Genomic DNA, 115,343 nt, shown 5'->3' with positions numbered 1-115,343 from the left:
CGGAGCAGGGGCGCTCAGCTTGACCTTGATCTCATGACATGGGGTTCATGGATCGACGGGGACGGTGATACAGGGTGGTTCGCGTCTCCCTGGTTCTCACTGCACGGCCTTACCAGCGTGGATCCCCAAGATGTCCTGATATCAACTGCTGGCGCTCCGACGCTTGGTGGAAACATGCTCTTCGTCCAAGGTGCATCCAGACGCGGAACGGAGATATCTTATGGTCCGCTTGTTCCACTTGACCTGCCGCAATACGAGCCGAGTTGGCTAGTCTCGGAGGTCGAAGGATCGTGGCTCGGCGAACACGTGTCGTTCATCAGGCTGATCGCTATCGACGGGTCGGTAGACCCGGGTGGTTGGTTGGCGTTCTCGGCGCCCTACGTTCTCACGTACGAGTCGCTCGACGTCTTCGCACGCGAGCGCGGGGGTTCAACGTTGATCGCGCAACAGTTGAGGATGTATTTCCCATGTCTACGTCAGCCAGCCATCGCTGGCGGTGTCGCGGAAGTTCCGGACCTCATCCTTGTCCATCATCAGTGGCCCTTCTTCCTCTACGGGAGTCCTCACTATCCTCTCGTAGACTTTGCGGAGGTGCGCGAGATTGCCCACCGCTGGCCCGCGAGGGGGACCGTAACGCCAATCAACGTTCTAACCGTCACGATCCACGGCTCCGAGTGACTTGAACCTCCCCGGGTTTCGTGGGGGAGCTCCGACCTTCGAGAGGTTGGAGCCATGACACGACCACGGGGGAAGTATCCAGACGAGGTGCGCCGTCGGACGTGGAGGATGGGTTTTGCTGGCTTGAGTTCACTGGATATCACTGGATGAAGGATCGTCATCGTAACGGCTTAGTCGGAGATGATGTTTCCCACCCGGAACATTTGTCCATCCTCCCCACATGCCCGGCTGCATGCGTAGATGGCCTTCGCCGCGAGGCGGATTGGCGGCGGGACGCGGGGGTGATCCGGACGAGCCTTCCGCCGCTGAGTCGCGACGAGTCCCGTTACGCCCTCAGGATCTCGGACCGCTCTCCGAGCATCATCGTCACGAACTCGGGAGGGGCGTGACCGTCGAGGCTCGCCTCCCGACCGATGATCGACGATCGAATCTTCCAGCCGTTGACGACGGCCCCTTCGATGACGATCGAGTGCTCAACCGCGGCGTTGGATATCCGGGAGCGGTCCCCGATGGAGACCTCGGGGCCGATGATGCTGTCCTCGATCACCACATCGTCTCCGATGACTGCTGGTCCGACCACGGTGCAGCGCCGGAGCGTGGACCCTCGTCCGAGGTGCAGGGCCCCGTCGACGGTGGTGTCGACCAGCTCGCCGTGGTTCTCGTGCGCCATCTCGGAGATGACGAGGTGCTGGGCGGCCAGCAAGTCATCCCTGGTGCCGGTGTCCTTCCACCAGCCGCTCACGATCGAGGCGCGCACCTCCCTGCCGGTCTCGACGAGGTATTGGATGGCGTCGGTGATCTCCAACTCTCCCCGGTCCGACGGCTTGATGGCGTGGACCGCCTCGGCGATCGAGTCGTCGAACAGGTACACGCCGACGAGAGCCAGGTTCGATGGCGGAAACTCCGGCTTCTCGATCAGGCGACGGATGCTGCCGTCCTCGGCGAGGTCAGCCACGCCGAAGGAGGACGGGTTGTCGACCGGCGACAGCATGATCTGGCACGAGGGCTGGAACTCCTTGAAGTCCCGGACCACGTCGGCGACCCCGCTCTTGACCAGGTTGTCGCCCAGGTACATCAGACACTCGTCTCCGTCGATGAAGGGCAGTGCGACCTTGAGGGCGTGGGCCAGGCCGAGCGGTTCGTCCTGGAGGATAAAGGTGGCGTCGAGCCCGATCCGCTCTGCCGCCCGTTCCACCGCCCGGCTGATGGCTGCTCCGGTCTCGGGTGAGATCACGATGCCGACCGTGGTGACGCCGGCCTCGGCGAGATCCTCCAGGCCGTACTCGATGATCGGCTTGTTGGCGATCGGGACGAGCTGCTTCGCCATCGAGAAGGTGATGGGCCGCAGCCGCGATCCGGTGCCGCCGGCGAGCACGAGGCCCCTCACGATGCTCGATCCTTGAGAGGCTGCCACCAGTCCCTTCGGTCCCGGTACCAGTCGACGGTGGCCGCCAGGCCGTCTTCGAATCCGTGCACCGGCTTCCAGCCCAGTGCTCGGAGTTTGGCCGTGTCCACGGCGTACCGGCGGTCGTGGCCAGGCCGGTCGGTGACGTACTCGATGCGCGACTCGTCGGCGCCCAGGGCATCGATGATGCGCATCGTGAGGTCGAGGTTCGTCAACTGGTTGTCGGCCCCGATGTTGTATGTCTCGCCGGGTTCGCCCTCGTCGACGAGAAGGTGGATCGCGGCGCAGTGGTCGGTGACGTACAGCCAGTCTCGCTCGTTGAGGCCGTCGCCGTACAGCGGGACCTGCTTGCCGTCGAGAAGGTTGGTCACGAACAGCGGGATCACCTTCTCCGGGAACTGGTAGGGCCCGAAGTTGTTGGTGCATCGGGTGGTGATCGACGGGTAGTCGAAGGTGGTCGTATACGAGGCGACGAGGAGATCGGCGCCAGCCTTCGACGCCGAGTACGGCGACGATGGGGCGAGTCGTGCGTCCTCGGGGGCGAACCCGTCGGCAATCGATCCGTACACCTCGTCGGTGGAGACGTGGACGAACCGGGGTACGCCGTGGCGCCGGGCCGCATCGATCACAACTCCAGTGCCCACGACGTTCGTGCTGAGGAACTCGGTTGGACCGCTGATCGATCGGTCGACATGGCTCTCTGCGGCAAAATGCACCACCACGTCGGCTCCGGCGACGACTGCGTCGACGACTTCGGGGGCACGAATGTCGCCGCGGACGAAGGTGTGGCGATCATTCGCGTCGAGTTCGTCGACGGTCGACTGCACCCCGGCGTAGGTGAGCAGGTCGAGGTTGAGGACTTCGGCTTTCGGCTCGGCGGCGAGGACGTGTCGAATGAAATTGGAACCGATGAAACCGGCCCCACCTGTGACCACGTAGCGTCGCTTCACTTCAGTGTGCCTCCGGATACGTGAACATCTGGGGTAGCTCTGACAGTCGTGGGTGGCCACGGTCTCGGTCCGAAAGGATCACCTCGGCGGGCTCGACTTCCCAGTCGATGCCGATGTCGGGGTCGTCCCAGGCTATGCCGACCTCGTCCTGCGCGGAGTAGACCTCCGTCACCTTGTACAGGACCTCCGTGTTCGGCTCCCGGGTGATGAACCCGTGGGCGACTCCGACGGGCACGAGGATCTGCTCCCAGTTCTGCGCGCTCAGCTCGACGGCGACATGATGCCCGAAGGTCGGCGAGCCAGCCCGGATGTCGACGACGACGTCGAGGATGGCCCCCCGGGTGACCCGCACCAGCTTGGCCTGGGCCCGCGGCGGCTTCTGCAGATGCAGGCCCCGCAGGGTGCCGACTTCGGCGGACATGGAGTGGTTGTCCTGTACAAACGTGAGGACGGGGAACCACTCGGAGCGAAACGTCTCCGAGAAGAAGCCACGGTGATCGCCGTGCCGGGTCGGCTGGATGCGCACGACGTCAGGTATGTCGGTGGGTGTGTGGGTGGTCAACTGGTCATTCCCTGGAGGTCGGGCAGGCTACCGCGAACTCGCAGGTAGTGCATGGTGCCCTCTATCGCGCTCAAGCGACCAAGGTTCCCGGGAAATGCCTTGCACTTGCGACAACCGCTGAGTGGCAAGGGGTCGGGACGGGCGTCTGGACCCGAGTACCCGCCGGTTGACGCGACCGGACGATCAACGCCCCATGAGGCGACCACGCCGATCTTCGAATTTCCATGGAAAGCTGGCTAGAGACAGGTCGCTCTCGGTTCTGCTCAAGTGCGGGCTGTAGTAGGGATCGGTATCCGAGAGAACCTCTCCCCAAAGGAAATCAAAGCGGCTCGCGGTGTACCCGTTGCTGGCCCCGAGCGTCCCCCGAGACGCCGACTCAGCGTGTACGAGCGGAAATGTTGGGTCGTACATGAGCACACCGCCGGTGACCTCTCTGAGCTTCAGGCAGAAGTCCACATCCTGAAAGTCGATGGCCAAGTCCTCGTCCAGGCCACCGAGCGCATGAAAGTCAGCCGTTCGAACGAGCAAGCAAGCAGCTGTCAGACAACCCACCTCTCGGGCCTGATCGTGGAGGGCCCCGGTCTTGGGTTCGTAGGGCTGCGAATGGGCGTAGTGCCCGGCGATCCCCCCCAACCCGACCACAACACCGGCGTGTTGAATGCTTCCGTCGGGAAACAGGAGAAGCGGCCCGACGCCCACTACCTCCGGGTCTCGCAGCCAACCGGTGAGCTGAAGGAGCCAACCACGATGTCGGATCTCCACGTCGTTGTTGAGCAGCAGCACATGATCTGTATCCGGCCCCGCCAGGACCCCTTCGTTGCACAACCTCGAGTAGTTGAATGCATCGTCGATGGTCACGACGGACACGTCGTCACGGGTTGCCACATCAGACAGAAAGGCGTGGGTTTTCGCCTTTCTCGACCCGTTGTCCACGATCACCAGGTGAGTACTCACGCCATCGGTACGGTTCAGAACGCCGTCCACCGCGACCTTCAGTAGTTCAACCCGATCGCGCGTCGGAATCACCACCTTCACCAGCGGAGGGACCGGATCGGGCGAGAAGACAACTCGGTAGTTGAACGGCTTCATATTGCCGAGCGTCGCGTGCGCCCGCCAGCCCCTGCGGTCGATGGTTTCTTGGACCATCTTCAGGCCCGCCTCCTCGACGCGGCGGCGCTTGTCCGGGCTACCCGAGTACGACCCGCCCCAGAGACGCCAGTGGTAGAGAAGATTCGGCAGGTGCCGCACCACCAGGCCCGGGGTCTCAGAGACCCTCAGGAGCAAGTCGTGGTCCTGGACGCCCTCGAGACCCTCGCGCAGTCCCCCGACCTCGTGGAAGAGCGATGAGCGAATACAGGTGGCATGGTTCACATAGTTCACACCGAGAAGTAGCCGCGGCGACCACGCTGGCTTGAAGAAGTGCGAGTGGTAGGTTCCGTCGTCCGAGACCTTGTCCTCATCCGTGTAGATCAAGTCGGCCTCAGGCGTGCAGGTGCTGAGCCACTCGAGTGCCCGGGGTGCAAGCTCGTCGTCGTGGTCGAGGAACACCAGGTAGTCGCCCTTGGCCTCCGCGGCTCCCAGATTCGTAGCCTGAGCGATACCTCCATTGCGATCGGCGCGAACCAGGCGAATCCGCCGATCTCGCCTCGCTAAACGCGTCAACTCGCGGAGGGAAGCCGGATTGCTCGAGCCATCGTCGACGATGACCATCTCCCACTTCGAGTAGGACTGACCGATCACTGAACGCACACACGCACGAAGGAACTTCGGATCCGGCTCGAACGCCGGGCAGACGATCGTGAACGAGGCGGACCCCGGGACTGCCGGCCCAATGTCTCGATATGCATCGAGCCACAAGCTCGTGCCAGTTGGTGTCTTTCTACCTCTCAACCGCCACCGAACGTATCCCAGAACGGAGACCAGAGCGCCGCCAAGGCCGTGGGTCCGCACCAGCTCCCTGAGTACTCCAAGTCGACGCCTCATCCAGCTCGACCTTGGACGCTCGAGGCCGAGGTATTGGTCCGATGGTCGACGCTGCCGCCACTCACCTCACTCACTCCACTCCCGATAGGCGGCGATGACCTTGTCCGGGTCCCCAACCATCATCGGCGATCCGTGGTCTAACCATAGGACCCGGTCTGCGATCTCCTCGACCAGGTCGAGTGCGTGTGAGACTAGGAGCACCGCGGCACCGCCGTCCATGAGTGAAGCCATGCGGGCCTTGGACCTCGTCTGGAACCTCTCATCGCCGACAGAGAGGACCTCATCGATGACGAGCACATCGGGTTGAACGTCGGTGGCAACCGCGAAACCAAGGCGGGCGAGCATCCCCGTCGAGTAGTTCCTCACCGGAACGTCCCCGAACTCGATCAACTCGGCCCACTCGAGGATCTCGGGAACTCGCTCTCTCATCACTTCGGGACGACGGCCCAGAAGGGTGCCGTAGAGGACGATGTTCTCGTTGGCGGTCAACTCGGGGTTGAAGCCGGCCCCCAACTCGATCATCGGGGCCACGCTGCCGCGCACCACCACCCTGCCCTCGGTGGGGGGCAGCACCCGGGCCACCGTCTTCATCAGCGAGCTCTTGCCGGCACCGTTGGGCCCCACCAGGGCGAACACCTCACCGGGATACACTTCAAAGCTGACGCCCCGCACCGCCCACAGCCTCTCGTGAGACACCTGGCGCTTGACCGCCCTGATGGCGAACTCCTTGAGTGTGGAGGCCTGGTTGCGCGTTAGGCGGTAGGCCAGGCCCAGGTCGGTGACGCCGATCGTCGGCTCGGTCACAGCAGCACCACGAGGTTCTTCCAGCTGCGCGAGAACACCCAGACGCCGAGAAGGAGCACGACGACGGCGCTCACGCCCATGACGGCGAAGTTCCAGCCGGGGGCGAACCCGCCCTCGTACACGAAGCCGCGAAACACTCGCAGGTAGGAGTACAGCGGGTTCAGGTGGATGATCCAGCGGAACCCCTCGGGAACGATGGTGATCGGATAGAAAGTGGGCACCAGGTACGACACCAGCTGGATGAACACACCGGTCAGGTCGAGCACGTCGTAGAAGTACACGGCGGCCGCCGCCACCAGCAGGCCGACGCCGACGGTGAAGGCCAGCAGGCACAGCACCGGCAGGGGGATGAGGAGTGCGGTCCATGGGACACCGACGCCGGTCGCCAATTGGATGATCAGCAAGGGGATGAGGCTGATCATGAAGTTGCTGGCGGCCGCGATCGCCGACGAGAAGGCGAAGACTTCGGCGGGAACGTATACCTTCGACAACACGGCCGCGTTGTTCACCATCGCCGCCCCCGTTGCGTTCACTCCCTGGGCGAAAAAGGTGACGAGGAGCACCCCCGACAGCAGGTACACGGCGAACGGGACGTCGGGGATCTGGAAGCGAAAGAACTGGCTGAAGACGATCCACAGGATCGACATCGTCAGCAGCGGATTGAGCAGCGTCCACCACACGCCGAGCGTCGAGCGCTTGTAGCGGATGGTGAGGTCCCGGGTGACGAGCAACCGCAGCAGCCCACGGAACTCCCACAGGTTGCGAAACTCGGTCACCAAGGGCGTTCTTGGCTGGTCAGAGTCGTAGATCGCGTTCGATCGGGAGGTCACTGGAACTCGCAGTCTGGAGCAGGCAGCTCATTGAGCCCGCGTGGCTGGACCGCCGGGACGATACCAGCGCCCCGCACCTATCCTCGGTCAGCCGAGCCGACGGGCCGCCGGCGCGTGGTGGGTCACCGGACGAACCACGATGCGCGCCGGGGCATCAATGCCCCCAAGAAGCAGGAGGCCGAGCCGGTCAAGAATGAGTTCGGCACGCTGCCGCCACGAATGCGCGGCCAAGGCTGCTGAGCCGTCCGGTGGCTCGCCCGCCAGAGCTCGCGTAACCGCTAACGGCAGATCGTCATCGACGACCACGCCGTCGAGTCCCTCCAGGGCGCGCAGCGGCGGCGCCGCCACCGGCACACCGCAGGCGAGGTACTCGTAAACCTTCAGGGGACTCACCGCGTGGGTGGTGTCGGAGACGGTGAACGGTACGAGTCCCACGGCGAATCGCTGGAGGTAGGCGGGGAGATCCGACTGTGCCTTGAGCCCGAGGAAGTGGACGTTCTCGGGCATCGGTGGATGACCCTTGGAGGCATCACCGATGAGCACGACGGCAGCATTCGGGAACGCGGTCGCCACGGCGGCGATCGAGGCCCAGTCGATCCAGTCGCCGTAGAGCGAACCGTGGTACCCGATGAGCGGCTCGGCATCCGGGAGGTCCTCCGGAGGCGGCACCTCACCTCCGCCGAATACCGCTTCGTTGACGGCGTTGGGGATGAGCACCGGTTCGGCGGCACCACCGGCCCGAGCTGTGGCCACGAGGTCGGGCGCCGACGCCAGCACCGCATCAGAATGGGTGAGGAACCATCGCTCGGTGTCGGCCCGATACCACTCGCCGCCGAGGGCACGATCCGTCCAGTGGTCGATCACGTCGTATGCCACCCGCCATCCACGATCGGTGAGTCGACTCACCGGGTCGCGCAGAGCGTCCAGCGGAATCTCTATGAGCACCCACCCTGGCACCTTCGCCCGCTCCACGAAGTGATCGGGATCGAATCCGTCGAGCCGCACCTGCTCGAGCCGGGGATGAACGTACCGCACGCCGAGATCGGTGCCCTCGTCGCTGCCGAACACCGAGACGTAGACCACCGCGACCCCCCGGCGCAGCAGCTCGAGGGCGAGTTGCGTGGTGCGCGAACCACCACCGACATCGTGCATAGGAACCCCGGCGAACATGACCACGACCGGCGCCTCGACCGGATCATTGCGCCGGGGGCGGCCGGGGGCCACCGCGGTGGGGATGACCGTCAGGTGGGCGCCCGCCTGTCGCAGCCGGTCGACGAATCCGACGAGATCCCCGTGAGGCACTCCATCCACTTCGTCATGGATCTCGGAGGAGACGACCACCGTCTCGGGCAAGATCGAGGGCTCGGTGCGCCGCCGCCCGACCAGCCGGGGGCGGGTGGTGGCGCCGACGATGGCCGCATCCGCTCCGGTGTGGGCGAGTGCCCACACGGCGGCGTCACGGTGGGTCGCATCGCCCAGAACGACGACCCCTACGGGTGATCCGCCGGGCTGGAGCCCGCGGCCGACGCCGACGCGGTAGGTGTCGGGTGTCGTCGACAACCATCGACGGGCAGGGGCACTGTCGGACAGGAGGACATCCACGTTGACGCGAGCCTGCCGAGAGTGCTGACGCAGCCGATACCGGGCCATGAGGCGATCAGGGATGAGGGGACGGATCAACCGCTTCAGCCACATCGGCACGCGGTCACCCTACCGGTCCCCCACACTTTCCTCCCCCGCAGGGGGAGGTGGCGGCGGCCGCAGGCCGGTGACGGAGGGGGAGGGGTGACGCGTCGCGAGGCCTACGTAGGGTTCGCCCTCCCCCCTCCCCGCCGCTCGCTTCGCTCCCGGCGGTACTCCCCCCTTCGGGGGGAGGGACCGCAAGAGAGGGGCAATGACCGGGAGTCCCCCTCTTGGTTCCCTCCCCCGCAGGGGGAGGTGGCAGCGGACATAGTCCGCTGACGGAGGGGGAGAAAGAGACAGGGTCTCGACCGCTCACGACCACAATGCCCCCACCGGAGGACACATGCTGCAGATCTCAGTCATCACAACGCTGTTCAACGAGGCCGACGACGTGGAGGCCGTGATCCGCTCGGTCCTCGAACAGACCCATCCACCCCACGAGGTCGTGGTGACCGACGCCGGTTCCACCGACGGCACCGTCGAGATCCTGGAGCGCCTCGCCGGCGAACATTCGTCGGTGCGGGTGATCCACCAGCCGGGGGACCGCACGGTGGGGCGCAACACGGCGATCGCCGCCACCACCACCGGCCGGGTCGCCTGCATCGATGGGGGATGCTTCGCCGAACCCGACTGGCTGGAACACATCGCCGCCGCCTTCGATGGCGGTGCCGAGTGGGTGGCCGGCTTCTATCGGCCCGAGGGCCGAACATTGCTGTCCACCTGCATCGGCCTGGTGATGGTGTACACCATTGACGAGGTCGATCCCGACGACTTCACGCCGTCGGCGCGGTCCCTGGCCTTCACCAAGGCGGCCTGGCAGCGAGTCGGAGGATTTCCCACCACCTATCTCGTCGCCGAAGACAGCGCCTATGCCGAAGAGTTGCGCGCCGCTGGCTACCGGGCACGGTTCGTCCCAGAGGCTGTGGTGCGCTGGCGGCCTCCGTCGGGGCTGGCTTCGCTGTGGGTGACCGTGTATCGCTGGGGTCGGGGCGACGGGCTGTCGGGGATGCGCAACTACGAGTTGAAGCACCTGGCCAAGGTGTACGGGTTGACCGGGTTGGCCGTCGGTCTTGCCGCGGTGTTTCAACCGTGGCTGATTCCGGTGGCTCTGGTGCCGCTGTTCACGAAGATGCTGATGAGCACCTGGCCCAAGTATCGCCACGCCCACGGCTTCATGAAGTACCTCTACCTACCGGTCGCCTACTTCGTCGCATCCGCAGCCGAGGCCGTCGGATTCGTCGTCGGAGCGGCCACGGCCAAGCGGAACCCGGACCCGCAGCGGTGGAGACAATCCGGCTGATCAGATCCTGACATCACGGCATCATGATGTTATGATGCGGGCATCATGAAGAAGACACGGACAACGCTGACCATCGACGAAGACGTTCTGCGAGCGGTCAAAGTGAAGGCAGCGCGTACCGGGAGGGGCGACAGCGAGGTCATCGAGGAGTCACTGCGGCGTGACCTCGGTATCGACCTCGTCGCTCGCCTCTGGGCACGCAACGACCTCCCCGAGGATGAGGCGATGGCGCTCGCCGTCGAGGCACAACACGCCACTCGCAACCCACGCTCCTGAAACGTGCGGGTCGTCCTCGACACGAACGTCTTGGTTTCGGCCCTCCTGACGCCACACGGTTCGCCGGGACAGATCCTCCAACGGTGGTTCGACGGTGCTTTCGAGATGATCGTCTCACCACTGCTCCTCGAGGAGCTCGAACGAACCCTCGCCTACCCGAAGATCAGTCACCGCATCTCGGCGAGCGAGGCGACCGAGTTCATCGACCTGCTCCGACGCCAGGCAGGGCTCACCGACGACCCCGGGCGGCCCCCCACGACACCGTCGCCCGATCCGGGCGATGACTACCTGATCGTGTTGGCCGAAGTCACCCAGGCGTTGATCGTTACGGGCGATGGGCACCTGTTTGGCACCACCGACACCCTCCCGGTGGTCTCACCTCAGGAGTTTCTGCAGTCCCTCGACTCCGAGAGCTGACGTGGATCACCCCTCAGGCGTCAGTGCGTCTTCTTCCGGACGGTGCCTGAGCAGCCGAGCACCTTCGGGAACGAGCGCCCTGTCGACCATCCACTCCGGGTCGGGGTAGGCACCCGGCTGCAGATCGCCACCTGGCGCGGCACCGGTACCCCGCACACCGCCTCGCGGATCGGCTCCGGGATCGACGAGACACCAGCGACGCCACACCGCGGCACCGGTCGCGCTGTGGGTCGCCCACGCTGCATCGGGTTCGGCTTCGAGACGCCGTACGAGGTCCATGGCGACACTCAACGGCCAGGTGGCACCACGCCTATCAGCGACGTACTTGCCAAACGATGCGGCGACGCCCCGATCGGGCGGGCCGGGCACCACCTCCACCTCGTCATGGGACTCGTCGACGGCGGCGTCGCTGATGAGCGTGAGCGCCGGGTACCAGCGCTGCTTGAGGGAGCGCAGCGCCTCAGCGGTGTACAGGTCGGGATGCCGCTCGACGATCTGTGCTCTCCCCCGTTCGAACTGTGACTCGGTGGCCACCGACATGGTCTCGCCGTGTTTGCGGTAACGAAACAGAGGTTCCATCACCCGTACCTGCTCCCATCCGGCGGCGGCGAGACGCACCCACAGCTCCCAGTCCTCGTTGCCGTCACGCATGGTCTCGTCGTAGCCGCCAACCGCCTTCCACGCCTCGCGTCTCATGAGCACGCAACCGACCACCGAGTTGGAGCATCGCTCCCAATACGGGTTGGGTGGCCGCGTGGCCCAGAGGGCATGCACGTCGCCGAACAGCTCCGCCCAGCAGTGGGCGAAGGCGGCTCGCGGGTTCGCCTCGAGACGACCCAGCAGATCGGCCATGAACCGCGGGGTGATCTCGTCGTCGGCATCGAGCGGGATCAGGTACTCCCCCCGAGCAGCCTCCATCCCGACATTACGCGCCGACGACAGACCCCGGTTGTCCTGTCGGATCGAACGCACCCGCGGCCACCTGGCGAGGTCGTCCAGGATGGCGATGGTGTCGGGGTCGGTCGACCCGTCGTCGACGAGGATGACCTCCCACGACCGGTGCTCCTGTTCGAAGACACTGACCACGGCATCAGTGACCCACTGGCCCTGGTCGAAACAGGGGATGACGACCGAGATGGTCGGGCCGGACTCGTCGGGAAACTCCCCCTGCTCGATCCGACGGCGCATGTCCCTAAGGCGACGCTCGGCACGCCGACGCGCCTCCTCCTCCGGCCAGGAGGCACCGGCCCGGAACCTGTCCTTGAGCCGGGCGGGTACCAGTCGGACGAGCACCCGCGCCACCGGCGCCGGGAGCGCACGCAGCACTGATCGCGCCGGCCGTGACCACCAGGTGGACGCAGGTCGCAGCAAGCCGTCCAGACGCTGTGCGGCCGCCGTGGCCAGGCCAGCCTGGCTACGCGCATGGCGAGCCTCAGGGAGGGGACCCAGGTAGGCGGCGGTTGGGTCACCGACGGCGGGGGCTGGCTCCGCAGCCAAGCGCTCGACGATGCCGCGGTCGGAGGCGATCTCGACCAGGGTGTTGGCAAGGTCAACGGCGGACCCGTCGAAGAAGGCGAACCCGGCGCCCGTTCGGTAGGCGTCGAATGCCGGGAGATCGGGGACGACCACTGGGATGCCTGCCCGACGAGCCTCATGGGCGGCCAGACAGAACGACTCGTAGCGGCTGCTGATCACCACCACCCACGCACCGGCCAATCTGGCGAGCGCCTCGTCGCGTAGGAGTGCACCGACGAATTCGACCTGATCGGCTCGGTCGCGAGGAATTCGATCCCGCAGCACCTCCGTCATCGGGCGGTGCTCGAGCGCCGACCAGCCGTCCGGACCGACGAGGACGAGGCGAGCGTCGGGGTGCCGGTCGAGTACCGCACCAAAGGCATCTACCAGCAGGTCGGTTCCCTTCGTCTCGGAGAGACGCCCGAGAGCAGCAAAGGTCGGCGACGCCGACGGAGTCCAACCCACCTGGAGAACATCGACGACGGCGGGAGGGGCCACCACGATGCGCTCGGGGTCGAGGCCATACCGGTCGATCGCCCACGCCCCTACGGCAGACGACGGCACCAGCACCGCATCGGCCATTGGAAGCGCCAGGCGCTCCATCGCGCCGATCCCATCCATGGGGGGTGGCGCCGCCCCGATAGCGTCGGTGATCGCCTCGATCGGGCCGTGGAGCCTGATGGCGATTCGAGTCCGATCGAGCCCCAGCGCGTGGCGGTGGATGAGTGTCCACAGCGCCGGGGCCTCGAAGTCGGTGAACTCGACGAGATCCACTGGCCCGGTCTCAGCGACGAGTTGGCCGAGCCGATCCGAGATCGCCTGCGACCTTCCGACGAACCACCCGAGCGATCCGTCGGGTTCCGAAACGGTGACGGGCACCGTCTCGTACCCGTCGCCGGTCGCCGCTTCAGCATCAGGTGAAGCAACCACCATGGTGACTTCACATCCGGTGCCGGTGAGCCGGCGTGCCACTTCGCCGACGAGCGTCCCGGCGCCGCCTCCATGCAAGCCCTCGTGGTCCTGGGTTACGAAGATGACTCGTCGGCTCACTCAGGCACCGTCCGTAGGGCGGCCTCATCGAGGTGGGCGACGAGCGGGGCCACCCGGCGCGACCAGTCGGCATCTGCAGCGGCTGCTCGCCGCTCCGGCGCCTCCTCGTCCGCCGTGTCGAGCGCCTCCCGGATCGCCGACGATATCGCCGTCGCGGTGTCGGCGACTCGGACGGTGGGGACCGCGGCCGCTGGCAGCGGGGTGGACACCGCAGGTGTGTCGGCGGCGAGGTATTCGAAGAGTTTGAGTGGGCTGACGGCCTCGGTCAGGTGGTTCACCACGAACCACACCACGCCGACGTCGAACGCCTGCACATACCCGATGACGTCGTCGCTGGTGCGCTCACCGAGGAAGTGGACGTTGTCGGCTTGCCCCACCCGGGCCGCCTCGGCGGCGACCTCGGCGAGTACGGGGCCCACCAGGACGAACTCCCATCCCGGGTTGGCGGCTGCGACGGATTCCAGCAGGGCAAAGTCGAACCAGCGGGCGATCGCACCGTGGTAGCCGATCACCGGTTGGCCGGAGGGGAGGTCGGACGGGCGGGGCCGCGGGGTCGAGAAGCGCTCGACGTCGACGCCGTTCTCTACGAGCAGCAGGTCGGGCCGCTCGCCGCGATGACGCTCGACGAGGGCAGCCGAGGAGGCGATGACGGCGGCGGCCTCCTCGATGAGTGGACGATGGTGGGTGCGGACCCGATGTCGCCCGGGCAGCCCTACCTCGCCTTCGTCGTAGATGCTGAGATCGTCGAGGATGTCGTAGATCACCACCGGGGCGGTGAAGCGGCCCATGAGGTCGCGCAGCGGAGCGAAGTGCACATAGAGAATCGGGTGGGCACCCGGCACATGGCGTAGCGAGGGAACCACCGTCACCCCGTCGACCACCTGGGACCGCCGCACCGACCGATCGACAAAGTACGCCGGATGCCCGGCACGCGCCAAAGCATCGACGAGATACTGGGGGCGCTGGCGCATCGACCCCCATCGCTCCCAGGTGGGCAGGTACACCACAGGCCGTAGTGAACCGGGCGCCGACGGCGGACCCTTGGGAGTCGCCGTGAGGCGCCGCACGAGGGTGGCGGCGCCGGGGACCCGACGGATCAGCCGACGGATCGGGCGCGGGACGACGCGGAGGAAGAAGCTCAGGCTCACCGGAAGGAACGCTACCCCGGTCCGTGGGATCACCCGGTTCACTCCGCATGGTTACGGCCCGACATCCCTCGTTCGCGACACCGGCAACCGTTCCTGTCAGCGACTAGGAGGCCTCACGAGCAGACGAACAACACGTTTCGCGTTCGTAGACACCACTCCAAGTATCCAGAGCCGCCGATGAGTAGTCACTGGATACTTACAGTGTTACTTCCACAACCCGGCGAGTGGCAGCCGCCTTCCTCGCCATGACGGTCACGGCCGTCACCCTCATCCAGTCGGTACCGGCACGAGCGTCCACCACCGATGCGGTGATCGACGCCCAGATGCTGGTCTACGAGATCAACCTTGCTCGCCAGAACCCGGACGCGGGCAACGCCGACGTGACCTTCTACTTCGGCAACCCGTCCGACGTCCCCCTGGTTGGCGACTTCAACGGCTCCGGCCGCGACAGCCTGGCCATCTACCGGCCCGCCGAGACACGCGTCTACATCGTCAACAAGCTGGGCGAGAACGGTAAGGGCCTTGGCGCCGCCGACTACTCGTTCCTGGTCGGTGACCCTGGTGACAAGCCGTTCGTTGGAGACTTCAACGGCAACGGCACCGACACCATCGGCATCTACCGGCCGTCGAGCGGCTGGGTGTACCTGCGCAACTCCAACTCATCCGGCCCGGCGAGCGTCTCGTTCAACATCGGCACCGGATGGGACTTCGTCTTCGCCGGCGACTGGGACGGCGACGGCGCCGACACTCTCGCCGCTTACAAGCGGTCGACGGGGACCATCGTCTTCGCCGCCGAGAACTCGGGTAACACGGTCGGGTTCAGCCTCGCCGTGGGCTGGTTCTCCTGGGCAGTAGTAGCCCCCCAGGCATGACCTGATCATCCCGACTCGAGGGAAGGGTCCGTGTGGTGGAAGACCGGGCCCTTCCCGAGGTTTGGAGTGGACAGCGCTGATCCCCGGTAAGTACCGGGGATCAGTCGCGTCGGAGCGCCGCGACGCGTCAACCCTCCCCCTCCGTCAGCGGACTACGTCCGCTGCCACCTCCCCCCTTCGAGTCTGGGGGCTCCCCCCGCACCAGCCAGACGAGCGGCACCGACAACAGGCACATCAGGTAGATGCCGAAGCCGAAGCGGAACTCCTGCGACGGGCCGGTCAGCACGACGTTGACGATCTGAGCACCGATGAGCGCCACGACGGGAATGAATGGCTTCAGCCGACGCCGCCACGCCAGCAGGCCAAAGGTGGTGGCGGCGGCCCACACGGCGAGTGCCGGACGCCAGGTGAGCCACAGACGCTCGGCGGGAGCGACCCAGTCGAACACGCGAAGGGTCGCCGAGTAGACGCGGTAGGAGATCGGGTCTCGAGCGATCCCCAGCGTGTTCGGTGGGATGTCGAACGGCGGCCGGTGGAAGTAGGCGTCGGCTGGCTGCGGGGGGACGAACAGGTACGAGGCGGTGCACCACCGGTGACCGATCACCGTGAACGGGTCGCGCAGGTAGGTGGAGACCACCAGGGAGCGGAACCGGGCGGCGTCGGCGGCGATCCGGTCGCGACGGAACCGTGGGTCAAAGACGAGTGGGGTGGAGTCGTGGCAGTCGTACTGCTCCTGCCACACCGACAAGGGGGCGATCGTCTCGAGGTAGGCGAGCTCGTCGCCGCTGAACTTCTCCGGATGATGGATGAGCGAGGCCGCCACGTCGGGCACGAATACGCCTGCCGGTTGGATCGATTCCGTATCGACCCCGACGAGGGGGTACAGCACCAGGTTCACCGCCGTGACGACACCGAGGAGCGTTCCGATCATCGTCAGCACTGCCGTGCGATGGCGGCGCGCCATGAACACTGCCGTTGCCCCGAAGACGACGACGGTGATGAACCCGTTGTGCCGGAACAGCCACACGAGGGCGAGTCCCGCGCCGATCTTTGCTGCCACCGCCGTGCGGCCCCAGCGGTCGCGGTCGACGGCGATGGCCAGCAGCTCGGCGAACACCCAAAGCAACGCCAGGGTGTAGGCGACGTCCTTCCACACCGCGATCGTGGTGATCCCGACCGCGGGCAGGGCCGCCACCGCCACGGCAGATCCTCCAGCGAGCCACGCCGGTACGCCGAGGCGGGCGAGGCGCATCGCCACCAGCGCGAGGAGGCCGGCCATGGCGAGCACCTGGGCCAGGGTCACCATCCCAGGGTGATCCCACAACCGCATCACCAACCACATGGTCAGCGTGTGGAACGCCGGGTGCTGGTTCGAGTAGTCGCCCCGCGCGATCTGACCCAGCTGGTCGATCGAGTCGCCGGACAGGAACCCGGGGAACCACCCGATCCACCAGACCAGGAGAGGGAGGAGGGTGGCGGTGCCGATGAGGAACGCTCGCCGTCCCGGCTTGTCGACCCGACTCCTCATCGCGGGGACGGAGCGCATATCCACGGACTCAGCCTACGCTGGGCATCGGTGCGCACCGTGACGGATCGCCTTGAGAAACAGCCGTACGGTGCCGATGTCATGGAGAAACCCCCTCACCCGGAGAAGTCCCATTGAGCCGCCTCCCCACCAGAATTCCGCGCCGCCTCATACCGGCATTCCTCGCCACCACCATCCTCTTCGGCACGGCCGCGCCGGGACTCGCCAACGAGATCCAGACGGAGGGTGTCGTCCGCGGCGGCGTCTACTCGGACAAGGCGGCCGGAGCGAGTCCCAACTCGACCGACGAAATCAACGCCCTGAACAACGCCGCGGGTCGCAAGGTCACCTTCGGCGGTACCTTCCACGACGTGTGCGAGACGAGCGGGGAGGGGTCGAGCAGTTGGGACGGCTGGAACTGCGACGCCACCAAGACCCACACGGCGGGGCAGTGGTCAGTGACCCGCGCGCTGCTCGACGAGATCTGGCTCGCTCAGGCGACTCCTTTCGCCAACCTGACCATCCCTGATAGTTCCGCATCGATCGCGCAGGGGCAGTGGGACACCCACATCACCCGATGGGCCGACCACGTAAAGGGATATCTCGACCTCGGTGGTGGCCGGACCGTCATCATCGCCCCCCTCCAAGAGGCGAACTGGGTCAATAGCGGGCATCCGCTCTATGGCTGCCCCCTGGACCGGGCCGACTACCGCCTTGCCTTTCAGCGCGTCGTCAACATCTTTCGGGGCGCCGGAATGGATGAGACAAAGGTGCGATTCGCGTTTGCGCCCAACGCGGGGACGCAGCTCGACTGTGGGACCCTGGCCGAGTATTACCCCGGCCACGAGTACGCCGACGTACTCGGGTTCTCGAACTACAACTTCGGAGTCCAGTCCGGCACCGTCGGCCTGGATGGCTGGAACGGCTGTGTCGGGTCCGCCTGGGACGGACCTCAAACCCTGTTCGATGGGATCATCAACCAGCTCAAGTCCCTCGCCCCCTTCAAGCCAATCCTCATAGCCCAAACGGGGGCACCGCCGAACAACTGTGGGGCACCGAGCGGCCAAACACAGAGCACCTGGCTAAGCAGCCTCTTCGACTACGCAGCGGCAGCCCCAGGTGTCGCTGGACTCATTTACTTCAACATCAATACCAACACAGAAGCTCACGGCTACCAGGGCAATTACAAGATGTTTGCCTACCCGTCCACCCTCGCAGAGGGGTGGAAGGACGGCATGACCAAGTCGCAGACGCTCTACGAGTGGCCGCTCACCGACTGGTTCCAGCCAGGGACCCTGTACACCGACACGGCGCCGACCAACCCATGCCCCGACGGCAAGGACTGCAACACGTTCGCCTTCGTTCGCAGCAGCGGAGAGTGGGTCCGCTACAACGGACTCGGCTGGGACGACGGGACCTCGTCGTTCTACTACGGCAACCCAGGTGACTACCCGATCATGGGCGACTGGAACTGTGACGGCACCGAGACGCCCGGCCAGTACCGCCAATCAGACGGGTATGTGTACCTGCGCAACACCAATACTCAAGGCATCGCCGACATCCGGTTCTTCTTCGGCAACCCCGGAGACATCCCCATCGCCGGTGACTTCAACAACGACGGCTGTGACACCGTGTCGATCTACCGGCCCTCCAACCAGACCTTCTACATCATCAACGCTCTGGGAGCCAACGATGGTGGGTTGGGTGCCGCCGACTTCTCGTACGTGTTCGGCAACCCGGGTGACAAGCCGTTCGTCGGCGACTTCAACGGCAACGGCGTCGACACCGTGGGCCTGCATCGCGAGTCCACCGGGTTCGTGTACTACCGCAACACCCACACTCAGGGCGTCGCCGACAATCAGTTCTTCTTCGGCAACCCCGGCGACAAGATCTTCGCCGGCGACTGGAACGGCGACGGCATCGACACCGTCGGCATCTACCGCCCCGGCAACGGCACCGTGTACCTGAGGTTCACCAACACCCAGGGCAACGCTGACTATGCGATGTGGGTCGGCACCTTCATCGGCGCCGCAACCGGCTGAGAACCTCCCCGGATAGCGGGCGGAGGACCGGTAGCGTCCTCACCCGCGGCTCCACGACCCGCCACGGCGGAGGCACCCCATGACACGGCGGCTTATGAGAACCACGGGCGTTACGCTCGCTGCGCTCACCCTCACCCTGCTGAGTGTCGCGGGCGACTGGGCAACAGCCGGCGACGGAGCTCAGGAACTGCCGCCGGGTCCTGTCGTCGGCCGGGACGAACTGGTGCGCCATCCGCGCCTCGATCAGCGACTCTCAGAACTCGCCAACGCCGCCACCCGCGGGCCAGTACCGGACCGGCAGGCGGCCGCGGCTACCGAAGTGGGCGTCGTCATCCAAGCAACGAGCGGCGCCGGCCCGGCGATCGAGGTCCTCCTCGACAGCCTTGGCGCCGGTCACACCAGCCGCAGCGGGGACCTGATCATCGCCACGGTGCCTGCCGCCGCACTGACCGCTCTCGCCTCCAATCCGGCCATCGCCGGAATCGCGTCGCAGCCCGCCCCAATCGCCGATGCCATCGACGGACAGGGGGTCTCGACGATCGACGCCGACCAGTGGCATGCCGCCGGTGTGACCGGTGCCGGGGTGCGGGTCGCCGTGATCGACCTCGGATTCCAGGGCTACTCCACTCTTCTCGGAAGCGAGTTGCCGTCATCGGTCCACACGGCCAGTTTCGGTTGCGGTGCATCGGTCGAGAACCTCGAGGATCACGGGACCGCCGTCGCCGAAATAGTCCACGAGGTCGCTCCCACAGCAGAGCTGTATCTGTTGTGTATCGGAGGATCCGATGCACTCTCGAGGCTGGATGAGGCCGTCTCGTACGCCGTGGCCAACGGCGTGGACGTGATCAACCACTCGGTGGGATGGTTCAACTCCGGGCGTGGCGACGGAACGGGCTTCCTCGCTCCCATCGTCACCGACGCCCGCAACGGCGGCATCCTCTGGGTGAACTCGGCGGGCAACCATGCCCAACAGCACTGGATGGGAAACTTCAGCGATCCCGATACCAACAACTGGCACAACTTCTCCGGAACAGACGAGACGATCCAGTTCGATCTGCCCACGGGAGGAAGCGTCAGCGCGCGCCTGCGATGGGACGACTGGACGATCTCTACCAACGACTTCGACCTCTACCTGTTCAGGGCCCCCGACTTCGACAACCCGGTCGCCGGCAGCGAAAACGAGCAGTCCCCCATTGGCTACTTCCCCGTAGAGGACTTCTCCTATACGAACAACACATCGCAAGGCACGTTCCACTTGGCCATACGCCGATTCGATGCTGCGACCACTCCCTCGATGGACCTGTTCCTGTCCTTCAACCACTCCCAACCCGCGATCCAGCACAACGTTCCGGCGCGGAGCATCACCGACCCCGCGACATCGCCAATCGTCATGGGGGTCGGAGCGGTGTGCTGGAGCAACGACACGATCCGGTCGTACTCGTCTCGCGGACCGACCATCGATGGGCGGATCAAGCCCGATCTCGCCGGACCCGACGGTGTGTCCAACGCCACCTACGGGATTACGCAGAACTGCAACGGTGGCTTTCAGGGCACCTCGGCATCCTCACCGCACATCGCCGGAGCGGCGGCGTTGCTGCGCCAGGCGTACCCGACCGCCACCACCGAGGACCTCCACCAGATCATCATCACCCTCACCCGAGATGCTGGTGTCGCGGGTGATGACAACGACTACGGCGCCGGCATCCTCTCCCTCGGTGACCCACCGAACCAGACGGTGGGGTTGTTCGATCCGTCGCAGGGTCAGTGGCATCTGCGCAACAGCACCGGTGCGGTCACCTCGTTCTACTTCGGAAATCCTGGTGACTATCCGATCATGGGCGACTGGAATTGCGACGGCCTCGACACCCCGGGCCTGTACCGCCAGTCCGACGGGTTCGTCTACCTGCGCAACAGCAACACCCAAGGCGTCGCCGACATCACCTTCTTCTTCGGCAACCCCGGCGACGTCCCCATCGCCGGCGACTTCAACAACAACGGCTGCGACACCGTGTCGATCTACCGCCCGTCCAACCAGACCTTCTACATCATCAACGCCCTCGGTCAGGACGGAGGCGGCCTGGGTGCGGCAACGACCTCATACGTGTTCGGCAACCCCGGCGACAAGCCCTTCACCGGCGACTTCAACGGTAACGGCCAGACCACGGTGGGCCTGCACCGAGAAACCACCGGGCTGGTGTACTACCGCAACACCCACACCCAGGGCAACGCCGATAACCAGTTCTTCTTCGGCGACCCCGGGGACCGGTTCGTCACCGGAGACTGGAACGTCAACGGCATCGACTCACCGGGCATCTTCCGACCCTCGAACACCACCTTCTACTTCCGGTTCACCAACACCCAAGGCAACGCCGACGCCCAGTTCGTGTGGGGTAGCTCGGGCTGGCTACCCGTCTCCGGCAACTTCGGACTGGGCTAGGCGCGCGCCCACCTCCGGTCGGGCCTGCCCTAACGCCTGCTGGTACGATCCCGAGCGACGAATTGAAGTCGCGAGGCGACCGGGCTCACAAAGGGGGGTCGGACACATGAAGCGGCGGAGAATCTTCACCATCGGTGCGATCACCACGATCCTCGTCGCCTCGGCGGTCACCCCCGTGAGCGCCACCAACCACGCCGACCCGAACCTCGCCTGGGCCCACAACATCGGCGGAACCGGCTTTGACCTGGGCCTCGGGATCGCGGTGGATGGTTCCGGCAACACCTACCTCACCGGATACTTCCGCGGCACCGGCGTGGACTTCAACCCCGGCGGCGACCCGCACCTCCTCAACAGCAACGGCAGCAACGATGTCTTCGTGGCCAAGTACGACACCGCCGGCATCCTCGTATGGGCCCACAACATCGGCGGAACCGACTCCGACCAGGGCAGTGGGATTGCGGTGGATGGTTCCGGCAACACCTATGTCACCGGATACTTCCGCGGTGTCGGCGTGGACTTCAACCCCGGCGGCACTGCGCACCTCCTCACCAGCAACGGCAGCGGCGATGTCTTCGTGGCCAAGTACGACACCACCGGCAACCTCGTATGGGCACACGGCATCGGCGGAACTAGTTCCGACGAGGGCTATGGGATTGCGGTGGATGGTTCCGGCAACACCTATGTCACCGGATCCTTCCAAGACCCCGGCGTGGACTTCAACCCCGGCGGCATTGCGCACCTTCTCAGCAGCAACGGCACCGACGATGTCTTCGTGGCCAAGTATGACACCACCGGCAACCTCCAATGGGCCCACAACATCGGCGGAACCGGCGTCGACGCGGGCAGTGGGATTGCGGTGGATGGTTTCGGCAACACCTACCTCACCGGATACTTCCAGGGCAGCGGCGTGGACTTCAACCCCGGCGGCACTGCGCACCTCCTCAGCAGCAACGGCAGCTTCGATGTCTTCGTGGCCAAGTACGACCCCACCGGCAACCTCCAATGGGCCCACAACATCGGCGGAACCGGCGTCGACGTGGGCTATGGGATTGCGGTGGATGGTTTCGGCAACACCTACCTCACCGGATACTTCCAAGGCGCCGGCGTGGACTTCAACCCCGGCGGCACTGCACACCTTCTCAGCAGCAACGGCAGCGACGATGTCTTCGTGGCCAAGTACGACCCCACCGGCAACCTCGTCTGGGCCCACAACATCGGCGGAACCGGTGGCGACGCGGGCAATGGGATTGCGGTGGATGGTTTCGGCAACACCTACCTCACCGGATACTTCCAAGGCAGCGGCGTGGACTTCAACCCCGGCGGCACTGCACACCTCCTCAACAGCAACGGCGGCGGCGGCGATGTCTTCGTGGCCAAGTACGACACCACCGGCAACCTCCAATGGGCCCACGGCATCGGCGGAACCGCCTTCGACCAGGGCTATGGGATTGAGGTGGATGGTTCCGGCAACACCTACCTCACCGGATCCTTCCAAGGCGCCAGCGTGGACTTCAACCCCGGCGGAACTGCGCACCTCCTCGACAGCAACGGAGAAGCCGATGTCTTCGTCGTCAAGCTCGAACACCCACCCACCGTGGGTCTGGTGGATCCGACGCAGGGTCAGTGGCACCTGCGCAACAGCACCGGTGCGGTGACGTCGTTCTACTTCGGCAACCCTGGTGACTATCCGATCATGGGCGACTGGAACTGCGACGGGATTGATACCCCGGGCATGTACCGCCAGTCCGACGGCTACGTGTACCTGCGCAACACGAACACCCAAGGCATCGCCGACATCCGGTTCTTCTTCGGCAACCCCGGAGACATACCGATCGTCGGTGACTTCAACAACAACGGCTGCGACACCGTGAGCATCTACCGCCCGTCGAACCAGACCTTCTACATCATCAACGCCCTGGGAGCCAACGACGGAGGCCTCGGTGCTGCCCAGTTCTCCTACGTGTTCGGCAACCCTGGTGACAAGCCGTTTACGGGTGACTTCAACGGCAACGGGCAAGACACCGTGGGTCTGCACCGTGAATCGACCGGGTTCGTCTACTTCCGTAATACCCACACCCAGGGCAACGCGGATGCGCAGTTCTTCTTCGGGGACCCCAACGACCGGTTCATCACCGGAGACTGGAACACCGACGGCATCGACACCCCCGGCATCTTCCGACCCTCTAACACCACCTTCTACTTCCGGTTCACCAACACCCAAGGCAACGCCGACGCCCAGTTCCAATGGGGACAGTCGGGCTGGCTCCCCGTCTCCGGCAACTTCGGATTGGGCTGAACGACACCCGCAGGAGGCCGGCGCGATAGCCTCTGGGGCGGTTCCAGCGATCGCGGGAGTGAGAATGCGTGTCGGAAGCGGGCGAGTGCCCGGTGCGGTGCTGTCCCGCCAGATGCGACGGTCGAGTCCGGTCGCCGGGTCGTGAGGCGCCGGCGGCGATGAGTCCACTGCGAGCCCTGACACACGACACCGCAGCCGTCGCCACCCTGGCGTTCATCATCGCCATCGGTATCACCGCCGTAACCCGATACCGCAGGCAGCCGCATCTCATGCATCTGACCACGGCCGTCGGAGCCGTGATCGCCGCCGCGGTCATCGGCTGGTCTGGATCACTCATCACCCTGTTCGATCCCGATCGATGGGAGCTGTACCCGTATCGGGCGATCGTCGTCGTCTGCGTTTTCGTCGTCGCCGGCCTCATCGGGATCGCCCTCGCCGAGACCGCCAACCGGTGGGCCACCCGGATCGTCGGACGGATGCAGACCCGAAGACACCCAATCATCGCCACCGTCCTGCTCCTGTCGACGCTCGCCATCGCCGTCGGCGGCTTCGTCGTCGCCGCAGAAGCGCTGCGGGCCACGACACCTACGGCCGAGCCTGCGCCCGTAGTGAGCACCCTCGGGGCCATCGAAGCCACCCATCCCATCCCCGGCGGTCCTGTAGCCCTGGCGCTGACCGGCCCCGGGGAAGGCTACGCGAGCCTGTTCACCGGTGAGGTGGTGCACTTCGTCCTGCCCGACGATCCCACCGCAACGATGGCGATGACGACGGTGATCGATGGCCTCGACGGGCCGCGAGGCATCGCCGTCACGGCCGGCTACCTGTTCGTCACCGAGAATACCAACCTGCCGTGTCCCGACCCGGCCGACGCTTACTGCATCGACGGGCTCTCGCAGGTCGAACACGAGCTGCGCACCATCACCGATGCCACCGGCCGCATCCACCGCTATCCGGTCCTCCCCGACGGGTCCGTCGGCGACCGTGAGACGATCGTCGACGACCTCCCCGTCGTGTTCTTCGATCACGGCGTCAACGGCCTCACCGTCGGCCCGGACGGCCGCATCTACGCCGCCATCGGCGGTCTCGCCAATCTCGCCGTCTACCCCAACCTGCGCGAGCAGATCGATCACCCTTCTGAGAACCTCATCGGCACGATCGTGTCGTTCGAGCCGGATGGGTCCGACCTGCGCGTCCACGCCCGGGGTCTCCGCAACGTGTACCACATGGCGTTCACCCCAGAGGGGCGGATGTATGCCGTCGACAACGACGGCGAGGCCCTCAACGCTATCCGCGAGGAGGAGCTGCTGGAGATCAGCGAGGGCGGTGACTACGGATTCCCCGATGACGGCTCGTACGGGCCGTTCACCTCCAGGACCCACTTCCCGCTGTGGCACTTGGAGCTGACCGGCTCGGGAGGCGTCGCCTGGTGGGAGCACCGTCGGGCGGTGGTGATCGGAGCGCTCAGCTGGGTGGTGATGGTCGAGCTGGGAACGCGACCAGGTGCCGCGGGTCCCCTGGTCGGATCCCCGGGTGCGGTGAAGCGGGTGATCCAGGTCTCGGGGTACGCCACCGCGATCGAGGTGCTCGAGGACGGACGCCTGCTCGTCGCCGTCCTCAACCCGTGGGCGCCAGAGGAAAACGGGCTCCTCGTGGTGGCGCTCACTTCCTGACGTCCTGGGACCGGGCCGACAATGCACCACTTATAGGCCAACCTGCTCTACTTTCACTGCTCAGAGGCCAATTAACTGATGAGTGGGGTTAGCAGACCCCCCCCACCCCACTTTCGAAGAAGGCTGGAGCGAGTGCAATCGAGCAGACGGCCAACGATCCTCCTGATGACCGCGGCAGCGGTAGCCGTGACCCTGCTCGTGCCCACACCCGGTGCGACCTCACCGGTGCCATCGTTCAACGAGTCGTACGGGTGCGACGCCCTCGACGGCTACCACGGGCCGCTGGCGGCGCAGCCGGGCGTGATCCCGCTGTCCGAACCGATCTACGGCCCATGGGGCGACTACTTCGGGCGGAGCATGCTCGACATCGCCAGCCGCGTCCAGGTGATGTCCGTCCCCGGCTTCTCGACCACGTTTCACATCCACGAGCGCGTGGTACCCGCCTTCCAGCAGGTGGTCGCCACCCTTGAGGAGCACCGCGCCAACGGTCGGGAGTACAACCAGGAGTCGTACTCGGGCGCGTGGGCTCGCCTCACGATCCCCCCGGGGCGCCGGATGTCGTTCCATTCCATCGCCGCAGCGATCGATCTCAACTCCGTACAGAATCCCTACAGCGCGGCCAACATCCTCATCACCAATATGAACAACGACACGAACTACCCGGAGAATCCGGACTGGTTCGTGGACGCATGGCGGGACAACGGATTCTGTTGGGGCGGCGATTGGGGCAGCATCAAAGATCCGATGCACTTCTCCTGGAAGGGGCCGCTCCACACGCCGGGTTACCCGACCTTCGCGCCGTATCCACCGAAGGTGCCCGCCACCAACTTCACGGTGTCCTATGACCTCCGGGTCGGCCTGACCCAGCCGCCTCCTGCCGGATCCACCCATCACGTGGCCGACCTCGACCGAAACGGTGCCGTCGATGTGGTTCGGGTCCAACCATGGGGTGAGACCGGCAACATGGTCCTGGTCGCGGCGCTCGCCCGCAACGGTCACGGCGTCGGCAACATCCGAGCGACGACCTCGGGCGGGCTCGTTGCTCCCGAGGGCACGCGGCTGCTGACCGACATCACCAACGACGGCCGGCCCGACCTCGTCTACCTCTACCCCACCGCTGACTGGACGCTCGGCCGCCACTACTTCCCGATGATCTTCCCCCTGGAAGGCGGCTACAAGCTCAATCCGGTCACCGACAGCCTGCCCATACCGTACGACGGCTCCCAGACGGTTCTGTTCGACGACCACAACCTCGACGGCACGATGGACGCCTTTGTGATCTCCCCGGGAGACCCGGTTGCATCCCTCACGGTGTGGCTCGGGCCCAACTTCACGACGCCCGTGGGACCGATCGCCCTGACCGTCCCGTTCGAAGGCCACCGTTTCGCCATCGGGGACCGCAACACGGACGGGACCATCGATGGCCGCAGTGACCTGTTCGCCCTGAGCACCGATGGGCAGCTGGTCGTACACCAGGGGACGACCGACCCCAACACCACGTACACCAGCACCGCCACCATCCAGACGCCGGCGACCATGGGGGCGAGCGACGCCTTCTTCGTCGCCGACCTCGACGGCGACGGCCACGACGACCTGTTCGTGGTCAAGCCGAGCGGAGCCACCACGATGTACCGGGGCGGGGCGTCCACCCACTACCCCGGCATCTGGTACGAGTGGACCGCAGCCCACACCGCCAATTGGTCGTGCCCCACCTCCTACATCGTGGGAGCGCTGACCGACACACCACAGGTCGCCCTGGTCAACCCGCAATCAGGCCTGTGGTGTCTGCGCGGCAAGTACGGGCAGCTCCAGTCGTTCTACTTCGGCAACCCCGGCGACTACCCGATGATGGGCGATTGGGACTGCGACGGCGTGGACACGCCCGGCCTGTACCGGCAGTCCGACGGGTACGTGTATCTGCGTAACACCAACACCCAGGGCAACGCCGACATCAAGTTCTTCTTCGGCAATCCCGGTGACATCCCCCTCGCCGGCGATTTCAGCGGCAACGGGTGCGACACCGTCTCCATCTACCGACCCTCGAACCAGACGTTCTACATCATCAACGAACTGGGGCAGAACGACGGTGGCCTGGGTGCCGCCGAGTTCTCCTACGTGTTCGGTAACCCCGGTGACAAGCCCTTCACAGGTGACTTCAACGGAAATGGACAAGACACCGTCGGACTGCACCGTGAGTCCACCGGGTTCGTCTACTTCCGCAACACTCACACCCAGGGCAACGCCGACAACCAGTTCTTCTTCGGCAATCCGGGAGACCGCTTCGTCGCTGGAGATTGGAACGGTGACGGCAAGGACACCCCGGGCGTATACCGGCCGTCGGCGCGCACGCTCTACCTTCGGTACACCAACAGCCAGGGCAACGCCAACGAGGCGATCCGGTGGGGCGACTCGTCGTGGCTGCCGGTGTCAGGACGCTTCCGACTGCCCTGAATCCCGAGCTCAGTCGGACCAGGGCACCATCGTTCAGGTTGAGTGGAGTGACCCTCAGCGATCTCAGGAACGTCAGCGCCAGTGGCCGCTGATCGGCGTCAACGACGACTCACCGGATTTGAAGACGTAGTCGGGGCCGCCGGTGTAGTCGTCACGGAGATGGAAGGTCGCCGTGGCCGGCCGGAAAAGGCCGATGGTGTCCACCCCGTCGCCGTCCCAATCGCCCACTATCACCTTGTCTCCCGGTTGGCACTCGGAGCAGAAATACTGAAAGTCGGCGGTCCCGGTCGTGTTGGAGTTCCGGAAGTAGAAGGTACGGGTCGACGGTCGATACACAGCCACCGTGTCGATGTCGTCGCCATTCCAATCGCCTGCGAGCGGGACGTCGCCAGCGTCACCGAACACGAGGGAGACGTCGGCGACTCCTTGGCTGTTCGTGTTGCGCAGGTAGAACCTCCCCTGCGAAGCGCGGTAGATGCCGATCGTCTCCACCCCGTCACCGTTCCAGTCGCCAGCGATCGGCAGATCGCCCGGGTTGCCATAGTAGATGGCGGTGTCGGCATTGCCCTGGCTGTTGGAGTTGCGGAGGAAGAGGAACCCCGCGCTCACCCGATAGAGGCCCAGGGTGGTGACCCCGTTCCCGTTCCAGTCACCGGCGAACGGTATGTCGGCAGGGTTGCCGTAATAGAACTGAAGGGTGCTGCTCCCCGGGAGGAGAAGTTTGAATATCCCTGAAACAGGGTCGTGGAGCCCCACCGAGTCGTGGAGCGTTTCGGGGATCACGCCGAAACCGACGATGCTGTAGACAAAGTGCGATACCAACCCCAGCTTCGACTGGAGTTGGTTCCCGGTGTAGTGGCGGACCACCTCCAACCCGTTCTTGAGGCCAACCACGCGAATGCCGTCAGGGCTACCCGAGTCACGGCGGCTGACGATGTCGATAGACAGGATCTCGTCGAATACGCGGGTCTCGGTGTCGGTGAGGGCATCGCGTTCGGTGAGGGCATCGCGAATGGCGCCAGCGGTGGTGTTCTTGGTCCACACCGCGTTGGTCACCTCGGGATATCCTTCGTGGGTGCCGTCGTACAGCGAACTCCACGGGTCAGGCTTCCAGCCGAGATAGGCATAGCGGTTGCGATAGCTCGGTGAGTCCGGTCCCCACATGTCCCACGCGTTCTCGGTGGCGCCGCCGCTGATCGTCGAGAAGTAGGTCTCGGCGATCCGGCGGTTGCCGCTGCTCTCGTAGACGAAGATGCGGACCTCGTCGGCGGTTTCGTCCACCGCCTGCCTCCACCTGGCCCCGTAGGTGGCGTCCCCCTCGGTGAGACCACTGTTGCCGGCCATGTACCCGCGGTACCACTGGCCGGTGGTGTCCCACACGATGTCGCAGCTGCAGTCGGCGCGGCCGAGGTTGTAAATGGTGCGGTAAACCGCGTAGCTCCGAGACGCCACGGCATTCGCCTTCAGTGACTGAAGGTGCCAGAACGGGGGAACTTCGGCCAGCCCGTAGAGGTACTTCTCAAGCGGCATCTCGATGACCAGGTGAAAGCCCGTCCACCCCTGGTACGGGGATTCCGTCCCGACCGCAGGGACGAACTCAACATGGCCCCGGGCGAATGTGCGGCCAACGTCGCTGCCGGGGAACGAGACCCGGGTGTTGGGTTGGTCGTCCCAGTAGAGGTGGGTCTCGCACTTGGACGGATCGATCTCCTGGTCGACCCCGTTCCTGCTCAGGTAGCACTCTCCACCGATGCTGTCCCTGAACCCGAACTCCCAGGTCTCACCAGGTTGAGCGATGTGCGAGCAGGCACCCTCGGACTCGCCCTGGAGACAGATCGAGACGCCGCCGTTGACCGCGCTGAAGCGCTGCCATATGAAGGGACGGTACTGCTTGGCGCCTGTCCACACGTAGTCGATCCCGACTCGGATCGGATCGGGCGCCGAACGGAGCGGGGCGTATACGTTGTCGACGTGCTCGACCTGGGTGCCTGGATACCAGTAGTCGAGGATGTCCTGGTACTTCCACCCCTGGATCGCCTGGCCCTGGGTCGCCCAATGCGGAATGCCGAGGTGGTGGCCCCACCCCCCGCCTTGAATGGTGATCGGGGTGCTATCGGGGACCGCCAGCGCGGCCTGCGCCGGAACCACTACCAGCACCACCGTGAGGAGTGAGCACAGTCGCTTCGACCAAGGAAGATGGTTCACAGCGACCATTGTCCTCCAGACTGCGAGTTATGCGCGTCCTCACATCGAGGTGTATCGGCGGGTGAGGTCGCCAGCCTGAGGACGAATGACGTACGGCCAGCACACCATCCGGTGGGGTAACTCGTCGTGGCTGCCGGTCTCGGGCCGGTTCCGACTGCCCTGAGTCCCTGAATCAGCCGAGCCGTGGCACCATCGTCAGGTTGAAGTGACGCGACCCGTCACCCCGGGCGTGAGCGAACCGCACGATGTCGAAGCCGGCCGACTCGATCACCGACCGAAGCTCGTCCTGCGTGAAGTGCCACACGTGATCGTCGATGATCGCTCCCCGGCGGTCGTCTGAGGGCATCGGGAGGTCCTCGTACCGTTCGTAGTAACGGTGGTTCGGACCCCAGTCGGCGGCGTCGGGACAGCTCAGATATAACCGGCCGCCCGGCGCCATCGCCGCCGCCAACTTCTCGAGTGTGGGTCGTGCCTGGAAGTTGAGGTGCTCGAGCACTTCGGTCATGACGATGATGTCGAAGGTCTTGTCCCACGGGATCGGGTCGAGTTCGACGTTCGAGACCGCGTACTCCAAACCTTCGGCAGTCACCAGCGACTTACTCATGTAATAGGGAACGAAGTCGACGCCGTACGCCCGGCATCCGGTGACCCATTTGCAGTAGACCATCAGGGTGCCGTAGGCGCAGCCGACGTCGAGGCAGGCGTCGGCTCCGTCGCCGAAGTCCTCAGCGATCCAGCCGGGGATGTGCTCCCAGTAGCGCCGCTCCGAGTCGCGGTATGCCGCCAGGTAGTGAGGATGCGGGTCGTGGGCGGTGACAGTGCCCTGGGCGACCTCGACCCGTCGACCGACCTCGCCGCGCAGTGGCGAATGGTGGCTCCTGACGGTTCTCACCCGCCAGCGCAGGTATCCGGAGACGGCGGACATCGCGCCTACGAGGCCTCGTTCCCGGACCAGCCCGCTGAGCCTCCGCAACGCCCTTCGCGGTCGGCTCTGCCGATGCGGATGTGCGTGTTCGTGACCGTGATCGTCTAAGTGATCGTGAGCCATCAGGCGGTGGCCACCCGAGTGATGAGACTCCGGAAGAACGCCACCGCCCCATCGGCATCGGCGGCTCGAATGCGCTCGCCCGTCCCATGGATCCGGCTCATGTCGTCGGCAGTGACGGTGAAGGGGGCGAACCGATACACGTTGTCGGCCACGCCGGCGAAGTAACGCGAGTCGGTGGCGCCCATCAGCACCCAGGGCACCGTGGCTACGCCTGGGAACACCTCGGTGATCGTCGCCGTGATGTCGCCGAACGCCGGCGACTCGGTCGACGACATCGGCGACGGCTCCGATGTGAACCCACCATCGAGAACCGACACCGACACCTCGGGGCCGGCGACGGACCGAACGTGCTCCAGCACCAGATCCGCTGTCTCGCCGGGCAGGATGCGGAAGTTGACCACGGCCGACGCATCCTGAGGCAGCAAATTGGGCTTCACCCCTCCAGACACCATGGTGACCGCCGCCGTGGTGCGGACGAGCGCCGCCGTCTGGGGCGAGGCCAGCATCCGCCTGGTGATCAGCCAGCGGAAACGATCGGCGTTGGAGAGCAGTCGCCCTTTCACCCCGCCCATGGCGGCACCCAGAGCGGCGAAAAAGGGACCCTGCGCCTCCAGCCGCGGCGGCAGCGGGTTCGCCTCCAAGCGGGCGATCGCCGCGGCAACCTTGCCGATCGCCGTCGAAGGTGGGGGCACCGACGAGTGCCCGCCGGTACCGGTGGCGCTGAGACGCACGTTGAGGTAGCCCTTCTCAGCGATCCCGAGCAGGGCGACGGGGACGTCTAGGCCGGGGAAGAACTCGCTGGCGACGGCGCCGCCCTCGTCGAGGACGAACGACAGGGCCACGCCGCGGTCTGCCAGGGTCTGGGCGATCGCCGCGGCCCCGGCGGAGCCACCGATCTCCTCGTCGTGCCCGAAGGCGAGGTAGACGGTGCAGGACGGTTGGAAGCCCCCGGTGAGCAGCGACTCGACGGCTTCGAGGATTCCGATGAGCGAACCCTTGTCGTCGATAGCGCCCCGGCCCCACAGAAACCCGTCGGCGACATCGCCTGAGAAGGCAGCGTATGGCCAGGCGTCCTCGGTCCCAGGTTCCACCGGAACCACATCTTGATGGGCGAGGAGCAGGAACGGTTGGGCGGCCGGATCCGACCCGTGCCAGGCGTAGAGCAGCGAGTGCTCGGCGACCGCCTCCCGCTCGAGGTGCGCGTGCACGAGCGGGTAGGTGCGTTCGAGGAACCGGCCGAACTCGACGAAGGCAGCCTGGTCGATGAGCGATCGGTCCTCGTAGGAGACGGTAGAGATCCGAACGGCCTCGGCGAGGTGCTCGAGGAACGCGGCGCCAGCGGACCCAACCGGAGCATCGCCCGTGTCGTCGGGACCCGGGTCACCCCTCGACCAGAACCGGCGCAGGGCAGCCGCGGCTGCGACACCCAACCCGGCACCGGCGACGATCCCAGCGGTCCTGCGCTTCGACATGCACCCGATGGTACGCGACGGTCCGGAAAGCGACCCCATCGGTACGCTGCGTGCGTGGACTCAGCCCGATCCGTGGGTTCGATCGGGGTCGTCATCGGCGCCACCCTCGTCGCGCTACTCCTAGTCGCGGGACCGAGCGACGCCGCCCCGGTACCTTCGTTCAACGAATCTTCGGGCTGCGGCGCCCTCAGTGGGGTCCGCGGTCCCCACGCGGCCGTGCCGGGTCACCTGCCGGACTCGACCCCGATCTACGGGCCTTGGGGCGACTTCTTCGGGCGGACGGTGGGCGACGTACGGGACCAGCTCGTCAGCGTGCGCCTTCCCGGCATTCCCGGCCAGTACCGAACAGTGGTCATCCACGAGCGGGTGGTCCCGGCAATCGAGCTCGTCCTCGACAACCTGGCCCGTGCCGCCGGGGAGGACCCCGAGCACGTCTACCGAACCAACGCCGCCGGGTCGTTCTCGCCGGCGACGATCCCGCCACACCGCCGCATGTCCTTCCATGCCATCGGCGCCGCCATCGACATCAACTCACACGCCAACCCGTACCGGTCGGACAACGAGCTGATCACCGACATGCCCGAGTGGTACGTAGACGCCTGGCGTTCGGCCGGATGGTGCTGGGGAGGAGACTGGCTGAGGATCAAGGACACCATGCACTTCTCATGGATGGGACCGATCCACACGCCGGGCTACGAAATGCCTCCTCCGCAGCCTGCCCTCGTCGACCCCGCCCCGTACGACGACCGCTACGACCTCGGCATCGACTTCGGGGTCCCCGCCGTGACCATGGCCAGCCACCACATGGCCGACGTGGACCGCGACGGGGCTGTCGACATCGTGCGGATCCAGCCGAGGCAGCCGATGGGGATGTCGCTCCTCGTCGCTCGGGCGCGTCATGGGCACACCGGTGGGCGTCTCCTCGCCTTCACCGACACCCCGCTGGTCGACCACCTGGCGCCCCGACTCCTCGTCGACGTCACCGCAGATGCTCGACCCGACCTGGTGCTCCTGGACCGTGCCGGAGACGAAACCCTCGTCCTTAGGGTCTTCCAACTCGTCCAGGGGTACCGGCTGGAGCCATCGACGATCGAGACGACCATCCCCTACGCGGGGAGCGAGGTGGTGCTCCTCGACGACGTGAACCTCGACGGCGCCACCGACGTGCTCGTGATCGAGTCCGGCGACCCGGGTTGGCTGGTCGTATGGCACGGCCCCGACTTCGGCGACTCCGTCGGGCCGATCCCCCTAGCGGTGAGTGGCGCCGGTCACCACTTCGCAACGGGAGACCGTGATCTCGACGGCCATCGTGACCTCTTCGCCATCGACGGCAGCGGGCGTCTCGTCGTCCACCACGGACCCGACTTCACGAGCACGACGGTCACCGACACTGAGATCCGGCTCGCTGCCGACGATGCGTTCTTCGTCACCGACCTCGACGGCGACGGTCACCCCGACATCTTCGTAACCGGGCCCGACGGTGCCACCGTGATGTACCGGGGCGGGCAATCGACCCACCATCCGGGTGTGTGGTACGAGCTGACCGCACTCGAGCGTTCGCCGTGGCGCTGTGCGGACGCCGACGGCGACCTCCACGGTCTGCCCACCGCCCCCAACCCTCGGTGCCGTCAACCCGAATAGTCGGTCGCCGCTGTCTGGCGCCGATCGCCACTGATAGCGACCAACCCCCCGGTATCGTCGTCAGGGATGCATTGGCTCGATCGCGCCACCACGCTCACCATCGCCCGCACCCCGACGGGGCGGCGTCCGTTCCACCTCGGGTGGGGTGATCGGGACGTCGTCGACTGGTACATCGACAACGCCGCCACTGCCCCACCGGTGGCCGACATCGAGCTGATCCGACGACCCGCACGCCGCAATGGCGACCTGGTGATGCGCGACATCGAGTTCGAGAGCCCGTTCGACCTACTGCCGAAGGAGTCCCGTGTCGTCCGGGCCCGGTGGCTCACTACCGATCCCGAGCCGGAGCGGCTCGTCGTGCTCCATCCCGTCTGGAACGACGAGGACTACTCCACCCGCGGCCGCATCGCCCGGGACCTCCTCGATCGCGGCATCGCCAGCATCATGATCCAGCACCCCCTGTACGGCGACCGGCGGCGAACGACCGGCGTCGACTACCCGGTCCCGAGGGTCTCGGACTTCTGTCTGATGGGCCGGGCTGCCGTCCTCGAGGGCCGGTCGCTGGTCACCGAACTGGACCGGCGCGGCTACCAAATGGGGGTGGCCGGGTACAGCATGGGTGGCAACATCGCCGGTTTCGTCGCCAGCCTCGTCGACGTCCCCGTGGCCATCGCACCCATCGCCGCGGCCTACGCCGCCGGACCCGTCTTCCTCGACGGGGTGCTGCGTCACACCATCGCCTGGGATGCCCTCGGCGGCGACAACGGGGCGACGGTGGACCGTCTGCAGCGAGTCCTCACCGCCGGGTCGATCCTCAACCATCCCCCGCCGCCGCACATGCGGGCAGCGGCGATCCTGGCGGGGAGCCGGGACGGTTTCGTACCCACCTCGGCCACCCTCGCCATCCATCGCCACTGGCCGGGGTCGCAGATGAACTGGATCAATGCCGGCCACGCCAGCCTGCTGGTCAGGCACCGGGCTGAGCAGGCGGACACCATCGAAGCGTCCTTCGACCGCCTCGACGCCCTGGTGGCGGCGGCGTAGGCGTCGCTGACGACGACACTGTCACCCATGAGACGAACCACCGCGACGAGCATCGCGGTCGCATTGGTGGCCATGACCGCCCTTCCCGCGGCTGCCGAGCGTCCACCCCACTGGGACGAGCGCGTCGCCTGCGCCGACGTGTTCGTCATCGGGGTCCGCGGGAGCGGAGAGGATCGCCGGGTCGACGACGCCGAGCGCGGATTCGGCCCAAGAGCGGTTGCCCTGTTGGACGCCGCCGCCCAGATGCTGCTGTCGAGAGGCATCCGACTCGCCGCTGCGTCGGTGGACTACCCGGCGATCGGTGTCGACGATGCGGCCCGCAGCGTGTTCTCGTTCGAGCCGAAGGGCTACGACGATTCGGTGGACGCCGGTGTCACCGACCTCGGCCACCTGGTCACCGAGGTGCGAAGCCGATGTCCCGGAGCCGTGATCGTCCTGGTCGGTTACTCGCAGGGGGCGGAAGTCATCCGCCTGGCCCTGTCGCGCCGCGTGGTTGTCGCCGACAACGACATCGCCGCCGTCGTGCTCGTGTCCGACCCCGGCTTCAATGCCGCCGACGCCCGTTCCGGTGTCAACCTGCGCGGCACCTACTCGTCGAGCCGTACCGGCGTGCGTCGCTCCACGCTGAGCCTGGTCACCCCGACCGGCATCGCCGAGCGGACCTTCTCACTCTGCAACGCAGGCGACATCGTGTGTCAGATGTATCGGGGCCCGCTCCCGTTGGCGCTGCTCGATTGGAACGGCGCCATCGACGTGCACCGCTCGTACGGGATCGGCGACGTGCTACCGATCCTCCAGCGAGACGTCCTGCCGCTGATCGCTGCTCGTCTCGACCCCGCCGCCCTGGGGCGCTTTGTCCGAATCCCCTTCTGACGGGGAAGTCACGGCGGGATCTCCAGCCGGCGCAGAAGGCTCCGGCTGCGACGGCGCGGACTTGCCGCCAGCACCACGCGACTCCAGCCACACTCCGACCGCGGTGGACAAGGACACGAGACCGCCGACCAGCCAGTGCACACCGAGGATCACGGCGACGACGACGATGGTCAGCCTCGGCCACACCAATGCCAGGATGCCGGCGACCAATGCCAGACCGCCCCGCACTGCCATGCCGATCCACGCCTTGATCTCGGACCGCAGGTGGATACCGAGAATCACGCTGACCCCACCGGTCACCACCAGGTACATGGCAATGAGAACGGCGACGGCGGTGACACTCACCGTGGTGAGTAGCGCCAACACCAGGCCCACGATCGCGGTAAAGGCGGCGCGAACCCACAGCAGCCGACGAGTGACGCGATCGGGCCCGTAGGCCGCGGCGAGAACGTCGATGACGGCGAGCACGATGAGCACCCAGCCGACGAAGGCTGCCACCCGGTGCACGGTCTCGTGAGGCCGGATCAGCAGGAGGATGCCGAGCGTCGTGATGACCACGGCGCGCAGCAAGAGATAGGCGATGAGCCACATGCGCGTCGAAGCACGCCGGAATCTCGACAGCACCACGGCGGGGACCGTAGCAAGTAACGAGTAGCGAGTAGCGAGTAGCGAGTAGCGATAGCCTCAGAGCGTGGCCAAGAGTGAAACGACGGTGGAGGCGGCTGGGCGGGCCGTGCGGGTCAGCAGTCCCGACAAGGTGCTCTTCCCCGACCACGGCTGGACGAAACTCGACGTGGCCGAGCACTACCTGATGTGCGCCGACGGCGCGGTACGAGGCGTGGACCGGCGGCCCACCTCCCTGAAGCGCTGGCCGGATGGTGTCGGCGGTGACTTCTTCTTCAACAAGCGGGCTCCGTCGACGATCACTCACTCGGCGCCGGTCGAGTTCCCGTCGGCGCAGCCCGGAGTGATGCCGTATGTCGAGGATGTCGCCGACATCGTCGAGCAGGTCCAACTCGGTGTCATCGACCTCAACCCGTGGACGGCCCGAGTCGACGACCTGGACCATCCGGACGAACTGCGCTTCGATCTCGACCCCACCGAGGGCTTCGGCTTCGACCATTGCCGGGAGGTCGCCAGGGCCACGCGGGCGCTCCTCGATGAGAAGGGCCTGGTCGGCTGGCCGAAGACGTCCGGGTCACGCGGCATCCACATCTACGCGCGCATCCGGCCCGACTGGGACTACTTCCAGGCGCGTCGGGCTGTTCTGACGGTCGGTCGGGAACTGGAACGCCGCACCGAGGACCTCGCCACCACCGAATGGTGGAAGGAGGAGCGGAGCGGCGTGTTCGTCGACTACAACCAGAACGCCCGCGACAAGACGATCGCCTCGGCGTACAGCATTCGCCAGACAGGACTGGTCTCGGTCCCCTTCACCTGGGACGAACTCGACAGCATCGACCCTCAGGCACTCGACCTGATGGGCTTCAAGGACCGGTTCGCCGAGGTCGGGGACCTCACCGATGGCATCGACGACGACCCGGGCGACCTGACCCCGCTCCTCGACATGGTGGCCGCCGACGAAGAACGCGGCTTGGGCGACGCCCCCTGGCCCCCCCACTACCGAAAGCAACCCGGAGAGCCGCGTCGGGTCCAGCCCAGCAAGAAGAGGAAGTAGCGAGTAGCGAGTAGCGAGTAGCGAGGGACCAGGAGTCATTGGGCCTCGCGACGCGTCAGCCCTCCCCCTCCGTCAGCGGCCAGAGGCCGCTGCCACCTCCCCCTTCAGGGGAGGGAACCGCAGAAAGGACTGCAGGAAGCCCTCCCCCTCCGTCAGCGGCAAGGCCGCTGCCACCTCCCCCTTCAGGGGAGGGGACCGCAGGAAGCCCTCCCCCTCCGTCAGCGGCCAGAGGCCGCTGCCACCTCCCCCTTCAGGGGAGGGGACCGCAAACAGAGGCAGGACTTCCGGTCATCACCTCTCTCCTGCGGTCCCTCCCCCCGAAGGGGGGAGTACCGCCGCGAGCGAAGCGAGCGGCGGGGAGGGGGGAGGGCAAACACTACGGAGACCCCGCGACGCGTCGGCCCGCGAGAGGGACCGATCACCAAGGGAGCGGTTCACCCTTCCGCAGTGCCGCTATCGCCACTTCGAGGGCGTGGACCGCCACGTCGATCTCGAAGATGTCCCTGTTGTCGAAACGAGCCACTGCAAAACCCAAGGACTCCAGGTACCGAGTGCGTTCCGACTCGTCCCGGCCATCGTGAGACCCGTCGTCCACTTCGATGACGAGCTTGGGGGCGAAACAGGCGAAGTCAACGATCCACTGACCCATCGGCACCTGCCGTCGGAATCGGACGCCCAACTGACCGCCCCTAAGACGGACCCAGAGACGAGCCTCGACATTGGTCTGCCTACGCCGCAGTGTTCGGGCACGCTCAGCGGCGAGCGGATCACGAGGGGGCCTTGCCATCCGTAGAGAATGTCTCGTCTGACAACGAGTTGCCAGCCCCCCGCGACGCGTCAGCCCTCCCCCTCCGTCAGCGGCCAGAGGCCGCTGCCACCTCCCCCTTCAGGGGAGGGGACCGCAAACAGAGGCGGCACTCCCGGTCATCACCTCTCTCTTGCGGTCCCTCCCCCCGAAGGGGGGAGTACCGCCGGGAGCGAAGCGAGCGGCGGGGAGGGGGGAGGGCAAACCCTACGTGGACCCCATGACGCGACCCTGGCCACTCGCCCCTCGCCACTGGCTGCTACCCGCTCCCAACCACCCCACCAAACCCAGTCCCCTCGGGGCGTTTCAACTGGTCCATGGTGCATTGCTGCGGGTCCTTGTCGGGGCGCCAGCGCTCGAAGCGGGTGGCGTGGCGGAATCGGTTGGCGGTGAGCTGGTCGTAGGAGACCTCGGCGACGATGCCTGGCTCGACGGGCTCCCAGGACAGGTCCTTGTCACCACTCCAGCGGCTCTCGGCACCGGGGCGGCGCACCTGATCGGCCGAGCCGAACGAGTCGTCTGAGCGAATCTCCTCGAGCAGTCGGAGGATGGCGACCCGGTCATGATCGGCGAACCCGGAGCAGTGGCCGATGAAATGGAGGGCGTCGCCGTCGTAGAGGCCGAGCAGGATCGAGCCGACCCCCTTGCCGTCCTTGTGGACCCGGTATCCGCCGACCACACAGTCCACGGTGCGGCGGTGCTTGACCTTGATCATCTCGCGCTTGCCTTCGGCGTACGCACCGTCGAGGGCCTTGGCGACGATGCCGTCGCAGCCGGCCGCCTCGAACTCGTGGAACCAGCGCTCACCGACCGTGCGGTCGGTGGTCGACGGGGTCAGGTGCCAGCGACCGTCGAGCTTCGGGAACAGGGCCTCCAGGCGGCGGCGACGCTCCGAGAACGGTGAAGGGCGCAGGTCGTCGCCGTCGTCGGCGAGCAGATCGAACACCACGAGCGATGCCGGGGTCTCCTCCGCCAGGCGGTCCACCCGGGAGGCGGCCGGGTGAATTCGGTTCTGGAGCAGGTCGAAGTCGAGCCGATCGTGCTCGTTGACCACCACCACCTCGCCGTCGATGACCGTGCTGGCGGGGATGGATGTCAGCGACGGCGCCAACTCGGGGAAGTACCGCAGCAGCGGCTTGTGGTTGCGACTGTCGAGCCGGATCGGCTCGCTCCACGCCACGGCCCTGAAGCCATCCCACTTGGGTTCGTAGGCCCAGTCGCCCTTCGGGAGCTCGACACGGACCTTCGCCTCCATCGGAGTGATCGGCGGCTCGAAGGGATGGCTCATCGTCACGAGGCTAGGCCGCCGCCGTGGTGCGCTACTCGCGATCGGCCTTCTTCTCGTCGTAGTAGTCCAGCCGGTCGATCGGCATCACCAGCGACGTCAGAATGTTCATCAGGTGGGCGATCACCCGGATCGCCGCCTCGAATCCGAGCGTCCCGGCACCGACCAGACCAACGATGGTCGCCGTGCTCACCGACGACGACTGCACCAGCACCGTGCCGAGGATGCCCACGGACAGGCCGGCGAGCGGATGACTGACGCCCTCGAAGAGTGCATCGGTGAACCCCGATCCGAGCCCGTTGATCCCCGACTCCAATGCCTTCACGCCGATCAGGAACAGATACAGCAGCAGGACCACGAGAACGGCTTGTGGCCACCCGGCGCCGTGGTCACTCACTGATCGGTCGGTGATCTCGCCCAAGGTGGCGCATCGTATCCGACCAGGCCTGAGCCGATCGCCAGTGCCTCCCCCCGAGAACAGCGTGCCACTCACACTCTTGGGAATTGATATAGCCCCACTCAGGTTCTACTCTCCGTACTGACTAAGAACTTGATCGCGGAGGATCCTCAGATCGCCTCCCGACGAGAAGGAGCGCATTCATGTCACGAGCCGTAGGGATCGACCTCGGAACCACCAACAGCGTGGTCGCCGTATTCGAGGGTGGCGAGCCCACCGTCATCGCTAACGCCGAGGGGCACCGCACCACGCCGTCCGTCGTCGCCTTCTCCAAGGGGGGCGAGGTACTGGTCGGCGAGGTGGCCAAGCGCCAGGCCATCACCAACCCGGATCGAACGATCCGGTCGGTGAAGCGCCACATGGGCGAAGACTGGTCCTTCGAGGCCGACGGCAAGGACTACAACCCCCAGGAGATCAGCGCCCGCATCCTCCAGAAGCTGAAGCGGGACGCCGAGGCGTATTTGGGCGGCGAGGTCACCCAGGCGGTGATCACCGTCCCCGCCTACTTCGGCGACGCCCAGCGCCAGGCAACCAAAGAGGCCGGCCAGATCGCCGGGCTCGAGGTGCTGCGCATCATCAACGAGCCCACGGCGGCCGCCCTCGCCTACGGACTCGACAAGGCGGAGCAGGATCAGACGATCCTCGTCTACGACCTCGGCGGCGGCACCTTCGACGTGTCGATCCTCGAGATCGGCGAGGGCGTGTTCGAGGTCAAGTCGACCAGCGGCAACACCTCGCTCGGTGGTGACGACTTCGACGAGCGAGTCATCGAGCTCCTGGTCAAGGAGTTCCGCAACGACAACGGCGTGGACCTGGGCAAGGATCCGATGGCTCTCCAGCGACTCAAGGAGGCCGCCGAGAAGGCGAAGATCGAACTGTCGCAGGTCACCGAGACCGAGATCAACCTGCCGTTCATCACGGCGACCAGCGAGGGGCCGTTGCACCTGCAGCACAAGGTGACGCGGTCGGACTTCCACAAGCTCACCCAGGACCTCGTGGAGTCGACCCGCAAGCCGGTCCTGTCTGCGATCAAGGACGCCGGCATCGACGTCAAGGACATCGACCACGTGATCCTCGTGGGCGGCTCCACCCGCATGCCTGCGGTACAGGAGCTGGTCAAGTCGATCACCGGCAAGGACCCGCACAAGGGCGTCAACCCCGACGAGGTCGTCGCCGCAGGCGCCGCCCTTCAGGCCGGTGTCCTCAAGGGTGACGTCAAGGACATCTTGCTCCTCGACGTCACACCGCTGACGCTCGGCATCGAGACGATGGGTGGCGTGTTCACCAAGATGATCGAACGCAACACCACGATTCCGACCAGGCGCTCAGAGGTGTTCACCACCGCGGCAGACGGCCAGCCCGAAGTCGAGGTGCACGTCCTGCAGGGTGAGTCGGAGATGGCGGACCGCAACTCGTCGCTCGGACGGTTCAACCTGACCGGGATTCCGGCGGCCCCGCGTGGGGTTCCGCAGATCGAGGTGACCTTCGACATCGACGCCAACGGGATCGTGTCGGTGTCGGCCAAGGACCTGGGTACCGGTAAGACGCAGCAGATCACCATCACCGGGGGCACCGCGCTGCCCAAGGACGAGATCGAGAAGATGGTCGCCGAGGCCGAGTCCCACGCCAACGAGGACCGGGCCCGCCGCGAGGCGGCGGACGCCCGCAACGAGGCGGATCACGCGGTGTACCAGATCGACAAGCAGCTCGGTGAGCTGGGCGACAACCTGTCGGACGAGGAGAAGGCGCCGATCACCGATGCCATCGCCGAGGTACGCAAGCTGCTCGACGACCCTGCCGCCGACCCGAAGACCCTTCGCGAGGCGACGCAGGACCTGCTCACCAAGGCGCAGGTGCTCGGGCAGAAGGTGTACGAGCAGGCGCAGGCTGCCTCCGGGGAGTCGAGTGCTGGTGACACGGGTGACGACGACGGCGTCGTCGAGGCCGAGATCGTCGACGAGGGTGGCGAAGGGTGACCGACCTCCCCGACGTGACCGAGGACCGGGCGCTCGACGCGCTCGACCTGGACCTGCCCGACGACCCGGCGGAGGCGTTGGAGGTCCTCGCCGAGCACCTGCTCGAGGCACGCAGCGAGGCGGCCTCCCACCTGGTGGATCTGCAGCGAGTCGCCGCCGACTACGAGAACTACCGCAAACGCTCGGAGCGGGCCCGCGAGGGAGTGGTCGCCTCGGCGGCACGACGCGTCTCCGAGGCGCTGCTGCCCGTCCTCGACTCGCTGGATGCCGCCGCCGCCAGCCACCCGGAGACTTCCGGTGAGGAACGGTTCCGCTCGGGCCTCACATCGACGAAAGAGCAACTGATCAGCATGCTCGCCTCCGAGGGCGTCCATCCGATCGACGTCTCCGACGGTGACGACTTCGACCCGGCCATCCACGAAGCGGTCAGTGGCGGCGGCGACGGTCGTCTGATCGTCACCTCGGTGATGCGTCGCGGCTACCGCGTCGGTGACCGCCTGCTCAGGCCGGCGATGGTCGGTGTGGCGTCGGAGGACTTGGGCACCGGGTCATGAACGCCATCCGCCGGGAGTGGCTCGAGAAGGACTACTACCAGGTCCTCGGCGTCGACCGCTCCACCACCGAGCGGGACATCAAGAAGGCGTACCGCAAGCTCGCCCAGCAGTACCACCCCGACAACAACCCGGATGATGAGGCGGCCGAGCAGCGTTTCCGTGATGTCACCGAGGCCTACGGCGTCCTCACGGACCCGAAGGTGCGCGCCGAGTACGACCAGGCCCGGGAGGCATTCGCCCGGGGCGCCTACGCCGGCGGACCGGGTGGTGGCACCGAGTACATCCGGGTGGAGGACCTCGGCGACCTCGGCGATCTGCTCGGAGGCTTCGGTGGGTTCGGGGACATGTTCGGACGACGAGGACCCCAGGGCGGCGCAGACCTCGAGGCCGCGATCGATCTCACCTTCCACGAGGCGATCGCCGGCACCACCAAGACGCTCAACATCGCCGGAAAGACGGTCAAGGTGAAAATGCCGGCGGGGGTCGATGACGGTGCCCGGATTCGCGTCCGCGGCAAGGGCCACCCCGGCGCCCGCGGCGGGCAGCCCGGAGACCTCTTCGTGCGCGTTCGGGTCGGGTCGCATCCGATCTTCGGCCGAAAGGGGAAGCAACTCACCCTCGAGGCCCCCATCACCTTTGCCGAGGCAGCCCTCGGCGCCGACATCGCCGTTCCGACGCTCGACGGGAAGGTGACGCTCCGGATCCCGCCGGGAACTCAAACAGGTCGCACGTTCAGGGTGTCTGGCAAGGGCGTCAAGACGCCGTCGGCGACCGGGGACCTGCTGGTGACGGTGACCGTGCGCGTCCCCGAGAAGTCAACCGACGAACAACGAGATCTGATCGCCAAGCTCGCCGAACTCGACGACGACGACCCCCGGCAGCACCTGGGAGTGTGAGCGCGATGACCGACCGACAACGAGACGCCGTCTACATCATCTCGGTGGCTGCAGAGATCGTCGGCATGCACCCACAGACCCTCAGGATCTACGAGCGGCGCGGCCTCCTCAGTCCGTACCGCACCCCCGGCGGGACCCGTCGCTACTCACAGGAGGACGTGGAGCGCCTCCAGCTCATCCAGGAGCTCACCGCCGCCGGCGTCAACCTCGAGGGTGTGCGGATGATCCTCGAACTCCGCGATGATGCCGACCGCCTGCAGCATCAGGTGACGCGCTTGAGACGCCTCCTGGGCGAGGCCGAGGCGAGGATCCGAGGAGAGGTGCCACCGACCAGCGGCAACCTGCCGGATGTGAGGCGGAAGTAGGAAGCGGCAAGTAGCCAGCAGCAAGACTTGGCTCATATGCCGCGTCCTGTCCAGTGCTCACGGCAGCCTCCACGCCGGTACGCCCACCGGTGCGGTCAGGGAGACTGTTCACACGCCCGCCATAGGCCGAGTCGAGACGCCAGCCTGTCCGCTCAACCTCGAGTAGGCGGAACCGATACGACGAGCGACGGCCATCATCGTCGACATCACAACAGTAGGAATGAGTCCGGCGAGTGCGGGCATGGCCTGAACGGCCATAGGGACCTCCTCTAGTGTCACCCGTGAAACACCCCACTCCCCCCGACTCCCGATCTGTCAGCACGCCGACAGTCGGGTAGACGATCGCGGCACCTCGTAGCGCCCTCTCTATCGATTCGTGAGACGAAAACCGCATTTCACGAGGAGCCGCAGTAGTGCGGGGGCGGGCTCTTTGAACTGGGTGGGACGCAGTACGTCGTCGAAACGTTCCATGAATTCGACCATTCGCTCCAAGACATGTGACAGCGGCACCAGATGGAGCGTGGGTTCGCCGGGGTCGGCACCGAAGGCAACCAGTCGGGTACGGATGACCGCTCCCGACCTCCCCATAGCCTCGGACAACCCGCGGCGCTGGAGATCGGCGAGGACTGGATCAACCCCCGACTCGTAGATCCAATCCAAGCGGCGAAGAACCATATGAAGAACCTCGTGCCGCCGAACCGCAGCGTTGAGCCGAGCGGGTCCCTCCTTGACCTCGCCGATGATCACGTCGACCATCTCTGGTCCGAGATACAGTCCATCGTCCTCGATGAGAAGCATCCGACTGTCCGCCTCACCATGCAGGTCGGCAGCGAACATGTCCCCGGGGAACCTGATTGCCACCACGTCGATGTCGGTGATCGACTCGTAAAGGCCGCTCGCTCCAGGATGCTGAACCTCGACCTCGGTCAGCGTCAGATAGCCATTGAGCCGGAGATAGGACTCCACGAGGTTCACGGCTATGTCCATGTCAGTCCTCGGCCCAGGACTGGCCGGTCGGTCTCGACGGGCCGACCCGGTATTCGATGGTGTTCACAGGTATTGCCCTGGCATGATGTCGGCGCGGTCCTCTTCGTCCCGCACCGACGGTGCCTCAATGGTGTCGACAGCGGCGGCAAGACCCCCGAGGAGGCCGTCCAGCCACCCCACAAGCTCGGCGTGCGCTACTCGCAGCTCAGAGGGGGTGGGGGCCCCTCGTCCGAATGCGACAACCCGGCGGCCCAGCTCATCCCTGAGGTCTCCGCCGAGCACATCGCGCAGTTCGTCCACGGTGCGCAGATAGGAGTCGCGCAGGCGCCCGCAGCCCGGTGGGTCACACGGGGCGTCGCGCACCTCCTCGAGCATGGCGTTGGCGACCGCGGCCACCCTAAACAGCCTATCGAAGCGCCGGGCATGCGACATGGCGTCGACAGAGCCGGGCTGTTCGCTGATCGGTATCAGGTACGACATCGGTTTCTCCTCGCTGGTGTAGTCATACCCATCTCAACGCCCTGGACCCATCGGCGGGCGACGCAATGTCGTGCGGCCGACACTCTCTCGCGCGGTGACGCCCTACCCCACAGGAGGCGGGAACTCGACCGCCACCTCTGCGAGAGGTTTACGAACGAGGTCGGGTACCACACAATCGTCGGCCGGATACCCGACGGGAAAGAGCGCAAATGGTCGCTCGTTCTCGGGCCGCTCCAGCGTCTTCGACAGGAACGCCATCGGACTCGGGGTGTGAGGTAGGGTCGCCAGGCCCGACAGGTGAACGGCTGCCACGAACATCCCGGCGGCGATCCCAACGCTCTCCTTCACGTAGAAGTTCTTTCGGTGAGAGCCATCAGGGTTGATGCCGTAGCGCTCCTCGAACAGAACGACGATCCACGGTGCGATCTCCAGATACGGCTTGTGTTCGTCGGTACCGAGTGGGGCCAGCGCCTCCAGCCAATCCTCGGGCAGCCTTCCGCCATAGTTCTCGGCCTCCTCGGCCTCAGCGGCGGCGCGGATCTTACGCTTGGTACCAGGATCACCGACGATCACGAACCGCCATGGCTGGCGATGTGCCCCCGACGGAGCCGTGGACGCGGCGCGAACGACATCTTCGATGATCGCCCGCGGCACCGGGTCCGGGGAGAACATGCGAACGCTGCGGCGCGTATCTAGAGCCTGGTACAGGTCGTGCGCTCGAGCCGCAACCTCCTCGATCGGCGGCCGCGTCGGGCGGTACGGAATGAACTGCGGCTCGATCACGGGTCCGAGGATACGCGACCGTCAGGCGTCGGGTTTCAGGGCATCGCGGAGCATCGCCTCGGTGGGTCCGCCGACGAGCGAACCGTCAGGCGTTCGATAGATGCGACACGACATCGAAGCAGCAGCCGCTTGGTCCGACCACGGATCGACCCCGTTGACCAACACGGTCGGGGATCCGGCAAAGTCGAGCTCCTCGGCTTGCTGGAGTGTCTCCACCAGAAGCAGCCGAGGTGCTTCACCAGTGATCCCCTCGATCAGGCGGCGCGTCCGCTTCCAGTTGGGGCACGAATCGAAGTACCGGACCTCAATGGTCACCCGGTCACCAGATGGCAAACGCACGATGCCTCCTCCCACCGATCGTCCAACGACGCCGCTTCGTCGCGTAGCGCTATGAGCTCCTCATGGGCTCGCAGCAGGTCCGCGATCTGCTGCCCGACACCGGCGATGCGGGCGTCGATGACCCGGCGCACTTGCGCGCACGGCGCGGTACCCGACTCCCGCAGCCGTACGACTTCCCGGATGTCGTGGAGCGTGAATCCCAGCGAGCGGGCCGCCCGTACGAATCGTCCGAGTTCCACCAGGCGCTCGTCATAGTCGCGATAGCCGTTGTCGAGACGCGGCGGCGACGGGAATACACCGACTTGCTCATAGAACCTCATCGTCGACCGATCGAGACCGGTAACGCGGGCCAACGCTCCTATCCGCATCAGCGGACCGTACACCTTCGAGTCACTCGAAGGTCAAGCATGAGGGTCGTCCCATCCATGCGACACTTACGGACGATGTCGATGCTGCCTCCACCCGCCTCGGCCGGCCTCCCCGCGGTGACCGCTGCCCAGATGGCCGACATCGACCGGCGGATGATCGAGGACCTCGGCGTCGCGTTGCCGATGATGATGGAGCATGCCGGTGCTGCCGTCGCACGCCTCGCCATGACGCTGTGGAACCCCCAACGAGTCACCGTCCTGGCGGGAACCGGGGGCAACGGCGGTGGCGCACTGGTGGCGGCGCGACACCTGGTCAACAGGGGAGTTGGCGTTGCCGTGACGGCAACCTCCGCAGATCGAATGGGACCCGTCCCCACCTTGCAGTTGACGATCGCAAACCGGCTCGGCATACCCATTGAGGACGCACCGACACCGGGCGACGTGATCATCGATGGGATCATCGGATACTCCCTATCGGGCGACCCCCGCCAACGAGCAGCCGATCTCATCGAGTGGGCCAACAGCGCCGCCAGTCCGATCATCTCGGTCGACATCCCCAGCGGCCTGACGCTACGACCGGCGAAGCAAGGAGTCCGTGCATCCACGCCGAGGTGACGGTGACGCTTGGACTCCCGAAGACCGGGCTGATGGCTGCGCCAGCGGCCATTACCGGGGACATCTACTTGGCCGACATCTCGGTGCCAGCTTCGGCCTACCGATCCGTGGGCCTAGAGGTATCCGATCCATTCGGTCCGGGCCCGATCGTGTCCGTGCGTATCCGGCCCGCTCCAGCCTGACGGTTCACACAACGGGAACAGCCGACACCGCCCGGCGGTTGTGCATGGGGTGACCCAATCGCCATCGCCCAACCCCCTCGCGGTCCTCTGGTCGATCGGCCAGTCACTTCGCAGCGTCCGTGCTCCCCGACCTTCCGGGTCAGGGCACGTCGATCAAGCAGCGCTAGGACCGATCCTCGCCACGATCGCCGAACGCGGGATCCGGGCCGTGGATCCAGGGTCCGTCGCCGCCTTCATTCAGCACGCCACCGAGGTCGAGCCAGACCGACTCGGCAAAGACGGCGCCCTCGCCTTTTGGATCAACCTCTACAACGCGGCCGCCATCGGTCTTGCGGTCGAAGCGGGTCGAAGCGATACGACCTCGGTGTTACGGGTCCCCGGTGGGTTTCAGCGCCCCGTCCTCACCATCTCCGACGAGACGCTGTCCCTCGACGCGATCGAGCACGCCAAGATTCGTCGATTCAGTGACCCCCGCGTCCATGCTGCGCTCATGTGCGGCGCGGTGTCATGTCCGACGCTGCGCTCCGAACCCTATGCGGGGCCAGCACTCAACCATCAACTCGACGACCAGATGCAGCGCTTTCTCCGTGAGGGCGGCGCCAGCGCCGATCCCGATTCCGGTGTGCTCCGCCTGTCACGCATCTTCCGTTGGTTCGGTGGCGACTTCACACGACCGTCGAAGATGCCCACGATGCTTCCCGCCCGCCCCAGGGCGGTGGCCCTGGCCCTGATCCCATGGCTGGAAGCCGAGGTTGCCGCCTGGGTCGTCGCTACGCGTCCCCGCGTCGAGTTCCTTCCCTACGACTGGGCGCTCGGCTGTACGGTGGCTTGACGACGCGCGCCGGCAAAGAGGAACGCCAGCGCTACCGCCGCGGCAGCCATGTCGTAGGGAAGCACGTGCCGCATGAGCGCCGACCGCACCTAGCGCGCCAGTGCAACCTCAGCGGGGTGCATCAGCGTCAGCGGTACTCCTCTCCATACTCGTCCCGATAGGTCTCCAACAGTCTGAGCCAGACCTCGCTGAGCGTAGGGAAGGATGGCACGGCATGCCATAGCCGAGACAACGGCACCTCACCGACGATGGCGACGGTCGCGGCATGGATCATCTCCCCCACGTGCGGACCCACGAAGGTGGCTCCCACGATCAGGTCGCGGGCTGCGTCGATCAGCAACTGGCACGTGCCGTGGTATCCGCGCCCCAGTACACCGGCCCCGGCAGTCTTGCCGATGTCGTAGCGGACCACCCGGACATCGAGTCCTTGGTCTCGCGCCTGCTGTTCGAGGAGTCCGACCGCGGCCACCTGGGGATCGGTGAAGACGACCCGTGGCTGTGTCGCCGTATCCGCCCAGGCCGTCACCTGATGGCCAGCGATCACTTGACCGACGAGCCTCCCCTGATACTTGCCGGTATGAGTGAGCAGGCTCCGGCCGTTTACGTCGCCGACGGCGTACAGCCAACCGTCTGGCACCGCCTTGACCCGCAAGTCGTCGGCTACTTCCAAGAAGCCGCCGGGATCGAGCCCGATCGTCTCCAGTCCAAGGTCCTCGGTCAACGCGCGACGGCCGGTAGCCACCAGGAGTTCGTCGGCGGTGATCGTTTCGACCTCGCCATCCACCTCGACGGTTAGTACGACCGGACCGTCGCCGCCCTGACGATCGACCCGTGACGTCTTGGCGCCCACCAGCACACGAATGCCCATGCCTCGCAATGACTCGGCGAGTTCCTTGCCAGCGAACGGTTCTTCACGGCTGAGGAGATGGTCGAAGAGTTCGATGATGGTGACCTCCTCGGCACCGAGCGCCCGCCATGCCTGTCCGAGTTCCACTCCTACGGCACCCCCGCCGAGGATGGCGAGGCGTCGGGGCACGTCCTTGGCCGTGGTGGCATCGCGGTTGTCCCATGTGCTGATCTGATCCAGGCCGGGGATCGGCGGGAACGAAGCGCCGGTGCCGGTGGCGACCACCACGGCTCGTCCTGCCCGCAACGAGGTCGACGACCCGTCTGTGTGCTCCACTTCGACGGCCCGCTCCCCGGCGATTCGCCCGTGGCCGCGCACGAGATCGATACCCTCGCCCTCCAGCCACCGAACCTGCCCCGAATCGTCCCAATCCGACGCCAGGGAGTCGCGCCTTGAAAGGGCAGCGTCGACATCGATGGATCCGGCGACCGCCTCCGCGGCCCCGGGAACCCGCCGCGCCGCGGCAACCGCCTCGCCGGGGCGCAACAGTGCCTTGGACGGCATGCACGCCCAGTACGAGCACTCCCCGCCGACGAGGTCACGCTCGACGATGACGGTTCTCAGACCTTCTCGTGCCGCAGCCGCGGCGGCGTTCTCGCCAACCGGACCGGCGCCGATCACGACGACGTCATATTCCAACATGGGCGCTAAATCTCCTTGTCGAGGGCTACTGGCAGCGGTCACGGCTCGATTAGCGACGTATCGGGCTGGTAGGTCGACCAGGCGAACCAGAACGTGTCAAGGTGGTGGAGGCGCTCGAGGGTCGCTCCGGTCAGGGGACCTGCAACGGCTCGTCCGGTGATGTCCCAGGTAGAACCGGTCTGGTCGTCGACAAACTCGTCCTCTCGCGCCTGAAAGGTGAGCTCCTGGCCTTCGAGTAGCGGGGAAAAGACACCCACCGTGCCCACCACTCGCCCGATGTCGGTCAGGAACTGGTGGAGTGCGCTGGCCTGCCCGTCGCGCCAGAAGATGACCAACGAGCGGCCTGCGATCTGGTCGTGCGTCACTGACGCCTCACCATCAGAGATCGCGTCGAGGGACCACGCTCGCGCCGTCCCATCGAGCTCGATCCCGACGACTCGCTGCATGGCGCGGGCGCGATCGTCGACGATCCCGTTGAACAAGAAGGGATGGCCGTCCGGATCGTCATATCCCACGTAAGGGTTGGACCCGTACTGGCGGGAGTGTCCCGTTCGGAACTTGTTGAGGACCAACCCATCCGGGTAGGCAGCGCGGAACTCGCCCCACGAGAGCAACGGCGATGGAATGGGCTGCAAACGCTGTCCGGCGAGTACGCCGACCACCGCACGCCCGTCGAAGTGGGTCCACAGAGACTCGGTGGCGCGGTCGTACATCACCAGCGCGGAGGCGAACAGCCGACCCGATGTGCCGAAGGTCGTCTCGACGCCCTCTACCGATCGGACGAACGTCACCGCGCTGTTGCACAGGGGGCAGTAGGTCACCGAGACCGGGACACCCCCGACGGTGTCGTTCACGATCTCGTGCCAGATGAGGATTTGCGCCGGGTAAGCGCGAGCGTCGCCATCGATCTCCACGGCAATCACACCCTCCTGATCCCGAAGCCAGTCGACGTCGGCGACCGGTACGAAGTGGGGATCATCGATCGGGGGGATCCCGTCAGGGGGAGGACCTCCCGAGATGATCTGCTCGGGGTCGACGAGGGGCTCGGGGAACTCCGGGTCGAACATGTTCTGGAGAGCCGACGGGCCATCGGGAAGCGTGCCGACCGGGCTGGCAATCTCCTCGACCGTCGTGCCGTTGGGTGCCGAAGGCTGTGTCTCGCTCGTGGTGCAAGCCGTACCGACGAGCGATACCAACGCGGCGAGACCGAGCAGTGGGGATGGGCGTGCTGACATATCAGGACAAACCCCGGCATCCACACCGTATGCCCCGAATGTCGGGTACCGGACAGTCAGGGACGGGACTCGCATTCGGGGCGGTTGTCCTCAACGACAACCAACACCCTGGCCAACCAGGCGAAAGCTCCACCACGACACCCCCACCGGAGAACACACCATGAGCCGAGTCAACAGGCGCCTCGCCTTCGCCGTCGCCGCCACCGCCGTCATTGCAGCAGCCGTGGTCTCTAACTGGACCGCGTCGCGCCACGATGTCCGGGGTGACCCGGTACGTGCCCCGATCGAGTTTTTCGACGGCGCGACCGGCGACCTGGCGGACTTCGCTGGCACGCCGGTGGTTATCAACTTCTGGGCGTCGTGGTGCCCAGCCTGCATCGCCGAGTTACCCGACTTTGCCGAGGTCTCCCGGGAAACGGCCGGCGACGTCGTGTTCCTCGGATTCAACGTGCAGGAGATCAGCCTCGATGGTGCCATGCATCTCATAGAGGAGACCGGCGTGGATTACCGGCTGGTCCACGATCGCGACGGAGCTCTCTATCGAGAGTTTGGGGCGATCGCGATGCCAGCCACGGTGTTCATCGACAGCGATGGGCTCGTGGTGCGCGTGCACAACGGTGTGCTCTTTGCGGACGATCTCCGACGCATCATCGAGAGTGAGCTGCTGTCGTGAGCGCGGTCTTGGCGGCGGCATTCGCCGCCGGCATGGTGTCGACCGTCAACCCGTGCGGGTTCGCCATGCTCCCCGCATATCTGGGTCTGTTCATCGGCGACGGGCCGGATCTGCGCCGGCCGGTGCTTGCCGTCGCCGGAGCCGTATCTGCTGGCTTTGTCGTCGTGTTTGTCGTCGCTGGCGCCTTCGTGACCCTCGGCGTACGCGCCATCATCACGTGGATCCCGTGGATCGCACTCGTGATCGGCATCGGATTCGTGGTCCTTGGGATTGCCATGGTCGCCGGGCGAGATCTGCTGCCTGCACTCAGGCCGGGTGGTCGCGGCACCAAGGACCGCACCTTCGCCGGCATGTTCACCTTCGGGGCGTCCTATGGAGTGGCTTCGCTGGCGTGCACCCTGCCCATCTTCCTCAGCCTGACCGCCGGTGCGATCGCCGGCGGTTCGGTCGGTGAAGGACTGATCACGTTTGCTGCCTACGGATTGGGTATGGCGCTGTCCGTCACGGTGATCACCGTTGCGATCGGGCTCGGTCGCGACCGGATCGTGGAGCGCATTCGGCCTCTGGCAGCGCGACTGCACATCATCGCCGGGGTGACGCTGATCGGCGCCGGTGGGCTGATCGCCTGGCACTGGGCAACGGTCCTCTCGTCGGGTGCGGTCGCGCTCACCGGTAGCCCACTGGTCCGGTGGATCGAACGCACCGCAGCATCGGTCGCAGGCATCGTTGCCGCGCAGCCGATGGTCGCGGGACTGGTCGCCATCGCCATCGTCGCACTCGGCGTCGGGCTGGCAGCGGATAACGGCGCCCCGCCCCTCCCTCACAATCCCTCACAACGCAAGAGTCACAAGGAATGAACCGAGATCACCCAACCCGGTTCGAGTCTATGGTTGACGAGCAGGACAGCCAGCCACCCGAGGATGCCGTGACCCTCTCAGATGACCAGCACCTGGCGTGGATGGCACGATCGTTCGGGCACCCTGACTACCTGCCTCTTGGGCCGGCAGATCTAGAGGTTCTCGAGGCGGTCGCCGAGCCAATCTCTCGGTTCGTCGGATCGCACCTGTTCCGTCAAGGGGAGCCGGCGAGCGCCGCCTACCTGATCCGCGACGGCACCGTGCACCTGTACCGCGATCATGCGGGACGCCGCCGGGTCGTGGCCAGGGTCGGACCGGGCGCGGTGCTCGGCGATATCGCCATGTTCGGCGAGGGGCTCTACCTGTCCGGGGCTCGGGCGGTTACGCAGGTGCGGGCGCTGCGTTTCGATCGGGATCGTCTCGTACCCGAACTTGCTCGGCAACCCGCACTGTGCCTGCGGTGGCTTGTCGCCGGTCTACGGCAACTCGAGTCCGCACATCGGCGGATCATTCGTCTAATGCATGGCACGGTGGTAGCTCAGGTCGCCGACCTCATCCTTGAAGAGGCCGCGATCCACGGTGAGGTCCGCATGTCGCAGGCTGAGATCGCGTCCCTGCTGGGCACCAGCCGGCAGAGCGTCAACGAAGCACTCGCCTCCCTGCGGGACATGGGAGCGGTGTCGACCGCATACCGCGTGATCCGTGTCGACGATTCGGCCGCGCTGGCCCGGGTCGTGGCTGGAGACCACGGCTAGCAACACTCCCCCGACTATTCCGGTGCGAGCGGCTTCGCCAGCACCCTCGTTCAGGCTTCGACTGCCACGCCCTTCCAGAAGGCGACCCGATCTCGGATCTCCTCGGCGGCTGGCTTGGGATCGGCGTAGTACCAGGCAGCCCCACGGTTGGTCTGGCCGTCGACCACTATGTCGAAGTACGCGGCCGTGCCCTTCCAGGGACACACACTGTGCTGGTCGTTTTCCACCAAGAACGGAGGGGGACGGTCGCGTCGTGAGGTCGGCCGGTTAGTTCTCGAACTCGACATTCCCCGGCGTTCTGCCTGCGCCGGTCACTGCTCGACCCTGACGCCCTTCCAGAAGGCGACCCGGCCGCGGATGTGCTCGGCCGCCGGAGACGGCTCCGGGTAGTACCAGGCGGCATTGCAATTGATCTCGCCGTCGATGGTCACATCGAAGTACGAGGCGACGCCCTTCCACGAGCACACCGTGTGATGGTCGGTCTCCCGAAAGTAGGTGTCGTCGATGGCGGCTCGGGGAAAGTAGTGGTTGCCCTCGACGACGACGGTGTCATCACTCTCAGCGATCAGCGTGTCGTTCCAATATGCCTTGGCCAATGGGACTCCTCTTTCTCAGGGCCAACCGGCCCGGGGACCCGAGCATTCCGAGAACTCAGGCGAACCGCGAATCGTGAAACGCGCATTGCGCCCTCTCCACTCATATTTAGTGGAACACCACGAATAAGATATGTGTTGACACTCCCATGGACCTGAACACGCTCACCACCAAGGCGCGCCAGGCGCTCGTCATCGCCAGGGACGAGGCGACCCGCCGTGCTCACCAGGCGATCACGCCGCAGCATCTGCTCCTCGGCCTGCTTGGCGAGTCGGACGGTCTCGTCCACCCGATCCTCGAGAGGGTCGGGGTCGACCCCCTGTCGCTGCGCAATCGGGTGACCGACTCCCTCGACGCCCTCCCCCGCGTGCACGGCGGAGCCGAGGCCGCGCTCGACAAGGCATCGGTTGCCGTGCTCGAGGACGCCGACCGGGAACGCACCAAGATGAAGGACGACTTCGTCTCGGTAGAGCACCTGTTGCTCGCTCTCGCCGCCTCGAAGACCCCCAGCGCCGAAGCCCTGCAGACGCTGGGTGGCAACCGTGACGCCATGCTCGCCGCCATCGCCGAGCAGCGCGGACCGCATCGCGTCACCAGCGCCGACCCCGAGGCGCCGATGAACGCCCTGGAGCAATACGGCCGCGATCTGGTGGAACAGGCACGCCGCGGTCGGCTCGACCCGGTCATCGGTCGTGACGACGAGATCCGCCGGGTCATCCAAGTGCTCACGCGCCGCACCAAGAACAACCCGGTCCTCATCGGCGAGCCCGGCGTCGGCAAGACCGCCATCGTCGAGGGGCTCGCCGCTCGCATCGTCGACGGCGACGTGCCAGAGGGGCTCAAGGGCAAGCGGGTCATCGCCCTCGACCTAGGCGCCATGGTGGCCGGCGCCAAGTACCGCGGGGAATTCGAGGAGCGCCTCAAGGCGGTACTCGATGAGATCCGCGCCGCCGCCGGCGAGATCATCACCTTCCTCGACGAGATGCACACCGTCGTCGGTGCCGGCGCCGCCGAAGGTGCCATGGACGCTTCCAACATGCTCAAGCCGATGCTGGCCCGCGGTGAGCTGCGCATGATCGGCGCCACCACCCTCGACGAGTTCCGCAAGCACATCGAGAAGGACGCCGCCCTGGAGCGCCGCTTCCAGCCGGTGCTCGTCGAGCCGCCCAGCGTCGAAGAGGCGATCGGGATTCTGCGCGGTCTCAAGGACCGCTACGAGGTCCACCACGGCGTGCGCATCACCGATGCCGCCCTGGTCGCCGCCGCTGTGCTCTCCGACCGCTACATCACCGGCCGCCACCTCCCCGACAAGGCCATCGATCTGATCGACGAGTCCGCCAGCCGCCTGCGCATCGAGATCGACTCGATGCCCGAGGAGATCGACGAGCTGGAGCGACGCCGCCGCCAGATCGACATCGAGCGCGCCGCCCTCGCCAAGGAGAGCGACACCGCCTCGGCCAAGCGCCTGGAAGCGCTCGCCGAGGAGTACGAAGGACTCTCCACCGAGATGGACCGCCTCATGGAGCACTGGAGCGCCGAGAAGGAGGCGATCGCCGCTTTGCGTGATACCAAGGAGCGGGTTGAGAGCGCCCGTACCGAGTCGGAGCGGGCCGAACGGTCCGGCGACCTACAGCGCGCCGCCGAATTGCGCTACGGGACCATCCCCAACCTCGAGGCCTCCCTCGACGAGCAGCACCAAGCTCTCGCCGACCTCCAGGCGGAGATGACGATGCTCAAGGAGGAGGTCGACGAGGAGGACGTCGCCCAGGTGGTGAGCCGCTGGACCGGGGTCCCGGTGTCGCGGCTCCTGGAGGGCGAGGTCGAGCGGCTCATCCACCTGGAGAAGCAACTCCACGAGCGTGTCGTGGGCCAGGACCCCGCCGTCGCCGCCGTCGCCAACGCCATCCGACGCTCCCGCGCCGGGCTCGCTGAGCGGGGCCGCCCCATCGGGTCGTTCCTGTTCCTCGGCCCCACCGGCGTCGGCAAGACGGAGCTGGCCCGAGCCCTGGCCGAGTTCCTGTTCGACGATGAGCGAGCCATGGTCCGCATCGACATGTCCGAGTACATGGAGCGCCACGCCGTCAGCCGCCTCATCGGCGCCCCGCCCGGCTACATCGGCTACGAGGAGGGCGGCCAGCTGACCGAAGCGGTACGCCGCCGCCCGTACTCGGTGGTCCTGCTCGACGAGGTGGAGAAAGCACACCCCGATGCGTTCAACACACTGCTCCAGCTGCTCGACGACGGGCGACTCACCGACGGGCAGGGCCGCACGGTCGACTTCTCCAACGCCATCCTGATCATGACATCCAACCTCGGGTCCGAGTTGATCACCCACGGGATCGACGACGAGGAGATCACCGAGCGGGTGATGGCGGTGGTGCGGCAGCACTTCCGACCCGAGTTCTTGAACCGGCTCGACGACACCATCGTGTTCCGTCGCCTCACCCAGGAGAATCTGCGCCAGATCGTCGCCATCCAGATGGAGGGCCTGCGCCGCCGCCTCGCCGGGCGGGAAATCAGTCTCGAAGTCACCGAAGACGCGATGACCTGGCTGGCCGAGCACGGCTACGACCCGGACTACGGGGCGAGGCCGCTAAAACGACTCATCCGCACCGCCATCGAGGACCGGCTCGCGCTCGAGTTGCTAGAGGGCCGGGTGACTGCTGAGTCGACAGTGACCATCGACGTGGATGGTGAGGAGTTGGCGATTCGCTGAGGTCGGGGGCGGCTGACTCCCGAAGAGGGGGGATCGGCCCGAAGGGTTCGGACGGAGGAGGGCTAACCCTCGGCAGACCTCCAACCACCTGCTCGCTACATGCCTGACACCTGCCAAAACCGACGCGATCGGAGCGCGACATCCGTTCGGGTCGTGGGGCGCCGCCAAGCCCCCATCGGCCGCTCAGTGAACGCACGCCAGGGATGGGGGCCGCGGTGTACAGTCGGCGGAACAAGAGCCGGGGGACGCTCGAACAGTCGCCTCGCGACACCGATGGGAGCAACCAAGTGAGACGCTTTGCTCTGATGATGGCGATGCTGCTGGTCGTCGCCGCCTGTGGCGACGACGGCGCAACCACCACCACGTCCACCGCCCCGACGACCACGCCGGATTCGGGAGGGGCGGTCACCAGCCTGCAAGGCGTGCGGTCGGCGACCGTACAGATCGTCGCCCGAGGCACCTTCGTCGACCCATTCGAGGGGACCCAGATCAACGTCCCCGGCGCCGGCTCGGGCTTCATCATCGACCCCAGCGGGTTGGCAGTGACCAACAACCACGTGGTCACCGGAGCCGCCACCCTCGACGTGTACGTCCAGGGTCACGACCAGCCGCTCAACGCCCGGATCGTTGGGGTCTCAGAGTGCAACGACCTGGCGGTCATCGACATCGCCGGAGACGGGTTCCCCTACCTGGAGTGGTACGACGGGCCGATCACCACCGGCCTGAGGGTCTACGCCGCCGGATACCCCCTGGGCGACCCGGAGTACACCCTCCTCGAAGGCATCGTTTCCAAGGACCGGGTCGACGGGAACACCCCGTGGTCTTCCAACGACGCCGTCATCGAACACACCGCTGCCACCCATGGGGGAAACTCGGGCGGGCCGGTGGTCAGCGAAGACGGCCGGGTGGTGGCGGTCCACTACGCCAACAACAACGTGGGCCAGCGGTTCGCTCTCGCCCGGGACATCGCCCGGCCGGTGATCGACCAACTCAGCGAGGGGACCGACGTCGAGAGCCTTGGGATCAACGGCGAGGCGTTCATCGTCGAGGGGTTCTCCGGCATCTGGGTGTTCTCGGTGAAGTCGGGCTCTCCCGCCGACGTGGCCGGGGTCCAGGGCGGTGATCTGGTCACCTCCCTGGAGGGCCTGCGGCTCGGCGAGGACGGGACCATGGGCGACTACTGCGACGTGCTGCGCACCCGCTTGGTGGACGACGTGCTCGCCATAGACGTGTACCGGCCAGCGACCGACCAGGTGCTGCGCGGCCAGATCAACGGGCGGGAACTGGAGGAGGTCAACCTCCCCGGCCAGGGCACCGGCAACGAAGACCCACAACCCCCAGGGACGGACGCGTACACCTACTCAATCATCACCGACGACTCCGGTTCGCTCCAGGTGAGCGTGCCCGATCAGTGGTTCGACGTGGCGTCGGGCATCTGGAACTACAACGGGTTCGAGGCGGGACGCTTCCTGAGCGCCTCTCCGGACCTCGCCATGTGGGCAGAATCTTGGGGCATCCCCGGGCTGTTCTTCGGCGCATCCCAGCTGCTCGGCATGAGTCCCGACGAAGTCCTCGACGCTGGGCGTTTCGACGACCAATGCGACTATCTGGGGCGGTTCGAGTATGACGACGGACTGTACGTCGGCGTCTTCGATTCGTACGAGAACTGCGGCCCCGAGGGCAGTCTGTTCTACGTCATCGCCGCCGAGCCGCCGGACTTCAGCTTCCTGGTCTACCTGCAGGTGTCGGTGGCGACCGACGCCGACGTGGCTGCACTCGACGAGATCATCAGGACGTTCCAAGTGGTGGGGGACATAAGTCCCTGAGTCCGAGATCGACTCGGTACCCGGGGAGATCGACGAGTTGGAGCGGCGTCGCCGGCAGGTCGACATCGGCTCAGAGGCGGGCAGCTGACCGAAGCGGTCTGCCGCCGCCCGTACTCGTGATCACCGTCGACGCGGCCGGGGGGAGCTGGTGATTCACTGAGGTCCGGATCGCGAGAATATTCACGCTCCATCGCTAGATTCCGGTAGCACACCGAGGGAGGAATCATCCGATGGAGCGTCTCCAGAGTCCGTGGAACATCGTGGTCCCGGTCGCCCTTGGCGTTGCCTTTGCCCTCGGTGTCATGCTGCTGATCGTCACCCTCACCGGTCCGCACGACCCCAATGCGACCACGACGACCGCCCTCGCCGACACCACCACGACGGCGGCACCGGAGACGACCACCACGACGGAGCCGGCGACCACCACCACCGCAGAGACGACCACGACCGCAGCCGACGTCGACTTCGCCGACGACTTCGACGAGGTACTCAATACGGAGATCACCGGCAACCCCGGCCCCAGCCTGACGGATATCCGATTCGGCGCTCACCCGGGCTACGCCCGCATCGTGTTCGACCTCACCGGCAGCGGCACACCGATGTATCACGTGCGCTACGAGGACCCGCCCTTCTACACCGACGGTGAGGGAGCCGAAGTCGAAATCAACGGCAGTGCCTTCCTCGTGGTGACCATGAGCCCCGTGTCGTCCTACGACACCGAGTCGGAGGAGTTCGAGCTGGTGTACACAGGCGATCGCGAGCTGTACCCGGGCCTGGACCCGATTGTCGAGGTGATCAATACCGGCGACTTCGAAGCCCAAATGACCTGGATCATCGGCCTCACCGGCCAGAAGGGCTTCCGGGTGCAGATCCTGCAGGACCCCCTGCGGATAGTCATCGACATCGCGTCTTAGGGGGCGAGGGTCGAGTAGCGAGGGCGCAACCCCCCGCTCGCGACGCGCCAGCCCTCCCCCCTCCCCGCCTTCGGCGGTACTCCCCCCTTCAGGGGGAGGAACCGCAAAGCGGGACCTCCCAACCCCTTCAGGGCGAGGAACCGCAAAGCGGGACCTCCCAACGCGGTTCCCTCCCCCGAAGGGGGAGGTGGATCGGCCCGAAGGGCCGAGACGGAGGGGGAGGGTTGACCCATCGCGAGGCCCTGCCTTCGTTCTCGCTCATCGCCATCCTGGCCCCTCGCCCCTGGCCCCTCGTCCCTCGCCCATCGTTCCTCCTGGCCCTCGCCCCTTCCCGCTTGGCTACCCTTTGCGCAGGGACATAAGGAGCACCGCATGGACAATGAGACCTGGCGCTGGGTGTGGGTCATCGCGACCCTGGTCCTCGGATTCGGTGAGATCGTCACCGCCGGGTTCTTCATGCTTCCGTTCGCCGTCGGGGCCCTCGTCGCCACCGTTCTCGCCTGGGTTGGCGTCGCGCCGTTGGTTCAGTTGCTCACCTTCCTCACCGTTTCCCTCATCGCACTCTTCGTGCTGCAGCGGTTCGTCAAGAAGATCGACAAGGACACGCCCCTCATGGGTTCCAACCGCATGCTCGGGCAGAGAGGCAAGGTCACCGAGATCATCGACCCACAGTCCGGCACCGGACGGGTGCGCGTCGAAACCGAGGATTGGCGGGCCACCACCGACGGGGACGACCTCGAGGTGGGCGCCGCCGTGCGGGTCACCGGTATCCGGGGAACCCGCCTTGTCGTCGAGAAAGTCGATTGATCGGGCCGACACCACCGGCCCTCGAGGAGAGGTGAGATGAACTTCGACATAGACCCGGTACTCCTGGTACTGATCGTCATCGGCCTGGCGGTGCTGATTTATGCAGCAAAGGCCCTCAAGATCGTCACCCAGTTCGAAAAGGGACTGGTGGAGCGGTTCGGCCGGTTCGACCGGATGGTCGACCCGGGACTGCGTTTCATCATCCCGTTCATCGAGCGCATCCGCCGCATCGACATGCGCGAACAGGTGGTCGACGTTCCACCCCAGGAGGTCATCACCAAGGACAACGTGGTGGTCACCGTCGACGCCGTCGTCTACTACCAGGCGACCGACCCGGTGAAGCTCAAGTACAACGTGGCGAACTTCATCCTCGCCGCCACCAAGCTGGCCCAGACGAACCTGAGGAATATCGTCGGCGAACTCCAGTTGGACGAGGCGCTCACCTCTCGCGACATGATCAACGCCCAGCTACGCAGCGTCCTCGACGAGGCCACCGACGTGTGGGGCACCCGGGTGGTCCGCGTCGAAATCCAGCGGATCGACCCGCCACCGGACATCACCGAGGCCATGCACCGTCAGATGAAGGCGGAGCGTGATCGTCGTGCCACCGTCACCGAGGCCGAAGGTGAGAAGCGTGCCGCCATCCTTCGCGCCGAAGGCATCAAGGAGGCCCGCATCCTGGAGGCGCAGGGCCAGGCGCAGGCGATCAAGGAAGTCGCCGAGGCGGAGAAGTTCCAATTGCACACCGTGGCCGACGGTGAGGCGCAAGCGATCGAGCGAGTGTTCGCCGCCATCCACGCCGGTGACCCGTCGCCCGACCTCATCGCTATTCGCTACTTGGACGCGCTACCCAAGATCGCCGACGGTCAGGCAACCAAGCTGTTCTTCCCCTACGAAGCCAGCGGCATCCTGAGCAGCCTGGGAGCCATCAAGGGCGTGTTCGAGGACGACGGGGGCAAGAAGAAGTAGGCAGCTGCCAGCTACCAGCTACCAGCTACCAGCTACCAGCTACCAGCACCGAGCATCTTGACTTTGGTCGATCGGTATGCGACGAAGCGGGCGTGGCCGATTACGAGAAGCTCAGGGTCTGGCAAGAAGCGCATCGGGTTGCACTGCGGGTGTATGCCGTCACTCAGAAGTATCCGAAGGCCGAGCGATTCAGCCTGACTCAGCAGACTCGTCGGGCGGCCGCCTCGATCGCGTCGAACATCTCGGAGGGCGCAGGCCGCGGCTCTGATAGGGACTTTGCTCGCTTTGTTCGCTACTCAGTCGGATCGGCGAACGAGGTCGAGTACCAGCTCCGTTTGGCTGCGGACCTGGGGTATGTCGACCCCGCCACCCACGCCGACCTGCGCGAGAATGTACGACTCGTTCGGTCGATGCTGGGTGCTCTCGGTCAGCGCCTCACACCCCGTCGCCGGTAGCCGGTAGCGGGTAGCCGGTGGCTGGACCACTGGCCACTCTTTGACCTCTACCATCCCCGCTCATGACCACCCACTGGCACGATGTGCTCGCCGATCTGCGGGGACCGGCGTTGGAACTGCGCGAGGCGATGGGTGAGACGTGGTCTGGGTTCGTCGCGATGAGTTCCGCTGCCACCGAGGATGGGGTGATCCCCGCCCGGCTCAAGGAGGTGATGGCGCTCGCCATCGCCGTGTCCGAGCAGTGTGACGGGTGCATAGCCTCCCATGCCAAGAAGGCAGCACGGGCTGGCGCCACGCCCGAAGAGGTGGCTGAGGGCCTGGCGGTGGCTTTGTCGATGGGCGGCGGGCCGGCAGCCACTTACGGTCCCCGGGCCTGGGAGGCGTATCAGGAGTTCCGGGCGGACGAGTCGTGACCACGCTGCTCGCATCGATCCCGTCGCCGCCGTTCAACACGATCGACCTCGGCCCGCTGACCATCCACATCTACGGCATCCTCATGGGGATCGCCGTCGCCACCGCCTACACGATCACCGTGCGGCGCTACGAGCGATTCGGCGGGGACCCGGAGGTGGCGGGTAAGACGGCCATGTGGGCGATCGTCATCGGCTTCGCCGGCGCCCGCTTCGCCTATGTGATCAACCGGTTGGACCGCTTCGAGGGTGACTGGCTCGGCGTGTTCCGCATCTGGGAGGGCGGCATCGCCATGTTCGGTGGCCTCACCGGCGGCATCCTCGGGGCGGTGTGGGCCATCCGGCGTCACAAGGGCGACTTTCCGGCGTTCTTGGACGCGGTGGCGCTCGGACTACCCGCGGCCCAGGCGATCGGGCGCTGGGGCAACTACTTCAACCAGGAGCTATTCGGCACGCCATCCACCCTGCCGTGGGCGTTGGAGATCGCCCCGCATCGACGGCCTCCCCAGTTCGCCGAATTCGCCACCTTCCACCCGACGTTCCTGTACGAGTCGCTGTGGAGCGTCGCCACCATTTTCGCCCTGCTGTGGGTAGAGAAGCGCTTCACCCTACGCCGCGGCAGCCTGTTTCTGTGCTACCTCATCTCGTACGGCACCATCCGCTTCGGCCTCGAGCTGCTGCGCACCGACACCAGCTTCCGACTGTTTGGCCTCAGCCGCAACGGGTGGGTGTCACTGTTGGTGACCCTCGGCGCGGTGGCCTTCCTGGTGTGGCGGGAGAAGAGAGGGCCGAGGGACGAAGTAGCGAGTAGCGAGTAGCGAGTAGCGGTTACCGAGTAGCGAGTCGTAGCCGCTTGCTCGCGACGCGTAAGCCCTCCCCCCTCCCCGCCTTCGGCGGTAGCCGGTAGCCGGCAGCAGGTAGCCTCCTCCTGCTGAGTCCACCAAGGAGCATGCAACCCGATGGCGACCGACCTCAAGCAGCGGGCTCGTGAGGCCTTCGATGCCGTGGAGCAGGATCTCCGCGATCTGAGCCGGTGGATGTATGAGAACCCGGAGATCGCCTATGAGGAGCGCGAGGCGTCGCGTCGCCTAGTCGAGCTGCTCGCCGGTCATGGCTTCGAGGTCGAATACCCGGCATTCGGGCTCGAGACGGCATTCGCCGCCCGAGCGGGATCGGGCGGCCCCGAGGTGGTCATCTGCGCCGAGTTGGATGCACTCCCCGGGGTGGGTCACGCCTGCGGACACAACATCATCGCCACCTCCAGCGCCGGCGCCGGCATCGCCCTCGCCGGAATGGCGGATGAGCTCGGGATCCGCGTGACCGTGCTGGGAACGCCCGCCGAGGAGGCCGGTGGCGGCAAGGTGGACCTGATCAACGCCGGCGCCTTCGAAGGTGCCGCCGCGTCGATGATGGTGCACCCTGTGCCAACCCCAGAAGAAGTGGTCGATCCGAGTGCGCTGGCGATCATCGACCTGATGGTCGAGTTCCGGGGCAAGGACGCCCACGCCTCCGCCTCGCCCTGGGAGGGCCGCAACGCCCTCGACGCCTTCGTCCAGCTGTACGTCAACGTGTCGACGTTCCGTCAGCAGATGCGTCCCAGCGACAAGATGCACGGCATCGTCACCAAGGGCGGCGACGCCCCCAACATCATCCCGTCGTACACCGCCTCCAAGTGGTACGTGCGGGCGGCCACGAAGGCACGCCTCGATGAACTGGTGGAGCGCTTCCGCACCATGGCAGAGGCCGCAGCGGCGTCCACGGCGTGCCAGGTCACCTTCACCCGGATCAGCAACGAGTTCCAGCACCTCACCCACGAGCCGACCATGGTCGAGCTGTATGCCGCCAACTCCGAGGCCCTGGGCCGCCCGCTGCGCCGACAGAGCGACGCCGACAAGCTGAGCGCCGGGAGCACCGACATGGGCAACGTGAGCAACGTGGTGCCCAGCATCCACCCCTACGTCGGCATGGCCACCGACGGTGCGGTCAACCACCAGCCCGAGTTCGCCGCCCACACGATCACCCCGGACGGTGAGAAGGCGCTGCGCGATGCGGCCCTGTCAATGGCATGGACGGTGATCGACCTGGCCGTCGACGAACGCTGGGGCGACCTCCAGCAGCCGAACGCCTGAGTCAGTACCGGGCTGCCTCCCAGCACACCACGCCGGATTCGCCGACCGACGCCGAGTGCTCGGTGCCCGCGGGGAGGTCCATGCGATCGCCGGCGCGCAGCACGATGTCACCGTCGGCGGTGTGGAAGGTGATCGACCCCGAGTCGCAGATCAGCACCTTGTGATACGGGTGGCTGTGGGCGGCGTACCGGTGGCCCGGACCGTTCGACCACCGATAGGACTCCAGCCCCTCGGCGGCGAAATCGACGGGCACCTCACTCATCGTCGAGGTATCGGCCCAACTCGGCGGGGTAGTCGTCGAAGTACCAGGAGATCGACCCCAGGTCGAACTTGGGGAGGATCGAGGTCCGCGACTCGCGATCGAGGAGGAAGCGGAACGACGCCCGCACCACCGCCTCCTTGGGGGCGTCGGCCAAGTGGTCTTCGTACCAGTCAGGGTCGATCGTCACCGTGTGGGAACTCGAACTGGAACCATCGCTGAGGTCGACCCGGAACGACCACTCGTCGAGGGTCTCGATGCCGATGTCGGTCACCTGCGGAACATAGCGCACCGGCCGCGGCCGCATGTTCCGACGCGCCGTCGAGGACGATCCACGCCCGATTGAGTTACATTCAGGGGGTCATGCCCCGAATTCGCGCGGCCACGATCGCCGAACACAAGCGCCAGACCCGCGAGGAGATCCTCGATGCGGCCGCGGCACTTTTCCGCGCCCAGGGATACGGCGACACCGCCCTCGCGGACATCGCCGGGTTCGTCGGCATCGGGCGAACCACGCTGTACGAGTACTTCGTCGACAAGGAGGACGTACTCGTCCACCTGGTCGAGCGGTCGCTGCCCGAGGCCGTCGACGAGATGGTCGACGGCCTCCCCGACGGCCTCACACATCGCGAGCGACTCGGTGAGCTGATCATCCGAGGACTCGAGTTCGTCTCCAGCGACGCCGACTTCGGCAGCACGCTGATGCGGGAGCTCCCCAAGCTGAGTCCCGAGGCCCAGGCCCGGGTGCGCGCGGCCCACGGCAGGCTCGAAGACGAGGTGACCCGGCTCTGTCGCGTCGGGATCAGCGACGGCGAGTTTCGGGCATTCGACCCCGCAGACGCCAGCCGCATCGTCTTCACCATCATGATGTCCGCCTCACAGGCCCTGCTGCGGGACCGTGATGCCAAGCAGCGCGTCCATGAGGTCGCCGACACCCTGGTCCGCTTCGTCTTCGACGGTCTCGCAGCCGACCGCTGACCCCCGATGACCGCCCGCCCGACCGGGGTCCTGCTGCTCCAGTTGGGCACCCCCGACTCGACCTCGACCCGGGACGTGCGCCGGTATCTCCGGGAGTTCCTCTCCGACCCCCGGGTACTCGACATGCCCGCGGTGGCACGACGGGCGCTGCTCGAGCTGGTGATCCTCCCCTTCCGGCCCCGCCGCTCCGCCCACGCCTACCGACAGATCTGGACCGACCGCGGGTCGCCGCTGCTCGCCCTCAGCAACGACCTCGTCGACGCCCTCTCCCAGCGACTCGGCCCGGCGTACCGGGTGGCGCTGGGGATGCGGTACCGCAACCCCCCCGTTGCAGCGGCGGTGACCGACCTGCTCGACGCCGGGTGCGAACGACTCGTCCTGATCCCGCTGTTCCCCCAGTACTCATCGGCCGCCACCGGATCGGCGGTGCAACGAGCGCTCGACGAGATCGGCCAACGGGTCAATGTCCCGGGGATCGCCGTGGCGCCGGCGTTCTACGACCATCCCGGTTTTGTAGAGGCCCAGGCGGCGCTGGCCGCACCGATGATCGAGGAGCACCGCCCCGACCACGTGCTGTTCTCGTACCACGGGCTCCCCGAGAAGCAGATCCGCACCTCGGACACGACCGGCAGCTGGTGCCTGGCATCGGCCACGTGCTCGTCGGAGATGACCACCCAGAACCGCTTCTGCTACCGGGCCCAATGCCATGTCACGACGCGTGTCATCGCCGAGCGCCTCGGACTCCAGCCCGGGTCCTTTTCGACGGCGTTCCAATCCAGATTGGCCGGCCAGAAGTGGATCGAGCCGTACACCGATCGGGTGATCGTCGACTTCGCCGAGCGCGGCATCCGGCGCCTCGCCGTGTTGACGCCCTCGTTCACCACCGACTGCCTGGAGACGCTGGAGGAGATCGGCATCCGGCTCCGCAACCAGTGGGCCGACCTGGGCGGAGAGTCGCTAGCCCTAGTGCCCTGCGTCAATACGCACCCCCTGTGGGTGGACGGCCTCGCCGGGATGGTCGAGTCGGTCGGGATGCGGGCGTGAGCACCCCCATCGACCGCACCAGCGTCGAGGCCCGGTACCGCGACCTCCAGGACGTCCTGTGCCGGAGTCTCGAGGAGATCGACGGTGGGTCCCGGTTTACGACGGACACCTGGGAGCGCACCGGTGGCGGCGGTGGCACCACCCGGATCCTCACCGGAGACGGCCCCATCGAGAAGGCGGCGGTCAACGTGTCCGCGGTCTGGGGGACACCTCCCCAACAGCTCGCCGACGGGATGGCGGCAGGTGCCAAAGAGTTCTTCGCCAGCGGGCTGTCGACGATCGTCCACCCCTCCAACCCCCACGCCCCCACCTTCCACGCCAACATCCGCTACTTCGAAACCGATGACGCCGCCTGGTTCGGGGGCGGTTCCGACCTGACCCCGTACTACCTCTACGACGAGGACGCCCGCCACTTCCACGGGGTGCTCAAAGAGACCTGCGGCCGCCACCCCGTGGCCGACTACCCGGCGTGGAAAACGGCCTGCGACGCGTACTTCCATCTCCGGCATCGGGGGGAAGCCCGGGGGGTCGGTGGCATCTTTTTCGACCACCTGACCGACGACCTCCCGGCGGTGTGGGCCTTCCAGCAGGACCTGGGCGACCACCTGGCAGCCTCCTACATCCCCATCCTCGAACGCAGGATCGACACCCCCTATGGAGCGGAACAGATCGAGTGGCACGAGGTCCGGCGGGGCCGCTACGTCGAGTTCAACCTCGTGTGGGACCGCGGGACGAGGTTCGGCATCGAGACCGACGGGCGCACCGAATCGATCCTGGCTTCCCTCCCCCCGAGAGCCCGCTGGGTGTACGACCACCAACCGGAACGCGGCTCACCGGAGGCCGAACTGCTGGAGATGGTCCGGGGAGAGCCCCGCGACTGGTGATGACCCGGGAGGCATAGCGCTCCGGGGCGCCAGCGCCGAGCATTACGACTCCGTGTCGGGATGACGCGGCCGTATCGTCGCGCGGACCCACGATGCGCATTTCCTCTGCCAGTTACGCCTACCCGCGCCTCGATACCGAGTCGCGCGCCACGATCGCGCGCCGACTCCTGACGAGCCCAGTCCCGGACGACACCGTGGTCCTCTCGACGTGCCTGCGGGTGGAGATCGTGACCAGCGGAGATGCCAAGCACCTCCGGCGGGTACTGCACTCGATCCTCGGCGAAGAACTCACCGAGCAGATCCCTGGGCAGATACGCTCCGACCGAGCAGCCGTGGTACACCTCGCCCGCGTCGCCGCCGGGCTGGAGTCGCCGATCCTCGGCGAAGTCGAGATCCTCTCCCAGTTCAGGCAGGCGGTGAACGAGGCCGAGAAGGCGGGACGCATCGGTGGGATCTTCGCCAGGCTCATGGAGGCGCTGGTTTCGATCGGACGCCGCGGACGAGATCTCATCCCCGGGTCGGCACACGCCTCGATGGGGATGATCGCCGCCCAAGCCGTCGGGGCCGCCACCGAGGTCGCCATCTTCGGATCGGGGACGATGGCGACCGCCGTGGCGACCGCCCTGCGCTCGCTCCCGGCGCCGCCGCGGGTGACCCTCCTGGCCCGCCGACCCTCGGCGGTCACCATCACCGGCGTCGAGGTGTGGCCGTTCGAGAGGGTCCTCGAAGCACTCGAGCACTTCCCCGCCGTGGTCTCGGCCACCTCGGCGAAGCAGCGGCCCATCGACGACGACAGCCTGCGCGGCGTGCTGTCGGCGCGCACCTCGCCGCTCGTCCTGGTCGACATGGCGATGCCCCCCGACTTTGTGCCCCCCGACGGATCCATGGTCGAGTACGTCGACATCGATGCCTTGGCTCGCGTCGCCGATCGGCGGCCCCGGGGGGAGGACGCCGACGCCTTCGTCGCCGATGCCGCCGCCGAGGCGCACCACCGCTTCGCCGACCACCACGAGATCGCCCCGATCATCAGCGGCATGGTCGCCTCGGCCGACGACATCGTCGAGCGGGTCGTCCAGCGGTTCGCCGGACGGCTCCAGTCCGAGGAGGAGATCGCCGTACTGCGCCAGGCGGCCCACACCGTGTCGCGCACCTTGCTGGCGGGTCCCATCGAGTACGTGAAGCGGGCGGACAGCAACGAAACACTCGAAGCCCTCGCCGAGGCGTTCGGGGTCGCCGATGAGTGACCTGGTGCTCGCAACCCGCGGGTCGGCCCTGGCGCTGGCCCAGACCCGTCTCGTCGCCGAGGCGCTCCAGGCGGCTCACCGGGGTCTGACGGTGACCGTCCTCGAAGTCACCACACAAGGCGATCGCGACCGCACGACGCCGGTGACCGAACTGACCGAAATGGGGGCTTTCGTCCGGGCGGTGCAGCAAGCGGTACTCGACGGCTCCGCCGACCTCGCCGTCCACTCCTGCAAAGACCTGCCCACCGCCGGCCCCGACGGCCTCGTCGCCTTCTACCCGAAGCGGGCTGCGCCGTGGGACGTGCTGTGCGGCACCACCCTCGACGACTTGCCGCGGGGTGGGAGGGTCGGAACCGGTAGCCCGCGACGAGCCGCCCAGCTCGGCGTGCTGCGTCCGGATGTCGAGATGGCGGAGATCAGGGGCAACGTCGGCACCCGGCTCGACCAGGTCGACCGCGGCGACTTCGACGCCATCGTCCTCGCCGAAGCCGGACTGCGCCGGCTCGGCATGGAGGACCGGATCGCTCATCGGTTCAGCCTCGAGGAGATGGTCCCGGCCCCCGCCCAGGCAGCGATCGCCGTCGAAGGACGGGAGGGGTCGAGCGCCTCCGAACTCGCCGCCGCCATCGACGATGCCACCACCCGGCGGGCCGTGGAGGCCGAACGGTCGCTGCTGGCGCGCACGGGAGCGGGATGCCGTGCCGCGCTGGGCGCCCTCGCCACCACTGACGACAGTGGGATCACCCTCACCGCCTTCGTCCACGACGAAGCCGGGACCCGCCGAGCCCGCGTCACCGGCTCGGACCCCGACGAGGCGAGCCGACTCGCACAGGAAAGGCTCGGCCTGTGAGCCGGGTCGCCATCACCACCGCCCCGGACCGCGCCGAAGCGGCTGCCGCCCCCTACCGCGCTCATGGCCTCGAGCCCGTCCTCCTGCCGTGCGTTCGCATCGCACCCGCTGCGGAAAGCGTGATCTCCGACATCCGCCACCAGGCAGCCGGAGCCACCTGGCTGGTGGCGACCTCGCCACGAGCCATCGCCATCGTGTGGCCCGACGGGGCGATGCCGTCAGTCCCGGTCGCCGCCGTCGGGTCGGTAACCGCCCGGGCAGTCACCGACGCCGGCGGGACGGTGGGACTCGTCGGATCGGTCGGCGCCTTCGAGCTGGCGGCCGGACTCGGTGAGGGTGACGGCACGGTGGTGTTCCCCCACGCCGCCGGTACCGATCCCGGCGTCTTCAATGCGATCACCTCGGCAGGGTGGAACCTGTTCGAGCGGGCGGTGTACGAGACGATGCCGGTCGCGCCGCCGGACGCTGACGTCGACGCCGTGGCCTTCGCCTCACCGTCGTCCATCCGGGGATGGTCGATGGCGAAGCCGCTCGAAGGGCTGGTGATCGGTGTCATCGGCCCCACGACGGCCCGGGCGCTGGCAGAGTACGGCGGGGTTCCCGACCTGATCGCCGAGCCTCCCAGTCATCAGGGGCTGGCGACGCTGATGGCCGCGCATCTCACAGAAAGGGTCGACAGATGACCTACCCGGTCGGCCGGTCGCGACGGCTGAGGCGCTCGGCGGCGCTGCGGCGCATGGTGGCCGAGACGAGGCTCCATCCGGCGTCCTTCGTGCTGCCGCTCTTCGCCGTGCCTGGCACCGACGTCCGCAAGCCGATCGACTCGATGCCCGGCCACGCGCAACTCTCCGTCGACCGACTCGTCGAGGTGGCCACCGACGCCCGCGACGCCCGAGTAGGCGGGGTGATGCTGTTCGGGATCCCCACGGCCAAAGACCCCCGTGGATCCGGGGCCTGGGATCCCGACGGCCCGGTCCCCACGGCCATCCGGGCGCTCAAAGAGGCCGTTCCCGACCTCGTGGTGTGGGCCGACGTCTGCCTGTGCGAGTACACCGACCACGGCCACTGTGGGGTGATCGCCGGTGACACCGTGGACAACGACGCCACCCTGCCGCTGCTCGCCCAGACAGCCGTCGCCTACGCCGACGCCGGGGCCGACGTCATCGCACCCTCGGACATGATGGACGGACGGGTCGGGGCGATCCGGTCCGCTCTCGACGGCGCCGGGCATCCCGAGCTGGCCATCTGCTCCTACGCGGTCAAGTACGCCAGCGCCTACTACGGGCCGTTTCGGGAAGCGGCCGAGTCGGCACCATCGTTCGGCGACCGGCGAAGCCACCAGATGGACCCCGCCAATCGGCGCGAAGCGCGGGTCGAAGTGGAACGCGATCTCGCCGAGGGCGCCGACATGGTGATGGTGAAACCGGCGGGGCCGTACCTCGACGTGGTCGCCGACGTGCGAGCCCGCGTCGACGTACCGGTCGCCGCCTATCAGGTGTCCGGGGAATTCTCGATGATCCGGGCCGCCGCCGAGCGCGGATGGATCGACGGGGAGCGGATCATGATCGAGTCGCTCACCGGCATCGCCCGCGCCGGGGCCGACGTGATACTCACCTACTTCGCCGTCGAAGCCGCACGCGCACTGGAGAACTCATGACCGCAGACCCCACCGCCGAGGACTGGCTGCGACGCGCCACCGCCGTGATCCCCGGCGGCGTCAACTCGCCAGTCCGTGCCTTCGAGTCCGTCGCCGACCACCCGGCCTTCGCCGCCAGCGCCAAGGGCGCCACGATCACCACGATCGACGGTGAGATTCTCGTCGACTTCATCGCCTCGTGGGGAGCGCTCATCTTCGGACATGCCGACGACGACATCGTCGACGCCATCACAAATGCGGCTCGCAAGGGCACCTCGTTCGGTGTGCCGACCACCCTCGAGGTAGAGCTCGCCGAACTCATCGTGTCCCTGGTTCCGGCCGTGGACGTCGTTCGGATGGTCAACTCGGGTACCGAGGCGACGGCATCGGCGATCAGGGTGGCTCGGGCCGCCACCGGGCGGGCCGGGATCGTCAAGTTCGAGGGCTGCTACCACGGCCACGCCGACCCCTTCCTGGTGAAGGCGGGGAGCGGGGCGGCGACCCTCGGGGAGCCGGACAGCCCCGGCGTTCCAGCGGCCACAGTCGCCGACACCCGGGTGGCGCGGTTCAACGACCTGGACAGTGTGCGGTCGCACTTCGCGGCAAAGGACATCGCCGCGGTGATCGTCGAACCGGTTGCCGGGAACATGGGAGTGGTGCCGCCCGAACCCGAGTTCCTGCCGGGTCTGCGTCGACTGTGCGACGAACACGGGGCGCTGCTCGTCTTCGACGAGGTCATGACGGGTTTCCGGGTCGCTCGCGGCGGCGCACAGGAGCGCTACGGCGTCACGCCCGACCTCACCACCCTGGGCAAGATCGTGGCCGGAGGCACGCCGGCGGCTGCCTACGGGGGACGAGCCGATCTCATGGGCATGGTGGCTCCGAGCGGGCCGGTATACCAGGCGGGCACCCTGGCGGGGAATCCCATCGCGGTCGCCGCGGGCCTCGCCTGCCTACGCAAGATCGTCGCTCGGGACGACCTCTACGATCGGATCGAGGAGATCGGAGCGGCGCTCGATGACGCCCTGGCCCGGGCGCTCGTCGACCTGAGCATCCCCGGCTGCGTGCAGCGGGTCGGCGGCATGCTCACGCTGTTCCTCGGACCCGATCGGGTGCGCTCGTGGGATGACGCCGCCACCGTGGACCGCGACCGGTTCGGCGCCTTCTTCAGAGCGGCGCGGCGCAACGGCGTGCTGCTGCCCCCGTCGCCGTTCGAAGCCCTGTTCGTGATGGAGGCACACCGCGACGCACTGGACTCGACCATCGAGGCGCTCGTCGACGCGCTCGCCGAGGTGAAGTGAAACTCGTCCGTCCTCTGGTCGAGGCCCTGAAAGGCCGGGGCGTCGAACGGACCCCCGTGTGGGTGATGCGTCAGGCCGGGAGGTACCTTCCCGAGTACCGGGAACTCCGGGAGCGCTACGCCTTCCAGGAGGCGGTGTCGACCCCCGAAGTCGCCGCCGAGATCACGCTCCAACCCATCCGACGCTTCGCCATGGACGGCGCGGTCATCTTCGCCGACATCATGACGCCACTCGAGGCGATGGGTGTCGAGATGACCTTCGATCCGGGCCCGAGGCTCCGTCCGCACACCCTCGCTGAGATCGCTCGTCTCGGTCAGCTCGACACCGAGCGGGTCGGATTCGTGGCAGAGACCATCCGGCTCGTCCGACAGCAGGTTCCCGAGACCACCGCGGTCCTCGGATTCGCCGGAGCGCCGTTCACCCTGCTCGCCTATCTCGTCGAAGGCGGTGGGTCGAAGGACTTCATGAGCCTTCGCGGAGCCATCCGGGCAGATCCCCCGGCTGCCACCGAGGCGCTCACCGCTCTGGGAACGGCCATGCAGGCGTACCTCGGCCTCCAGGTCGAGGCGGGAGCCGACGCAGTGCAGTTGTTCGACACCTGGGCGGGGCTGCTCGACGTGGAGACCTACGACGCCCTCGCCGTGCCCGCCGCCCGGCTGAGCATCCACGGCCTAGACGCTCCGCGCATTTACTTCGCTCCGGGGGCCGGCCACACGCTGGAGCGCCAGCGAGCCGCCGAGGCGGACGCCTACGGAGTCGACTGGCGCCTGCCCATCGATGAGGCCTGGCGGCGTATCGGTGAGGACCGGGCAATTCAGGGCAACCTGGATCCTGCGGTGCTGCTCACCGATCCCGACACCATCCGCACCGAGACCCGGCGCGTCCTCGACGCGGTCGGTGACCGGCCCGGCCATGTCTTCAACCTGGGCCACGGCATCGATCGAACCACCCCGCCGGAGCACGTGGCAGCCCTCGTCGAGGAAATCCGGGCGTGATCACCGCCGAGCTCCTCGCGAAGCACGACCGCCCCGGCCCCCGCTATACGTCGTACCCGACCGCCGTCGACTTCACCGACGCCTTCGGACCCGACGAGCACGCAGACCGGTTACGCGCCGCGGCGAGGGACAGACCGAACGAGGCACTGTCGCTTTACGTTCATCTTCCCTTCTGCAAGGCCCGCTGCGCGTTCTGTGCGTGCCACGTCGTCGTTGCCCGCAATCCACGGCTCGTCACCGGATATCTGGATCGAGTGATCGCCGAGGCCTCGCTCGTTGCGAACGGGCTCAGTGGCCGGCGACGGGTCGACCAAATGCACTGGGGCGGCGGCACGCCGACGGCCTACGAGCCGAGCGAGTTGGAGCTGCTCCACGGTGCCCTCGAGCGCTGCTTCGACATCGCTCCGGATGCCGAGCTCGCGGTCGAGGTGGATCCGAGGATCACCACGATCGAGCACATCGACACGCTTGTCGGGCTGGGATTCAACCGCCTCTCGATGGGCGTCCAGGATCTCGACCCTGAGGTACAGGTGCTGATCGGACGGAATCAGACCCCCGAGCAGACGACGGCGCTCTACGCGGCCGCGCGCTCAGCGGGGTTTCGCTCGATCAACCTCGATCTCATCCACGGCTTGCCCGGCCAGACAGAGACCACCATGAGGCAGACTCTCGACACCGTGCTCGCCATGAGGCCGGACCGGCTGGCCGTCTACCCCTTTGCGTTCGTCCCCTGGATGAGACCGCATCAGCGGCGGATCGACGAGACGCTCATTCCGGACACGTCGACGCGGTTGCGCCTATTCGCCCAGACAAGGAACACCCTCGTCGACGCCGGCTACCGACCTATCGGCATGGACCACTTCGCCCTCCCCGACGACGACCTCGCAGTGGCCGACGCAGCCGGCACGCTCGGCCGTACTTTCATGGGTTATACGCCGTCGGCATCGGCAGAGGTGGTTGCCCTCGGCACCTCAGGGATCTCTGACATCGACGGCGCGTACGCACAGAACCACCGACGCCTCGCCTCGTACCTGGCGGCGGTGGACTCCGGGGAGCTCCCGGTGGAGCGTGGCCACCGGCTCACCGCCGACGACCTCCTGCGGCGTGAGGTGATCACCGCGGTCATGTGCCGCTGGGGTGTCGACCTCGGCGAGGTCGCCCGTCGACACGGAGTGGAGGCGTCGAACTACTTCTCCAATGAGCTCACCGCTCTCTCCGAAGCGGGCGGGCTCGTCGACGAGGAGCTGGCCACGGTCGATGGGCTTCAGATCCGACTCACCGAGCAGGGCCGCCCATTCGTGCGGCGTCTCGCTCAGGTGTTCGACGCTCACACCGCTCGTCGGTCCACGGACCGCCCGACGTTCTCTCGAGCCCTGTGATGGAGGTGCGCGTTGCGATCGTCGGCGGCGGCCTCTCGGGTCTGCTCATTGCGACCGAACTGCGCCGCCGCGGCGTCGATGACATCCTGGTACTCGAAGCCGCCGGACACGTCGGAGGGGTAACCCGCACGATTCACGCCGAGGGATACACGCTCGAGCCGGGGGCCGGGACGTTCCTCCTGCCGCACCGCCACCTCAGTCCCCTCCTCGAGGAAGCGGGAGTGGCGATCGCCAAGGCGGAGCCAGTGGCGTCCGATCGCTACGTCTACGCCCGCGGACGGTTGGTCGCCGTGCGTCGATCGCCACGCATGGCACTCGCACCAATCCTGGGGTGGAGGGCCAAGGCACGCGCCGCTCTCGAGCCGGTCGTCCGATCGCGGCCGCGGTCCGACGACGAAAGCCTCGCCGACCTCCTCGAGCGGCGCTTCGGCCGCGAGACGGGGCGCCTTGTCTCCTGGCTGGCGGCCTCGGGGGTCTTCGCCGGGGACCCGCGACGCCTCTCGGCCCGCTCGTCGTTCCCCCTGCTCGCCGCGCTCGAGAAGGAGTCCGGATCGATCGTTCGCAGTGCCCTCCGGCGCAGGCGGACAGCCACCAGGACGGACGAGACTCCCCAACCCCACCTCCCGGTACCCGATATGGCCGGAGTAGCCGATGGGCTCGCCTCCGCGCTCGGAGTCCGCCTGCGCACGTCCTTCGAGGTTGCGGCCGTCACCGCAGGCGGTTCCACGGTGACGATCGACGGGCTGGAGAGGGTTCGAGCACAGCACGTGGTGATCGCGACCAGCCCTTCCGTCGCCGCCCGAATCCTCCAAGGAGGCGTGGCCGCGAGTTTGAATGAGTCCGTCACCGCCCCGGTCACGGTGGTGTGGCTGGGAGGGAACGACGACGCCGTGCCACTGCCGGATGGGTTCGGGGCCCTCGTCGGTCCCGACACCGGCACCAAGCTACTCGGGATACTGTTCGAGTCGTCCTACGCGCCGAGCAGGGCACCCGAAGGGAAAAATCTCGCCAAGATCATCGTGGGGGGAGCCACCAACCCCGACGTGGCTGCGTGGGACACGGACCGTGTCATCGAGGCGGTCGTCTCGGAGGCGTCACGGATACTCGGTCGCGACCTCGCCCCCGACTTCACACGAGTCGTTCGACACGCCGACGGGATCCCCCAGTACGAGGTGGGGCACCAATCCTGGGTGGCGACGGTGGCGGCGGCGACACCGCCTGGAATCCATCTCGCAGGGTGGGGGTACCGAGGCGTCGGACTCTCTCACCTCGCCGCAGATGCCGTCGCGGTGGCGGACCGCGTCACCGCGCCATGAGTCGGCGGCATCCAAACCCCCCTGGCTTCTGGGCCGTTTGGGCGGCGGTGGCCATCGACCTGCTCGGTTTCGGCATCATCATCCCGATCCTCCCCCTGTACGCCGAGGACTTCGGCGCCACGCCCGGGACGATCGGCCTGCTCGTCGCCGCCTACTCGCTCGCCCAGTTCGCCCTCGCGCCCGTCTGGGGGCGGCTGTCGGATCGGTTCGGCCGCAGACCGATCCTGCTGCTGACCATCGCCGGATCGGCGGTGGGCAGCCTGATCCTCGGACTGGCGGGCGGGTTGGTGATGCTGTTCGTGGGCCGGGTCCTCGACGGGGCATCTGGAGCCAGTGTGTCCGTTGCGAGAGCCGTGATCGCCGACACCTCCGATGCTGCCGACCGCCCCCGGCTGATGGGACTGCTCGGCGCCGCCTTCGGCGTCGGCTTGGTGGTGGGACCGCTGATCGGAGGGCTGGCGGCGCTCGGCGGGCGCTCCCTTCCGTTCTTCGTGGCGGCGGCGCTATCGACGATCAACCTCATCGTCGGCTGGGCACGCATCGCCGAGACACGCTCGTCTGCGATCCGGCCAGCGACAGAAGGACCGCGGTCGATCCCGGCACGGGTGCGCCGCCTGGTGGCCCTCACCTTCGTCAGCGTCGTCGCCTTCAGTGCCTTCGAAGCGACCTTCGCCTTGCTGGGCCAGGAGCGCCTCGCGATGACGCCGTCTTCCGTCGCCTTCGCCTTCGCCGGCGTCGGTGTGATCCTGGTCCTCACGCAGGCGGTCCTTGCCGGGGGCCTCGCCACGCGCCTCGGCGACACCGGAAGCATCCGCCTGGGCCTGATGATCAACGTGGTGGGGTTCCTGCTCCTCTCCGAAGCGGCGAGCGCCGGCGTGCTGGCCTCGGGCCTGGCCCTCCTCGCCTTCGGTCAGGGGTTGCTGGTGCCCGTGGTGTCATCGGCCGTCGCCGGCGCCGCCGGGAGCTACGGGTCGGGAGCGGCACTCGGTGCCCACGCATCGGCGGGCGGACTCGCCCGAGCCGTGGGACCGGTGATCGGCGGTGTGCTCTTCGGCATCTCGACGGCAAGTCCCTACCGACTCGCCGCCGTCCTCGTCGCCGCCGCGGTGCTCCTAGTACCACGGGCCAGCGGGGCAAGACAGCCGGGGTAGGGACGACACGCCGTCCCTAGGCTCTCCTCCGATGAAGCCCGCCTTGCCATCCCGCACTCCATGAGCCCGCTCCGACTCGCCTCGCGGCTGAGACTGCTGACCAGACTCCGATCCGAGTACCGGGCGCTTCATCGTCGAATCGCCAGCCTCGAGAACGACCTGACGGAAGTGCGCGCAGATCTCCCAACGCTCGTCGACTTCCCCCTCACCCCAGCCGGGCAGTTGGTGGTGGCCGCTCAGCGAGCCGTCACCGAGCACGCTCCGCCCGACGCCTACACGGACCTGTACCGGGCGGAGGAGACGCTCTATTGGCTCCGGTTGCCGGCGTGGATCCTCGAATGGTCCGAACGAGCCGCTCCGCAACGCATGATCGACATCGGCTCCGGATACGGTGCCCTCGCCGTGTTCGCTGACATGGCCACTCCGGCGACGATCACCTGCGTCGACATCGACCCCGGCCGCATCACGACCGCACTGGCCGCATCGCATGCCCTGGTAGTCGTCAAAGCCAACGTCGAGATAGCGGATGTCCCCAACCCGCCTTACGACGGGGTCGTCATGACCGAGGTGATCGAGCACTTCAACTTCGCGCCCGTCCCGACCATGAGGCGCATCCACGATGCGATGACACCGGGCGGCCGACTGTTCCTCTCCACTCCCGACGCCGACTCGTGGGGTCGGGTGCCCGACTCCTACAGCGACTGGCGAGACATGCCACCGGCAGACCCGGCGGTCACCACCGAGGACCGACACATCTACCAGTTCACCGCCGAGGAACTGACCGAGGTTCTCACCGAATCCGGATTTACGATCCTGCGTATGAATCGGTCTCCCGGCCGCTGGGGGTTCCACCTCAACGTCGAGGCGGGTCGCTCCTGACGGGCAGTCGCCCCTCGCCCCTCGCCCCTCTCTAACCTCGGACTCATGACTCGCACACTGTTCACCAAGGGGCGCATCTTCGACGGGACCGGCTCACCCATCGCCGACGGCGACGTCGTGGTCGAGGATGGGCGGATCGTCGAGGTCGGCACCGGCCTCGACGGCGACGATGCCGTCGACCTCGGGGGGCGGGCGCTGCTGCCGGGGCTGTTCGACTGCCATGTGCACGTCGTCATCAGTCACGTCGACATGTTCCGCCACCTGCAGACCCCGTTCTCGATGCGTTTCTATGAGGCGGCCCGCAATCTCGGGGCCACGCTGGCCGCCGGGATCACCACGGTCCGGGACGCCGGCGGTGCCGACCTGGGTGTCAAGACCGCCATCGAGCAGGGCTACATCAACGGTCCGAGCATGCAGATCTCGCTGGGGATGCTCAGCCAGACTGGCGGCCACGGCGACGGCTGGATGCCGTCGGGAGCGTATCTCCGCTTCCTCGGCGAGCACCCGGGCGTACCAAGCACCATCGTCGATGGGCCCGAGGAGATGCGCCGCAAAGTCCGGGAGCTGATCCGCATGGGTGCCGACGTCATCAAGGTGGCGACGTCCGGAGGCGTCCTGTCGCCTCGCGACGACCCCCGTCACGCCCACTTCCAGCCTGACGAGCTGGAGGTCCTAGTCAGAGAGGCCGCCACCCTCGGTCGCTGGGTGATGGCCCATGCCCAGGCCTACGACGGCATCAAGAACGCGGTGCGGGCTGGCATCCGATCGATCGAGCACGGGATCTTCCTCGACGACGAGGCCATCGGCCTGATGCTGAAGAACGGCACCTACCTAGTCCCCACCTTGGTGGCGCCTACCGGCGTCATCAAGGCCGCCGAAGCCGGCGCGTCCGTTCCCGACGAGTCGCTGCGCAAGGCGCGGGAGGTGGTGGAGATCCACCGGGATTCGTTCAGCCGGGCCGTCGCCGCCGGGGTCACCGTCGCCATGGGCACCGACAGCGGCGTCACGCCGCACGGCCAGAACCTCGACGAGCTGGCCCTGATGCGTGACGGGGGCATGTCGGCGTCCGATGTGCTGGTGGCGACCACCCGCAACGCCGCAGAGTGCATGGGGCTCCTCGAGGACCGCGGCACGGTCGAAGCGGGCAAACGAGCCGACCTGGTGGTCATAGACGGTGATCCACTCGACCTGGACGGGCTACGGGAGAGGATCGCGGCGGTGTATAGGGGCGGGTCGCTGGTTGCCGGCGGGTTTTGACCGAGCCGATCAGAAGCATCCGGCGCGCCCTAATCGCGCCTCCCCTTGACACCCGATACGCGCGTGTCCCCCGCTATCGTGCGAGCGCAGTACCTGACCCGGAGACATCGACTCGTGGACGAACACGCCATCACCCGCCGTGGTACCCGGAGCCCCGAAGGCTCCATCACCCTCCTCGCAGCCTCGGACAGCCCCCTCATCCGTACCGAAGTCCTCCACTTCTCGACCACCGACGGGACCGAGTTTTGGGACCTCACCGACTTCACCCGTGAGGTGGTGGCCCGTTCGGGAATCCGCCATGGCCAGGTGACGGTCCACACGCCACACACCACGACGACCATCGTCCTCAACGAGTCGGAAACGGGCTTTCTCAACGACTTCCGGCGGATGATGGACACCCTCGTCCCATGCGAGGGCTACTACGAGCACGACGACCCCGACCTCCGTACCGAGAACCTCCAGGAGGACGAGCTGGTCAACGGCCACGCTCACTGCCGCCAGATGCTCGTCGGCAGCGCATCGGCGACGATCCCGGTGGTCGACGGCGAGATGCTGCTCGGCATGTGGCAGAAGGTCCTCTTCGGAGAGCTCGACCAGCCCCGCGAGCGCCGCGTCGTGGTGCATGTGCAGGGGATCTGACCTTCGGTCAGATCCCGGCGATTCGCAATTCGCTATTCGCTATTCGCAAGGCGGTTCCTGCTGAGGCGTTGATCTGATAGGTACTGCTGTATGCGAGACCTAGCGAATAACGAATAACGAATAACGGAAGCGCCTTCGGCGCTTCCGTTACCATCCCCCTGCAACTAGCTAGGAGTCCTCAGCCGACCATGCCCACGACCGTCGTCATCGGAGCCCAATGGGGTGACGAGGGGAAGGGGAAGATCGCCAATCTCCTCGCCCAGGACGCCGACATGGTCGTCCGCTACCAGGGTGGCAACAACGCCGGCCACACCATCGTCATCGGTGACGAGAAGTTTGCCCTCAGCCTGATCCCCTCCGGGGTGATCTACCCGACCGTGACCCCGGTGATCGGCAACGGCTGCGTCATCGACCCCCAGGTGCTCCTCGAGGAGATGGCGATGCTGCGAAGCCGTGGCATCGATCCCGGGCGGCTCAAGATCTCGGCGAACGCCCACCTGATCATGCCGTACCACCGCAAGCTCGATGCGGTGCGGGAACGCTTCCTCGGCAAGAACCTGATCGGCACCACCAAGCGGGGCATCGGCCCGGCCTACCTGGACAAGTACGCCCGCATCGGCATCCGGGTCCAGGACCTGTACGACCCGAAGATCTTCCGCGACAAGCTCGAAGCGGCGGTCCGCGAGGCCAACAAGCAGCTCACCAAGCTCTACAACCAGCTGGCGTTCGACGCCTCCGACATCGCCGAGGAGTACCTGGCCTACGCCCGTCAGCTCGCCGACCACGTCGAGGACACATCCTTGCTGGTGTGGAAGGCGATCCGCGACGGCAAGAACGTCATCTTCGAGGGGGCCCAGGGCGTGCTCCTCGACATCGACCACGGCACCTATCCGTTCGTCACTTCGTCGAGTCCGACGGCCGGTGGCGTGATGACCGGAGTCGGCGTCGGCCCGAAGGACATCGACCGGGTGCTCGGGCTCACCAAGGCCTACGTGTCCCGGGTCGGTACCGGACCCTTCCCAACCGAGCTCGATGACGAGATCGGCGAGCGGATGGTGCAGGTGGGTGGCGAGTACGGGACGGTCACCGGCCGCCGCCGCCGGTGTGGGTGGCTCGACGGCGTGGCCCTCCGCTACGCGGTGCGGGTCAGCGGCATCACCGAGCTGGCGGTGATGAAGCTCGACGTGCTGTCCGAGTTCGACACGATCCGCATCGCCAACGCCTACCGCTCCGACGACACCACCTACGACGAGTTCCCCCGGCAACACCGGGTCCTCTACGACTGTGAGCCCGTCTATGAGGATCATGAGGGCTGGCGCACCGACATCACCGAGGTCCGGTCGTTCTCCGACCTCCCCGACGCGGCCCAGCGGTACGTGGAACGCATCGAGGAGGTGGCCGGGGTGCCGGTGACCATCGTCTCGGTGGGTCCCGAGCGCGCCGCTACGTTCGGGAAGCCATGATCGAGCGGTACTCGCTTCCGGAGATGCGGGCCCTCTGGTCCGAGGAGCGGCGCCTGGAGCTGTGGCAGCAGATAGAGGTGCTCGCCGCCGAGGCGTGGGCCATCAACGGCCACATCCCCGAGGACGCAGCCCGCGCCATTGCGGCGGTACCTCCGGTAGACCAGGCCGTCTGGAAGGCGCGCGAGGCGGAGACCCGTCACGATGTCGCCGCCTTCGTGGACGTCATGGCCTCGTCCACCGGTGATCACGGTCGCTGGGTGCACTACGGGCTCACCTCCTCGGACGTCCTCGACACCGCTCTCGGAATCCAGCTCCGGGACGCCGCCGCTCTGCTGCTCGACAAGTCACTCGCCCTGTTCGAATCGCTGCAACGCCTCTCCCTGGCGCACCGCGACACGCCGATGATCGGACGGACTCACGGCATGTGGGCCGAGCCCACGACCTTCGGTCACAAGATGGCCGGGTTCGCCTTCGAGATGGTCAGGGCTCACCGTCGGCTGCAGTTCGCCGCGCACAGCGTGGCCTACGGGAAGGTCTCGGGGGCCGTCGGCACCCATGCCACCGTCCCCATCGACGTGGAGAGCCACGTCCTCGGGGTACTCGGACTCATGGCAGAGCCTGCCGCGACTCAGGTGGTTGCCCGCGACCGTCATGCCGCCTTCGTCGGCGCCCTCGCCGGTGTCGGAGCCACGCTGGAACGCCTGGCCACCGAGATCCGTCACCTCCAGCGTTCGGAGGTCAGCGAGGTCGCCGAGCCGTTCCACGAGCAGCAGAAGGGCTCGTCCGCCATGCCCCACAAGCACAACCCGATCCTCGCCGAGAACATCACGGGCATTGCCCGCCTCCTTCGCGGATACGCCTCCGCCGCCCTCGAGAACGTCGCCCTGTGGCACGAGCGCGACATCAGCCACTCGTCGGTGGAACGGGTGATCCTCCCCGACGCCTGCCAGGTGCTCGACTTCGCCCTCGCCCGCGCCACCAGGCTGATCGACGGTCTCGTCGTCGACACCGCCCGCATGCGGGCCAACCTGGATGCCAGCAACGGCCTGGTGTTCAGCCAGCCCGTCCTGCTCGCCCTGATCCGTGCGGGCATGGACCGCGACGCCGCCTACCGGGTCGTCCAGGAGGCGTCGGCTCGCGCCCTCGACAGCGGTCGCCACCTGCGCGACGAACTCACCGACCACCTCGAGGAGCACATGCTGGAGAGCGTGTTCTCGCTGGATGCCGCCCTGGCGGCGGCCTCGTCATCGGTCGATCATCTGGCGACCATCAGCACCGACTGGCTCAAGGAACAGCCGGGCTGGTGAACACCCGCACCGCCGGGTCATCGTCCTGGCGCTCGTCGTCACTCTGCGGTGATCAACAACACGATGTTGGTGCAGATCGCCGCCCTGGCCTGGGTGTTCCTCGAAGAGACCCCGAGCGTCACTCAGACTGTCGGCACCCTGGCCGTCACCGTCGGCGTCATCGGCAGCCAGGTGGGGCGTCAGCGAGTCGCTCCCGCCGCAGAGCCCGTCGCAACAGCAGCGGATAGCCCACCAGCACCACGCCCGTGAACAGGAACCACTGCACCGCATAGGACAGATGCGGACCCGACGAGATCGATGGTGGTTCGGCGGTCGGGCCCGCCTCGATCAGATAGCCGTCAAGGATCTGGTAGTCGACGAAGGGCTGGACGACCGCCGGGTCGATACGACGCACCAACTGGCGGGTTCCCAGGGACTCCGGAACCCACGATCCGCGCTCGGCCGGCCACAGATACCCCTCGACACGCGTCGCCTCAGATGGACGGGTCCGACCTCCCCCCCGGGGCACCCAGCCTCGGTCGATCAGAATGGCGGTGCCGTCGGACAGAACCAGTGGGGTGATGACCCGCTCTCCGGACTCACCCCCCTCGGACCGAAGCACCCGGACCTCCCGTTCGTGATCGAACACCCCGGCGGCGTACACCCGGTGATAGAACTCGGCCTCGGCCTCGGCGACATCGACAGCAGACAGGGCGGATGCCTCAGCCACCGCCGCCTGGAGTCCCTGCACCTCGGCATGCCGCCGCAGCTGCCAGAACCCGAGGCTGACGAACGCCACCACCGTCACCAGTGCGAGCGCATGCCCGGCGAGCCAGCGGGGTCGGGTGAGCGGGTTGGTCATGATGGAATGGTACGGAGAACCAAGAGCCAAGAACCAAGAGCGGCCGCGTCGCGGGGGCTGCGTAGCGTTCGCCCTCCCCCCTCCCCTGACGGCTCCGCCGTCGGGTACTCCCCCCTACGGGGGGAGAGAGGGGAATCAGTACCCCTGCGCCACCAACAGCGACTGCAGGCAGTGCCCGAACGCGCCCGCGGTGTCGAAGAGGTCGGCCTGGGCCAGGCCGACACCGCCGGTGATGTCGGTGCGGGCGCCCAGGGCGATCCACTCGCCGTCGGGTGGTCGAGCGAAATGCACGGTGAGGTCGGGGTTGATGTACAGCCATCCCGGTGGCAGCACCCGGCTGATGCCGTTGGGGAAGTCGGCGACGGCGACTGCACGCTGGGTCGGTGATGGCTCCTCGCCGGAAACGATGGGAACGGTGAGACGCATCCACACCGTGGCCGGTCCTGGCTCGACGATGTCTCCCGACACGAGGCGCATCTCGACGCCACGGGTGTGGAACCAATCGTCCTCATCGTGCTCCGGCATCGGATGGACCATCCGATGGACCGGAAGCCCGTCGGGGTCCGGAAGTGGTTCACGGGTCGGGTGGTCGGGTACCGCCAGATCGTCGGACCTGATCCGCAGCATCGTGGCCCTTGCCACCTCGACCCCGTCTGAGGTCATGGACGCCTCGAGCGTCTGGATCCGGCGGCCCTCCCTGCTCACCTGCGTGGTGACGGTCAGCGGGCTGGTGGGCACTGGACGGAACATGTCGACGGTGAGCCGTGCGACCTGCATCGGCACCGGGGCCGGCACCCGCTCCATCTGGTGAACGAACAGCGCCGCCACCGGCCCGCCGTGCAGCACCTCCTCGCCCCACCCGGACCGCGACACCGGCTGCGGCTGAAAGGCATCCCCGACCGGCTCGAACACCGCCCCGGTCACGACTCGTCCCGCACCCGCCGCAGCTCGCGCCGCGCCACCGAGCGCTTGTGCACCTCGTCGGGCCCATCGGCGATGCGCAGGGTCCGGGCGTGGGCGTAGAGGGAGGCGAGCGGGAAGTCATCGCTCACCCCGGCGCCGCCGAGCACCTGGATCCCACGGTCGATCACCCAGGTGGCCATCTCGGGCACCGCCACCTTGATCGCCGACACCTCGATACGCGCCCCCTTGACCCCAACGGTATCGATGAGCCACGCCGCCTTGAGCACCATGAGCCGGGCTTGTTCGATGCGGATGCGCGCTTCGGCGATCCAGTCCTGCACCACCCCCTGCTCGGCGATCGACTTGCCGAAGGCGGTGCGCTCCAGAGCGCGCCGGCACATGACGTCGAAGGCCCGCTCGGCCATCCCGATGAGCCGCATGCAGTGGTGGATGCGGCCGGGACCGAGGCGCGCCTGGGCGATGGCAAAGCCGCCGCCTCGCTCGCCCAGCAGGTTGCTCTTGGGGACCCGAACCCCGTCGAAGCGGATCTCGGCGTGACCCCCGCGCTCGTGGTAGCCGAACACGGTGAGGTCGCGGACCACCTGGACTCCCGGAGCCTCCATCGGCACCAGCACCATGCTCTGCCGGTGGTACACGTCGGCGTCGGGGTCGGTGACCCCCATGACGATGGCGATCTTGCAGCGTGGCGACATGGCTCCGCTGGACCACCACTTGGTGCCGGTGATCACGAAGTCGTCGCCATCGTCGTCGATTCGGCAGGCGATGTTGGTGGCATCGGACGACGCCACCGCCGGTTCGGTCATGGCGAAACACGAACGGATCTCGGCTTCGAGCAGCGGCACCAACCACCGCTCCTGCTGCTCCTGCGTGCCGAACATGGCCAGGATCTCCATGTTCCCGGTGTCGGGTGCCGAGCAGTTGATGGCCTCAGGGGCGTAATGGGGCTGCCAGCCGGTCATCTCGGCGAGCGGGGCGTACTCGAGGACCGACAGGCCGGCTCCCCATTCCTCGTCGGGCAGGAACAAGTTCCACAGCCCTAGGGAACGGGCCTCGGCCTTCAGCTCGTCGAGGACCGGTGGATCGAAGTAGGGGGTGCCGCTGTCGGCGACCTGCCGGTTGAACTCGGCCTCGGCGGGAAAGACCCGATCGTCCAGAAACTCACGAAGCCGCCGCTGCCAGTCGAGCGCACCGTCGCTGAAGGCGAAGTCCATGGGGGCAGGTTAGGGCGCAGCGGGGACGCGCCCAGCGAGCAGCCAGGGCCAACTCACGGTCCCCTCCCCTGAAGGGGGAAGTGGCATCGGCCGCCGGCCGATGACGGAGAGGGAGGGCTGACGCGTCGCGAGGCCCTCAGAACAGGAGGGCGATGGCGGCGGCGACTACCAGGACGGCAAAGGCGACAGCGACGCGTCTGCCGCCGGAGCCGCCGCCGGTGAGAGGGAGTCGGTCCCAGCCGGCGGCGGTGACCATGCCGGCAACCAGCCCCCCGAGGTGGGCCTGCCAGGCGATGTTCGGGACGAGCAACGGGAGAGCGAGGTTGATGGCGAGCAGCATGGCCAACTGGCCGAAGGCGGCACGACCCGCCGGGCTGTGCCGCTGGCGGTAGGTGGCGGCGAGGAGGGCGCCAAACAGCCCGAATATGGCGCCGGAGGCGCCCACGGCGAACGACGAGCCGGTCAGCTGATACGCGGTGCTCCCGGCGATCCCGGAGGCGAGGTAGAGGGCCAGGAAGGAGGGCGACCCGAAGCGCCGCTCGATCGCCGCACCGAACAGCCAGAGCGCCCACGAGTTGAACAGCAGGTGCATGACGCTGCCGTGGAGGAACATCGCCGTCACCAGCCGGTACCAGTCACCCGCCGAGACCAGCTCCGGGTGGTGGGCGAAGTCGAGGATGAGCCGCCTCCCGAGGTCGGGGTTCGACTGCCCGGCCAGAAACACCACGACGTTGATCACGATCAATGCGTAGGTGAAGGGCGTGGCGCCGCGCACATGGCCCTTGATTTGGGCCCGGTCGATCACCCGGTGCCGACCATCGGGTGCCGAGCACTCGGCGCACTTCTGACCCACCGCGGCATCGATGGCGCAGTCGACGCAGATCGGCCGCCCGCACTCAGAACACGACAACCGGGTATCGCGGTGGGGATGCCGGTAACAGGAGCGGATGGCGGACGAGGAGCCGGGATCGGACACAGGGAAAACCCTAGGCGCTATTCGCTATTCACTATTCGCTATTCGCAAGAGGCGTTCTGGCGAATCGCGAACCGCGAACCGCGAATCGCGCCGGATCGGACCGGCCTTCGGCCGGTACGATCTTTCTATGACCCTCCTCGGGTTGATTCGGGACTCGGTCATCGGTGACAGTGACACGGTCGACGGGCCTTTCGGACGCCGTCGCGTGACTTACGCCGACTACACGGCATCGGGGAGGTCCCTCACCTTCATCGAGGACTTCATCCGCGACCAGGTGCTGCCTCTGTACGCCAACACCCACACCGAGTCGTCTCGAACCGGGCGCCAGACCACCCGGTTCCGCGAGGATGCCCGGGCGATCATCCGCCGCTGCGTGGGCGCTAACGACTCCCATGCCGTCGTGTTCGCCGGCAGCGGGTCCACCGGGGCGATCGACCTGCTGGTTCGGGTCATGGGGCTGCGCATCCCCGACCAACTGGAGGACCGCTACCGGCTCAGCGAGCACATCCCACCTGAGGAGCGGCCGGTGGTCTTCGTCGGACCGTTCGAGCACCACAGCAACGAGCTGCCCTGGCGCGAGTCGATCGCCGAGGTGGTGCGTATCGGGGAAGACGCCGACGGCCACATCGACCTGGCGCACTTGGAAGAGGAGCTGGTCCGCTACGCCGACCGGGCGGTCCGCATCGGCTCGTTTTCGGCCGCCTCCAATGTCACCGGCATCACCAGCGACACCGCGGCGGTGTCGTCGCTGTTGCACCGTCATGGAGCGCTGTCCTTCTGGGACATGGCCGCAGCCGCGCCGTACGTCGGCATCACGATGGGCCCGGTCGATCCGACGGACCCACTCTCCTACAAGGACGCCATCTTCATCAGCACCCACAAGATGATCGGTGGCCCGGGGACGCCAGGGCTCCTCGTGGCACGCCGTGAGCTGTTCACGAATCGGGTTCCCACCGTCCCGGGAGGCGGGACGGTCACCTACGTCGGCCCCTCCCGCCATCGGTACGTCGAGGACATCGAGCACCGCGAGGAGGGGGGCACACCGGCGATCGTCGAGTCGATCCGCGCCGGCCTCGTGTTCGCCCTCAAGGAAGCAGTCGGCGCCGACACGATCCGGGCACTGGAGAAGGACTTCATCGGGCGTGCCGTCGAATCCTGGTCGCGCAACCCGAACATTGAGATCCTCGGCAACCCGACTGCCGATCGCCTGTCGATCGTGTCGTTCGTGATCCGGCACGGCCAGCGGGCGTTACACCACAACCTGGTGGTGGCCATGCTCAACGACCTGTTCGGGATTCAGAGCCGGGGGGGTTGTTCATGCGCTGGACCGTATGGTCACCGCCTCCTGCGGATCGACGAGCCCACCGCCGACGCCATCGAACGCGAGGTCGTCCTGGGGTGTGAGGGCATCAAGCCGGGGTGGGTGCGGGTCAATTTCAACTACTTCATCGACGAGGACACGTTCCAGTTCATCCTCAGGGCAGTGCACCTCATCGCCGATTACGGCTGGCGCATTGCCCCGCAGTACGGGTTCGACCCGGTCACCGGGATATGGCGCCATGCATCGGTACCGCCCGAGGACACCCTGAGCCTCGATGACGTCACCTTCACTTCCGGAGAGCTCGCCCACCCGGATGTGCGGTCCACCGAGCCTGTCAGCCGTCTCAGCGACTACCTGGCCGAAGCAGAACGCATCATGGACGAGGCCACCGCCGATGACGACTGCCCGCGTCCCGAGGTGAGTGACGAGTTCGAGACGCTGCGCTGGTTCGCCTACCCCGACGAACTCCAGAGAGAATTGGCGCTCGAGAAGGAGTCCTGATCGGCGGGAGACGGCCGTGGCGCTCCACCTAGAGTCGGACGCCAGATGACCCTGACGCCTGCCGCTGTTTCGCCCCCCGACCGCGGGTTCCGGTGGTTCCTTCGGTCCCAGACCCGGTGGTCGGCCACGGTCCTGGTGAGCGGCGCCGCGGTGCTCGCCCTGCTGTTCATCGGCAGCGTCGTCGTCATCGACTCCTATGGGTGGACCCAGACCTGCCCCGAGGGGATTCCGGTTGCCCAGTGCTCCCCATCGGAGCCGCTGGCACGGGGCCTCGGATCGCGTGAGATCGGGTCGATCATCGGGATCGTCAGCATCGCTGGCGCGCTGATCGCGGCCGCCAGCGTCCTCACCTATCGCCGCATGCCCAACCGACCCGCCCGCGAGGCCGTCGTGTCCGGCGGCGTCCTCGGTGTGCTCGGCCTGCTACTGGCACTCGCCTTCGCCTGGTTCCGGGGTACCGACCTCCAGCTGTTCGCCCGCAACTTCCTCAACCTCCGGCGCATCGGCGACAACATCGGCCTGTCGGCCTCGGCGATCGCCGACGATCTGGGGTCCATCCTCACCCTCGCCGCGCTGTGGGGCGGCGCGGCGGCGCTCGCCGCTTACGCCTGGGTACGGCTGAGGCACGGAAACCCAAAGACGGTGCTGTGGTCGGGGCTCATCGCCGGGGGCCTGGGCGCCATGTGGGCGGTGATGAGCACCGCCGCAGTCAGATCGTTCGCGCTGGCCGCTCAGAACACGCTGTTCCTCTCGGCGGCGGGTGCCGGGCTCGGCTTCGCCCTGGGATTGGTGCTGGCCCTGTTCGCCCTGTCCAAGCGATCGGTGGTCCGCGCCCCGGCACGCGTCTACATCAACTTCTTCCGCGGCACGCCGCTCATCTGGCAGATCGCGTTCTTCGGCATCGGCATCGTCCCGGCGCTGCGTCTCCCGATCTCGATGTACACGGTGGCGATTCTGGTCCTCGGCCTCAACCTGGCCGCCTATTCAGCGGAGGTGTATCGGTCGGGCATCCAGTCGCTCGAACGCGGCCAGATGGAGGCGTCGCGATCCCTCGGCCTCAGCTACGGCCAGTCGATGCGGTTCGTGGTGGTGCCCCAGGCGGTGCGCCGGGTGATCCCGCCGCTGCTCAACGAGTTCGTCATCCTCATCAAGGACACCGCCCTGGTGTCGATCCTCGGCCTGACCGTGGCGCAGCGCGAGCTGCTCGGCATGGGTCGCAGCCTCTACTCGCAGAGCTTCGACGCCACCGCCTGGCTCGGAGCCGCCGCCGGATACCTGATCATCACCCTTCCCCTGATCCGGGTGGTCACCATCGTGGAGAAGCGGATGCGCAGTGGACTGTCGAGCGTGACCGGATGAGCGGTGCGCCCCTCGTCCGGCTGGTCGGGATCAACAAGTGGTTCGACCAACTCCACGTCCTCAAGGACATCGATCTCGAGATCCACGAGGGCGAAGTGGTCGCCATCATCGGCCCATCCGGGTCGGGTAAGTCGACGCTGCTGCGAACGATCAACATGCTCGAAGAGCCCACCGAGGGCCAGGTCTTCTTCCGGAACACCGACCTGACCGACATCCGCACCAACCTCAACGAGGTGCGGACGCACATGGGGATGGTGTTCCAGGCGTTCAACCTGTTCCCCCACCTGACCGCCACGGAGAACGTCGCCCTCGCCCCCCTCAAGGTGCTCAAGATGAGCAAGCCCGACGCGGTCAAACTCGCCCACGAACAGCTGGCCCGGGTGGAACTCGCCGACAAGATCACTGCCTTCCCGGCAGCGCTCTCCGGGGGGCAACAGCAACGAGTTGCCATAGCCCGAGCGCTCGCCATGCGTCCCGCCGTGATGCTCTTCGACGAAGTGACCTCGGCACTGGACCCGGAACTGGTCGGTGAGGTCCTGGCGGTGATCCGCCAGCTCGCAGACGACGGGATGACGATGGTGGTGGTCACCCACGAGATGGCTTTCGCCCGCGACGCCGCCAGCCGGCTCATGTTCATCGACGAAGGCGTGATCCTCGAGGAAGGCGACCCCGCCACGGTGCTCAGCAACCCGACGCACGACCGCACCCGGGCTTTCCTGCGTCGTATCCTCTGAAGCCTCCGGCCATAGACCGCACGCCCGAGAACGATCCGTCCGCGTCGGTTCAGCCCTGACTCGGACCTGATCGGCGAGAATGAGCACATGACGACGATCGTGATCCCCGCTCGCTTCTTCGGACCGCCCGGGTCGGGCAACGGTGGCTACTCGTGCGGCGCCGTCGCCGAGGCCATCGGCGAGCCGGTCGAGGTGACCCTGCGCCAACCCCCGTCCCTCGACACCGAGTTACAGATCGTCCCGGCCGACGATGGGTGGGCCGTCATGGAGGGCGACCGCCTCATCGCTCAGGCGACACCGACCGGAGTGCCCCCGGAGCCGCCGACGCCACCGACCCTAGCCCAGGCCGAGGACGCGGCAACGCGCTACCTCGGTCTCGTCCACCACGAGTTCCCGGGATGCTTCACCTGCGGACCGGGACGCACCGACAACCTGCGGATCTTCAGTGGTCCGATACCCGGCACCGACCTCGTCGCGGCACCGTGGACCCCCGACCCCTCGCTGCCGAACCGGGACGGAGCGGTCACCATCCCGATCGTGTGGGCCGCCATCGACTGCCCGGGCGCCTGGACGGCGATGCGCACCGAGACCGACAAGCCGGTCGTGCTGGGTCGGATGGCTGCCCATGTGGCCCGGGCACCCGCCATCGGTGAGCCCACGATCTCCTACGGCTGGCCGGTCAGCCGCTCAGGCCGCAAGGCCCTCGCCGGCACCGCCCTGGCGACAGCGGACGGCGAGCTCCTCGCCTGGTCCAGCCAGGTATGGGTTGAACTCAGCTAATAGCTGATAGCTCATGGCTCATGGCCAGACGCGCAGCGATGCCTGCGTAGCGATCGCCCTCCCCCCTCCCCTGACGGCTACGCCGTCAGGTACTCCCCCCTTCGGGGGGAGGAACCGCAAAAGGACCTGATCGCGCGGTCTCCTCCCCCGCAGGGGGAGGTGGCAGCGACCGGAGGTCGCTGACGGAGGGGGAGGCCAGACGCGTCGCGAGGCTCACCTCGGTCTCGCTACTCGCTACTCGCTACTTCCTACTCGTTACTCTTGCGCTCCATGAGCAACTCCATCGTTGAGCGCCACGAGAAGGTCTACGCACCGGTCATCACCTGGGATTCGGATCTCGAGATCGTCTCCGGCCAGGGATCCTGGGTTACCGATGTGGAAGGCGAGCGATACCTGGACTTCGCCACCGGCATCTCGGTGATCAACGCCGGACACAACCACCCCGACATCCTCGCCGCGGCTCGCGACCAGCTGGACCGCCTGTGGCACGCCGGCGGAGTCTTCCGCTACGACTCGCTGGTCACCGCCGCCGAAAAGGTGGTGTCGGTGACACCCGACCCGATCGAGAAGCTCTTCTTCATGAACTCGGGCGCCGAGGCCGTGGAGGCGTCGATCAAGCTGGCCCGCAAGACCACCGGCCGCCAGGGCGTCGTGGTGTTCCGGGGCGCCTTCCACGGACGCACCATGGGCTCGGTCACCTACACCACGTCAAAGGCGAAGTACCGCCAGGGTTATCACCCGCTGCTCCCGTCAGTGTTCGTCACCCCGTTCCCGCACCCGTTCGGATGGGGCATGAGCGAGGACGAGGCCACCGACTACGCCATCCGCGAACTCGACATGAAGTTCGCCCATGAAGTGACGCCAGGTGAGGTAGCAGCCTTCCTGGTGGAACCGATCCAGGGCGAGGGCGGTTACTACCCAGCCCCAGCACGGTTCCTGCAGCGGTTGCGCAACCTCGCCGACGAACACGGCATCCTGCTCATCTTCGACGAGATCCAGACCGGGTTCGGCCGCACCGCGAAGTGGTTTGCCTCGGATCACTATGACGTCGACCCGGATGTCCTTCTCATGGGCAAGGCGATCGCCAACGGCCTCCCCCTGTCGGCGGTCGGTGCCAGCGCCGAGATCCTCGACGCCTGGACTCCCGGCTCACACGGCACCACCTTCGGCGGGAACGCGGTGTCCTGTGCGGCCGCGGCGGCGACGGTCGACGTGCTCGGCACCATGATCCCGGGTACCGGGGCGTTGTCCGAGCAGGCCTTCGCCCGGTTCGCCGACCTGAAGTCGCAGCATCCCACCATCGGCGACGTGCGCGGCACCGGCCTGATGATCGGCGTCGAACTGGTGACCGAGGGCAACACTCCCGACCCCAAGGCCTTCCCGTTCCTCGCCCAGCACTGCCGCGACGAGAGCCGACTGCTCATCCTGGACTGCGGGCCCAACGCCAACGTCATCCGGTTCATCCCGCCGCTGTGCGTGACCGGTGAGGAACTAGACCAGGGCATCGACGCCATCGACGCCGCCCTCACCGCCTACGAGTCGCGCTGATCGATGCCTGACCGCCGTCTGTGGGCGTCCCACGGCGGGCCGCTTGTGGTGGCGTTCGGCGGCAACGCCCTACTCCCGGACGCCGGTGACCCGGGCCGGGCCGAGCGCAACGCCGCCGCCTTCGCCGCCGCCCTCACCGTTCTCCTCCCCGAAGACACGGGCGTGGTGCTGGTGCACGGCAACGGGCCCCAGGTGGGTCGCGGGCTGCTGCGTGCCGAAGCAGCCCACCACGAGGTACCGGTAGACCCGCTCGACGTGCTGGTCGCGGAGACACAGGGCAGCATCGGGTACCTGCTCGCCCGCTCGATCGGGGACGCGATGCGCGGCGCGGGCAGGGAAGTGGCGGTCGCACCGATCGTCACCCAGGTGGTGGTCGACCCGGAGAACCCGGCGATGACCAGACCCACAAAGCCGGTCGGACCCTTCTACCCGATTGAGAAGGCCGCAACGCTGGCCGCCGCCCGTGGTTGGGAGACGGTCGAGGTTCCCGGCAGGGGAGTCCGACGAGTCGTGCCGTCACCGCCGCCGCTCGAGGTCATCGGGATCGGAGCGATCCTCGATGCCGCCCGCAGCGGGGCCATCGTCATCGCCGGAGGCGGCGGTGGCATCCCGGTGGCACACGGCCCCAACGGCACCACCTACGGCGTAGAGGCCGTCATCGACAAGGACCGCACCGGCGCCCTCATCGCTACCTCCATCGACGCTCGCGGTTTCGTGATCCTCACCGAGGTGGATGCCGCCTATCTCGGCTTCGGGACCGCGGAGCAACGCCCCCTGCTCAGCCTCACCGTCGACGAGGCGCACCAATACCTCGACGCCGGCGAGTTCCCGGAGGGTTCGATGGGCCCCAAGATCGAAGCGTGTATCGCGTATGTGTCGGCCACCGGCCGTGGTGCGCTGATCACCAGTGTGGAGGGGATTGATCGGGCCATCGCGGGGACCGCGGGGACAAGGGTTGGCCCGTAGGGCAGAGCTTGTGGCTCTGGCTGGCCAGAGGCGGTACCTGGTACTTGGTATTTGGTATTTGGACAGACCTCGGCGAGGCCCACGCAGTGTTCGCCCTCCCCCCTCCCCGCCTTCGGCGGTACCCCCCCTACGGGGGGAGAGAGTTGCGAACCGCACCCCCCGACTCTCCTCCCCCGCAGGGGGAGGTGGCAGAGGCCGTAGGCCGATGACGGAGGGGGAGGCCAGACGCGTCGCGAGGCCCACGTAGCGATCGCCCCTCGCCCCTCCCTACTCCCCCAAGCGATAGGGCATCACCGCGTCGTCCACCTCGGGTGAGCGTTGCCACCAGGCGATCACCTTATCCCGGGTGGCCACGACGACGAGGGCGAGGATCGCCATCCACTGCAGCCAGTCCCCGACGAGTGCGTACAGCGTGCGACCCTGTTGACGCAGCGTCACCGTGGCGATGATCGTCGCCTCCTCGAAGAGGGCGGTCGTCGCCTCGATGGATCCGTCGGCGCGCACGATCGCCGACTTGCCGGTGATCGCCGCCACCACCACGTCGATCCCGAGCGATGCCGCCGACATGCGAACCATGCCGAGCAGCTGATCCGAAGCCGCCCCGTACCCGAACGAAGCCTCGTTGGTGGGGACGATCATCAACTCGGCGCCGGCGGTGACCCCGCTGCGCAGATGTCGGGCGAACGATCCCTCGAACGAGATCACCGAGCCGAAGCGGCCGGAACCGTCGGCAGCATCGATGTCGAAGACGACCACCTCCTCTCCTCGGGTCATGTCCCGCGGGACTCGCTCCAACTGTGGGATCCAGGCGGTGAGGAAACGCAGGGGCACGTACTCACCGAACGGGACCGGGTGCCGCTTCATGTACTCGCCGATGCGGCGACCGGTCGGATGGAAGACGATGTTGATGTTGTCGAAGTGATCGGGTCCGGCAGGGCGGGTTCCGCTCACCAGCAAATAGGCGTCGGTCCGCCTCGCTTCGGCGGCCATGAAGCTGCGGACCAGGGGGTTGTAGGTGGGGTTGATACTGCCTCCGAACGAGTTCTCCCCCCACACGATCAGGTCGACGACGCCAGGAGCGATCTGCCGGGTCATGGCCAGATGTGCCTCGAAGATCGTCTCTCGCTCGCCCGGGCAGTGGGTCCCCGGGCAGGGTGAGTTCCCCTGGATGACCGCCACCCGCACCTCGGGCCCAACGGGATCCGGGGCGAACAGCCCGCCGAGAACGGTGAAGATGAGGATCGCACCGCCGACCCACCGCGCCGGCAAGCGGTCCGACTCGGTAACCATCAGGACGACCGAAGCGGCAAAGGCGATCACGAGGATGCTCCAACCGGTCGACCCGATCCACTGGGCCGACCCCCGCGGCCACGGAAGGGTCCCCACCGGGTAGCCGGACGAGGCCCAGGGGAACCCGCCGAAGGGGATACGCGCCCGGGTGAACTCCCAGAGACCCCACCAGCCGGTGGCGCCGATCAACCACCGCCGTCCCGTCCATGAGCGTGCGGTGGAGATGGCGGCGGCGCACAGCGTGGAACCAATCGTCATCAGAAGCACCAGGGGGATCCACGCCACGACGCCCAAGCCCCTGAACCACGACAGGGTCGGCGTAAAGAAGACGATCCCGAACAGCGCACCCAGACCGGTACCCCTCCAGGCCGAGGTCGTCGTGCGCAGCGCCCACAGCAACGGTATCGGCGCCACGAACACCACCACGCCCGCATCGACCGGCGGGAACGCCAGCCACATGAGCAGTCCCGAGGTCACGGTGGCGACGATGCGAGCCCCGGGGAGCCCCCGCAGGCGGTCGTCCAGGGTCATCGACTGTGACCCGGGCGGATGCGAAAGTCGCGTGACGGGCCGCCGATGCTCCCCACCGCCACGGCCGCGGCCGCCATGATCGCCGCCACCTGGAGCCAGTCACCCGCTCCCACGTACACGGTCCGGCGAGCCACCTGGAAGTTGACGGTGCCACGCAGCACATCCGACTCGAATAAGCCGGTGGTTCGACCAATCGAACCATCCGCTCGGATGATCGTCGAGCGGCCACTCACCGAGGCGACGACGATGTCCACACCGAGCGAAGGGGCGGTCATGCGCAGCATCCCGATCATCTGCTCCGATACGGCACCAGGGCCGAATGATGCGGTGTTGGCGTGGACGATCACCAACTGCGCACCCTCCGAGACGGTCGACCGCACCAACCGATCCACCGTTGCCTCGTAGGAGAGCACAGTGCCGATGACGCCGGCGCGTTCCCCGAACTGGGCCGGGAACACCCCGGGCCCTCCACCTCGGTTCATGTCCTCGCGCCCCTCTCCGACCTGGGGGAGGAACTGCAGGATGCCGCGCAGCGGGATGTACTCGCCGAACGGCACCGCGTGCCGCTTCATGTACTCACCGACGATCTGCCCGCCCAGGTCGTAGACCACGGAGTACTTGTCGTACGTCCCAGGGACGCTCGGACGGGTGCCGGCGGCGACGATATAGGCGCCGATGACGCTCGCCTGGCTGGAGATCTCCCGATTGACGGCGCCGTCGAAGGTGGGGTTCACATTGCCACCGAACGAGTCCTCACCCCACACGATCAGATCGACACTCCCCGACTCGAGGAGGGTGGTCGCCTCGAGATGGGCGCGATAGATCTGCTCCTCCTCGCCATCGCAATGGACCGCGGGGCACGGCGTGCTCCCCTGGACCACCGCCACCCGGACCGCATCACCTCGAGCCGCGGGGACGAAGATCGCTCCGAGCAGGGTGAGGGCGACGATGATCATCGCCATGAGTTCGGCCGGTCGCCGATCCGCTTCCTCGTCAAACGCCAGGACCACGCCAGCGGCGGCACCGACGACGATGACCGCCCATCCGCTCGATCCGATCCACTGCGCCGACCCGCGCGGCCAGGCGAGAGTGCCAATCGGATCCCCCACCGAGCCCCAGGTCAGGCCACCGAACGGGAACCGGCTCCGCAGCGCCTCCCAGGCAGCCCAGGCACCCACCGACGCCACCCACCAGCGCCATGGTGTCCAGGCCCGGGCAGCGAAGAGGACCAGGCCGAAGGCCGTGGTCCACACCGCCATGATGAGGGTCGTCCCCATCCACGGCCAGAACCCGACCGCCTGCAGCCACGACATGAGCAGTCCGAAGAAGATGCCGCCGTACAGAAGACCGAGCCAACCCGCCTCACCCGCCGAGCGGGTGCGACGCATCGTCCACAGGAAGGGGATCGGAGCGACGAACACCAATATCCCCAGGTTCACCGGGGGAAACGACAGCCACAGCAGTACCGCCGACACCACGACGGAAAGGATCTGACGCATGGGACCGTGAGGGTAGGAGAGAGGGGCGAGGAACGAGGGGCGGAGGAGCGAGGGGGCCAGGGGCGAGAAGGAGCGAGGGGCGAGGGGCGAGGGGTGGGTAGCGAGGGGCGAGGGCGCCAGGGGCCGGCCCCGGGACACATCTGGCCTTCCCCCACCGTCGGCGGCTTGAACTCTCTCCCCCCGAAGGGGGGAGTACCGCCGAAGGCGGGGAGGGGGGAGGGCAGACACTACGGGGACCCCGCGACGCGTCTGGCCTCCCCCTCCGTCAGCGGCCAACGGCCGATGCCACCTCCCCCTTCGGGGGAGGGGACCGCGCGATCAGGTCCCACGGCGGCTCTTCGGCACCGCCACCGTCCTACCGTCTGGCGCATGACCGACCTGGAACTCGCCGTCGCCGCTGCTGCTGCTGCCGCCGAGGAGATCCGGCGCCTTTCCGGTGATCGTGCGGCCGACTACAAGGGTGCCACCAACCCGGTGACCGAGGCCGACCGCCGCGCCGAGGCAGCGATCGTCACCCTGCTCGCCGAGCACCGCTCCGACGATGGGATCCTCACCGAGGAAGGCAGCGACATCGACTCGTCCTCCGACCGACGCTGGGTCGTCGACCCCCTCGACGGCACGGTCAACTACCTCCATGGCATCCCTCAGGTGGCGGTCTCCATCGCCCTCGAGGATGGCGAAGGCACCGTCGTCGGGGTGGTCCACGACGTCTTTCGCGGTGAGGTGTTCGCCGCGGTCCGCGGCGCTGGAAGCCGGATGAACGGGGAACCGATCGCGGTGTCGCCGACGGCAGCACTCGACAGGGCGCTGGTCGTCACCGGATTCCCCTATGACCGTCACACCAACGCCCGCACCTACACCGATGTCGTCGCCGCGGTCCTGGAGCGCGTCGAGGGCCTCCGACGCCTGGGCGCAGCGGCGCTCGACCTCGCATGGGTCGCCGCCGGCCGCTTCGACGGCTACTGGGAGTTCAAGCTGGCGCCGTGGGACATCGCCGCCGGGATGCTGCTCGTCACCGAGGCAGGGGGCGCAGTGTCGTCATCGGACGGCGGCCTCGCCACGCACCACGACATCGTCGCCACCAACGGCCTGATCCACGAGGAAATGCGGCTGACGGTGGCGAGAACCCTGACCGATCCAGCCGCCTGACTCACATGGGAGAGAGGCTGAGGACCCGGCCTCCCACTGCGCGGCCTCGCCCCTCGCCCCTCGTCCCCCACCCCCCGCCGGTAGCCTCCCCCCATGCCCCCCACCCTCCTCACCGCGGCGTCGATCCGCACGGCCGCGGGGGTCGTCGGCGACGCGGTCGTCGTCGACGGTGAGCGGATCGCCGAAGTGGGATGGGCCGATCGGCTGCGCGCCGACGGGCTGGAGGAGCGGCGCTACGACGGCACGATCGTCCCCGGCCTTCGCGACGCTCATCTGCACCCTCTGGGGCACGCAGCCACGCTGACCACCCCGAGCCTCAAGCAGGCCGCCGACTTCGTCGACCTCGCCGATCGGATCGCCGACGCAGCACGCGGATTGCCCACCACCGCGGCACTCATGGCGCTGCGTCTCGACGACGAGTCCCTGGCCGAGCAGCGGCTGCCCGACCGCCACTTCCTCGATGCCATCACCGGCAAGCGGCCGACGATGCTGCTGCGCTACTGCGGGCACGTCGCAGTGGTCAACACGGCTGCGCTCGCCATCGCCGGCATCACCCGGGAGACAGCGGATCCGAGCGGCGGATCGTTCGACCGGGAGTCGGATGGCACCCCGACCGGGGTGCTTCGCGAGGAGGCGATCGGGCCGGTCGCCGACGCCCTGCTCCCGCTGGCGCCGCCGGTTGGTGCCGACGCCCTCGTCGCCGCCTCCTACGGCCTCGCCTCGGTGGGACTCACCGGCGTCGGCGCCATGGCGTGGACCGACAGCGGCCCGTGGTCGGGTGGCGATCCCGAAGTGGACCGGATCATCGACGCTGCCGATCGTCTCGCCGTCGACATGCGGGTGATCGTCGCCGCCGCCTCCCCCGACGACCTGGAGAGAGCCGCCGAGCGTTTGGCGGCAGCCGGCGGGAGGGTTCGGTTCGCCGGCGTGAAGATGTTCTCCGACGGGAGCCTGGGAGGCCACACCGCCGCCATGCACACCGGGTTCGCGGACGATCCCGAGCAGACCGGCACCGACCGGCTGGATCCGGTGTGGGCCTACGAGTTGGCGAAGGCGTCGCTGCGACTCGGGGGGCTGGTGGCCATCCATGCCATCGGCGATCGGGCCAACACCAATGTGCTCGACCTGATGGAGCGCCTCGTCGCAGAGGGTGCCGACCCGGCACGGCTGCGGATCGAGCACGCCTCGGTCCTCACGGAGGCCGACATCGCCCGGTTCGGGCGCCTCGGCATCACCGCATCGGTTCAGCCAGCGTTCATCGCCTCGGAGACCGAGTGGTTGGAAAAACGGATCGGCCCCGATCGCCTCCGGCGGACCTACCCGTTCCGGTCGCTGGCCGATGCCGGGACGCCTCTGGCGGGTGGATCGGACTGCCCGGTAGAGCCGCCGCATCCCTTGTGGGGCATGGCCACGGCACGAGACCGCTGTGGGATCGTGCCCGAGGAAGGGCTCACCGCCGAGGAGGCGCTCGCCCTGTTCACCGACGACGCGGCGCGAGGGCTCGGCGACGACGCTTCCCTCGTAGCCGGGGCGCCGGCGACGTTCACGGTGCTCGACATCGACCCGGTCGACGGTTCGCCGACAGACCTACGAGGCGCCAGCGTGGTGGGCACCTGGTTGGAAGGCATACCGGTGCCGATCCCGGCGGGAACGGTCGCCTGGAACGGATGAACTCTCAGTAAGGGTCCGAGGACGAGCAGTCGTCACATCGGCTCTCGGACCGGTCGAGCCGCTGATCCACCCGGAACGAACCGCACCGCAAGCACGCTCCGGCGAGGAATCGCTCGGCGAGTACCTGGTGCGGACCTTCCTTCGACAGGAGGTCGCCCAGGAGGATGGCGGGTCGGGTTCCGTTGCTCATCGCCGCAGCAGGCCACCCAGACACCCGCCTTAGGGGGTGAGCGAATAGGCTCGCCCCGGGATCAGGTTTCGGCTTGTTGTAAGCCGAAGCCTGATGAAGCCAGCGACCTATTCGCTCACCCCCTTATCCCGAGACCGATACGATCTCGCCAGCGACGCGCCGAGGGAGGGCCGAATGACCGGGGCCATCGTCCACTTCGAGATCACGGGGAGCAACGCTGGCGACCTGGCGAAGTTCTACGACGCCATGTTCGGCTGGGGCGGGAACGAGTGGATGCCGGACTACTTCGGAGCCGCCACGCCTGAGGGTTCGCCCGACGGAGCCATCTCGACGCCGCCGGAGGGCATGACCAACGGCACCGTCATCTACATCGAGGTCCCGTCGATCGACGAGGCGCTAGCGAAGATCGAGGCGGCAGGTGGGACGACGAAGACTCCGCGCACCGAGATCCCCGAGGTCGTCATCTACGCGAGCTTTTACGACCCTGCGGGCAATCTGGTCGGCCTGGTCGAGGCGTCCTGACTCAGCCGTAGTAGCGGACGAGGTGCTCGGCCACCACGGCCGGGCGATCCATCCCCTCGATCTCTAGTGTGATCTCGTTCTTCAGCTGGACGCCGTTGTCGATCGGCGTCACTTCGAGGAGCTTCACCCGGGCCCGGATGCGCGAACCGACACGCACCGGGCTGACGAAGCGGATCCGGTCGAAGCCGTAGTTGATCGCCATCGCCGCTCCCTCGCCCAATCCACCCACCACGCTGCTGGTGAGCGGCGTGAACAGCGAGAGCGTCAGGAAACCGTGGGCGATGGGGCCGCCGAACACCCCGTTGTCGGCGGCCTCCCCCGCTTGATGGATCCACTGGTGGTCGTCGGTCACGTCGGCGAAGGCGTCGACGCGGTTCTGGGTGATCTCCATCCACTCGCCGACACCGACTTCGGTGCCCACCAGGGATTCGAGACGAGGCATGTCGATGGGCATGGGGGGAGGTTACCTCCACACTCTCCTCCCCCGAAGGGGGAGGTCGCAGCGGCCGAAGGCCGATGACGGAGGGGGAGGGCTGACGCGTCGCGAGGCCCGCCTTCGGCGGTACTCCCCACAACACAGCCCACGTATTGATCGCCCTCCCCCCTCCCCTGACGGCTGCGCCGTCAGGTACCCCCCCCTTCGGGGGGAGAGAGGTCCACACACTGCAAGCTGCCCACCCCTCGCCCCTCGCCCCCCGCCCCCTCCGCCCTCGTCTACCGTCCACCTCCGAACCGACCAGAAGAGCGTGCCGTGCCCGTAGAGATGTCCGATGCCCTGAAGGAGGTCCTCGAGGGGCCCAACTTCGCCCACCTCACCACCCTCGACCCCGATGGCATGCCGCAGGCGAGTGTCGTGTGGGCCATCCGGGAAGGAAATCGGATCGTCATCAACACGGCCGAAGGGCGCCGCAAGTGGCGCAACCTGAAGAATGACCCGCGGGTCGCCATCTCGATCAGCCCGGAGGACGCCCCTTACAAGAACTTCTCGATCCAGGGGAAGGTGGTCGAGATGCGTACCTCCGACGGGTGGGAAGTCATCGACCGGCTCGCCCTTCAGTACTGGGGCAAGGAGTACCCCCGCCGCGAGGGCATGGTGCGCGTGACGGTGGTCATCGAGCCCACCAGAATCGCCGAGTACGGATAGCGAGCCTGCGGCTCGCGTCAGGTAGCTGGAAGCTGGTAGCTGGTGGCTGCTGCCGAAGGCAGCCCTAGCCCAGCGCCCGGTCCAGGTCTTCGATGAGGTCGTCGACGTGTTCGATGCCCACGGAAAGCCGGATCAGGTCCTCCGGCACTTCGAGGTCGGTGCCGACCACCGACAGGTGGGTCATCGCAGCCGGGACCTCGATGAGCGATTCCACGCCACCGAGGGATTCGGCGAGGAAGAACAGTTCGGTGGTACTCGCCACCCGGTGCGCGACCTCGGCTCCTCCCACGGGCCGGAACGACACCATCCCACCGAACGCCCCCATCTGCCGATGCGCCAGGGCGTGGTCCGGGTGGTCCTCCAGCCCCGGGTAGAAGACCTCCTCGACCCGGGTGTCGGCGGCCAGGAACCGCGCGACGGCTTCGGCGTTGTCACAGTGGCGCTCCATACGCACCGCCAGCGTCTTCAGCCCCCGCTGCACCAGGAAGGCGTCGAACGGGCCCGGCACGGGCCCGGCCGCGTTCTGGAGGAAGCGCAGCCGCTCGTAGAGCTCGGGGTCCCCGGTGACGAGCGCGCCGCCGACGACATCGCTGTGCCCGCCCAGGTACTTGGTCGTCGAGTGGAGCACCAGGTCGGCCCCGTACTCGATCGGGCGCTGCAGGTAGGGGGTGGCGAAGGTGTTGTCGACGCAGAGCAGCGCCCCGGAGGCGCGGGCGATATCGGCGATGGCGGCGATGTCGACCACCCGGAGCAGGGGGTTGGTTGGGGTTTCGATCCAGACGAGACGGGTGGTGGGGCGGATCGCTGCCGCCACCGCGTCGGGGTCGGTCGGCGGGGCCACGCTCCACTCGAACCCCTGATCCCCGAGCACCCGGGCGAAGAAACGGAAGGTCCCGCCGTAGGCGTCGTCGGGCAGCAGCACGTGGTCGCCCTGCTTGAGCAGGTAGCCGGCCAGCGCCGTCGCCGCCATGCCCGATGCCGTGGCGACCGAACCGCCGCCGGAGTCCGGGTCAACCCCCTCGAGGACCGCCAGCGCCTCCTGGAGAGCCGTCCTGGTGGGGTTGTCGGTGCGGGAGTACTCGTACCCACCGTGCTTCCCGGGTGCCTCCTGGGCATAGGTGCTGGTGGCGTAGATGGGGACCACGACCGCCCCGGTGGTGGGGTCGGGATCCTGCCCCGCATGAATGGCCTGCGTCTCGAATTTCACAAGGTGAAGGGTAGGGGAGCCAGAGCCACTTTCCTCCCCCGAAGGGGGAGGTGGCAGCGAGCGCAAGGTCGCTGACGGAGGGGGGCTGACGCGTCGCGAGGCCCACCTAGCGCTTGGGCTCCCCCCTCCCCTGACGGCTTCGCCGTCAGGTACTCCCCCCTTCGGGGGGAGAGAGTCTGAGTTCGCCCTCGCTACTCGCTACTCGATAAAGCCCTTCTCCCTCATCCACTCGTCGTTGAAGATCTTGGCGATGTAGTTGCGGCCGCCGTCGGGGACGATGACCACCACCAGTTGGTCCGGGTACCGCTCGGCCGCCTGGAGGGCGCCGACGATGGCCATGCCGCCGGAGCCGCCCACCAGGATCCCCTCCTCGCGTACCACCCGCCTGGTCATCAGGAACGCCTCACCGTCGTCGACCATCTCGTACTCGTCGACGATGCCCGGATCGAACGCCTCCGGCCAGAAGTCCTCCCCCACACCCTCGATCAGATACGAGGTGACGTTTTCCTCGCTGGCCGCGGTGTAGATGGAACCCTCGGGGTCTACCCCGACTACCCGAACCGCCGGGTTCTGCTCCTTCAGATAGCGCCCCACGCCGGTGATGGTGCCGCCGGTGCCGACGCCGGCGACCAGGACACCGACGGCTCCCTCGGTCTGTTCCCAGATCTCCGGGCCGGTGGTGCGGTATTGGGCCTCCGGGTTCGCCGGGTTGGAGTACTGGTCGGGCCGGTAGTGGCCGGGGCGCGACGCCAGTTCCTCGGCCACCGAGTAGTAGGAGGTGGGGTCCTCCGGGGCCACGTCGGTGGGGCACACCACGACCTCGGCGCCGTAGGCCCGCAGCAGGTCCTGCTTCTCCTTGGACTGCTTGTCGGCCATGACGGCGATCAGCTTGTACCCCTTGAGGGCCGCCACCATGGCCAGCCCGACACCGGTGTTGCCGCTGGTGGACTCCACGATGGTGTCCCCGGGCTTCAACAGCCCCAGAGCCTCGGCTCGTTCGATCATCGCCAGGGCGATTCGGTCCTTGCTCGAGCCTCCCGGGTTCATCGACTCGATCTTGGCCACCAGGTTCCCCGGCGGATGCAGCCTGGACAGCCGCACCAGAGGCGTGTTCCCGATGGCGGCGACGATGTCAGCGTGGATGGGGGGCATGGGGTCAGGAGGCTACTCCCCGAAGCAAGACGCTCAACGCTCAACGCTCAACGCAAGACCCGGAGGCGTCAAGCGGCTCCGTCGGGGCAGCAGCGCCAGTCGCCACACGCTCAACGCTCAACGCAGGACCTGTGCTTCTAGCGTTGAGCGTTAAGCGTTGAGCGTTGAGCGTTAAGCGTTGAGCGTTAAGCGTTGAGCGTGGAGATACCCCACCCCCAGTGGGGTCCTACACTCGCCCCCGTGAAAGAGAATCACAAGCAGTCGGCGCTCAACCGCCTCAAGACCGTGCGCGGACACCTCGACGGGGTGATCGCCATGGTCGAGGACGAGCGCTACTGCCCGGAGATCATGAAACAAGTGTCGGCTCTCCAGGGTTCACTGGAGAAGGTGAACCGGGTGATCCTCGAAAACCACGTGGAGACATGCGTGCTCCATGCCGTTTCCGAGGGACGGACCTCCGAGATCGTCACCGAACTCATGGAGACGCTCCGTTACACCCCCACGGCCACCGGACCGATCGACGACGCATCCTGAGGAGGACCAATGACCGAAGCAACCCTGCGCGTACCCGAGATCCACTGTGACCACTGCAAGTCGTCGCTGGAGGGCGCCATCGGCGAACTCGACGGCGTATCCAGCGTCACCGTGGACATCCCCACCGCCACCATCGCCGTCGCCTACGACGAGCCCGTCACCATTGAATCGATCATCGCCACCATCGAGGGCGAGGGGTATGAGGTACCGGAGAACGCTTAACGCCGAACGCCCAACGCAAGAGACCTCCACAGCCTGCGTTGAGCGTTGAGCGTTGAGTCAGACATGACCTCCACCACCACGGAACTCCAGCTCGACGTGACCGGGATGACCTGTGCGTCGTGTGCGTTGCGGGTGGAGCGCGTGCTGTCGCGCCAGGAGGGGGTGGATTCGGCGACGGTCACCTTCGCCGGGCAACGCGCTCGGGTGGTCGGCGACGACCTCGACGTCGAGGCGCTCCAGCAGGCGGTCGCCAGGATCGGCTACGAGGTGAGCCCGGCGGACGCCGAGCACCGGCACAGCGTCACCGACCACTACACCGCCGAGACCCGGCGCCAGGGTCGGCTCGCCGCGCTGTCAGCCGTCTTCACCGTCCCCGCCGTGGCGCTCTCGATGCTCGGTCCGACCGACCAACAGTGGCTGCTGATCACCGTGTGGGCGTTGGTGACCCCGGTCGAGTTCCTGTTCGGCTGGCAGTTCCACCGCAACGCCTTCATCCGACTGAAGGCCCGGTCCGCCAGTATGGACACCCTGGTGTCGATCGGCACGCTCGCCGCCTACCTGTGGTCGGTGTGGGCCTTCTTCGACCGCAGCCATGTCTTCTTCGAGGTGGCGGCGGTGATCATCACCTTCATTCTGCTCGGGCGATTCCTGGAGGCGCGGAGCAAGGGTCGCGCCTCGACGGCGATCACCCGCCTCCTCGAACTCGGCGCCAAGCAGGCGATCCGGCTCCGCGACGGCGTCGAGGAGACCGTCTCCGTCGATGAGATCGAAGTCGGCGACCTGCTCCTGGTGCGGCCAGGTGAGAAGGTGCCCACCGACGGGCGCATCGTCGAAGGTACCACGACCGTCGACGAGAGCATGCTCACCGGCGAGTCGGTCCCGGTGCCGAAGAACCCGCGAGACACGGTGGTCGGCGCCACCATCAACCACGCCGGGCTCATCACCGTCGAAGCCACCCGGGTCGGTTCGGAGACCGGGCTCGCCCAGATCATCGCCATGGTCGAGCGAGCACAGGAGACCAAGGCGCCGATCGAGCATCTCGTCGACCGGGTCGCCGGCGTGTTCGTCCCGGTCGTACTGCTCATCGCCCTGGGCACGATGGTGGGTTGGACGATCGCCACCGGCGACCCGGCTCGTGCGCTCACCGCGGCAGTGGCGGTCCTGATCATCGCCTGTCCGTGTGCCCTCGGGCTCGCCACGCCCACGGCGATCATGGTGGGCAGCGGGCGGGGCGCAGAGCTCGGCATCCTGTTCAAGGGCGCCGACGTGTTCGAGCGATCCCGCGCCGTCGACACCGTCGTCTTCGACAAGACCGGCACCCTCACCCGCGGTGCCATGACGCTCGCTGATCTCGTCACCGACGAGCCCCGGGGGCGGGCGCTCTACCTGATCGGCTCGGTCGAGTCGGGAAGCGAACATCCGATCGCCCGCGCCGTCGCCCTCGGTGCTGAGGAAGCCGATGTGACCCTGATCCGCCCGACCGACTTCGAGGCCCTCACCGGCATGGGGGTGCGGGGCATGGTCGAGGGAACACTGGTCACCGTCGGGCGTCCCGCCCTGCTGGTCGACACCGGCCACCAGGTTCCGGAGGCGGTCGAGTCTGCGATGCGCCGCATGGAGGAGGCCGGCCACACCGCCTTCCTGGCCGGCTGGGACGGTGAGGCGCGCGCCGCCCTGGCCGTCGCCGACACCATCCGATTGACCGCGCCGGAGGCCGTCGCAGCACTGCGCTCGGCCGGACGAACGGTGGTGATGATCACCGGTGACAACACCCGCACCGCTGAGGTCATCGCGGCGGAGGTCGGCATCGACCGCGTGATCGCCGAGGTGCTGCCCGGTGACAAGGCGGTCGAGGTATCCCGACTCCAAGACGAGGGTCACACCGTGGCCTTCGTCGGCGACGGAGTCAATGACGCCCCCGCCCTCACCCAGGCAGACCTGGGGATCGCGGTCGGAACCGGATCCGACGTGGCCATCGAGACCGGTGACGTGGTGCTCATGTCCGGAGATCCGATCCTGGTCCCGACGGCGCTGCGGCTCGCCGGCGCTACCTTCAGGACGATCCGACAGAACCTCTTCTGGGCCTTTGCCTACAACACGGCGGCGATCCCGATAGCCGCTGCCGGCATGCTCGATCCGATGATCGCGGCCGCCGCCATGGCCCTGTCCAGTGTCTCGGTCGTGGGCAACTCGCTGCGGTTGCGCCGTTACTCGGGCTGAACTCAACGAGCAGTAGGGTTTCCCGATGAGCGAGATCCCCAGGGCCGCCAAGACCGAACTCACCGCCCGCATGGATGGGGCGTTCGACACCCTCACCGGAGTCCTCGACACCATCGACGAGTCCGACATGGTCGGCCCCACCGACGACGAGGGCTGGACCGTCCTGGACCACGTCGTCCACCTGTGCTCCTGGGCAGAGGGGATCGCCGCCCTGCTGCGCCGGGAGTCCCGGTGGGATCGGATGGGGATCCCCGAGTTCGACCCTCGCCAGAACCCCCCGGGTACCGAGTTCGATCTCGACGAGGCAAACGCGACCATGCGCCAGCGCAATCAGGGTTTGACCGTCGCCGAAGCCCAACAGCGACTCCAGGCAGCCCACACGGAGGTCACCACCGCAGTGGATGCCCTCAGCGATGACGACCTGAACCTGCCCTATGGTCGATTCGTCGAGCCTTTCACCGAGGACATCGGCGCCCCGGTCTTCGGGCGGGTGCTCCGCACCACGGCGGGGCACTACAACGAACACGTACCGTGGATCCTCGCCATCTTGGGTCGCTAACCGACGGAGGGAGCAGATATGTGGGGCGTCCTCAAGGGGATCGCGGTGACGGTCCTGCTTGTCTCCTCCATCGTCGGCATCTGGTACTCGGTGATCGTGGTGGCGACGGCGGGCAAGTGGTTCTTCCTCGGCATCCTTTTGTTCATCGCGTCTTTCCGGTTGCTCATCCTCGCCTACGACCTCATGTGGGGTAGACCGCCCGCCTTCTCGAAACGACCGTGGGAGCGGCCGTGGGATCAGCAGTAACCATCCCCCAACTCCCGACCAGGAAGGGCGTGACGTGGCGGCCACCGACCGAGGCGGACGCCGATGCCGTCGCCGCACTCAATCGGCGGATCCACACGGTGGAACCCCTCGACTACGTGGCCGGCCCCGACTACATCCGGTGGATCCTGGATCAGGGCACGATCGATCCCGAGGCCGATCTGCGCGTCGCGCAGCCGCACCGCCGACTACTACCTCGAGACCTGACCAAGGCGCCAGCGCGAATGGACCGCCCGGATGAGCCGTTCCATCTCCCGCCGATGCCACACCCCAGCGTGCGTATCAAGGGTCTGGAACGAGGCCCGCATCCCAGCGCAGGTCGTTCTCGCCGGAGACGACGGTGGTCTGCGCCATGACACCCTCGGAATCGATGTCCGAGTCCACAGCGTCGTCGAAACCCTGGTCCCGCGGTGACGCCACGAAGCCATCGGGGATGACGACCTCAACGTGGTAGGCACCCGGTCGGAGGCCGGCGAAGACGTACTCGCCGTCGGCATCGGTGACCGTGGAGGCCACCTGGGTGCCGCCGCTATTGAACAGCCGCACGGTGACGCCGGCGATGCCCGGCTCCCCCGGGTCCTGGATCCCATCGCCGTCGACGTCCTCCCACACCAGGTCCCCGATCGACGCGGGCCGGTACAGGCCGGCATCCCAGCGCAGGTCGTTCTGATTCGAGATGAGGGTGGTCTGCGCCATGACACCCCCGGAATCGATGTCCGAGTCCACGGAGTCGTCGGAGCCCTGGTCCCGCGGTGACGCCACGAAGCCGCCGGGGATGGTGACCGCGACGTGGTAGGCACCCGGTGTGAGGCCCGAGAAGAGGTACTCGCCAGCGCCGTTGGTGACGGTGGAGGCCACCTGGGTGCCACCGCTATTGAACAGCCGCACGGTGACGCCGGCGATGCCCGGCTCCCCCGGGTCCTGGATCCCATCGCCGTCGACGTCCTCCCACACCAGGTCCCCGATCGACGCACGCCGGTACAGGCCGGCATCCCACCGGGGGTCGTGCTCGCGGGGGTCGAGGGTGGTCTGCGCCATCACGCCCGCGGAGTCGATGTCGGAGTCCACGGAGTCGTCAGAGCCTTGGTCCCGCGGTGACGCCACGAAGCCGGCGGGAATGTCGACCTCGACGTGATACTCCCCATACCACAGGTTGCGGAACTCATACCTGCCGGAGGCATCGGTGACGGTGGAGCCGATCTGCCGGCCGGAACCGTCGAAGAGACGCACGGTGACACCACCGATGCCCGGCTCCCCCGGGTCCTGGATTCCGTCGCCATCGAGGTCCTCCCACACCAGGTCCCCGATCGCCGGGACCCAGGTCGGGTCGTTCCTGCCGATCACGGCGACGTGAATGTGGTCCTGGTGGACGGTGTTGGCGAACGAGCGCGCCGGCCACCCGTCGATGTCCCACGGGCTCCCCACCTGGACCATCCTGGGGTCCTCCCATAACCGCTGCACGAGGGCTCGGGTGCCCGAGCCTGCCTGCCGGTCGTCGATCACGAGCCGGTCGCCCACCCGGTAGATGTCGACGGCCCGGCCACCGGTGTGATGGCTGACCCGGTTGGTCTCGAACACGTGATACGGGTGACCCGTGGCCAGCACCGAGATGCCGTACGGGGTGATGTCGGCGATATCCAGCATCACCGCCAGCAGGACGGGAGAGATCAGGCCGTCGAGGATGTCGAGGCGAGCCGAGTCGGGCATCTCGATCCGCGGATCTGCGGCGACGGCGTGAGCGAGCTGCAGGTCTTCGATGCTGGCGAAGACGCCGCCGGCGGATGCGAGCTCGTCGAACTCCCAGCCCTCCTCGCCCATGATCAGGCGGATGTCCAGGGTTCGAACGACCGAGAACTCAGGTTCGGCGCCGGAGCCAACCGTTTGACGGGTGACCGTCATGACCGAGACCTTCTCGCTCGTCAGCCCGCCCAGCTGGGGGTAGACGATCTGTCCGCGGGACCACCGCCCCACAAGGGTGAGAGGTTGTCCCGCCTTCGCCAGGAGATCGACACCCTCGGCGCCGGCGATGTCGAAGTACCTCGCGTTCGGGTCGTCAGACTCCTCGTACGTCGTGAGGGAATACGCGATGTCGCTGGCGAGCTGCTTCGCCTCCCGCTCTACCTCTCCATCGGGAACGATGTACCGGGCCTCGCGCGGCGGAGCAGTCGAACCGGTCGTCGACGACGACGTGGTCGAGCTCGCACCCGAGGTCGCAGTGGTAGACGGGGCCGTGGGTGTGTTTGGCTCGCCTCCTGCCCGCGGGGGCGGCGCCGAGCTCGAGGCCAGGAGGACGACGGCTATCAGGCCGACGACCCCGATTGCTGCCAATATCAACGGTCGACGCAAGAAGGCTCCCTGTGGGACAGATGCGGCCCTCGACGGCACCGGGGCGCGTGTGGTTCCAGTATGGACCGTACGGGTTTCTTAGCGGAGGCGGGGGCCGACGGCGGGTCTGAAAGACGCCTGCGCGAGTATCGTCGCGACATGGACCCGATCCGACGCTTCTTCAAGCCGGAGCTGCGCTCCCCGCGGGCGATCCTGGCCTGGGAGGGCTGGAACGACGCATGCGAGGCCGCATCGGGCGCCGCCGAGTACCTGCTCGACAAGGCCGGCGACCCCGACCCGTTCGCCGTGCTCGAACCGGAGGAGTTCTACGACTTCCAGATTCGCCGGCCCCGTGTCGAGATGAACGACGGCGGCACACGACGCATCACCTGGCCGCTCACCGAGGTCTACGGGCTGGAAGCACAGAACCTGATCGTCGGTGCCGGCGAGGAGCCGAACCTGCGCTGGAAGACCTACACCCGGTACCTCGCTCAGATCCTCTCCGAAACCGACGTCCAACAAGTGGTCACGCTCGGAGCCTTCATCGGCCAGGTGGCACACACGAGGCCGGTCCCGATCATCGGGGTCGCCACCGATCCTGCCCTCGTCGAGAACCTGGGCCTGATCTCATCCCGCTACGAGGGACCGACCGGCATCATCGCGGTGATGCTCGAGGCGTGCCGGGAAGTCGGCATCCCGGCACTCAGCCTGTGGGCGGCGACCCCTCACTATCTGGCGGCCAACCCCAATCCGAAGGCGATGTTCGCTCTGCTCGACACCGTCGCGACGGCCCTGGAGACAACGTTCGACCTTGAGGACCTGGAAACCGCAGCGGCTGAGTTCGAGCAGAAAGTGGACGACGCCATGGCGGACGACGAAGACTTCATCGGCTACGTGCGACGGCTGGAGGACGACTCCCGCACCGAGCCACTCGACCCCGCCCGTAGCGACCATCTGATCCGCGAGATCGAGTCGTTCCTCAAGGAGAGCTGATGGACGACGTGCTGCGGTTCCTGCACCTCATCGGTGCCGCGGTCTGGGTGGGGGGCATGCTGACCATGGCGGCGCTGGTCCCGTCGATGCGTCGCAGCGGCGCCGACCTCGACCTCATCCGCTCGACGGCCCGCAGGTTCGGCGTCGTCGCCTGGACGGGTATCGGACTGGCGGTGGTCACGGGTCTGGTCCAGCTGATCCGCCTCGACCTCCCAACGCGAGGCAACACGCCACTCGCCGTCAAGCTCCTGCTGGTCGGCATCGCCGTGGCCCTTGCCTGGGCGCATCAGACCTTCGCCCGCAGCATGAGTGCCGCCGTGCGCGGTGCGATCCAGGGAGTCCTGATCCTGATCGGTCTGGCGATCGTATGGACTGCGGTGCTGCTCTGAGGGGAGCCAGCTACCGGCTACCGGCTACCGGCTACCGGCTACCGGCAGAGTCTCATCTGGCTGGTAGCTGGCAGCTGGTAGCTCTCTCACAGCACCGCGCGCAGTGCTCCCAGCAACCGTTCCACGTCTTCCTCGCTGTTGTACAGATGCGGTGAGACTCGAACCGCGCTGCCGCGGATGCTGACATGGACGCCGTCGGCGGCGAGGCGCTCACGAAGGCCGTCGGGCAGGCCATCGGGGAACCTCACCCCGATCATGTGGCCGAAGCGTCGTGACGCAGGCGTCGGCTCCAGCCCCATTTCCCGCGTCCCCGCCTCGATGAGGTCGGTCAGAGGCGCGAGCGTTGCCTCGACTCGATCCGGCTGCCACGTGTTCAGCAGATCAATGGCCGCTGAAGCCATCGGCATGAGAATGAAGTTGGAGAACTCGCCCACGTCGAACCTGCGGGCTCCAGCGCGGTACTCGTCCGTGTAGTCGACCAGCCTGGCGAAGTCCTCGGAGCCCTTGCGACCGGGCCAGGTGTGCTCGATCGGTCTACCGGTGTCGCGATATCGCTCGCCGGCCCACAGGTAGGAGAACGAATAGGGACCCATCTGCCACTTGTACCCCACCGACACCAGGAAGTCGGGCCGGATCGTCCCGACATCGAACGGCACGGCGCCGAGTGACTGCGACGCATCCACCACCAGGGCGGCACCGACCTCGCGTGTCGCCGCACCTATGGCGAGCAGGTCGAACGCACTGCCATCGGTCCAATGACAATGCGGCACCGAGACCACCGCCGTCCGCTCATCGATCGTATCCAACACACGCTCGGTCCATCCGGCGACGCCCGCTGGAGGAGTGGTGACGATGGTGCCCCCGCGCTCGGCGACGGCGGCCCGCCACGGGTACACATCCGATGGGAACTCCTCGGGGACGACCACGACGATACGACCGGGCCCGAGGTCGGCGTTGGCGGCGGCGATGCCGCTTCCATAAGAGACGGACGGGACGAAGGCGACCCCGTCGCCATCGCCACCGATCAGGGAGGCAAACGACGCCCGGAGAACCTCACCGGGCTCGAAGAAGTCGGCGGAACCCACCTTCCACGGGTGTGCCAAGCCGGATACGGCGCGCAGCCCCGCTTCGCGAACCGGCTGCGGTTTGGGCGAGAAGTATGCGCAGTTGAGGTAGGTGACGTCGTCCGGCAGATCGAACAGATGTCGCTGAGAGCCCAGCGGATCGGCCACCTTCGGGAACTACTGCTTCTTCTTGTGACGATTGGCGCGCAAGCGCTTGCGGTACTTGTGCTTGCTCATCTTCTTGCGCCGCTTCTTTACGAGAGAACCCATGGCCCTTCGGTGGTCGAGGAGTGCGTAGGTTGGTAGCAGTTCGCCCGTTTGGCAAACCCCAGCGGCCACAGGAGGCCCAGGCGGCGCCGAGTAACCTTCGGCGGATGCGTCCGATCATCGGAGTCACCACCAGTCGGTACACGCTCACCGAGCGGGTGGATCGGGACCGCGTCTACCTCGCCTTCGTCACCTATACGACGATGGTCCGCTCCGCTGGTGGAATCCCGGTGTCATTGACGCCGGGTGCCGTCGACGAGGTCCCGGCGCTGATCGACCGCCTCGATGGGCTACTCCTTGCCGGTGGCGGCGACGTCGATCCCGACCGGTACGGGGGGGCGCCTCACGAGTCGGTGTACGGAATCGACCCGGACCGCGACGAGTTCGAGATCGCCTTCATCCGCGAGGCTCGTGACCGACACCTGCCCACGCTATGCATCTGCCGCGGCATGCAGGTCCTCAACGTGGCCCTCGGCGGGACCCTGATCACCGACATCGCCGCCGCCGGACCGGGGCTCATCGACCACCGGCGCATCGACCAGCCGGCGGGGACCCGCCAGCACACCGTCGACCTCGACCCGGGCTCATCGACCGCCCGGGCCATCGGAGCCGAGTCTGTCACCGTCAACTCGCTCCACCACCAGGCGATCCGCGACCTTGCCCCCGGGCTTGTCGTCACCGGCCGGGCTCCCGATGGCATCATCGAGGCGGTGGCACCCACTGACGACTGGCCGATGTGGGCGGTCCAGTGGCACCCGGAAAGCCTCGATGTCACCGACGAGCTATCGGCCCGTCTCTTCGAACACCTGGTTCAGGCGGCGCTGGAGAGCACCGCGTCCGCCAACGCCGACACCCGGTCGTAAGGAGATCACATGCCCGCCGACTTCACCCTCACCGACCGCACCGTCGTGGTGACCGGGGCCAGCCGAGGGATCGGGGAGGCGATCGCTTTGGCGGCGGCAGACGCCGGGGCCAACGTGGTACTCGCCTCACGCAAACAGGATGGCGTCGACGCCGTTGCCGATGCCATCCGCGAGCGAGGTGGCATGGCCCTGCCGATCGCTACCCACACCGGGCGAGCCGAGGAGGTGGACGCCCTCTTCGAGCGTGCCGTGGCCGAGTTCGGAGCGGTGCACGGACTGGTCAACAACGCCGCCACCAACGTCTACTTCGGCCCGATGCTCGGGATCGAGGAGCCCGCGTGGGACAAGGTCTTCGAGGTGAACGTCAAGGGCTACTTCAACGCGGCCCGTGCCTTTGCTGCCGCCGCCACCGATGGCGGCGCCATCGTCAACATCGCCAGCGTGGCCGGCATGAGATCGGCGCCGTTTCAGGGGGTCTACGGCATGACCAAGGCGGCCGTCATCTCCATGACCCAGACCCTGGCGCATGAGTTGGGTCCCGTCGGCATCCGGGCCAACGCGATCGCACCGGGACTCGTGGAGACCCGATTCGCCGCCACGCTGGTCGACGATCCAAACCTCCGGAGCCTGTTCGTGGACCGCACCGCCCTCGGCAGGCATGCCCAGCCCGACGAGATGGCCGGAGCAGCGATATTCCTGCTCTCCGAGGCGTCGTCGTACATGACCGGCCAGGTGGTCGTCGTCGACGGTGGCATGACGGCGTCGTAGGCGAGTCACCAGCTACCAGCTACCAGCCGACGGGCGAGGGTAGCGCCAACGAGCCTCTCCTCCCCCGCAGGGGGAGGTGGCAGCGACCGAAGGTCGCTGACGGAGGGGG

Annotated in this window: 111 protein-coding genes (1 of these 111 running past the window's edge); 69 read left to right on the top strand and 42 right to left on the bottom strand. The window is 67.1% G+C overall.

All coding sequences use genetic code 11. The features are described from left to right. A protein-coding gene (locus WEA29_02835; protein ID MEX2322694.1) for an arabinosyltransferase domain-containing protein crosses the window boundary here: on the top strand, positions 1–678 show its final stretch. The gene continues 1,656 nt to the left of window position 1, outside the view; the window shows 678 of its 2,334 coding nt (coding positions 1,657–2,334); the start codon falls outside the window, past its left edge; it ends in the stop codon at positions 676–678. 325 nt (positions 679–1,003) lie between these two features. Here WEA29_02835 and WEA29_02830 read toward each other — a convergent pair whose 3' ends face one another. The 7 genes from WEA29_02830 to WEA29_02800 form a co-directional block, all read right to left on the bottom strand. Continuing rightward, the gene (locus WEA29_02830; GenBank protein MEX2322693.1) at positions 1,004–2,065 is read right to left on the bottom strand and encodes a glucose-1-phosphate thymidylyltransferase; all 1,062 of its coding nucleotides are present in this window, start codon (positions 2,063–2,065) and stop codon (positions 1,004–1,006) included. Further along, positions 2,062–3,033 carry a dTDP-glucose 4,6-dehydratase gene (gene rfbB, locus WEA29_02825; GenBank protein ID MEX2322692.1) on the bottom strand — a complete coding sequence of 324 codons (972 nt, stop codon included), beginning with the start codon at positions 3,031–3,033 and terminating at the stop codon, positions 2,062–2,064. The genes WEA29_02830 and rfbB overlap by 4 nt, the downstream gene beginning before the upstream one ends. Before the next feature lies 1 nt (position 3,034). Next, the gene (gene rfbC, locus WEA29_02820; protein MEX2322691.1) at positions 3,035–3,595 is read right to left on the bottom strand and encodes a dTDP-4-dehydrorhamnose 3,5-epimerase; all 561 of its coding nucleotides are present in this window, start codon (positions 3,593–3,595) and stop codon (positions 3,035–3,037) included. A 183-nt stretch (positions 3,596–3,778) separates the two neighbouring features. Beyond that, complete coding sequence (locus tag WEA29_02815; protein ID MEX2322690.1) at positions 3,779–5,578, bottom strand: glycosyltransferase; 1,800 nt, start codon at positions 5,576–5,578, stop codon at positions 3,779–3,781. 66 nt (positions 5,579–5,644) lie between these two features. Next, on the bottom strand, positions 5,645–6,382 hold the full coding sequence (locus tag WEA29_02810) for an ABC transporter ATP-binding protein (protein MEX2322689.1): 738 nt from the start codon (positions 6,380–6,382) through the stop codon (positions 5,645–5,647). Beyond that, positions 6,379–7,158: an ABC transporter permease gene (locus tag WEA29_02805; GenBank protein MEX2322688.1), complete on the bottom strand. Its 780-nt coding sequence runs from the start codon at positions 7,156–7,158 to the stop codon at positions 6,379–6,381. Before WEA29_02805 ends, WEA29_02810 begins: the two co-directional genes overlap by 4 nt. Positions 7,159–7,299: 141 nt before the next feature. After that, on the bottom strand, positions 7,300–8,907 hold the full coding sequence (locus WEA29_02800; GenBank protein MEX2322687.1) for a glycosyltransferase: 1,608 nt from the start codon (positions 8,905–8,907) through the stop codon (positions 7,300–7,302). A 331-nt stretch (positions 8,908–9,238) separates the two neighbouring features. Here WEA29_02800 and WEA29_02795 point away from each other — a divergent pair, with 331 nt between their 5' ends. Genes WEA29_02795 through WEA29_02785 form a run of 3 tightly spaced genes read left to right on the top strand, consistent with a single transcriptional unit; the run spans position 9,239 to position 10,888 of the window. Continuing rightward, positions 9,239–10,195 (top strand): glycosyltransferase, encoded by a 957-nt coding sequence (locus WEA29_02795; GenBank protein MEX2322686.1) that lies wholly within the window; start codon positions 9,239–9,241, stop codon positions 10,193–10,195. Between the two features lie 45 nt (positions 10,196–10,240). Continuing rightward, a complete protein-coding gene (locus tag WEA29_02790) occupies positions 10,241–10,471 on the top strand; it encodes a ribbon-helix-helix protein, CopG family (protein ID MEX2322685.1) in 231 nt (76 codons plus the stop codon). Positions 10,472–10,474: 3 nt separating this feature from the next. Beyond that, positions 10,475–10,888, top strand: a complete 414-nt coding sequence (locus WEA29_02785) for a putative toxin-antitoxin system toxin component, PIN family (GenBank protein MEX2322684.1) — start codon at positions 10,475–10,477, stop codon at positions 10,886–10,888. A 6-nt stretch (positions 10,889–10,894) separates the two neighbouring features. Here WEA29_02785 and WEA29_02780 read toward each other — a convergent pair whose 3' ends face one another. Both WEA29_02780 and WEA29_02775 read right to left on the bottom strand, forming a co-directional pair. After that, positions 10,895–13,453, bottom strand: a complete 2,559-nt coding sequence (locus WEA29_02780; protein ID MEX2322683.1) for a glycosyltransferase — start codon at positions 13,451–13,453, stop codon at positions 10,895–10,897. Further along, positions 13,450–14,601 (bottom strand): glycosyltransferase, encoded by a 1,152-nt coding sequence (locus tag WEA29_02775; protein MEX2322682.1) that lies wholly within the window; start codon positions 14,599–14,601, stop codon positions 13,450–13,452. Before WEA29_02775 ends, WEA29_02780 begins: the two co-directional genes overlap by 4 nt. A 224-nt stretch (positions 14,602–14,825) precedes the next feature. On the opposite strand from WEA29_02775, the gene WEA29_02770 reads away from it, so the two are divergent. After that, complete coding sequence (locus tag WEA29_02770) at positions 14,826–15,473, top strand: VCBS repeat-containing protein (GenBank protein MEX2322681.1); 648 nt, start codon at positions 14,826–14,828, stop codon at positions 15,471–15,473. 127 nt (positions 15,474–15,600) lie between these two features. Here the strand turns inward: WEA29_02770 and WEA29_02765 are convergent, their stop codons facing one another. After that, positions 15,601–17,019 carry a DUF6020 family protein gene (locus WEA29_02765; GenBank protein MEX2322680.1) on the bottom strand — a complete coding sequence of 473 codons (1,419 nt, stop codon included), beginning with the start codon at positions 17,017–17,019 and terminating at the stop codon, positions 15,601–15,603. Between the two features lie 113 nt (positions 17,020–17,132). Between WEA29_02765 and WEA29_02760 the strand changes: the two genes are divergently transcribed. From WEA29_02760 to WEA29_02740, 5 genes are all read left to right on the top strand, one after another. Beyond that, on the top strand, positions 17,133–19,040 hold the full coding sequence (locus WEA29_02760) for a hypothetical protein (GenBank protein ID MEX2322679.1): 1,908 nt from the start codon (positions 17,133–17,135) through the stop codon (positions 19,038–19,040). Between the two features lie 79 nt (positions 19,041–19,119). Next, a complete protein-coding gene (locus WEA29_02755) occupies positions 19,120–21,477 on the top strand; it encodes a S8 family serine peptidase (protein MEX2322678.1) in 2,358 nt (785 codons plus the stop codon). A gap of 106 nt (positions 21,478–21,583) precedes the next feature. Then, entirely contained in the window at positions 21,584–23,773 is a 2,190-nt protein-coding gene (locus WEA29_02750; GenBank protein ID MEX2322677.1) for an SBBP repeat-containing protein, read from the top strand. A 158-nt stretch (positions 23,774–23,931) separates the two neighbouring features. Then, the gene (locus tag WEA29_02745) at positions 23,932–25,443 is read left to right on the top strand and encodes a hypothetical protein (GenBank protein MEX2322676.1); all 1,512 of its coding nucleotides are present in this window, start codon (positions 23,932–23,934) and stop codon (positions 25,441–25,443) included. Positions 25,444–25,608: 165 nt separating this feature from the next. Further along, entirely contained in the window at positions 25,609–27,894 is a 2,286-nt protein-coding gene (locus WEA29_02740) for a M15 family metallopeptidase (GenBank protein MEX2322675.1), read from the top strand. Between the two features lie 72 nt (positions 27,895–27,966). Here WEA29_02740 and WEA29_02735 read toward each other — a convergent pair whose 3' ends face one another. The 3 genes from WEA29_02735 to WEA29_02725 all read right to left on the bottom strand — a co-directional run bounded on the left by WEA29_02735 (position 27,967) and on the right by WEA29_02725 (position 32,619). Continuing rightward, complete coding sequence (locus tag WEA29_02735) at positions 27,967–30,099, bottom strand: SpoIID/LytB domain-containing protein (GenBank protein ID MEX2322674.1); 2,133 nt, start codon at positions 30,097–30,099, stop codon at positions 27,967–27,969. Positions 30,100–30,271: 172 nt separating this feature from the next. Next, on the bottom strand, positions 30,272–31,024 hold the full coding sequence (locus tag WEA29_02730; protein ID MEX2322673.1) for a class I SAM-dependent methyltransferase: 753 nt from the start codon (positions 31,022–31,024) through the stop codon (positions 30,272–30,274). 122 nt (positions 31,025–31,146) lie between these two features. Continuing rightward, positions 31,147–32,619, bottom strand: a complete 1,473-nt coding sequence (locus tag WEA29_02725) for a M20/M25/M40 family metallo-hydrolase (protein ID MEX2322672.1) — start codon at positions 32,617–32,619, stop codon at positions 31,147–31,149. Positions 32,620–32,673: 54 nt separating this feature from the next. On the opposite strand from WEA29_02725, the gene WEA29_02720 reads away from it, so the two are divergent. The 3 genes from WEA29_02720 to WEA29_02710 all read left to right on the top strand — a co-directional run bounded on the left by WEA29_02720 (position 32,674) and on the right by WEA29_02710 (position 36,177). Continuing rightward, a complete protein-coding gene (locus WEA29_02720) occupies positions 32,674–34,260 on the top strand; it encodes a M15 family metallopeptidase (GenBank protein ID MEX2322671.1) in 1,587 nt (528 codons plus the stop codon). A gap of 66 nt (positions 34,261–34,326) precedes the next feature. Beyond that, positions 34,327–35,304 (top strand): alpha/beta hydrolase family protein, encoded by a 978-nt coding sequence (locus WEA29_02715; GenBank protein MEX2322670.1) that lies wholly within the window; start codon positions 34,327–34,329, stop codon positions 35,302–35,304. Between the two features lie 27 nt (positions 35,305–35,331). After that, positions 35,332–36,177 (top strand): cutinase family protein, encoded by an 846-nt coding sequence (locus WEA29_02710; protein MEX2322669.1) that lies wholly within the window; start codon positions 35,332–35,334, stop codon positions 36,175–36,177. On the opposite strand, the gene WEA29_02705 is transcribed toward WEA29_02710, so the two are convergent. Continuing rightward, positions 36,088–36,804, bottom strand: a complete 717-nt coding sequence (locus WEA29_02705) for a DUF308 domain-containing protein (protein ID MEX2322668.1) — start codon at positions 36,802–36,804, stop codon at positions 36,088–36,090. The genes WEA29_02710 and WEA29_02705 overlap by 90 nt on opposite strands. A gap of 64 nt (positions 36,805–36,868) precedes the next feature. Here WEA29_02705 and WEA29_02700 point away from each other — a divergent pair, with 64 nt between their 5' ends. Continuing rightward, a complete protein-coding gene (locus tag WEA29_02700) occupies positions 36,869–37,855 on the top strand; it encodes an ATP-dependent DNA ligase (protein ID MEX2322667.1) in 987 nt (328 codons plus the stop codon). A 418-nt stretch (positions 37,856–38,273) separates the two neighbouring features. Here WEA29_02700 and WEA29_02695 read toward each other — a convergent pair whose 3' ends face one another. The 3 genes from WEA29_02695 to WEA29_02685 all read right to left on the bottom strand — a co-directional run bounded on the left by WEA29_02695 (position 38,274) and on the right by WEA29_02685 (position 40,366). Further along, complete coding sequence (locus WEA29_02695; GenBank protein MEX2322666.1) at positions 38,274–38,642, bottom strand: DUF559 domain-containing protein; 369 nt, start codon at positions 38,640–38,642, stop codon at positions 38,274–38,276. Between the two features lie 277 nt (positions 38,643–38,919). Beyond that, positions 38,920–39,948 carry an ATP-dependent DNA ligase gene (locus tag WEA29_02690; protein MEX2322665.1) on the bottom strand — a complete coding sequence of 343 codons (1,029 nt, stop codon included), beginning with the start codon at positions 39,946–39,948 and terminating at the stop codon, positions 38,920–38,922. A gap of 31 nt (positions 39,949–39,979) precedes the next feature. Beyond that, a complete protein-coding gene (locus WEA29_02685; protein MEX2322664.1) occupies positions 39,980–40,366 on the bottom strand; it encodes a hypothetical protein in 387 nt (128 codons plus the stop codon). Positions 40,367–40,545: 179 nt separating this feature from the next. On the opposite strand from WEA29_02685, the gene dnaK reads away from it, so the two are divergent. Genes dnaK through WEA29_02665 form a run of 4 tightly spaced genes read left to right on the top strand, consistent with a single transcriptional unit; the run spans position 40,546 to position 44,193 of the window. Continuing rightward, positions 40,546–42,378, top strand: coding sequence for a molecular chaperone DnaK (dnaK, locus tag WEA29_02680; protein ID MEX2322663.1), 1,833 nt, complete (start codon positions 40,546–40,548; stop codon positions 42,376–42,378). Then, positions 42,375–42,932 carry a nucleotide exchange factor GrpE gene (locus WEA29_02675; protein MEX2322662.1) on the top strand — a complete coding sequence of 186 codons (558 nt, stop codon included), beginning with the start codon at positions 42,375–42,377 and terminating at the stop codon, positions 42,930–42,932. Before dnaK ends, WEA29_02675 begins: the two co-directional genes overlap by 4 nt. Beyond that, positions 42,929–43,828 (top strand): DnaJ C-terminal domain-containing protein, encoded by a 900-nt coding sequence (locus WEA29_02670; protein ID MEX2322661.1) that lies wholly within the window; start codon positions 42,929–42,931, stop codon positions 43,826–43,828. Before WEA29_02675 ends, WEA29_02670 begins: the two co-directional genes overlap by 4 nt. Positions 43,829–43,833: 5 nt before the next feature. After that, a complete protein-coding gene (locus WEA29_02665) occupies positions 43,834–44,193 on the top strand; it encodes a helix-turn-helix transcriptional regulator (protein MEX2322660.1) in 360 nt (119 codons plus the stop codon). 366 nt (positions 44,194–44,559) lie between these two features. Here the strand turns inward: WEA29_02665 and WEA29_02660 are convergent, their stop codons facing one another. From WEA29_02660 to WEA29_02640, 5 genes are all read right to left on the bottom strand, one after another. After that, positions 44,560–45,180: a hypothetical protein gene (locus tag WEA29_02660; protein ID MEX2322659.1), complete on the bottom strand. Its 621-nt coding sequence runs from the start codon at positions 45,178–45,180 to the stop codon at positions 44,560–44,562. 63 nt (positions 45,181–45,243) lie between these two features. Continuing rightward, complete coding sequence (locus tag WEA29_02655) at positions 45,244–45,660, bottom strand: proteasome activator (protein ID MEX2322658.1); 417 nt, start codon at positions 45,658–45,660, stop codon at positions 45,244–45,246. Between the two features lie 102 nt (positions 45,661–45,762). Continuing rightward, complete coding sequence (locus WEA29_02650) at positions 45,763–46,443, bottom strand: nitroreductase family protein (GenBank protein MEX2322657.1); 681 nt, start codon at positions 46,441–46,443, stop codon at positions 45,763–45,765. A gap of 21 nt (positions 46,444–46,464) precedes the next feature. After that, complete coding sequence (locus tag WEA29_02645) at positions 46,465–46,782, bottom strand: thioredoxin family protein (protein MEX2322656.1); 318 nt, start codon at positions 46,780–46,782, stop codon at positions 46,465–46,467. Beyond that, positions 46,755–47,150 (bottom strand): MerR family DNA-binding protein, encoded by a 396-nt coding sequence (locus WEA29_02640; GenBank protein ID MEX2322655.1) that lies wholly within the window; start codon positions 47,148–47,150, stop codon positions 46,755–46,757. Before WEA29_02640 ends, WEA29_02645 begins: the two co-directional genes overlap by 28 nt. 75 nt (positions 47,151–47,225) lie before the next feature. Here WEA29_02640 and WEA29_02635 point away from each other — a divergent pair, with 75 nt between their 5' ends. Both WEA29_02635 and WEA29_02630 read left to right on the top strand, forming a co-directional pair. Next, positions 47,226–47,765: an NAD(P)H-hydrate epimerase gene (locus tag WEA29_02635; GenBank protein ID MEX2322654.1), complete on the top strand. Its 540-nt coding sequence runs from the start codon at positions 47,226–47,228 to the stop codon at positions 47,763–47,765. A gap of 390 nt (positions 47,766–48,155) precedes the next feature. Then, complete coding sequence (locus WEA29_02630; protein ID MEX2322653.1) at positions 48,156–48,779, top strand: DUF547 domain-containing protein; 624 nt, start codon at positions 48,156–48,158, stop codon at positions 48,777–48,779. 127 nt (positions 48,780–48,906) lie between these two features. On the opposite strand, the gene WEA29_02625 is transcribed toward WEA29_02630, so the two are convergent. Together WEA29_02625 and WEA29_02620 are read right to left on the bottom strand one after the other, a co-directional pair. Continuing rightward, positions 48,907–50,328: an NAD(P)/FAD-dependent oxidoreductase gene (locus tag WEA29_02625; GenBank protein MEX2322652.1), complete on the bottom strand. Its 1,422-nt coding sequence runs from the start codon at positions 50,326–50,328 to the stop codon at positions 48,907–48,909. 38 nt (positions 50,329–50,366) lie between these two features. Continuing rightward, on the bottom strand, positions 50,367–51,563 hold the full coding sequence (locus WEA29_02620) for a DUF3179 domain-containing protein (protein MEX2322651.1): 1,197 nt from the start codon (positions 51,561–51,563) through the stop codon (positions 50,367–50,369). Positions 51,564–51,723: 160 nt separating this feature from the next. Here WEA29_02620 and WEA29_02615 point away from each other — a divergent pair, with 160 nt between their 5' ends. From WEA29_02615 to WEA29_02605, 3 genes are all read left to right on the top strand, one after another. After that, complete coding sequence (locus tag WEA29_02615; GenBank protein MEX2322650.1) at positions 51,724–52,236, top strand: TlpA disulfide reductase family protein; 513 nt, start codon at positions 51,724–51,726, stop codon at positions 52,234–52,236. Next, positions 52,233–53,093 (top strand): cytochrome c biogenesis protein CcdA, encoded by an 861-nt coding sequence (locus WEA29_02610; GenBank protein MEX2322649.1) that lies wholly within the window; start codon positions 52,233–52,235, stop codon positions 53,091–53,093. The genes WEA29_02615 and WEA29_02610 overlap by 4 nt, the downstream gene beginning before the upstream one ends. Before the next feature lie 68 nt (positions 53,094–53,161). Further along, positions 53,162–53,848 carry a Crp/Fnr family transcriptional regulator gene (locus WEA29_02605; protein MEX2322648.1) on the top strand — a complete coding sequence of 229 codons (687 nt, stop codon included), beginning with the start codon at positions 53,162–53,164 and terminating at the stop codon, positions 53,846–53,848. A gap of 50 nt (positions 53,849–53,898) precedes the next feature. On the opposite strand, the gene WEA29_02600 is transcribed toward WEA29_02605, so the two are convergent. Continuing rightward, positions 53,899–54,135, bottom strand: coding sequence for a DUF427 domain-containing protein (locus WEA29_02600; protein MEX2322647.1), 237 nt, complete (start codon positions 54,133–54,135; stop codon positions 53,899–53,901). A gap of 24 nt (positions 54,136–54,159) precedes the next feature. Beyond that, entirely contained in the window at positions 54,160–54,444 is a 285-nt protein-coding gene (locus WEA29_02595; GenBank protein ID MEX2322646.1) for a DUF427 domain-containing protein, read from the bottom strand. 146 nt (positions 54,445–54,590) lie between these two features. On the opposite strand from WEA29_02595, the gene clpB reads away from it, so the two are divergent. The 9 genes from clpB to WEA29_02550 all read left to right on the top strand — a co-directional run bounded on the left by clpB (position 54,591) and on the right by WEA29_02550 (position 64,668). Beyond that, positions 54,591–57,158 carry an ATP-dependent chaperone ClpB gene (gene clpB / locus WEA29_02590; protein MEX2322645.1) on the top strand — a complete coding sequence of 856 codons (2,568 nt, stop codon included), beginning with the start codon at positions 54,591–54,593 and terminating at the stop codon, positions 57,156–57,158. A gap of 287 nt (positions 57,159–57,445) precedes the next feature. Further along, on the top strand, positions 57,446–58,984 hold the full coding sequence (locus WEA29_02585) for a S1C family serine protease (GenBank protein MEX2322644.1): 1,539 nt from the start codon (positions 57,446–57,448) through the stop codon (positions 58,982–58,984). A 230-nt stretch (positions 58,985–59,214) separates the two neighbouring features. Beyond that, positions 59,215–59,898 (top strand): hypothetical protein, encoded by a 684-nt coding sequence (locus WEA29_02580; protein ID MEX2322643.1) that lies wholly within the window; start codon positions 59,215–59,217, stop codon positions 59,896–59,898. A 372-nt stretch (positions 59,899–60,270) separates the two neighbouring features. Further along, entirely contained in the window at positions 60,271–60,705 is a 435-nt protein-coding gene (locus WEA29_02575) for an NfeD family protein (GenBank protein MEX2322642.1), read from the top strand. Positions 60,706–60,741: 36 nt separating this feature from the next. Then, positions 60,742–61,674 (top strand): SPFH domain-containing protein, encoded by a 933-nt coding sequence (locus tag WEA29_02570; protein MEX2322641.1) that lies wholly within the window; start codon positions 60,742–60,744, stop codon positions 61,672–61,674. 92 nt (positions 61,675–61,766) lie between these two features. Continuing rightward, positions 61,767–62,129 carry a four helix bundle protein gene (locus tag WEA29_02565; GenBank protein MEX2322640.1) on the top strand — a complete coding sequence of 121 codons (363 nt, stop codon included), beginning with the start codon at positions 61,767–61,769 and terminating at the stop codon, positions 62,127–62,129. A 62-nt stretch (positions 62,130–62,191) separates the two neighbouring features. Next, a complete protein-coding gene (locus tag WEA29_02560; protein MEX2322639.1) occupies positions 62,192–62,542 on the top strand; it encodes a carboxymuconolactone decarboxylase family protein in 351 nt (116 codons plus the stop codon). Next, positions 62,539–63,357: a prolipoprotein diacylglyceryl transferase gene (gene lgt / locus WEA29_02555; protein ID MEX2322638.1), complete on the top strand. Its 819-nt coding sequence runs from the start codon at positions 62,539–62,541 to the stop codon at positions 63,355–63,357. Before WEA29_02560 ends, lgt begins: the two co-directional genes overlap by 4 nt. A gap of 141 nt (positions 63,358–63,498) precedes the next feature. Continuing rightward, positions 63,499–64,668, top strand: coding sequence for a M20 family metallopeptidase (locus tag WEA29_02550; GenBank protein MEX2322637.1), 1,170 nt, complete (start codon positions 63,499–63,501; stop codon positions 64,666–64,668). Between the two features lies 1 nt (position 64,669). On the opposite strand, the gene WEA29_02545 is transcribed toward WEA29_02550, so the two are convergent. Together WEA29_02545 and WEA29_02540 are read right to left on the bottom strand one after the other, a co-directional pair. After that, positions 64,670–64,921, bottom strand: coding sequence for an AraC family ligand binding domain-containing protein (locus tag WEA29_02545; protein MEX2322636.1), 252 nt, complete (start codon positions 64,919–64,921; stop codon positions 64,670–64,672). Position 64,922: 1 nt separating this feature from the next. Next, the gene (locus WEA29_02540) at positions 64,923–65,201 is read right to left on the bottom strand and encodes a hypothetical protein (GenBank protein ID MEX2322635.1); all 279 of its coding nucleotides are present in this window, start codon (positions 65,199–65,201) and stop codon (positions 64,923–64,925) included. 89 nt (positions 65,202–65,290) lie between these two features. Between WEA29_02540 and WEA29_02535 the strand changes: the two genes are divergently transcribed. The 17 genes from WEA29_02535 (at position 65,291) to purB (ending at position 83,250) form a co-directional block, all read left to right on the top strand. Further along, positions 65,291–65,905, top strand: coding sequence for a TetR/AcrR family transcriptional regulator (locus tag WEA29_02535; GenBank protein MEX2322634.1), 615 nt, complete (start codon positions 65,291–65,293; stop codon positions 65,903–65,905). A gap of 6 nt (positions 65,906–65,911) precedes the next feature. Continuing rightward, positions 65,912–66,949 carry a ferrochelatase gene (gene hemH / locus WEA29_02530; protein MEX2322633.1) on the top strand — a complete coding sequence of 346 codons (1,038 nt, stop codon included), beginning with the start codon at positions 65,912–65,914 and terminating at the stop codon, positions 66,947–66,949. Further along, positions 66,946–67,833, top strand: a complete 888-nt coding sequence (gene hemF, locus WEA29_02525; GenBank protein MEX2322632.1) for an oxygen-dependent coproporphyrinogen oxidase — start codon at positions 66,946–66,948, stop codon at positions 67,831–67,833. The genes hemH and hemF overlap by 4 nt, the downstream gene beginning before the upstream one ends. Positions 67,834–67,925: 92 nt before the next feature. Then, complete coding sequence (locus WEA29_02520; GenBank protein MEX2322631.1) at positions 67,926–69,077, top strand: hypothetical protein; 1,152 nt, start codon at positions 67,926–67,928, stop codon at positions 69,075–69,077. After that, positions 69,070–69,927 (top strand): hydroxymethylbilane synthase, encoded by an 858-nt coding sequence (gene hemC, locus WEA29_02515; GenBank protein MEX2322630.1) that lies wholly within the window; start codon positions 69,070–69,072, stop codon positions 69,925–69,927. The genes WEA29_02520 and hemC overlap by 8 nt, the downstream gene beginning before the upstream one ends. Continuing rightward, complete coding sequence (locus WEA29_02510) at positions 69,924–70,610, top strand: uroporphyrinogen-III synthase (GenBank protein MEX2322629.1); 687 nt, start codon at positions 69,924–69,926, stop codon at positions 70,608–70,610. The genes hemC and WEA29_02510 overlap by 4 nt, the downstream gene beginning before the upstream one ends. Further along, positions 70,607–71,584 carry a porphobilinogen synthase gene (gene hemB, locus WEA29_02505; protein ID MEX2322628.1) on the top strand — a complete coding sequence of 326 codons (978 nt, stop codon included), beginning with the start codon at positions 70,607–70,609 and terminating at the stop codon, positions 71,582–71,584. The genes WEA29_02510 and hemB overlap by 4 nt, the downstream gene beginning before the upstream one ends. Then, on the top strand, positions 71,581–72,864 hold the full coding sequence (gene hemL / locus WEA29_02500; GenBank protein ID MEX2322627.1) for a glutamate-1-semialdehyde 2,1-aminomutase: 1,284 nt from the start codon (positions 71,581–71,583) through the stop codon (positions 72,862–72,864). Before hemB ends, hemL begins: the two co-directional genes overlap by 4 nt. Continuing rightward, positions 72,861–73,859 (top strand): uroporphyrinogen decarboxylase, encoded by a 999-nt coding sequence (gene hemE, locus WEA29_02495; protein ID MEX2322626.1) that lies wholly within the window; start codon positions 72,861–72,863, stop codon positions 73,857–73,859. Before hemL ends, hemE begins: the two co-directional genes overlap by 4 nt. After that, complete coding sequence (gene hemN / locus WEA29_02490) at positions 73,856–75,238, top strand: oxygen-independent coproporphyrinogen III oxidase (protein ID MEX2322625.1); 1,383 nt, start codon at positions 73,856–73,858, stop codon at positions 75,236–75,238. The genes hemE and hemN overlap by 4 nt, the downstream gene beginning before the upstream one ends. Then, positions 75,238–76,554 carry a protoporphyrinogen oxidase gene (gene hemG, locus WEA29_02485; GenBank protein ID MEX2322624.1) on the top strand — a complete coding sequence of 439 codons (1,317 nt, stop codon included), beginning with the start codon at positions 75,238–75,240 and terminating at the stop codon, positions 76,552–76,554. The genes hemN and hemG overlap by 1 nt, the downstream gene beginning before the upstream one ends. Beyond that, complete coding sequence (locus WEA29_02480; protein MEX2322623.1) at positions 76,551–77,705, top strand: MFS transporter; 1,155 nt, start codon at positions 76,551–76,553, stop codon at positions 77,703–77,705. Before hemG ends, WEA29_02480 begins: the two co-directional genes overlap by 4 nt. A 60-nt stretch (positions 77,706–77,765) precedes the next feature. Then, positions 77,766–78,584 carry a class I SAM-dependent methyltransferase gene (locus tag WEA29_02475; protein ID MEX2322622.1) on the top strand — a complete coding sequence of 273 codons (819 nt, stop codon included), beginning with the start codon at positions 77,766–77,768 and terminating at the stop codon, positions 78,582–78,584. A gap of 45 nt (positions 78,585–78,629) precedes the next feature. Beyond that, entirely contained in the window at positions 78,630–79,841 is a 1,212-nt protein-coding gene (locus WEA29_02470) for an amidohydrolase family protein (GenBank protein MEX2322621.1), read from the top strand. Positions 79,842–79,955: 114 nt separating this feature from the next. Beyond that, on the top strand, positions 79,956–80,480 hold the full coding sequence (locus WEA29_02465; GenBank protein MEX2322620.1) for a secondary thiamine-phosphate synthase enzyme YjbQ: 525 nt from the start codon (positions 79,956–79,958) through the stop codon (positions 80,478–80,480). Between the two features lie 188 nt (positions 80,481–80,668). Then, complete coding sequence (locus tag WEA29_02460) at positions 80,669–81,943, top strand: adenylosuccinate synthase (protein MEX2322619.1); 1,275 nt, start codon at positions 80,669–80,671, stop codon at positions 81,941–81,943. Continuing rightward, positions 81,940–83,250 (top strand): adenylosuccinate lyase, encoded by a 1,311-nt coding sequence (gene purB, locus WEA29_02455; protein ID MEX2322618.1) that lies wholly within the window; start codon positions 81,940–81,942, stop codon positions 83,248–83,250. The genes WEA29_02460 and purB overlap by 4 nt, the downstream gene beginning before the upstream one ends. A gap of 157 nt (positions 83,251–83,407) precedes the next feature. Here purB and WEA29_02450 read toward each other — a convergent pair whose 3' ends face one another. The 4 genes from WEA29_02450 to WEA29_02435 form a co-directional block, all read right to left on the bottom strand. After that, positions 83,408–84,091: an SURF1 family protein gene (locus tag WEA29_02450; GenBank protein ID MEX2322617.1), complete on the bottom strand. Its 684-nt coding sequence runs from the start codon at positions 84,089–84,091 to the stop codon at positions 83,408–83,410. A gap of 135 nt (positions 84,092–84,226) precedes the next feature. Then, complete coding sequence (locus WEA29_02445; GenBank protein ID MEX2322616.1) at positions 84,227–85,015, bottom strand: thioesterase family protein; 789 nt, start codon at positions 85,013–85,015, stop codon at positions 84,227–84,229. Further along, the gene (locus WEA29_02440; protein ID MEX2322615.1) at positions 85,012–86,226 is read right to left on the bottom strand and encodes an acyl-CoA dehydrogenase family protein; all 1,215 of its coding nucleotides are present in this window, start codon (positions 86,224–86,226) and stop codon (positions 85,012–85,014) included. Before WEA29_02440 ends, WEA29_02445 begins: the two co-directional genes overlap by 4 nt. A 136-nt stretch (positions 86,227–86,362) precedes the next feature. Then, positions 86,363–87,202 carry a rhomboid family intramembrane serine protease gene (locus WEA29_02435; protein ID MEX2322614.1) on the bottom strand — a complete coding sequence of 280 codons (840 nt, stop codon included), beginning with the start codon at positions 87,200–87,202 and terminating at the stop codon, positions 86,363–86,365. A 127-nt stretch (positions 87,203–87,329) separates the two neighbouring features. Here WEA29_02435 and WEA29_02430 point away from each other — a divergent pair, with 127 nt between their 5' ends. From WEA29_02430 to WEA29_02405, 6 genes are all read left to right on the top strand, one after another. After that, positions 87,330–89,024 (top strand): aminotransferase class V-fold PLP-dependent enzyme, encoded by a 1,695-nt coding sequence (locus WEA29_02430; GenBank protein ID MEX2322613.1) that lies wholly within the window; start codon positions 87,330–87,332, stop codon positions 89,022–89,024. A 45-nt stretch (positions 89,025–89,069) separates the two neighbouring features. Beyond that, positions 89,070–90,383, top strand: a complete 1,314-nt coding sequence (locus tag WEA29_02425; protein MEX2322612.1) for an amino acid ABC transporter permease — start codon at positions 89,070–89,072, stop codon at positions 90,381–90,383. Then, a complete protein-coding gene (locus tag WEA29_02420) occupies positions 90,380–91,117 on the top strand; it encodes an amino acid ABC transporter ATP-binding protein (protein MEX2322611.1) in 738 nt (245 codons plus the stop codon). Before WEA29_02425 ends, WEA29_02420 begins: the two co-directional genes overlap by 4 nt. Before the next feature lie 87 nt (positions 91,118–91,204). Then, positions 91,205–91,897 (top strand): hypothetical protein, encoded by a 693-nt coding sequence (locus WEA29_02415; protein ID MEX2322610.1) that lies wholly within the window; start codon positions 91,205–91,207, stop codon positions 91,895–91,897. Between the two features lie 270 nt (positions 91,898–92,167). Next, on the top strand, positions 92,168–93,445 hold the full coding sequence (locus tag WEA29_02410; GenBank protein ID MEX2322609.1) for an aminotransferase class III-fold pyridoxal phosphate-dependent enzyme: 1,278 nt from the start codon (positions 92,168–92,170) through the stop codon (positions 93,443–93,445). A 3-nt stretch (positions 93,446–93,448) separates the two neighbouring features. Then, entirely contained in the window at positions 93,449–94,411 is a 963-nt protein-coding gene (locus tag WEA29_02405) for a carbamate kinase (GenBank protein MEX2322608.1), read from the top strand. A 267-nt stretch (positions 94,412–94,678) separates the two neighbouring features. Here the strand turns inward: WEA29_02405 and lnt (WEA29_02400) are convergent, their stop codons facing one another. Together lnt (WEA29_02400) and lnt (WEA29_02395) are read right to left on the bottom strand one after the other, a co-directional pair. Then, on the bottom strand, positions 94,679–96,232 hold the full coding sequence (gene lnt, locus WEA29_02400; GenBank protein ID MEX2322607.1) for an apolipoprotein N-acyltransferase: 1,554 nt from the start codon (positions 96,230–96,232) through the stop codon (positions 94,679–94,681). Further along, positions 96,229–97,731, bottom strand: a complete 1,503-nt coding sequence (gene lnt, locus WEA29_02395; protein MEX2322606.1) for an apolipoprotein N-acyltransferase — start codon at positions 97,729–97,731, stop codon at positions 96,229–96,231. Before lnt (WEA29_02395) ends, lnt (WEA29_02400) begins: the two co-directional genes overlap by 4 nt. Positions 97,732–98,100: 369 nt before the next feature. On the opposite strand from lnt (WEA29_02395), the gene WEA29_02390 reads away from it, so the two are divergent. Then, a complete protein-coding gene (locus WEA29_02390; GenBank protein MEX2322605.1) occupies positions 98,101–98,880 on the top strand; it encodes an inositol monophosphatase family protein in 780 nt (259 codons plus the stop codon). A gap of 93 nt (positions 98,881–98,973) precedes the next feature. Then, on the top strand, positions 98,974–100,551 hold the full coding sequence (locus WEA29_02385; GenBank protein MEX2322604.1) for an amidohydrolase: 1,578 nt from the start codon (positions 98,974–98,976) through the stop codon (positions 100,549–100,551). A gap of 4 nt (positions 100,552–100,555) precedes the next feature. Here the strand turns inward: WEA29_02385 and WEA29_02380 are convergent, their stop codons facing one another. Continuing rightward, the gene (locus tag WEA29_02380) at positions 100,556–100,741 is read right to left on the bottom strand and encodes a hypothetical protein (protein ID MEX2322603.1); all 186 of its coding nucleotides are present in this window, start codon (positions 100,739–100,741) and stop codon (positions 100,556–100,558) included. Between the two features lie 174 nt (positions 100,742–100,915). Between WEA29_02380 and WEA29_02375 the strand changes: the two genes are divergently transcribed. Further along, positions 100,916–101,263, top strand: a complete 348-nt coding sequence (locus WEA29_02375; protein ID MEX2322602.1) for a VOC family protein — start codon at positions 100,916–100,918, stop codon at positions 101,261–101,263. A gap of 1 nt (position 101,264) precedes the next feature. On the opposite strand, the gene WEA29_02370 is transcribed toward WEA29_02375, so the two are convergent. Continuing rightward, the gene (locus WEA29_02370) at positions 101,265–101,717 is read right to left on the bottom strand and encodes a MaoC family dehydratase (GenBank protein ID MEX2322601.1); all 453 of its coding nucleotides are present in this window, start codon (positions 101,715–101,717) and stop codon (positions 101,265–101,267) included. A 297-nt stretch (positions 101,718–102,014) separates the two neighbouring features. On the opposite strand from WEA29_02370, the gene WEA29_02365 reads away from it, so the two are divergent. After that, complete coding sequence (locus tag WEA29_02365; protein ID MEX2322600.1) at positions 102,015–102,407, top strand: PPOX class F420-dependent oxidoreductase; 393 nt, start codon at positions 102,015–102,017, stop codon at positions 102,405–102,407. A gap of 64 nt (positions 102,408–102,471) precedes the next feature. On the opposite strand, the gene WEA29_02360 is transcribed toward WEA29_02365, so the two are convergent. Continuing rightward, complete coding sequence (locus WEA29_02360; GenBank protein MEX2322599.1) at positions 102,472–103,614, bottom strand: cystathionine gamma-synthase; 1,143 nt, start codon at positions 103,612–103,614, stop codon at positions 102,472–102,474. Positions 103,615–103,812: 198 nt separating this feature from the next. Next, entirely contained in the window at positions 103,813–104,766 is a 954-nt protein-coding gene (locus WEA29_02355; protein ID MEX2322598.1) for a pyridoxal-phosphate dependent enzyme, read from the bottom strand. A 240-nt stretch (positions 104,767–105,006) separates the two neighbouring features. Between WEA29_02355 and WEA29_02350 the strand changes: the two genes are divergently transcribed. The 5 genes from WEA29_02350 (at position 105,007) to WEA29_02330 (ending at position 108,547) form a co-directional block, all read left to right on the top strand. Next, positions 105,007–105,300, top strand: a complete 294-nt coding sequence (locus tag WEA29_02350) for a metal-sensitive transcriptional regulator (protein MEX2322597.1) — start codon at positions 105,007–105,009, stop codon at positions 105,298–105,300. Positions 105,301–105,309: 9 nt separating this feature from the next. Beyond that, a complete protein-coding gene (locus WEA29_02345; protein MEX2322596.1) occupies positions 105,310–105,522 on the top strand; it encodes a heavy-metal-associated domain-containing protein in 213 nt (70 codons plus the stop codon). A 63-nt stretch (positions 105,523–105,585) separates the two neighbouring features. Beyond that, positions 105,586–107,742 (top strand): heavy metal translocating P-type ATPase, encoded by a 2,157-nt coding sequence (locus WEA29_02340; protein MEX2322595.1) that lies wholly within the window; start codon positions 105,586–105,588, stop codon positions 107,740–107,742. A 25-nt stretch (positions 107,743–107,767) separates the two neighbouring features. Next, positions 107,768–108,301, top strand: a complete 534-nt coding sequence (locus WEA29_02335; protein MEX2322594.1) for a maleylpyruvate isomerase N-terminal domain-containing protein — start codon at positions 107,768–107,770, stop codon at positions 108,299–108,301. 18 nt (positions 108,302–108,319) lie between these two features. Continuing rightward, positions 108,320–108,547 (top strand): hypothetical protein, encoded by a 228-nt coding sequence (locus tag WEA29_02330; GenBank protein ID MEX2322593.1) that lies wholly within the window; start codon positions 108,320–108,322, stop codon positions 108,545–108,547. Here the strand turns inward: WEA29_02330 and WEA29_02325 are convergent. After that, complete coding sequence (locus WEA29_02325) at positions 108,538–108,747, bottom strand: hypothetical protein (GenBank protein MEX2322592.1); 210 nt, start codon at positions 108,745–108,747, stop codon at positions 108,538–108,540. The genes WEA29_02330 and WEA29_02325 overlap by 10 nt on opposite strands. A 100-nt stretch (positions 108,748–108,847) precedes the next feature. Beyond that, a complete protein-coding gene (locus tag WEA29_02320) occupies positions 108,848–110,464 on the bottom strand; it encodes an SdrD B-like domain-containing protein (protein ID MEX2322591.1) in 1,617 nt (538 codons plus the stop codon). 127 nt (positions 110,465–110,591) lie between these two features. On the opposite strand from WEA29_02320, the gene WEA29_02315 reads away from it, so the two are divergent. Genes WEA29_02315 through WEA29_02305 form a run of 3 tightly spaced genes read left to right on the top strand, consistent with a single transcriptional unit; the run spans position 110,592 to position 112,272 of the window. After that, entirely contained in the window at positions 110,592–110,993 is a 402-nt protein-coding gene (locus WEA29_02315; GenBank protein MEX2322590.1) for a hypothetical protein, read from the top strand. Between the two features lie 56 nt (positions 110,994–111,049). Then, positions 111,050–111,883 (top strand): PAC2 family protein, encoded by an 834-nt coding sequence (locus WEA29_02310; GenBank protein ID MEX2322589.1) that lies wholly within the window; start codon positions 111,050–111,052, stop codon positions 111,881–111,883. Beyond that, a complete protein-coding gene (locus WEA29_02305) occupies positions 111,883–112,272 on the top strand; it encodes a hypothetical protein (GenBank protein MEX2322588.1) in 390 nt (129 codons plus the stop codon). The genes WEA29_02310 and WEA29_02305 overlap by 1 nt, the downstream gene beginning before the upstream one ends. A gap of 86 nt (positions 112,273–112,358) precedes the next feature. Here the strand turns inward: WEA29_02305 and WEA29_02300 are convergent, their stop codons facing one another. Further along, positions 112,359–113,504 carry an aminotransferase class V-fold PLP-dependent enzyme gene (locus WEA29_02300; GenBank protein ID MEX2322587.1) on the bottom strand — a complete coding sequence of 382 codons (1,146 nt, stop codon included), beginning with the start codon at positions 113,502–113,504 and terminating at the stop codon, positions 112,359–112,361. Positions 113,505–113,513: 9 nt separating this feature from the next. After that, positions 113,514–113,606 (bottom strand): AURKAIP1/COX24 domain-containing protein, encoded by a 93-nt coding sequence (locus WEA29_02295; GenBank protein MEX2322586.1) that lies wholly within the window; start codon positions 113,604–113,606, stop codon positions 113,514–113,516. Between the two features lie 104 nt (positions 113,607–113,710). Here WEA29_02295 and WEA29_02290 point away from each other — a divergent pair, with 104 nt between their 5' ends. Next, on the top strand, positions 113,711–114,466 hold the full coding sequence (locus WEA29_02290; protein MEX2322585.1) for a gamma-glutamyl-gamma-aminobutyrate hydrolase family protein: 756 nt from the start codon (positions 113,711–113,713) through the stop codon (positions 114,464–114,466). 9 nt (positions 114,467–114,475) lie between these two features. Further along, positions 114,476–115,234 (top strand): glucose 1-dehydrogenase, encoded by a 759-nt coding sequence (locus WEA29_02285; GenBank protein ID MEX2322584.1) that lies wholly within the window; start codon positions 114,476–114,478, stop codon positions 115,232–115,234. Positions 115,235–115,343 lie beyond the last annotated feature (109 nt).

This window comes from Acidimicrobiia bacterium (genome assembly GCA_040902765.1).
Classification (GTDB): Bacteria; Actinomycetota; Acidimicrobiia; order Spongiisociales; family UBA11373; genus DATKBG01.
Note: the sequence above shows the minus strand (reverse complement) of the source record. Positions and strands in the feature narration are given on the sequence as shown.

Excerpts from the sequence above, each read along its gene's own strand:
- WEA29_02815 (MEX2322690.1), bottom strand. The coding sequence starts at position 5,578 with ATGAGGCGTCGACTTGGAGTACTCAGGGAGCTGGTGCGGACCCACGGC.
- WEA29_02800 (MEX2322687.1), bottom strand. The coding sequence starts at position 8,907 with ATGTGGCTGAAGCGGTTGATCCGTCCCCTCATCCCTGATCGCCTCATG.
- WEA29_02795 (MEX2322686.1), top strand. The coding sequence starts at position 9,239 with ATGCTGCAGATCTCAGTCATCACAACGCTGTTCAACGAGGCCGACGAC.
- WEA29_02790 (MEX2322685.1), top strand. The coding sequence starts at position 10,241 with ATGAAGAAGACACGGACAACGCTGACCATCGACGAAGACGTTCTGCGA.
- WEA29_02765 (MEX2322680.1), bottom strand. The coding sequence starts at position 17,019 with ATGCGCTCCGTCCCCGCGATGAGGAGTCGGGTCGACAAGCCGGGACGG.
- WEA29_02755 (MEX2322678.1), top strand. The coding sequence starts at position 19,120 with ATGACACGGCGGCTTATGAGAACCACGGGCGTTACGCTCGCTGCGCTC.
- WEA29_02750 (MEX2322677.1), top strand. The coding sequence starts at position 21,584 with ATGAAGCGGCGGAGAATCTTCACCATCGGTGCGATCACCACGATCCTC.
- WEA29_02745 (MEX2322676.1), top strand. The coding sequence starts at position 23,932 with ATGAGTCCACTGCGAGCCCTGACACACGACACCGCAGCCGTCGCCACC.
- WEA29_02740 (MEX2322675.1), top strand. The coding sequence starts at position 25,609 with ATGACCGCGGCAGCGGTAGCCGTGACCCTGCTCGTGCCCACACCCGGT.
- WEA29_02730 (MEX2322673.1), bottom strand. The coding sequence starts at position 31,024 with ATGTCCGCCGTCTCCGGATACCTGCGCTGGCGGGTGAGAACCGTCAGG.
- WEA29_02725 (MEX2322672.1), bottom strand. The coding sequence starts at position 32,619 with ATGTCGAAGCGCAGGACCGCTGGGATCGTCGCCGGTGCCGGGTTGGGT.
- WEA29_02715 (MEX2322670.1), top strand. The coding sequence starts at position 34,327 with ATGCATTGGCTCGATCGCGCCACCACGCTCACCATCGCCCGCACCCCG.
- WEA29_02710 (MEX2322669.1), top strand. The coding sequence starts at position 35,332 with ATGAGACGAACCACCGCGACGAGCATCGCGGTCGCATTGGTGGCCATG.
- WEA29_02695 (MEX2322666.1), bottom strand. The coding sequence starts at position 38,642 with ATGGCAAGGCCCCCTCGTGATCCGCTCGCCGCTGAGCGTGCCCGAACA.
- WEA29_02690 (MEX2322665.1), bottom strand. The coding sequence starts at position 39,948 with ATGAGCCATCCCTTCGAGCCGCCGATCACTCCGATGGAGGCGAAGGTC.
- dnaK (MEX2322663.1), top strand. The coding sequence starts at position 40,546 with ATGTCACGAGCCGTAGGGATCGACCTCGGAACCACCAACAGCGTGGTC.
- WEA29_02670 (MEX2322661.1), top strand. The coding sequence starts at position 42,929 with ATGAACGCCATCCGCCGGGAGTGGCTCGAGAAGGACTACTACCAGGTC.
- WEA29_02665 (MEX2322660.1), top strand. The coding sequence starts at position 43,834 with ATGACCGACCGACAACGAGACGCCGTCTACATCATCTCGGTGGCTGCA.
- WEA29_02660 (MEX2322659.1), bottom strand. The coding sequence starts at position 45,180 with ATGGACATAGCCGTGAACCTCGTGGAGTCCTATCTCCGGCTCAATGGC.
- WEA29_02655 (MEX2322658.1), bottom strand. The coding sequence starts at position 45,660 with ATGTCGTACCTGATACCGATCAGCGAACAGCCCGGCTCTGTCGACGCC.
- WEA29_02640 (MEX2322655.1), bottom strand. The coding sequence starts at position 47,150 with ATGCGGATAGGAGCGTTGGCCCGCGTTACCGGTCTCGATCGGTCGACG.
- WEA29_02635 (MEX2322654.1), top strand. The coding sequence starts at position 47,226 with ATGTCGATGCTGCCTCCACCCGCCTCGGCCGGCCTCCCCGCGGTGACC.
- WEA29_02625 (MEX2322652.1), bottom strand. The coding sequence starts at position 50,328 with ATGTTGGAATATGACGTCGTCGTGATCGGCGCCGGTCCGGTTGGCGAG.
- WEA29_02620 (MEX2322651.1), bottom strand. The coding sequence starts at position 51,563 with ATGTCAGCACGCCCATCCCCACTGCTCGGTCTCGCCGCGTTGGTATCG.
- WEA29_02615 (MEX2322650.1), top strand. The coding sequence starts at position 51,724 with ATGAGCCGAGTCAACAGGCGCCTCGCCTTCGCCGTCGCCGCCACCGCC.
- WEA29_02600 (MEX2322647.1), bottom strand. The coding sequence starts at position 54,135 with ATGTCGAGTTCGAGAACTAACCGGCCGACCTCACGACGCGACCGTCCC.
- clpB (MEX2322645.1), top strand. The coding sequence starts at position 54,591 with ATGGACCTGAACACGCTCACCACCAAGGCGCGCCAGGCGCTCGTCATC.
- WEA29_02580 (MEX2322643.1), top strand. The coding sequence starts at position 59,215 with ATGGAGCGTCTCCAGAGTCCGTGGAACATCGTGGTCCCGGTCGCCCTT.
- WEA29_02575 (MEX2322642.1), top strand. The coding sequence starts at position 60,271 with ATGGACAATGAGACCTGGCGCTGGGTGTGGGTCATCGCGACCCTGGTC.
- WEA29_02570 (MEX2322641.1), top strand. The coding sequence starts at position 60,742 with ATGAACTTCGACATAGACCCGGTACTCCTGGTACTGATCGTCATCGGC.
- WEA29_02560 (MEX2322639.1), top strand. The coding sequence starts at position 62,192 with ATGACCACCCACTGGCACGATGTGCTCGCCGATCTGCGGGGACCGGCG.
- WEA29_02550 (MEX2322637.1), top strand. The coding sequence starts at position 63,499 with ATGGCGACCGACCTCAAGCAGCGGGCTCGTGAGGCCTTCGATGCCGTG.
- WEA29_02535 (MEX2322634.1), top strand. The coding sequence starts at position 65,291 with ATGCCCCGAATTCGCGCGGCCACGATCGCCGAACACAAGCGCCAGACC.
- hemH (MEX2322633.1), top strand. The coding sequence starts at position 65,912 with ATGACCGCCCGCCCGACCGGGGTCCTGCTGCTCCAGTTGGGCACCCCC.
- WEA29_02520 (MEX2322631.1), top strand. The coding sequence starts at position 67,926 with ATGCGCATTTCCTCTGCCAGTTACGCCTACCCGCGCCTCGATACCGAG.
- hemC (MEX2322630.1), top strand. The coding sequence starts at position 69,070 with ATGAGTGACCTGGTGCTCGCAACCCGCGGGTCGGCCCTGGCGCTGGCC.
- hemB (MEX2322628.1), top strand. The coding sequence starts at position 70,607 with ATGACCTACCCGGTCGGCCGGTCGCGACGGCTGAGGCGCTCGGCGGCG.
- hemL (MEX2322627.1), top strand. The coding sequence starts at position 71,581 with ATGACCGCAGACCCCACCGCCGAGGACTGGCTGCGACGCGCCACCGCC.
- hemG (MEX2322624.1), top strand. The coding sequence starts at position 75,238 with ATGGAGGTGCGCGTTGCGATCGTCGGCGGCGGCCTCTCGGGTCTGCTC.
- WEA29_02480 (MEX2322623.1), top strand. The coding sequence starts at position 76,551 with ATGAGTCGGCGGCATCCAAACCCCCCTGGCTTCTGGGCCGTTTGGGCG.
- WEA29_02475 (MEX2322622.1), top strand. The coding sequence starts at position 77,766 with ATGAGCCCGCTCCGACTCGCCTCGCGGCTGAGACTGCTGACCAGACTC.
- WEA29_02470 (MEX2322621.1), top strand. The coding sequence starts at position 78,630 with ATGACTCGCACACTGTTCACCAAGGGGCGCATCTTCGACGGGACCGGC.
- WEA29_02460 (MEX2322619.1), top strand. The coding sequence starts at position 80,669 with ATGCCCACGACCGTCGTCATCGGAGCCCAATGGGGTGACGAGGGGAAG.
- purB (MEX2322618.1), top strand. The coding sequence starts at position 81,940 with ATGATCGAGCGGTACTCGCTTCCGGAGATGCGGGCCCTCTGGTCCGAG.
- WEA29_02450 (MEX2322617.1), bottom strand. The coding sequence starts at position 84,091 with ATGACCAACCCGCTCACCCGACCCCGCTGGCTCGCCGGGCATGCGCTC.
- WEA29_02440 (MEX2322615.1), bottom strand. The coding sequence starts at position 86,226 with ATGGACTTCGCCTTCAGCGACGGTGCGCTCGACTGGCAGCGGCGGCTT.
- WEA29_02430 (MEX2322613.1), top strand. The coding sequence starts at position 87,330 with ATGACCCTCCTCGGGTTGATTCGGGACTCGGTCATCGGTGACAGTGAC.
- WEA29_02425 (MEX2322612.1), top strand. The coding sequence starts at position 89,070 with ATGACCCTGACGCCTGCCGCTGTTTCGCCCCCCGACCGCGGGTTCCGG.
- WEA29_02420 (MEX2322611.1), top strand. The coding sequence starts at position 90,380 with ATGAGCGGTGCGCCCCTCGTCCGGCTGGTCGGGATCAACAAGTGGTTC.
- WEA29_02415 (MEX2322610.1), top strand. The coding sequence starts at position 91,205 with ATGACGACGATCGTGATCCCCGCTCGCTTCTTCGGACCGCCCGGGTCG.
- WEA29_02410 (MEX2322609.1), top strand. The coding sequence starts at position 92,168 with ATGAGCAACTCCATCGTTGAGCGCCACGAGAAGGTCTACGCACCGGTC.
- WEA29_02405 (MEX2322608.1), top strand. The coding sequence starts at position 93,449 with ATGCCTGACCGCCGTCTGTGGGCGTCCCACGGCGGGCCGCTTGTGGTG.
- lnt (MEX2322607.1), bottom strand. The coding sequence starts at position 96,232 with ATGACCCTGGACGACCGCCTGCGGGGGCTCCCCGGGGCTCGCATCGTC.
- lnt (MEX2322606.1), bottom strand. The coding sequence starts at position 97,731 with ATGCGTCAGATCCTTTCCGTCGTGGTGTCGGCGGTACTGCTGTGGCTG.
- WEA29_02390 (MEX2322605.1), top strand. The coding sequence starts at position 98,101 with ATGACCGACCTGGAACTCGCCGTCGCCGCTGCTGCTGCTGCCGCCGAG.
- WEA29_02385 (MEX2322604.1), top strand. The coding sequence starts at position 98,974 with ATGCCCCCCACCCTCCTCACCGCGGCGTCGATCCGCACGGCCGCGGGG.
- WEA29_02380 (MEX2322603.1), bottom strand. The coding sequence starts at position 100,741 with ATGAGCAACGGAACCCGACCCGCCATCCTCCTGGGCGACCTCCTGTCG.
- WEA29_02375 (MEX2322602.1), top strand. The coding sequence starts at position 100,916 with ATGACCGGGGCCATCGTCCACTTCGAGATCACGGGGAGCAACGCTGGC.
- WEA29_02370 (MEX2322601.1), bottom strand. The coding sequence starts at position 101,717 with ATGCCCATCGACATGCCTCGTCTCGAATCCCTGGTGGGCACCGAAGTC.
- WEA29_02355 (MEX2322598.1), bottom strand. The coding sequence starts at position 104,766 with ATGCCCCCCATCCACGCTGACATCGTCGCCGCCATCGGGAACACGCCT.
- WEA29_02345 (MEX2322596.1), top strand. The coding sequence starts at position 105,310 with ATGACCGAAGCAACCCTGCGCGTACCCGAGATCCACTGTGACCACTGC.
- WEA29_02340 (MEX2322595.1), top strand. The coding sequence starts at position 105,586 with ATGACCTCCACCACCACGGAACTCCAGCTCGACGTGACCGGGATGACC.
- WEA29_02335 (MEX2322594.1), top strand. The coding sequence starts at position 107,768 with ATGAGCGAGATCCCCAGGGCCGCCAAGACCGAACTCACCGCCCGCATG.
- WEA29_02330 (MEX2322593.1), top strand. The coding sequence starts at position 108,320 with ATGTGGGGCGTCCTCAAGGGGATCGCGGTGACGGTCCTGCTTGTCTCC.
- WEA29_02320 (MEX2322591.1), bottom strand. The coding sequence starts at position 110,464 with ATGACGGTCACCCGTCAAACGGTTGGCTCCGGCGCCGAACCTGAGTTC.
- WEA29_02315 (MEX2322590.1), top strand. The coding sequence starts at position 110,592 with ATGTCGAAGTACCTCGCGTTCGGGTCGTCAGACTCCTCGTACGTCGTG.
- WEA29_02310 (MEX2322589.1), top strand. The coding sequence starts at position 111,050 with ATGGACCCGATCCGACGCTTCTTCAAGCCGGAGCTGCGCTCCCCGCGG.
- WEA29_02305 (MEX2322588.1), top strand. The coding sequence starts at position 111,883 with ATGGACGACGTGCTGCGGTTCCTGCACCTCATCGGTGCCGCGGTCTGG.
- WEA29_02295 (MEX2322586.1), bottom strand. The coding sequence starts at position 113,606 with ATGGGTTCTCTCGTAAAGAAGCGGCGCAAGAAGATGAGCAAGCACAAG.
- WEA29_02290 (MEX2322585.1), top strand. The coding sequence starts at position 113,711 with ATGCGTCCGATCATCGGAGTCACCACCAGTCGGTACACGCTCACCGAG.
- WEA29_02285 (MEX2322584.1), top strand. The coding sequence starts at position 114,476 with ATGCCCGCCGACTTCACCCTCACCGACCGCACCGTCGTGGTGACCGGG.